Origin of the sequence: Citrobacter sp. Cpo030, from assembly GCF_030333005.1 — a bacterium.
GTDB lineage: Bacteria > Pseudomonadota > Gammaproteobacteria > Enterobacterales > Enterobacteriaceae > Citrobacter > Citrobacter portucalensis.
In genome coordinates, this window is sequence record NZ_JAOWGT010000043.1 from 346,029 (window position 1) to 443,104 (window position 97,076).

A 97,076-nucleotide genomic window follows, 5' to 3' on the forward strand; every position below is an offset into this window, starting at 1 on the left:
ACCAAAACGGTTGATGCCGCGTTTATCGCCTAACGCCAGCTTTAAGGCTTCGCCCAGCGCCAGACCGGTATCTTCAACGGTGTGGTGATCGTCTATATACAGATCGCCCTTGACGGCAATCTCTATGCGAAAACCGCCGTGGGTGGCGATTTGATCCAGCATGTGGTCAAAGAAGCCAACGCCAGTATTGATTTTGCTGCGGCCTTCGCGGTCCAGCCAGACTTTGACGTCAATCTGCGTTTCTTTTGTATTACGCTCAACGTGTGCGTAGCGGTCACGTTTGGTCAACTGCTCGCCGATCATCGCCCAGTTTAGGGTGTCGCGATGGTAACGCAATCCGCTAATGCCCATGTTTTCAGCGAGCTGAATATCGGTCACCCGATCGCCAATGACGTAGCTGTTCGCCATATCCATGGCCTGTTCAACCAGATACTGTTCAACCAGCTTCACTTTTGGCTTACGGCAATCACACTCGTCCGCTGGCAGGTGCGGGCAGATCAATACTTCATCAAACGTCACGCCCTGAGAGGTGAAAATTTGCATCATCAGGTTATGCGGACCGTCAAAATCAGTCTGTGGGAAACTCTGGGTTCCGAGTCCATCCTGGTTAGTAATCATAACCAGCTTAAAACCTGCTTTTTGCAGTTTCAGCAAAACGGGAACAACTTCCGGCTCGAAGGCGAGTTTGTCAAAGCGATCGACCTGAAAGTCACTTGGCGGTTCGGAAATCAGGGTTCCATCACGGTCAATAAAAAGATACTTCTGGCTCATACTTGCTCCGCACGTAAGGCGTCAATGACGCGCTGGCTCTCTTCACGGGTTCCGACAGTAATTCGCAGGCAGCCGCTTAACGAAGGTTGTTTATTCTGATCTCGTAAGATAATGCCCTGATCCCACAAAGATTTAAATACGCTACTTGATGCGGTGAAGCGCGCCAGAACATAGTTGGTTTCAGAATCGAATACCTGCTCTACACAGCGAATTGTTTTCAGGTTATCTACCAGATACTGACGCTCTTCTAGGATCTGCTCTACGCGTTTACGCATGGCGGAAATCCCTTGCGGCGTCAGCGCCTGGGCGGCGATATCTGCCACCGGCGTAGAGAGCGGGTAAGGGGCAATCACTTTTAACAGCAGATTGATAACCTCTTCGTTCGCCAGCGTAAACCCGCAGCGTAAACCGGCGAGCGCAAACGCTTTGGACAACGTGCGTAATATCACCAGATGCGGATACTCAGACAGCCAGCCTGCCAGCGTGGCCTGCGGGCAAAACTCAATATAGGCCTCATCAGCGACCACAATAGCTTTACCCTGCGTCATTTCGAGCAGTGAACGCAGATCCTGCGGGTTTATCAGCTGACCGGTTGGGTTGTTCGGGCTGCAAACGTAGACTACCTTCACGCCACCAAGTTTGTCCGCGATGCCTTGCAAATCCAGTTGCCAGTTCTCAAGGGTCGGAACGGTGCGGCACTCAACGCCAATCGTTTCGGCACTGACGCTGTACATGCCGTAAGTCGGCGGGCAGTAGAGAATGGCATCTTTACCGGGTTCACAAAACGCGCGCACCAGCAGTTCGATCCCTTCATCTGCGCCGCGGCTGACCAGCACCTGCTCCGGTTTGACGCCAGCATACTGCGCGTAATTCTCAATCACCGCTTTCGGCTGACACTCCGGGTAGCGGTTCAGCGTCTGCTGAGTGAGCTGGAACTCAACGGCGGTTGGATACTCATTCGCGTTTAGCCAGACATCGCCGTTACCGCCGAGACGACGGGCAGACTGATAGGGCGTTAATTCGCGAACATTCTTACGGGCTAAATCAGTGACGCTGAGAAAGTTGTCAGTGCTCATGCTTGCTCCTTCAGGGCGTTAACGCGCAGGGTGACGGCATTTTTGTGGGCAGTCAGTCGTTCAGCAGCGGCCAGTATTTCAATGGTTGAGGCCAGGGCAGAGAAACCTTGTGGGGTTAATTCCTGTACGGTCATCCGTTTCTGGAAATCAGCCAGCCCAAGGCTTGAGCAGGTCGCGGTATAGCCGTAGGTCGGGAGAACGTGGTTGGTGCCAGAAGCATAGTCGCCTGCGGATTCCGGCGACCAGTCGCCGAGGAACACCGAACCGGCGCTGGTGATCTCATCAACCAGTTCACGTGCGTTGCGGGTCTGAATAATTAGGTGCTCCGGACCGTAGGCGTTGGAGATTTCAACGCACTGCGCCAGATCTTTCGCCACGATTAAGCGGCTGGCGGAGAGTGCCTGACGTGCGGTCTCAGCGCGGGAAAGCTCAGCGAGCTGGCGTTCAACGGCTTTGGCAACGCCTTCGGCAAGCGTAGCGTCTGGCGTCAGTAGAATAACCTGCGAGTCGGGGCCGTGTTCTGCCTGAGAAAGCAGGTCAGAGGCAACAAAGTCCGGCGTCGCGCCGCTATCGGCGATAACCAGCACTTCGGACGGGCCAGCAGGCATGTCGATGGCCGCGCCGTCAAGACGCTGGCTGACCTGGCGTTTGGCTTCGGTCACATATGCATTGCCTGGCCCGAAGATTTTATCGACCTTAGGAATAGATTCGGTGCCCAGCGCCAGCGCGGCAATGGCCTGCGCGCCGCCCACATTAAACACCTCTTTTACGCCACACAGCTGCGCGGCGTAGAGGATTTCATCGGCAATCGGCGGCGGTGAGCACAGCACCACTTTTTTGCAGCCGGCGATGCGCGCCGGGGTCGCCAGCATTAATACGGTAGAAAACAGCGGCGCCGAACCTCCAGGAATATACAGGCCCACGGAAGCGATAGGGCGGGTAACCTGCTGGCAACGCACGCCTGGCTGGGTTTCGATATCCACCGGCGGCAGGATCTGCGCGGTGTGGAAAGTATCAATATTTCTCACCGCCGCCTGCATCGCTTGTTTTAGCTCGTTGCTCAGGCGACTGCTGGCTTGCTGGATTTCTTCCTCGGTCACGCGCAGCGCGCCAACCTCGGTTTTATCGAACTTTGCGCTGTATTCACGCAGCGCCCGGTCGCCGTTATTTTTGACGTTCTCAAGGATCTCGGCCACCGTACGGCTGATGCTTTCAGAGGCGGAAATTGCCGGGCGCATCAGCAGTTCGCGCTGCTGCTCAGGGCTACAGCTATTCCAGTCAATCGGGGTATTGAAGCTCATGGTCGTTACTCCATCATCGGGTGTTGCCGGATGGCGGCGCTGCCTTATCCGGCCTACAAGACCCGTAATATCAATAATTGTGACAATTCTTGTAGGCCTGATAAGCGAAGCGCTATCAGGCAACAGATCACTCCATCATCTTCTCAATCGGCAACACCAGAATTGAGCTGGCACCGAGCGCTTTCAGTTTTTCCATTGTTTCCCAGAACAGGGTTTCGCTGCTGACCATGTGCATGGCAACGCGCTGCTGGTCGCCTGCCAGCGGCAGAATGGTAGGGCGCTCTGCGCCGGGCAGCAGGGCGATGACCTCGTCCAGACGCTCGCTCGGCGCGTGCATCATGATGTATTTGGATTCGCGGGCCTGAATAACCCCCTGGATACGGGTCAGCAGTTTGTCGATCAGTTGTTGCTTGGCTTCGGCCATTTCGCCGTCGCGCTGAATCAGACAGGCTTTAGAGCGGTAGATCACTTCTACTTCGCGCAGACCGTTGGCTTCAAGCGTTGCGCCGGTGGACACCAGATCGCAAATCGCATCAGCCAGACCCGCACGGGGAGCGACTTCTACTGAGCCGTTTAACAGACAAGATTTAAACGAAACTCCTTTCTGATCGAGATAACGTTTGAGCAGGTGTGGGTAAGAGGTCGCGATACGTTTACCGTTCAGCGCTGCCGGGCCATCCCAGGCTTCATCAACCGGGGTTGCCAGCGAAAGACGGCAGCCGCCGAAGTCCAGACGGCGCAGGGTAAAATAGCGAGGGTCTTCACCCTGGGCCCGGCGGTTGAGCAGTTCCTCTTCCAGAACATTTTCCCCGATGATGCCGAGGTCAACGACGCCGTCCATCACCAGACCTGGGATATCGTCATCACGCACGCGCAGAATATCGATCGGCATGTTCTCCGCCATCGCAATCAGGCGCTGGGTGTGAAGATTAATTTTAATGCCGCAACGGGCCAGTAATTCGCGTGAATCATCGCTTAAGCGGCCTGATTTCTGCATAGCTATGCGTAAACGGGTGTTGTCTAACATTCTTTATTCCTCGTTATCCTGTCTGAATCAGTTTGGGTCACGCACAAAAAAAAGCCCCCGGAAGAAATCTTCCGGGGGCTTTCTCATACGCTCATGCACCGCTGGAAGATTTAAATGTCTCCCAGCACACATCGCCTGAAAGACTAGTCAGGATGATGGTGATGATGGTGTTTGAATTGAGCGCGTGTCATAAATTTTCTCGATGAATGTTTATTCATTTGATGTCTTTTAACCTAAACCACTTTAGCTACGGAAAGCAAGGGCTTTTTTTGATCATTAATTCATTTCATATTGATACTATGAATTGTCAGCCACCGTGGGCTGGCGTAGCCTTGCGTTATAGGCCAAAAGTCAGGAGAGAAGGCATGAAAAAGGTCGCAATTGTCGGGTTAGGTTGGTTAGGTATGCCGTTAGCCATGTCGCTGGCGGCGAGAGGCTGGCAGGTTACCGGCAGCAAAACCACATTGGATGGGGTGGAAGCGGCCCGCATGAGCGGTATCGAGAGCTACTCGCTGCGCCTGGAACCTGAACTGGTCTGTGAGGCTGACGATCTCGATGCACTGATGGACGCCGATGCGCTGGTTATTACGCTGCCTGCACGCCGCAGCGGTCCTGGGGAAGAATTTTACCTGCAGGCAATGCAGGAACTGGTCGACAGCGCGCTGGCGTACCGCATCCCACGAATTATTTTTACCAGTTCGACGTCAGTCTATGGTGACGTTCAAGGCACAGTGAAAGAGGGGACGGCGCGTAATCCGGTCACGGCAAGTGGTCGTGTTCTGAAAGAACTTGAAGACTGGTTGCACAATTTGCCAGGTACGTCGGTGGATATTTTGCGTCTGGCCGGGTTGGTCGGCCCGGGAAGACATCCTGGTCGCTTCTTCGCTGGCAAGACAGCACCTGACGGACATCATGGCGTCAATCTAGTGCATCTGGACGATGTAGTTTCTGCCATCACGTTACTGCTGCAAGCGCCTAAAGGGGGACACATCTATAATATATGTGCGCCTATGCATCCGGCGCGTAACGTGTTCTATCCGCAGATGGCCCGCCAGTTGGGGATGGAGCCGCCGGAATTTCGCGGCGGTACGGATAACGGTAAAGGTAAAGTCATTGATGGCAACCGTATTTGTAATGAGCTTGGGTTTGAGTACCAGTATCCCGACCCGCTGGTGATGCCAATGGAGTGACAATCCAGCAGAGTGCCGCTGTATACCGCCAGGGGGCGAGTATGAAACCACTGCTGGACGTTCTTATCATCCTCGATGCATTAGAAAAAGAGGGCAGTTTCGCGGCGGCGTCGGCAAAATTGTTTAAGACGCCGTCTGCGCTTAGCTACACCGTCCATAAGCTGGAAAGCGATCTTAATATTCAGCTACTCGATCGCAGCGGACACCGGGCTAAGTTCACCCGCACCGGACAGATGCTGCTGGAAAAGGGGCGGGAGGTGCTGCACACCGTCCGTGAACTCGAAAAACAGGCGATTAAACTTCACGAAGGCTGGGAGAATGAACTGGTTATTGGCGTAGATGATACGTTTCCCTTTTCACTGCTGGCCCCACTCATCGAGTCTTTCTATCAACACCACAGCGTGACGCGCCTGAAATTTATCAATGGCGTGCTGGGCGGCTCCTGGGATGCCCTCATTCAGGGCCGGGCGGATATTATCGTTGGCGCCATGCATGAACCCCCAGCAGCGAGCGAATTTGGTTTTGCACGGCTGGGAGTTTTGGAACAGGTGTTTGTGGTTGCGCCGCATCACCCGCTGGCGCAGGAACAGGAACCGTTAAATCGTCGTACCATTCGCCGTTTTCGCGCCATTGTGGTGGGCGACAATGCGCAGCATGCCAACGTCTCAGGTTCCCAGGTGCTTGACGATCAGGAAGCTATTACCGTTTTTGACTTCAAAACCAAGCTGGAATTGCAAATCAGCGGTCTGGGATGTGGTTATATTCCGCGCTACCTGGCGCAGCGATTTCTGGAGAGCGGCGCACTGATTGAGAAAAAAGTGGTCGCACAAATTGTCTTTGAACCCGTGTGGATAGGCTGGAATGAACAGACCGCCGGGTTGGCCAGTGCCTGGTGGCGGGATGAAATTTTAGCAAATAGTGCTATTGCAGGGGTGTATGTGAAAACGGCTGCTGATAAATCAATCAGTTAAGAAAAAATATTCTTTTGTGGCTACTTCAATCTCTTGTTATTTCTCCCCAATTTAGTGCAAAATACGCCGCTTGCAAAAAATGACATTAACCGACGTTTTAATACGCGTCGGTTATTTTTTTGCATCAAACCAATCATTCATAAAAGAGGCCGGGCTTCGTACCGGATAGATACTTACTTAAAAATCGACAGTTGTTGTCGCTGAGGATTAACAAAAAATGGGGCAATTTTTTGCTTACGCGACGGTTTTCGCCGTAATGGGGGATAACCATGTCGCATAACGCTACTCCAAACACCTCTCGCGTGGAATTACGTAAAACGCTTACGCTGGTTCCGGTTGTCATGATGGGCCTTGCCTATATGCAGCCGATGACGCTGTTCGATACATTCGGTATCGTATCAGGAATGACCGATGGTCACGTCCCGACAGCTTACGCCTTTGCACTGATCGCCATCCTCTTTACCGCACTGAGCTACGGTAAACTGGTGCGTCGCTATCCGTCTGCAGGCTCTGCCTACACTTACGCCCAGAAATCCATTAGCCCGACCGTTGGCTTTATGGTGGGTTGGTCATCACTGCTGGACTACCTGTTCGCTCCGATGATCAACATTCTGTTGGCAAAAATTTATTTTGAAGCCCTGGTGCCGTCGATACCGTCATGGATATTCGTGGTGGCGCTGGTGGCCTTTATGACCGCCTTTAACCTGCGCAGCCTTAAATCCGTTGCGAATTTCAACACCGTAATCGTGTTGTTGCAGGTGGTGCTGATTGCAGTGATCCTCGGCATGGTCGTTTATGGCGTGTTCGAAGGGGAAGGTGCCGGTACGCTGGCGAGCAGCCGTCCGTTCTGGTCAGGTGATGCACACGTGATCCCGATGATCACGGGCGCGACCATCCTGTGCTTCTCGTTCACCGGTTTTGACGGTATCAGCAACCTGTCAGAAGAAACCAAAGACGCTGAGCGTGTGATTCCGCGTGCGATTTTCCTGACTGCGCTGATTGGTGGCCTGATCTTTATCGTCTCCACCTATCTGTTGCAGCTGTACTTCCCGGATATCTCGCGCTTCAAAGATCCAGACGCTTCACAGCCGGAAATCATGCTGTACGTCGCTGGTAAGTTCTTCCAGGTTGGCGCGCTGATTTTCTCTACCATTACCGTACTGGCGTCCGGTATGGCGGCGCATGCTGGCGTAGCGCGTTTAATGTACGTGATGGGGCGTGACGGCGTGTTCCCGAAAAGTTTCTTCGGTTATGTACACCCGAAATGGCGTACTCCGTCTATGAACATCATTCTGGTTGGTGCGATTGCTCTGCTGGCAATCAACTTCGACCTGGTGATGGCGACGGCGCTGATTAACTTTGGTGCGCTGGTGGCGTTTACCTTCGTTAACCTGTCAGTGATCTCCCAGTTCTGGATCCGTGAGAAGCGTAACAAGACGCTGAAAGACCACTTCCAGTATCTGTTCCTGCCGATGTGCGGTGCGCTGACAGTTGGTGCGCTGTGGGTTAACCTGGAAGAGAGCTCAATGGTTCTGGGTCTGATTTGGGCCGGTATTGGTCTGATTTACCTGGCTTGTGTGACCAAAAGCTTCCGCAACCCGGTGCCGCAGTACGATGAAGATGTCGCGTAATAACGGCATTTAACTAAAAAAAAACGGAGACATGTTCTCCGTTTTTTTATGCGTGGGACTTATACAATCTCTTCGGCATACTGCCAGAGTGATTTCAGCAGCATCAACTTTTCTTTGTTATCCGCATACTGCTGGCTCAATAACTGCAGTTCATTGGCGTAATTTTGCAAAAACTCCGGTGTGAATACCTGGCGGCGATGGTCCAGCCAGCGTTGCTGTTCTGCTTCGTCCAGCGTTCCCGGGAAGTTACGTGCACGGTAATTAAACAGCAGCTTTTCAATGCGCTTATCGACGAAGGAGATATCCAGCGCCGGTAAATTGCGCGGTTCGGTTTCCAGAACGATTTTCATCGCCGCACGGTCAGCATCGCTGAAAAAGCCGTTGTACAGTTGGGCATCCACGTTATCTGATGGTGTAAAGGGTTCTGCATCTGCAAAGATCGCAACCACTTTGTCGCGTATGTGCGGATTTTCGCGCAGAACTTTGAGATTATCCAGACAGTGCTGGCGGTTAATGCCAAGACGGTCGGCATCTTCCGGACGCAGGGTATTCGCCTGTGCCAGTACCGGGCATTTGTTGATGTGCACCAGTTTAACCGGTACGGCCGGGTTATCACCCAGATCCGCTTTAGACGTGTAAAGCCTCTCGCGCAGGGCGTCACTGTCGAGTTCGAGCAGCGGCGAAATATCACCGGCTAAGTCGACCATAATAACCGCGTTGCGATTCTCCGGATGCCACGCCAATGGCGATACCCAGCTGGTGTTGCCGCGCCATGCGCCGAACATACCAGAGACATGGACCAGCGGCTTCATTTGCGGGACATCAATCAACGCGGCCAGCTTGTGCTTATTACGATGGCTGTAGAGATAATCAAACAGACGCGGCTGGCGCGACTTCACTAATTGCGCCATTGCAATTGTGGCGTATACGTCCGCCATCGCATCGTGAGCATTGGTATGCTCAATACCGTTGGCTTTGGTCAAATGCTCCAGGCGGAAGCTGGGTAAGCCGTCGTCGTTTTCCGGCCAGTTAATGCCTTCAGGGCGCAGGGCATAGCAGGCGCGCATCACATCCAGAAGATCCCAGCGCGAATTATCGTTCTGCCAGCTCCAGGCATAGGGATCGTAGAAATTGCGATACAGGATGTTGCGCGTCACCTCATCATCGAAGCGCACGTTGTTATAGCCCAGGATACAAGTTTTCGGCACGGTGAACAGGGCGTGGATGCGTGCAGCAAAAGCGGCTTCATTCTCTCCCTTTTCACGTGCTTCCTGCGGTGTGATACCCGTAATCAACACCGCCTCTGGCTGCGGCAGATAGTCGTCTGCGGGTTTGCAATAAAAGACCTCTGGCTCGCCGATGATGTTGAAATCATTATCTGTGCGGATAGCCGCAAATTGCGCGGGTCTGTCCAGCGCCGGATGGGTACCAAAGGTCTCGTAATCGTGGAAGAGAAAACCAGGTTGCTGCTTGCCGTCATTCATTGTTCAGTTATGTCCGGGATCAATTTAGCGCTCATCCAAGAATACCAAAAAATAGCGAGATAATCAGCTATGGCATTATCGAAGCTGGATTGTGTACGCAATAAAATTGAGATAAACAGGGCATTAATGGAATTAATTAATAAATTTCGCACTGTTAAAATAAATTACGGAAATAAAATATCTTGAAGTTGCGGATTTGTAAATAATCTAATTGATAACCATTATTGTTATTTTCCTTTTCTTTGTTGTGTTCTGGAAACTTTAAAAGTCTTTTATAAACAATGGTTTTTATTTATGTCGGTTCGCTGCCATTCATTGTAATGAAATGTGATTGATGTAAAAAATAAATATTCTAAACGCCATATAATTATTGGATATATCTAATAACAGGAGGTTATATGAGCATTAGTCGGCGTAATTTTTTGCGAGGAGTGGGTATAGGCTGTTCAGCCTGTGCGATAGGCAGTTTCCCGCCCGGGGCACTGGCACGAAATTCTCCGGAGAGTATCAAAGGGAAAACATCCCTGACGCCAAGTTTGTGCGAGATGTGTTCTTTTCGCTGCCCAATTCAGGCTCAGGTGATTAATAATAAAACGGTTTTTATTCAGGGGAACCCTAATGCGCCACAGCAGGGGACACGTGTCTGCGCTCGCGGCGGCAGCGGTGTTAGCCTGGTCAACGACCCTCATCGCATTGTTAAACCTATGAAACGCACAGGGCCTCGCGGGAGCGGTGACTGGCAGGTTATTAGCTGGGAACAGGCGTATAAAGAAATCGCCGAAAAAATGACGGCAATAAAAACGCAATATGGTCCCCAGGGAGTCGTCTTCTCGTCTAAATCCGGCTCGCTGTCTGGCCATTTATTCCACCTCGCGACGGCTTTCGGGTCACCGAATACCTTTACTCACGTATCAACGTGTCCTGCCGGTAAAGCCATTGCCGCTAAAGTTATGATGGGTGGTGATTTAGCCATGGATATCGCCAATACCCGTTATATGGTCTCTTTTGGCCATAACCTCTATGAAGGGATCGAGGTTGCTGATACGCATGAGCTGATGACCGCGCAGGAGAAGGGGGCGAAGATGGTCAGCTTCGATCCCCGTTTGTCCGTATTCTCCAGCAAGGCGGATGAATGGCATGCGCTCAAACCGGGCGGCGATTTACCGGTGCTGATGGCCATGTGTCACGTCATGATCAATGAAAATCTGTATGACGCAGACTTTGTGGCGCGCTACACCACGGGGTTTGAGCAACTGGCAGAAGCGGTACAAGAGACCACGCCGGAATGGGCGCAGCAGCTCGCGGATGTGCCTGCTGATGTCATTGTTCGGGTCACCCGCGAAATGGCCGCCTGCGCGCCTCATGCCATCGTCAGTCCGGGCCATCGAGCGACGTTTTCGCAAGAAGAAATTGATATGCGGCGCATGATTTTTACCCTCAATGTGCTGCTTGGCAATATTGAGCGTGAAGGCGGTTTGTATCAGAAAAAAGCGGCGGCAACTTACAATAAGCTGGCTGGAGAGAAGGTCGCTCCGGTGCTGGCAAAACCCGATGTCAAATTACCCAAGCCAACGGCGCAGCGTATCGATCTGGTAGCCCCGCAGTTTAAGTACATCGCGGCGGGCGGTGGTGTGGTGCAAAGCATCATTGATGCTGTGTTAAACCAGACGCCTTATCCGGTGAAGGGATGGATTATGTCCCGACACAACCCTTTCCAAACCGTAACCTGTCGACCAGATCTGGTCAAAACCGTTGAACAGCTCGACCTTGTGGTCAGTTGTGATGTCTATTTAAGCGAAAGCGCGGCGTATGCCGACTACCTTTTGCCTGAATGTACTTACCTTGAGCGCGATGAAGAAGTTTCAGACATGTCGGGCCTGAATCCCGCCTATGCCCTGCGTCAGCAGGTAGTAGAACCTATTGGGGATGCGCGTCCGAGCTGGCAAATCTGGAAAGAGCTGGCCATGCAGTTAGGCCTTGGCCAATTCTACCCATGGCAGGATATGCAAACGCGTCAGTTATACCAGCTTAATGGCGATCATGCGCTATCGGCTGAGTTGCGTCAGAAAGGGTATCGGGAGTGGGGTGTTCCGTTACTGCTGCGTGAACCTGAAGCGGTGCGTCAGTTTGTGGAACGCTATCCGGGCGCGGTGGCGGTTGACAGCGACGGTACCTATGGCGAGCAACTGCGCTTTAAATCTCCGTCAGGAAAAATCGAACTCTATTCCGAAGAGCTGGAAACGCTCCTGCCTGGCTACGGTATTCCGCGCGCACGCAATTTTGCGCTTAAAGGCGACAGCGAACTCTATTTTATCCAGGGAAAAGTGGCGGTTCATACCAACGGTGCGACGCAATATGTGCCACTGCTTAGCGAGTTGATGTGGGATAACGCGGTGTGGATCCACCCGCAAACGGCCCGTGAAAAAGGCATCAAAAGCGGCGATGACATCTGGCTAGAAAATGCAACGGGCAAGGAAAAAGGCAAAGCGCTGGTCACCGCCGGAATTCGGCCCGATACGCTGTTTGTTTATATGGGATTTGGCGCCAAGGCGGGAGCCAAAACCGCAGCGACAACGCACGGTATCCATTGCGGTAATTTGCTTCCGCATGTCACCAGTCCGGTTTCCGGTACGGTGGTCCACACCGCTGGCGTTACGCTTCGTCGGGCATGAGAAAGGAGAACATCATGAATCAATCTACAAACCCTTATGTCATGCTGCATGACGAGAAACGCTGTATCGGCTGTCAGGCATGTACGGTTGCCTGCAAAGTTTTGAATGATGTGCCAGAGGGATTTAGCCGCTTACAGGTGCAGATCCGTTCACCCGAACATGAACCCGAGGTGCTGTCCCACTTCCAGTTTGTTCGCGTTTCCTGTCAGCATTGTGAAGATGCGCCGTGTGTCAGCGTTTGTCCGACCGGGGCGTCATTTCGCGACGAAAATGGCATTGTGCAAGTGGATAGGTCTCGCTGTATTGGCTGCGACTACTGCGTTGCCGCTTGTCCATTCCATGTCCGTTATCTCAATCCGCAAACGGGAATTGCCGACAAATGTAACTTCTGCGTAGATACCCGACTGGAGGCAGGACAATCGCCCGCCTGTGTTTCCGTTTGTCCGACGGATGCGCTGAAATTTGGTCGTCGTGACGATCCGGAAATTCAGCACTGGATAAATCAAAAAGAGGTTTATCGCCAGCAGGATACGCGTAGCGGCCCGGTAAGTGTTTATCGGCGTAAAGAGATCCATCAGGAGGGTAAAGCATGAATTCTATCTGGGGAGCAGAGCTTAACTATGCGCCGGACTACTGGCCGCTGTGGCTCATTTATGCAGGCGTAGTTATTGTGCTGATGATTGCGGGCCTGGTTATGCACGCGCTGTTACGTCGGATGCTGGCACCCAAAACGGCAACCGGAGAAGAGCACCGGGATTACCTTTATTCTCTGGCAGTTCGCCGCTGGCACTGGGGTAATGCGCTGCTTTTTATCCTGCTTCTGCTGAGCGGCCTGTTTGGTCACTTCTCTCTCGGACCGGTGGCATTGATGGTGCAGATACATACCTGGTGCGGTTTCGCCTTGTTGGCCTTCTGGGTTGGTTTTGTGCTAATCAACGCAACCAGCGGCAACGGTTGTCATTACCGGGTGAAGTTTAACGGGTTGATATCACGCTGCTTGTTGCAAACGCGCTTTTATCTGTATGGCATCATGAAAGGTGAGCCGCACCCGTTTGCCGCAACGGCAGAGAGTAAATTTAACCCGCTACAACAGCTGGCTTATCTGGCCATCATGTATGCGCTGGTTCCGCTGCTAATCATCACCGGGTTGTTATGCCTCTACCCGCAGGTGGTAGGGGCTGGGCCTGTGATGCTGGTGCTGCATATGGTGTTGGCGATTGTCGGCTTACTGTTCATCTGTGCACATATTTACCTGTGCACGCTGGGTGACACTCCGGGGCAGATTTTCCGCAGCATGATAGATGGCTATCATCGTCATCGCAGCCATCACGCAGAGACAGCACCGCGCAAAGGGTAACGCCAGACGTGGTTGATATCTGAAATCCTATCCTTACAGCAAGAAAATGTGCCTTATGTCACATTTTCTTGCAATTTATCCATGTTTGTTCGCCAGAACTTCCGTAAAAAGAACGGCTATTTCTCCATTTCCTGAGGACATGCTGTTGAAACGCCGTTTGTTTATTGCCGCTTCACTATTTGCGATGATTTTTTCGCCCGCGTATGCGACCGACGTCGCCAGTTTCGCTCCACAGCCTCCAGCAATTAATGCCGGGGCGTGGGTATTAATGGATTACACCACGGGCCAAATCCTGACAGCCGGAAATGAACACCAGCAGCGCAACCCTGCCAGCCTGACCAAGCTGATGACCGGCTATGTTGTCGATCGCGCAATCGACAGTAAGCGTATTAGTCCGACAGATATTGTCACTGTAGGACGAGATGCCTGGGCGAAAGATAATCCGGTATTCGTCGGTTCATCCTTAATGTTCCTGAAAGAAGGGGATCGCGTTTCTGTGCGCGATCTGAGTCGCGGGTTAATTGTTGATTCCGGTAATGATGCCTGTGTGGCGCTGGCGGATTACATCGCCGGAGGGCAGCCGCAGTTTGTCGCGATGATGAACAACTATGTGCAAAAGCTGAACCTGCGGGACACGCATTTTGAAACGGTACATGGTCTGGATGCGCCAGGTCAGCATAGCTCAGCTTACGATCTGGCTGTGCTGTCGAGAGCTATCATCCATGGAGAGCCGGATTTCTACCATATGTACAGTGAAAAAAGCCTTACCTGGAACGGAATTACGCAGCAAAACCGTAACGGTTTGTTGTGGGATAAAACCATGAACGTCGATGGTCTGAAGACAGGACATACCTCCGGCGCTGGATTCAACCTGATTGCTTCTGCCGTTGATGGGCAGCGCCGCCTGATTGCGGTTGTGATGGGGGCGGAGAGTGCGAAAGGGCGTGAAGACCAGGCGCGAAAACTGCTGCAATGGGGACAACAGAACTTCGATACCGTGCAGGTTTTACGTAGCGGTAAGCAAGTTGGTATTGAACAGATCTGGTATGGCGATAAAGAAAAAATTATCCTTGGCACAGAGCAGGATTTCTGGATGGCCCTGCCTAAAGCCGAAGTCGCTAATATCAAGGCAAAATATGTTCTTGATAAGAAAGAACTGGTTGCCCCCATTGCTGCCCATCAACGTGTGGGGGAAATTGAACTCTACGATCGGGATAAACTGGTGGCGCACTGGCCTCTGGTTACGCTGGAGTCTGTCAACGAAGGCGGCGTCTTCTCGCGTTTGAGCGATTACTTCCACCACAAGGCGTAGTTTTTCCTGATGTGCCTGACTGGCAAGAGTGCGAATCTGCTCACATAATAATCACTGATTCCTTGTGGCCGTCATACCTAAAAATTACACTGTATATAAATACAGTGTAATAACGGAGGTTATATGGAGTACGAGATAAAGCAGGTTGAGAAACGCATAATTGCCGGTTTCCATATGGTTGGACCGTGGGAACAAACGGTAAAGCAGGGTTTCGAACAGTTAATGATGTGGGTCGACGGTAAGCAGATCGTACCGCTGGAATGGATAGCTGTTTATTACGACAATCCTGACGTTGTTCCGTCGGAAAAACTGCGTTGTGATACCGTGGTGTCTGTGCCTGAAGGTTTTGAGATCCCAGAAAACAGCGAAGGGGTGATCCAGACCGAACTGGCGGGGGGCGACTATGCTATCGCCGTTGCGCGCGTTGAAAATCATGACTTCGCGACGCCGTGGTATCAGTTCTTTGAGCGCCTGCTGCAGGATTCGACGTATGCGATAGCCGCTAAACCTTGCTTTGAAGTTTATATGAACAATGGCATGGAGGACGGTTACTGGGACATTGAAATGTACGTGCCGGTACAGTCGAAGTAACTGTTTTTGGTGTAAATCAGGATGAATGTCCTGGTCATCAGGGTGATGTTTTCACTCAAAAAACAGGTACAATTCTGTTCTTTGCAATTCCCTGACGGAGTGCATGAGTGCGTGCAGATAAGTCACTGAGTCCTTTTGAAATTCGTTTGTATCGTCATTATCGTGTGGTGCATGGTGTTCGCATTGCGCTGGCGTTTCTTTTTACTTTTCTGTTGGTTCGCCTGTTGAACATTCCTGAAGGTACATGGCCTCTGATTACGCTGGTGGTAATCATGGGGCCTATTTCCTTTTGGGGGAACGTTGTCCCCAGAGCGTTTGAGCGTATTGGCGGGACAATTCTGGGTTCGGTACTTGGGCTGGTGGCCCTGCGTCTGGAACTCTTTTCACTTCCGCTAATGCTGATATGGTGCGCGGTAGCGATGTTTCTCTGCGGCTGGCTGGCACTGGGTAAAAAGCCGTATCAGGCGTTGCTGATTGGTATAACGCTTGCGGTCGTTGTGGGTGCCCCCGCTGGAGATATGGCCACAGCGTTATGGCGTGGCGGCGATGTTATTCTGGGTTCATTACTGGCAATGCTGTTTACCGGCATCTGGCCGCAGCGGGCATTTATACACTGGCGAATTCAGCTGGCGCATTGCGTAACGGGGTACAATCGGGTGTATCAGGCTGCGCTATCTCCCAACCTGCTGGAGCAACCGCGACTGGAAAAGCATTTACAACAGCTTTTAAGCGATGTTGTCAAAATGCGTGGGCTCATCGTTCCTGCCAGCAAAGAAACCCGCATTCAAAAATCCATCTTTGAAGCTATTCAGACGGTTAATCGCAACCTGGTCTGCATGCTTGAGCTGCAAATCAATGCGCTATGGGCCAGCCGTACCAGCCACTTTGTCATGTTGAATGCGCATACTTTGCGTGAAACACAGCTCAGGACACAACAGGCGCTACTGACGATAACCCACGCATTGTATGAAGGTAATCCACAACCGGTGCTTGCCAATACGGAAAAACTCAATGACACCGTGGTGGAGTTACGTCAGCTTATTGCTGAGCATAAGGGCGATAATGTCGCTGAAACGCCCATTCACGGCTACGTTTGGCTAAATATGGAAATGGCGCGACAGCTGGAGTTGCTCTCTCATTTGATCTGTCGCGCGCTGCGCAAATAAAGAGCAGATGAGGGGATTGGTTCTACTGCTGCTTCGATTCAGCAACGAATAGAGGTATGATACTGAAAAAGGCTAAAACCATTGGTAACTGCAATGGCTTTACCCTCGATAATTCAGGTTTCAACCATGCATGGTCGATGCAGATGCAACTTGAAGTATGGCGGGCATGAAAGTAATGTTGACCCACTTTAGCCGTTGTTTTAACGAATCCGAATCTCACATTATCAGGGGTGTAAAAATGGAAACTACCAAGCCTTCTTTCCAGGACGTGCTGGAATTTGTTCGTCTGTTCCGTCGTAAAAACAAACTGCAACGTGAAATCCAGGACGTTGAGAAAAAGATCCGTGACAACCAGAAACGTGTTCTGCTGCTGGACAACCTGAGTGACTACATCAAGCCAGGAATGAGCGTGGAAGCGATTCAGGGCATTATCGCCAGCATGAAAAGCGATTATGAAGATCGTGTTGATGATTACATCATCAAAAACGCTGAGATCTCTAAAGAGCGCCGCGACATCTCTAAAAAGCTGAAAGCGATGGGCGAAGTGAAAAACGGCGAAGCGAAAGCCGAGTAACGATTTTATGCTTGTTCGGGTCGCTGCTTAGCGGCGGCCCTTATTGCAGTTCGACCCCGCCAGTTACCATCCGCAACAAATGCTGTTCCGGCCAGTGCTCCGTCAATTTTTTCTGCGTCAGCATCCATTTAATGTAGTCCACATCATGACGCTTTCTGTCGAGCATCAGACCGACTACGCTGCCACTGTGCGCAACGTTGACACCGTATAAATCACATTCCTCTACCAGCGCTAAAAGTGAATCAAAATTTGGTTTAGGTAACAGCAACTGGCTGGCGATCGCGCTCAGCGTGGCGGCTTCACCCATCCGATAGGGATTTTGACTGATACAGGCTTCCTGTACCTTTTCCCATGCGCGTTTCAGCGCTGGAGCGCCTGCCAGTAATCCTGACTGGCGTGGAGTACGGTGATAATCAGCAGTAAGCAAGGTTTCCGGACTTTCGAGAACCAGCAGATCGAGTTGAGGCTGGGCTTCACAGGCAATTTGCGTGGAGGCGTCGTTATGATCGAACAGCGTAAGCTGGCGGAAAACGGTGCTGTCGGTAGGTTCCAGCGAAACGCAAAGCTGCGCCAGAGTGGATTCGTCTAGCTGATGCCCCAGATACTGCGCCGTGGCGATTGCCGTGGCGGCGATATCCGCTGTGCTGCTGGCCATCCCTTTAGCGACAGGAATGGTTGACTGGACATCAATTCGAATATCCTGACTCATTTGTGCCGGGTATTGCCAGTGCAGCAATAACCTCTCAACCATCGCCCGCGAAAGTGGACGTTCATCTGTCAGCGGTGAACCTGAAGTGACCTCAACGGTGCTATACCATTCAACCGGGCAGGAGACCAATTTCTCACTGCCCAGAATCCAGCCCTGGATAAGTTCTCCGCACGATGCGGGACATTGCGCAACAGCCACGTCTTCACCTATGTGATCAGCAATCCTCGGCGCATAGTGTCATGGCGATCGCGCTATTACCATGATTTGCCGCAATTTGCGGTGCGGCAGTATTATGCAGGAATGCCCAATGTCACAGTTTCAGATATCGCTAAACGCATAACGTCTTGCGCAATCATTAGCTCTTCATTGGTATTAATCACTGCTACTTTGACCATCGCATTTTCCGTCTGAATGAAGGTGGCATTACGCTGATTTTTTTCCTCATCAACGGCCAGACCCAGGAAATTCAGATTACGACAGATCGCAGCGCGCGCCCGTGCGGAGTTTTCGCCAATACCACCGGTAAACACCAGGGCATCCAGACCGCCCATCTGCATAATATAGCTACCAATGGTGGCACGAATGCGCTCAGCAAAAAGCGTCAACGCCAGCGCAGCCTGGTGATTGCCCGTATCTGCGGCATGTTCAACGTCGCGGTAGTCAGGTGAGATACCAGAAACACCGAGCAATCCGGACTCATTGTTGAGCAATTGGTTGAGCTGCTGCGGTGTTTTGCCTTCTCGCAGGGCAATCCACGGTAAAATGGACGGATCGATATCGCCACTTCGCGTGCCCATCATCACGCCAGACTGCGGCGTAAAGCCCATTGACGTATTCACCGATTGTCCGCCTTTGATGGCGCAGATGCTGCTGCCGTTGCCCAGATGACAACAAACAACGCGCAGGGCGCTGAGTGGTACACCCAGTTTTTCAGCAAGCTGTGAGCTAACGTATTTGTGGCTGGTACCATGAAAACCATAGCGACGAATACCCAACTCTGCATAGTAACGCCAGGGCAGGGGATAGATGAAAGAAGGCTCATCAAGCGTTTGATGAAAGGCGGTGTCGAACACCGCAACGGCTGGCGTTTTGGGCAATAGCTGGCGGAATACCGCGATCCCCAGCGCATTGACCGGGTTATGCAGAGGAGCCAGTTCCGCGAGGCGCTCGATTTCTGCCAGCGTTTCATCAGTTACCAGCGCTGAGTCTTTAAAGGATTCCCCGCCGTGCGCGACGCGATGGCCCACGCCGTCGATCTCATCCAGACTGCTGATAATGTGGTGGTTGAGCAGTTTTTCCAGGAGCAACGTTACGGCTTCACGGTGATCGGCTACGGGCAAAGTCTCCTGCCATTTCTGCGCTGGCGTTTTTAGGGTGACTTGCGCATCAGACAAACCGATACGTTCAATCAACCCCTGACAGATCATTTCACCCTGCGGCATCGCCAGTAGTTGAAATTTAAGCGAGGAACTACCTGCATTAATGGCCATTATTTTGTGAGACATGAAGGTTCCTTTGCATTCAGAAAAATGAACATCTCATCGACCCCGGTATTCTCCAGCGCGCTGGTGACAAATACTTTTTGCGCACCAGCCTGAACTAACCAACTCTCCGTAAGAGAAATACGCTGCGGGTTGGCTAAATCGGCTTTGGTAACGAGGCCAATAACGGGTCGGTTCATTGGTCCGGTAAAACCGGGAGAAAATGGTGACCACGGCGCGTCAGCATTTAGTACCAGCGCAATAATGTCTGCTTCACAGGCGCTGGCCAGCAGCGCACTGTACAGGCAGCGGTTCTCAAGATATTCACCCGGCGTGTCTATTGTCGTAGGAGACCAGACTATGGCCTGGGTCTTCTGATAGTGAAGTGCCTCTCCCCGCATGCACTGCGTGAGCGACGTTTTACCGCACTGGCTGGGGCCAATTAGCATGATACGTTTCATGAGATTACGTCCGGGTGATGGGACACGCGGTAAAACGCATCATTTCGCCCAGCGTTCGGGTTACCTGTTTCAGTGCGTACTCAACGGCAGAAACATCACCCGTCAGTACCACCGCGCCGGTAAACCGGTCGAGAAAACCAATCTCTACCGCCCCGGATTTCGTGGCGATATCACAGGCGATGATTGAGGCTTCGCTGGGGGTAATGGTCAGAATACCGATTGCGGAAAGCGAATCGGGTAATCCCAGTTTCTTGAACAAATCTTTACCTGGATTAGCAATAAGATGCGCCAGCGTGACCTGTTTGCCAGGTACATATTCCTGAATCATTCGATCCGTGGTGGGTTGTCTTTCCATTATCCCTCCACCATTTGTCGCCACATGCTTTCATGCGGGCGGGGTATGACCGAGCGGTAAACCAGCAGGCCTTTTTCACCCGCACTTTCACTGGCCACCGTCACCGCGTTATTCACATCGGATACATCGCCAGCAACGACCATGTAGCACTTGCCGCCAATACCAAATGCCATATGGACGCGTACCAGCGTGACGTTGGAGGCTTTAACCGCCCGGTCGGCGGCGCAGATGCAGGCAGCAACGCTCCATGTTTCGACAATACCAATAGCCTGACGCTTATCCACGCTGTTTAGTCCGCTGATTGCGGGGAGTACGCTGGCATGAATGTTGGGGAGTACCAGACTGTCAACGAGCATATCGCCAGCAAGAGATGTTCCAGTGGCAATCGCCTGTTGTACGGCACCTACGTCACCACCGAGCATGAGTAGAAATTTTCCCGGGCAGATGGTCTTGCTGACCAGTAAATTCACATTCGCGCTTTTTAACATGGCATCGCCAGCTTCCATTCCTTTGGCAATGCTGGTGAGTTCTAAAATCCCTATAGCCTGAGACATGATTAACCTCTAATTACCGTGATGGATTGCTCAGTGATTTCGCTGACAATACCGTCAATACTGGCGTGAACAGGCGCGCCTAATGCACCGGAGGGCACATCGGCAACACATTGACCGCGAACAACGCGTTCGCCTTGTTCTACACATGGGATGGCGCTGGCACCTATATGCTGGCGTAACAACAGCGTCGTTTTATCTGTGGAATAATCAGTTTCAGCCAGTGGCGCATCGTGATACCAGTCGCTAAGACCCAGTTTGGTAATAAGGCGTTTAACTGGGATCAGCCGGTACTTCGCCATTTCATCCTCAGGATTTAGCGGCCCTTCATAACGATGGTTGAGCGCCCGCAATTCACGTTTAAGCATACGGTTGATGCGCATCGGTGAAATCCCAACCGGACAGGCTACGCTTTCACACACATTGCATTCTGAGCAGGTCAGGGCCGTGAGCAGCAGTTGCGGTGTGGCCGCCTGCTGATAATTAACCGCACGAACCAGCAGATGCGGGGATAATTCATGACCGATCAAATGCCTCGGGCACAAATCCGTACACAAACGGCACTGCTCGCAAACGGTCTTTGCTACAGAAAGCACGGTGCGTTCATCCTGCATCCGCCGCTGAATCAACGCATGAGACTTAGGCAAAACCAGCAGGCCCCCGGTGGTCTTGCTGACAGGGGTATCCAGTGAAGTAATCAGGCCGCCCATCATCGGACCACCGTTAATAAAGCCGGGATCGTCAACGGTTGCACCCCCGGCCAGCGCCAGAACGTCACGTAAAGACATTCCGATAGGGACTGTGAGTGTGATAGGACTGGCGACTGCGCCGTTAACGGTCAGGGTACGACGCGTAACGGGGTACTGCTGCTCAACTGCTCTGGCGATGTTGAGCACGGTCTGGACGTTATTGACCACCACGCCGACGCTGACCGGCAGCGCGGCAGGCGGAACTCTCCGACCTGTTGCCATCCAGATGGTCAGAACCTCGTCACCAGCCGGGTAGACATCAGGCAAAATATGTAAGCGGATCCCGGTAGGCAGAAGGGGCGTTAATGCATTGATAGCCTTCTGGTATTTCTCTTTGAGTGCAATAATTCCGGCACTGGCTCCGGTAGCCGTCATGGCATATTGAACACCGCGGATAAGTCGCTCAGCCTGGACGGCCATCAACTGCTGGTCAACTTTCAGCATTGGCTCACATTCAGCCGCATTGACCAGAAAGGTATCGACCTGCGCCTGTAATTTTACGTGAGCAGGAAAGCCTGCGCCTCCGGCGCCGACAACACCCGCTGCGCGAACGCGTTCGCGAATGGTCTGTGCATCATAAAGCGTGGACTCTGCCGTCATGGCTGTCTTCATAATAATTCCTCAAGCAGTTCCTGCATGGCACTGGCATCGGCAACACGAGGATTGGTTTGCAGCGTGACGTCAGCCAGCGCGGCCTGAACCATCGACGGGATACGTTGTGACCAGGCTTGCTTTCCGTCTTTAAGCGCGTCAACAAAAGAAGGCAACGCACACTGTTTTTTGAGTAGCTCGATGTGATGGATGAGCGCATTCAATGCCGCTGTATCGTTCGCGTTATCCGGGCATAAATGGCAGGCTTTAGCGAAACGGGCATAGCGCTTCGCAGCCCGCGGGTCGCGGGCATTAAAATGAATGACATGGGTCAGCAGCAGCGCATTGGCAAGTCCATGCGGCAGATGAAACTGACCACCCAACTGATGGGCAATCGCATGATTGATCCCCAGTCCAGCCTGACTAAATGCCATTCCCGCGAGCGTTGACGCATTGTGCATTTTCCCCCTGGTTGCCAGACAGTCGCCTTTGCTGACGGCGACAGGCAGGTACTGGAAGACGATTTGAGCCGCTTTTTCAGCCAGTGCATCGGTGAAGTCACTGGCCTTCGTGGATACGTAAGCCTCCAGTGCATGCGTTAACACGTCCATGCCGGTATTCGCGGTGATGGCAGGTGGTACGCTGACGACCAACGTTGGATCAAGAATGGCCATGTCCGGGTAAAGTGCGTTATTGAACAATGGGTATTTAATGCCTTTATCCGGATCGCTAATCACGCAGGCGCTGGTTACTTCAGAGCCTGTGCCACTGGTGGTGGGAATTGCGACACAGGTTTCAATTTCAATACCGAACTGTCGGCTGAACCAGACGATGGCTTTTGCGGCGTCCAGTGCTGAGCCGCCACCAAAACCCATCACGACGTCCGGTCGCAGGGACTGCATTTGTGCAATCCCTTGAACTACCGTACCGATGGTGGGATCGGGGGTGATATCGCTGAAAATGCTGATGCGGTTATCCGCTGGCAGAGCGTTGCGCAGCTTTTCAATCAGGAGAGAACGCGCGAGAAAAGCATCGCAAATAATCCAGATATGCTTATTCGTGAAACGCTTGAGCACATCCAGACTTCCCTGGCCGCTGTACAATCGAGTTTGCAGTGAAAAGCTATTCATAACGGCCCCATTAGCGAATAGAAAAACCGTTTGTCAGCACGCAACGACGAGAGCGTGCGAAAGTGCGCGCAGATGTTGTTCCTTCACCGGTTGGCGTCGCAATAGTGAAGGTGGTAAAGCCTTCACCACCAACGCCAATCCCGGCGTAAGAGGGGCCATTTTTCACAAAGATGGAGGTCTGAAGCGTGCGCGCGGCAAGGTTCAAACGTGACACATTTTGCGAATGCATAATGGCGGTGTGATGCAATCCCTCTTCAACCTCCAGGGCCAACGTTAATGCACTGTCAAAATCGCTCACTGTTACGACGGGGAGCATTGGCATTAATTGCTCGCTGGTAACCCACGGGTCGTCAGCCTTGACGATGCCTATCAGTAATCGAGGTGCTTTTACCGGAACCGGTATTCCTGCTGCTTCCAGTAAGGTTGCCGGGCTTTTACCCACCAGTTTTTTATTGGCTATGCCTTCTGGTAGACAGACAGCGCGCAGTTTGTCTACCTCTTCGCTATTGAGAAGCATCGCACCAAAAGACTGCATCTGTTGAACCAGTCGTTCGGCAACGGCATCAACAACAATCAGGCTCTTCTCAGCAATGCAGGGGAGGTTGTAATCAAAGGATGCGCCATTGATGATATCTTCCGCCGCCTTAACCAGGTCGGCCGTTTCATCAACAATGCAGGGTGGATTTCCTGCGCCTGCGCCGATGACTTTTTTCCCGCTTTTCATGCCCATAGCAACAATGCCTGGGCCACCGGTAATCGCCAGAACTGCGATTTTAGGGTGCGCCATCATCTGCTGGGTAGCCTCAAAAGTGGGTTCTGTGACCGTGACGACAAGATTACGAATTCCGCAGCAACGGAAAGCAATATCTTCAATCATGGCAATCAGCTTGAGTGAAACCTTTTTAGCACCCGGATGCGGACTGAAATAAACGCTATTCCCTGCCGCCAGCATGCTGATGCTGTTGTTAATAATGGTCTCTGTCGGGTTAGTACTGGGGGCGACAGAGCCAATCACGCCAAACGGTGAATACTCGAATAACACCATGCCGCCGTCGCCGGTTAACGCCGTGGTGGTGAGATCTTCGATACCTGGAGTGTTGTCCAGCGCGGCTTTATTTTTAAGGAACTTATCCTCTTTGTTGCCCATCCCCGTTTCGGCAGCGCTCTCAGCGGCCAGTGAAGCAAGATGAGGCGTCAGTTCTTCGCGTAGGGCGTTTATGATGGCGCTGCGGGTTTTCAATGGACATTGCTGGTAACGCAGAAAAGCCTGATGCGCTGCATCGATAGCTTCGTCAACGGACGGAAAAATACCGTTACCCTGAACTTCTGCTTTTGCCGGGGCGAGTTGTTCACTCAAAATGTTACGAATAAGGGTTTCAAGTTCTGAAGTATTCATTGATGTGTTCTCACGTTAATCGCCGCAATGGCCGTTTCTGCAATGTCCATATCCTGTTCAACGCTTCCTCCGCTGATGCCAAGACCCCCGAGGAGTAAACCCTCACGCCATAATGCGTACCCGCCACCGAAGGTGACGACTTTTCCCTGCATATGGCTTTCCAGACCGTAAAGCGCAGCACCGGGTTGAACTGCTGATGTCAGCTTATGTGTGGCGGTTTTCATCGCCACGGCAGTCCAGGCTTTTTTGGGTGCCAGTTCGCTACTCACGAGTAATGCGTCAGGCATGCGCCAGGTCACCATTTGGGTCCCGTTCGCATCAACAATGCTAATGACGATCGGAACCTGAAGTTCTTCTGCTCTCGTCACCGCAGCGCGAGTGAGTTGGTGGAGCTCCTGAAAAGACAGAGACATAGTCGGCTCCTTTATGGCTGGTGCTTGAACGGCAGCGAGATAGCGCTCAGCCACTTTCTGAATGATGTCGTTTTGATGGGCGTCATGATCTTCTGCTCGTGCAAGCGCATATAAGCAGTCGGACAGGCGATTGATATAACGCATCAGCACGTGTCTGACGGATATCTCGGTGGAGAGCTCGACCATTCGTCTCTCTGCACGGCGTGCCAGCGTACGGGCAAAGTGCAGTCGGCTGGCGGCTTCGCTGCGGCCAGGTAGAATAAAGCTGCGCAGGGGCGGAACTCTTCCCATTGCGGTATCGATGGCCGCTTCCAGTGCCGCAATTTCTTCCGAGCTGATATAGCGCTGCTCTGGCGTTGGTTCTTCGCTTTCGCTTGCCAGTTCGGCGCTGAACCAAAAAAGCTGCAGCTGGATATTTTCAAGTAACTGCCGGTGCTGCGGGTTTTTCGCTGCACAAATGCACAGACTTAGCGCCGCATTCAGTTCGTCCAGCGTACCGTAGGCTTCCACGCGTGGATGCGTTTTGCTCACGCGCTGTCCGGTAAAGAGGGCTGTTGTTCCGGCATCACCAGTGCGGGTATAAATCGCCATAGTTCCTCCTAACGAGAAAGCGTGTCGACAATGCCGACGATAGCCAGATCGATGGCCTCATTAGGGCCAGAAAAAACGTGCCTGGCGCTGGAGCCGCTGCTGAGTAATACCAGTTCGCCAGTTCCCGCGCCGACAGAATCAACAGCGACTTCATCTCCACTCGCAGGGGACGCAGGAAGCTCTCCGTCAGCACTTACCCGACGTACCAGCAACAGTTTTTTTCCCACCAGTGATGGGGATTTTTGCGTGGAAACCACAACGCCTGTAACCCGTGCCAGATGCATAGCTCACTCCTGCTTAATTAGTTGGACATTTCGCAGACTGACTGCTTCCTGAGCCAGAGCCGTCACGACACACCGACGGCGCAACACCAGTACGCCATCCCTTAATTGGGCGACGTCGGCATAGCTGAGAAGCTTCTCAGGATGCAAAAAGATGATTCGTCCCCGTTCGTCATTGAACTCCAGCGGCAGACGTGCGAGTTTTTTCACGGGGATTGCGGGTAATAATCGGTGTTGTAGTGAAATTTTCACGCGGACTCCGCATGCCAACGCGTCGTGAATCTTTCCCACCGACATGTTGGCTGGGCAGCCTTCGGCAATTCGCTCCAGTAATGGCAGATCCACTTGCTGGAGATGGAGCGACGAGTACTGGCAGCATACTGTCCGTGAATCGATTTCCCGTAACTGCGCGACGCTAAGAGTGAGCGTGCTTTCCGCGCGTTTTTTTAATCGGGAAACAACCTCCTCGATAATGCGTTGCAGCAGTTCGTTGTTCATCGTGAGGTCACCAGTGTGGCGAATGCCTGGGGATTATCAGCGCCTGCAGCATTGGCTTCGTCTGTATCGATATGCATTTCGAGGCGCATATCCGGCGAAACGCGTACGGCGACGTTATCGAAAATCAGTCGACGTTCATCGCCATTAATGGCGACCGAGACTCTATCACCATGGGAAACCCGCAGAATCAGAGCATCGAGCGGCGACATATGGATATGCCGTTGGGCGACGATCACCCCGGATGCTAAGTCCAGTTCAGCAAATGGGCTGACGAGACGAACACCGGGTGTGCCCTGAATATTGCCCGACATCCGCAGCGGAGCAGCAATTCCCAACGTGCGGGCGTCGGTACGAGAAATTTCGACCTGGCTGGTACTGCGCAGCGGGCCGAGTAAACGCACATTTTTTAACTGACCTTTTGGCCCCACCAGCGTGACAGTCTGCTCTGCTGCATATTGCCCTGGCTGCAACAGCCCTTTTTTCTCACTAATGGGGTGATTGGGAAACAAGCGACCGTAATCTTCAGCGCACAGATGAATATGACGATTAGAGATCCCCAGCGGAATCGGGCGCTCGCGCATTTCATCCAGAACCTTAGCGACAGTGGTCTCCAGTTGCTGTTTATCCATTACGCTTCACCTCGTTTGCCAGAGTGAAGACAAAGCGTGCGCGGCTCGCCTTTTTGGCGAGGGCAGGCAGGATCAAGACACAAATTGCAGCTAATCAACTCTGCATCTTGCGGGGCTTCGGGTACATCATGGTCTACAAATATCTCTTCATGCGGTACGGCTGGTATGGGTTCTGGCGTTGGCTCAGGATCCAGGGCAACGCTATGCGACAGGATCCCGTCCCCGGGTCTGGAAATGACTTTGTGAGCCACCAGTCCATCTCGCTGGTCAGCGAAACTGACGCCGGTGGAAATGGCCGCCTGGACGGAGGCCACATCCCCGATTATCTTGATCACCGTCCAGCCTGAGCCGTTGGTTTTTTCGAGGCCCACCAGCGTGATGGAGGCGGCTTTCGCCATGACGTCCGCGCAACTGATGGCTAATGCCAGACCACTAACTTCAAGTAATCCCAGTGATTGCTTCACGCTGTGCTCCTTGGTTGCAACGACTTATGCGGATTTAGGTAAAATGGCTTCAACGTCGCTGTGCGGACGCGGGATAACGTGGCAGGATTTCACCTCACCAACGGCGCTTGCGGCTGCGCTTCCAGCATCTACGGCTGCTTTCACCGCGCCGACATCACCGCGAACCATAACGGTGATAAGGCCAGAGCCGATTTTTTCGTAACCAACCAACTGCACGTTTGCGGATTTCACCATGGCATCAGCGGCTTCAATAGCGCCGACAAGCCCTTTTGTTTCAACCAGTCCCAGTGCGTTATTCATACTGCTTTTCTCCTATGGGTTATGAGTGGCATTCCCGGAACGGAATGCCTTTAACCAGCCGCGCAGCGTTGTTACCAATGCTGCGGCGATCGTGGCTATTTTGTTGATACGTCAGCGTAAAAAGTGGTGCTGACGTGGGTAAGTTTTTGTAGTGCACGACCAGTTTTTCGCGGCTACAGCCAATACCGACCAGCAATGGAGACTGGCAGGCGGCCAACCATGCGTTGTGGATAACGTCAGCTGAGCCACTCTCCTGAATCACAAAGGGAATCCCTTCTTCTTCAATACCCAGCAGTACGTCATTCCAGACGTCAGCACAGTCAGCACAGTCAGCACTGGTGAAGATAACGATGGCTGGTGTGGTGAGATTACTTTCCATGAGCGAATGCCTTATGCCAGGAGAGAATCAGTCCTGTCGCAACCGCATTGCGCGGACCTTCGGTACCACGAATGTTGCCGCGCCCGGCAACCAGTCGATAATGCGCCAGAGCATCGGTGACCAGCTGTGGAACTTCAAAATCCAGAGATGAGCCGCCAACCAGCACCACAAAGGGAATATCCCGAATGTTCCCGGTCGGACTGACCTGACGTAGCGCTCTGAGTGCGTTAGTAACGAAAACGCGCTCCTTGGCGCTTCGACGAATGGCCCGTACTTTCTCCAGCGCCAGTTCACCAGGCAGTGGCACCAGTTCATCGGGTTTCACTACGCACACGCGCGCAAAAACCGTTGGTGGGAGAGGCGTAGGGAAGAACTGAACGCTGCCGTCTTCGTGGCGAAGGTGGAACAAGCTCTCAACTTTCGCCAACGGATACTTTTTAATCTCTTCAGCGAGATAACGGTCATCCAGACCCAGTTCACGGGCAATGATCATCGTGACCATATCGCCTGCGCCTGCCAGGTGCGTGGCAATAATTTCGCCCTTAGGATTGATGATAGAAGCGTCGGTTGAACCCGCGCCGAGATCCAGAATAGCCAGTGGTCGTGTTGTGCCCGGAGTTGTTAAGGCTCCCAGAATGGCAGCTTCGGCTTCGGCCCCGCCAACCTGGACGTCAATGTTGAGCTTTTGCGTGATCTCTTGTGCAATCATCGCCATTTGCAGGCGGTCTGATTTCACCATGGAGGCTATGCCGACAGCCTGTTCCAGTGAGAACTCACCTGCAAGTCCACCCGTCACGCTGACGGGAACCGAGGTATCGACCGCCAGCAGATCCTGAATAAAAATTTCATGACTGGGTTTGTTGGTTAATTCAGCCATCGTCTGGCGCACATGCTCCAGCATGCCGCCAATATTGGTGCCAGCTTCTCCGGTAACGTTATCCAGTTTTGGGCATTCACCAACCGCTTTCATAATCACTTCGGCGCCCGCGGCAACGTCGACCCGTACGGTACGACCTTGAGACTGTAGCTCCAGATTTCCGGCAGGAATCGCTCGCGCTTTCACATCACCTGACGGCGTTTTCACCACCACGGCTGAACGGTTGCCGATCAGCGCCCGTGCCATCGGAACAATGTTTTTAGTCTCATCGGCATTGAGGCCAAAGACAGTTGCAATGCCGTAGGGGTTAGAAAGGGTTTCAATGACCTTTCCTGGTACAGCGACCTCAATGGCAGCCAGCATCCCCAACGGGATACGGTCGATATGAAGGACTTCATCGACGATGGGCAGGGGGTGAGTCAGACGATTGCTGACCAACACGCCATCGTCCTGTTGTAAAATAACACCAGTCAACTGGTATCCAGCACGGACGGAGGCATTAATCATCGTAGCGACATCGGCGAAATCAAATGCCGATGACACCACCAGAATATAGGGCGTATCCGCCGGGCGACTGAGAAGGTCTTCCGGCGTAATAGTGACGCCCACGCCTAACCCGACACCGCCCGGTGTTTTAGGGTTATGGCCGATCATGGTGGATTCAGTGATGATGGTTTCGGTTATTGTTTCCATCGCCACATCGCCAATGACCGGAGTGGCTTCGTTAATGCGGATGAGCGAAATATCACTGACATTGATACCGGCGTTTTTTGCCGCCAGCGTCAGGGCCTCCTGAATGCCAAACACATTACGTAATGTGCCCTTAATTCCGGTGGTTTCTGCCAGCGCGCTGCCGGTGATGCTCAGCACGCCAGACTCATCGAGAGTAGCCAGAGCGACTTCCGTTGATGAGTTGCCTATGTCAATGCCAGCTATATATCGCATGATCCTTTCCCTGAGTTAGTCGTCGCCTTTGAGTTTTTTACGCTCAACGTACAGCGCTGCCGCTTCACGAACGAAAGCTGCACAGATTTTTGCCTGATAACGATTTTCGAGATCGTCGGCGATAGCCATCAGCTCATCTTTTGTTGAGCGGTACGGGCGCAGCGCGTTGTAGATCTCAAGAATGCGATCGTCAGGAACAGCGGTTAGCTCGGCTGCGCGCTCGAAGTTCATCGCCAGCCTGTCACGTCCGGCATCTTTGGCGATTTCCGCCTGCAGGCGCAGTGTTTCAGGGGTGATGCGCATGTCCTGCGCGGTCACTTTGTTGCTCAGAACATTTTCAAGCGTGAAGTCGTCCAGCGTTTTGTTGGTCGCAGTTTTTACCCACTCAGGATGTTTATTCGCGAGAGGGTAATCCGTGACTTTCGCGGTATGTGCTGATGAACTCACCGCGGGCGGAGTCGCGGACTCGCCTTGCAGGCTGTTCATCCGGCTCAACACATCCCGAACCATCGATTCAATTGCGTCGGTATTCATGGAGGTATCCTTTATCAAAGCGCCACGCGCAGTTCCTGCGGGTTTTTGCCTGTCACAACGTATTTGGTCTCTTTAATGTGCAGAATGGCTGATTTCGCCTGGTACTTAGGACGGGCCATCTGGTCATTCAAAGTAGGGACCGGTTGCGGAGATTCACGCTTGGCATAACGCGCGGCGTTTTTACCGATCTGACGATAGGTTTCCAGCGTCAGAAGCGGTGCCTGAGGGAACAGCTCCAGGTTTGAAAGCGGCGGTAACCCCTGCTGGTGGATAACCGTGGTACCTTTTGACTGGATGCCGATAGAGATCCCGGAACCGCTCAGACGGTTCCCCTCAACGGCGACAAACGCCACATCGGAGGATTTAAAGCAGCGGATAACGCGCGCTTTAATGCCTTCTTCTTCAATACCGGCAATCACTTCGCGCAAGATATTCTTATGCGGGATCCCTACGATATTGACGGTTTGCGAGAGCCCGAACGCCGGCCCTACGGCAATAATCACTTCGTCCTGTTGCTGGCCTTGTTTGGCTTCACCAATCTCGGTCAGAAAGCTGTCTCCCTGTGTCGCCGCAGCCTGAGGTGCGCTTGCCGCTGTAGATGCGCGGAAAGAGACGGGTTTGTCGCTGGTCTGCATTTCAGACAACACATCTTCAATTATCTGGCGCAGCAGTTTTTCATTAATTTCCATTTTTCACCCCTTAGCCAAGCTCGTTGGGATCAAGTGCGCCAGGGATGTTTTTGATCTCTTCCCAGCGTTCGCCCTGCAGGCGATAACCTGTTGCCGGACCGGCATAGTCGTTAACATCATTGACAGCGGATAGCACCTGTCCGTCGCCAACGATAATGGCGGAGGTATGCAGGTAATCCCCGGTTAACTTGGCTTTCTGGATGTTGAGCATGTCCTGAGCGACATCGGTAAATCCGCCCTGAGCAAGGGCTTTCACCACTTCCAGACCGTTACGGTTCTTATTGATGATCTCTTGTGCAAACTTGATGTCTTCAACGATGTTACGTTCCGGCATATCTTTCGAACCGTGGGCGTAGGTCGCAGCTTCCACTTCTTCATCAGTGATTGGTGGTAATCCCATCCCGGCAAAGACGGCCTGCAGCGCACGTGCCGCTTTGTTACGAATGGCGATAACATCTTCTTCACGAACCGGACGCAGACCACCGTCTACTTTCAGGTCGCGCTGAAGAACGTTGTAGTCGTCAAAATCTTCAGCATCCTCGTTCGAACCCGCAAACATGTTGTCGTAGTTCGGCACCGCGGAATAACCAGAAGAAATGAAGTCAGTACCCGGCAGGAACTGCATCAGCAGACGCGCAGTACGACGCATATCAGAGTGGGTAAAGGTTTGGTCGTTGCTGGAGGCGCATTCCAGATCCAGAGAAGAACAAATCAGGTTTTCAGCCAACACTGCACGAATGCCTGACGGCACGGCGGAAGGGACACCGATGCAGCTTACTGAACCGTTTTGCAGGCCCTGTACGCCCGCAGCTTTGGTGATGTAAATGCAGCGGGCTTCCAGATAAAGCATTGATTTGCCTTCGGCGTAACCCATCTGAACTTCTGAGCCAGAGCCGGAGGTAAAGCGCATTTTCAGACCACGGGAAGCATAGGACGAGGCGAGGAAGCCTTTCGACCATGGCGTGTCATCGCCGTCGGTAAAGACGGGTTCAGTACCATAGACGGAGATGGTTTCCGCGTAGCAGGTGTGGCCTAGCATGCCGAGTTTAAGTTCGGTAGCTTCTTCCAGCGAGCACTGGGTTAATACGCCAGGGCGTCCAACCTGCGAGCCGACTAACAGCGCAATGGCGTTAAATGGCGCATAACGTGCAACGGCAACGGTTGTTTCCTGTTCGTCAAACCCGCGCCATGCGCCTTCAGCGGCATCAGCGGCAATCTGCACCGGGTTATCTTTGACGTTAGTGACGTGCGCTTGTTGAGAGGGTGTACGACGAGCACGCATTTTCTGCATCGCCATCATCATCTCAACGACGTTCATATGGGACACCACTTCGACAATTTTTGCCGGCGTCATTGCGGTGGTCAGCGGCACTATGTCTTTGCGCTTCACGTTAGGGTCGCAAAGCATATTGGCCAGTTTGACCGAATCCATCGCCATGACTTCTTCAGCGCGCGCCAGGTTAATGCCGTAGCGGGCAATGAAATGGTCGATTAAGTCAAATTCACTGGCGGATTTACCGTCCAGTTCAGTGACTGTACCGTTGACGATTTTAATCGACGGTTTGGGGTCGTTCGGGCTTTCCATCGCAATGAAGCCTTCTTCGATCCACTCCTTAACGAAACCATCCTGATTCACAGGGCGCTTCGCCAGTGCTTCAAATCTTTTCGATCTCATGAATCAGCCTCACTGATATCAGATGTAGGACGGACGATCGTTTTTCGGCTCTGAGCCGAGGGTCCCGAGTACGGTTTTACCGATTTCACGGGCGGAGATAACGGCCTGACGAACAGCGCCAGAGTCACCCGAAATAACCAGAATGGCTTCGTTACTGAAGCTGGTGCCATGGGCAGGGGAGCTGTAGGCCACAACTTCCACGTTGGCGGATTTCAGGGCCGTATCGGCCATCAGGACACCAACGGATGCCGGCGCGCCGACGATAACGCCACAGGCACGGCCAATCGGTGCGCCAAAGGCTTTTTCCAGCGCGTAGCTGGCGCGTGCGGTGTACTGCATTTCGATGTGACCGGCTTCGTTGGCATAAACATCGCCAAAGGTGCGATCCAGTTCTTTCAGTGCGACTTCAATGCCGCGTTTCACGTCGGAAACATCGTTGCCGCCAAGAATAATCAGCGAACCATGACCTGCGCCGCCTTTGGTATCACGTGGTAACTCAATACTGACGACTTCAGTATTGGTGGCTTTTACCGCTTCATCGGCGGCCATGATGTGCGGGCCTGCGCCAGTACGGGCGCCAAGGATGCCAATGGAGCGATACCGTTTTTCAAGTTTCATCGCGTCCAGTAGGGCGCTGTCTACGTTGGCGATTACCAGACCGACGGTGTCGCCAATCGCGGTACCGACAAACTCCGTTAAACTGCAGCTTTTCTCTGCCATAGCCGTTTCTCGTGTTGGAGGATTATTTTCAGGGATTGCCTGCTGTTCCGGCGTTGCCACGCGAGCAATCACCTGCGCCATGATCTGTTCAACCAGCTCATTGCTGCTCATTAGCTAATTCCCTTCGGTAAGATTTTTTCTACATCGGTATGCGGGCGTGGGATGACGTGTACGGCTTTCACTTCTCCCACATTACGGGCTGCGGCGGCACCTGCATCTGTTGCTGCTTTGACTGCGCCGACATCGCCACGAACAATGACTGTTACCAGCCCCGAACCAATTTTTTCGTAGCCGACCAGCATTACATTGGCTGACTTCACCATTGCATCTGCGGCCTCTATGGCTGCAGTTAAGCCTTTGGTTTCTACCATTCCTAACGCTTCTTGTTGCATAAAGACCTCGCCTGGGTTGTCCCGATTTTCATGACTATAAAAAGAAGCGAGGAAAAAGAATGGCTGAGTTGAAAGTAAGAGTGAAAAAATAGTGGGGTTATGGTGAGATAAAATTGCTATGCACAATTATAACAATTTGTTTTTATTGGTTATTTCTAGTTTTAACAATGTGACTATTTGGTTATGTTAATTCCATATTTACACTTTTCCGAGTGACAGTTTAAATATCATTTGCTATGCGAGAAAAATGAAATTGTGATGATCGTTTGAAAATGGAATTCTGCTGTTCGCAATATTTTATTATTTTGAAAATGTACTTTTAATAGGGTAAATCCTCGTTTTACCGCCTGCTTTATTAAAGGTGATGGCAAGAATTTGCTATCACAACACGATTTTTAAGGGCATGTGGCTTGCAGATTGCCAACAATTTGCCGATACAGATTTTTATAGTAAGCCTTGAAGTAATCTTCCTGCCAGCAAGGAGTCCGCTGGTAAAGACACGAACTCTGCTTAGAAGGTGTCACAATGAACGATTCACTAAGAGCGCAATGTATTGCTGAGTTTTTGGGTACCGGACTATTTTTGTTTTTTGGTATTGGGTGCCTGAGCGCCCTGAAGGTCGCGGGTGCCAGTTTGGGATTGTGGGAGATCTGCATCATATGGGGCTTGGGGATCTCGCTTGCAGTTTACCTGACAGCCGGGATTTCTGGGGCCCATCTCAACCCCGCTATTACCATCGCACTTTGGTTGTTTGCCTGTTTTCCGGGGCGTAAAGTACTGCCTTATTCTGTCGCTCAGATAGCGGGTGCCTTTGGTGGCGCTATGCTGGCCTATTTGTTGTACGGCAGCTTATTTATTGAGTATGAATCAGCCCACCAAATGGTACGCGGCAGTCTGGAAAGCCTGCAACTTGCCAGCATTTTTAGTACGTATCCTGCCGCCGCACTGAGTGTCTGGCAGGCCGCACTGGTCGAAGTGGTGATTACCTCCATTCTGATGGGGATGATTATGGCGCTAACGGACGACGGTAACGGTGTTCCCAAAGGCCCGTTAGCACCACTGCTGATTGGTATTCTGGTTGCTGTTATCGGCGCATCAACCGGTCCACTTACCGGCTTTGCGATGAACCCGGCACGTGATTTTGGTCCTAAATTGTTTGCCTGGATGGCCGGGTGGGGTGATGTTGCGATGACAGGTGGGCGTGATATCCCTTATTTCATCGTGCCGATTGTGGCACCCATCATCGGCGCCTGTGCGGGCGCAGCAATTTATCGTTATTTTATTGGCAAAAATTTACCGTGTAATTCGTGTAAGTTGGAGGAAAACGAGAGCTAGCTTCACGAAAGATGTTTATTATTGAAAGGTAAAAACTGTTTTCGTGATCCGGTTTCCTGAACGACTTAAAAAGTCTCCCAACAATGGGAGACTTTTGTTATGTTCAATGCTGACTTTCATCAGCGCGCCGGATCGCGAGATGAAAATGAATGTGTGAATAATATGTTTTATTTATAACAATAAATTAACTGAGAGGTTTTATCATGATTTCTGCGAGTGCCCTGAACTCAGAACTCATTAATAAAATCGCACAGGATTTTGCACAGGCCACCAGTCTGGCTGTTGTGGTTGTCAATATTCACGGTGATGAAATTTCTGAGCTTTTTAATTTCACTCCTTTTTGCCAGTTGATGCGCCAGCATCCTCAGCATAGTACGCGTTGTCGTATGAGCGACCGCTGTGGAGGGTTGGAAGCCTCTAAATCCGATCAACCCTGCATTTATCGCTGCCATGCCGGGCTTACCGATTTCTCAATTCCGCTGGTCATCGCGGGACACCTGGTAGGGTTCGTGCTTTGTGGACAAGTACGCTTAAGTAACGATGTAGGCCTCGTTGATATTCTGAACGTCGATGACCGCTGGCAAGCCGATCCCGAACTGGTAAACGAATTCCGTAATGTACCTGAAATGGACTATTCTCGAGTCATTGCTTCAGCGGATTTACTCAAGCTCATCGTCGAAAATTGCCTTAAGAAACAACTTAATTTTGTTGTTATCAAAGATAACCCGCAGCAGTCAGAGCCGGTACGCGCTAACCGTAGTACCAACCCTCATGACAGTAAAATGAAAAAAGCCCTGCGCTATATTGATGCACATTTATCAGACGATCTGCGTCTGGAAGATGTTGCCTCTCATGTTTTCCTTAGCCCGTACTATTTCAGCAAATTGTTCAAAAAATATCAGGGTATTGGTTTTAACGCATGGGTAAACCAGCAAAGAATGGCCAGTGCCAAAGAGCTGCTTTGTCACAGTGACTGGAGCATAGCCAGCATTGCGCGTAATTTAGGCTTTTCGCAAACAAGTTATTTTTGCAAAGTTTTCCGCCAGACCTATCAGGTTACGCCACAGGCATTTCGCCAGCAAATAAATGTCATTTCACGCGGTGAATCCGCTTAAATAGCAATATTTTGCTATTGCCGATTTTTGATATCGGGTGCTATGTCAGTCATTATAAAATGAAATGTGACAACAGCAGTCAATAAATTGTCATAGCGCAACAAAATAATGGTATTAGAGGGATAAACTGCACCAGTTTTTATTTTTGTGATGAGATACAGTGTCTGTGCGAATGACTTTCTTTATTCTTAGCTGATACTTTCATTCAAAAAGTGAACGTATGAATAAGTGGGTTAAGGCCAGAAAATTGGCTGAATGAACTCGGAAAGATATTAAATTGAATTATTGTCATGAGGTTGTGAAATTACCTCATAACAGAGAGCTTAATTAACCAGGCTCTTGAACTGACAGGTTTGCCACATTTGTGGTAGGGAAGGGGGTGAGAATCCCCCGCAGCCCCCGCTGCTGTGATGCTGACGACCCCGTATGGACCACTGATCGCAAGATTGGGAAGGACGGGTGAGGATGACGCTAAGCCAGAAGACCTGCCTGTCAGTGACTACCAACAACTTCGGTGGGAAGTGGGTGGTTCAGATGCATACAGTCGAGAGACTGGGTATCTCTACACCCCTACCACCCTGAACAGGATCAGGGTATGGCGGCCAATTTTCACGCATTTGTTCTTGCAGGTACCGGAAGCGGCTGTGGTAAAACCACGGTGACGCTGGGCTTGTTGAGCTTGTTGAAAAAACGCGGTTTGCGCGTCCAGCCTTGCAAAGTAGGTCCTGATTACCTTGATACCGGCTGGCATACAGCGGTATGCGGTACCGCTTCCCGCAATCTTGATAGCTTCATGCTTCCCGTCCCCACGCTGAACGCTCTATTCAACGAGCAGATGCAACATGCGGATATCGCCGTTATTGAAGGTGTGATGGGGCTGTATGACGGCTATGGTACCGACCCAAACTACTGCAGCACCGCCGCGATGGCTAAACAGTTAGGCTGTCCGATCATCTTACTGGTTGATGGTAAAGCCGTTTCCACTTCAATCGCCGCAACGGTAATGGGGTTTCAGCATTTTGATCCCACCCTGAACATCGCCGGGGTTATTGTTAATCGGGTTAACAGCGAAACGCATTACCAGTTACTGAAAGTCGCAATTGAACGTTACTGCGATGTACCCGTCTTGGGCTACGTACCCCGTATGGAGGGCGTTGCCCTTCCCGAACGTCATCTGGGTTTAGTAACCGCACGTGAGTCGGTTATCAATCAGCTACCGTGGCAGGCTTTTGCCGCGACACTGGAGCAAACCCTTGATATTGACGCGCTGCTGACATTAAGCCAGTCAACCAATCTTCCTGCTGGCGAATGGCCAACGCTGCCCGCCGCAGACGCCGGAGCAGGGCTAACGGTTGCAATTGCCGATGACGAAGCCTTCAACTTCTACTACCCGGATAACATTACGCTGCTGGAACGTACGGGGCTAAATATTGTTCGTTTTAGCCCGTTGCACGACACCTGTTTGCCGGACTGTCAGATGATCTGGTTAGGTGGCGGATATCCTGAGCTACACGCTGCGGCGCTGGCTCGCAATGTCTCGATGCTGAATCAACTGCGAGAGGCACATCAACGTGGCGTCGCGATTTATGCAGAGTGCGGGGGGCTGATGTATCTCGGCAGTTCGCTTGAGGACAGCAACGGCGATACCTGGCTGATGGCGGATATCATTCCCGGCCACAGCAAAATGGGGAAACGTCTGACCCGATTTGGCTACTGCGAAGCGCAGGCCGCGCAGCAAACATTGTTAGCTGCAGAAGGTGAAGTGCTGCGCGGACATGAATTCCACTACTCCGATTTTACTCCTGAAACGCCAGCGGTGATGAACTGTCGCAAAGTGCGCGATGGTAAAACGCTGCAAGCCTGGTCCGGCGGCTGGCAGGTCGGAAACACCTTCGCCAGCTATCTACACGTTCATTTTGCTCAACGTCCGCAGATGCTTAACCATTGGCTGGCAGCCGCGAGGAGTGCGCTATGACGATCCTTGCGTGGTGTGTTGCCTGGCTGCTTGATTTTATCATCGGCGATCCGCAGAACTGGCCGCATCCGGTGCGCTGGATTGGCAATCTGATTTCTGCCGTGCAGCGAATTGTTCGGCGTTACTGTCATAGCGACCGTGCGCTGCGCATTGGCGGTGCGGTGATGTGGATTGTGGTGGTTGGTCTGACCTGGGCTGTGTCCTGGGGCGTGCTGGCACTGGCAGAATCTGTTCATCCCTGGTTGGGTTGGGTGGTAGAGGTATGGATGATCTTTACCGTGCTGGCCGGGCGCTGCCTGGCAAAGGCCGCGCAGGATGTCGAACGTCCGCTGCGGGCCGGTGACCTTGCTCAGAGTCGGGAAAAATTGTCATGGATTGTGGGGCGTGATACCTCACAACTGCAACCGCAGCAGATCAATCGCGCGGTGGTGGAAACCGTGGCTGAAAACACCGTAGACGGCATTATCGCGCCGTTGTTCTTTCTCCTCCTCGGCGGTGCGCCCCTGGCGATGGCCTACAAAGCGGTAAACACCCTTGACTCCATGGTGGGCTACAAACATGAAAAATACCGCGCTATTGGTATGGTCAGCGCGCGTCTGGACGATGTTGCGAACTTTATTCCTGCAAGACTGAGCTGGCTGTTGCTGGGCGTGGCGGCATTTTTATGCCGTAAAGACGGCTCGCGAGCTTTACAGATTGGCTGGCGCGATCGCTACAACCACAGCAGCCCAAACTGTGCGTGGTCAGAGGCATCCGTAGCCGGGGCATTAGGCATTCGTCTGGGTGGTCCTAATGACTACTTTGGCGAGCGCGTTGAGAAACCATGGATCGGTGATGCTCAACGCGACATTTCGGTAGACGACATTTCCCATACGATTCGACTGATGTGGGTGACATCGACGCTGGCACTGGCGCTGTTTATTGCGCTGCGGTGGCTGTGGGTCGGTGTAGCCTGAGGACAACATAATGCAATATATCCAGCAACCCCAGGCGATTGAAGCCAAAAGTTTCGACATTATTGGCGAGATCATCCGTGAAACGCGTCCGGACTATCAGTTTGCCAGTCCGTTACATGAAGCCATTATCAAGCGTGTTATTCACACGACGGCAGATTTTGACTGGCTGGACATTCTGTGGTTTTCCCGTGATGTGCTGGAGCAGTTTTGTGCTGCGCTTAGCCGTTCGAGCGTGATTTATACCGACACCACGATGGCGCTTTCCGGGATCAATAAAACGCTGCTGGCAAAATTCGGCGGTGAATGCCGCTGCTACATCAGCGACCCGCGGGTTGTGCGTACGGCAAAAGAGCAGGGTATTACCCGGTCCATGGCTGCTGTCGACATTGCGGTGAAGGAAGAGGGGGAAAAGCTGTTTGTCTTTGGCAACGCGCCGACTGCGCTGTTCCGCCTGCTTGAGCATGATGTTGCCGTCAGCGGTGTGGTGGGTGTACCGGTCGGGTTTGTTGGTGCTGAAGAGTCGAAAGATGCCCTGACCCAAAGCAATTTGCCCGCCATTGCAGCGTTAGGCCGCAAAGGGGGAAGCAATGTCGCCGCCGCTATCGTCAACGCCATGCTTTATCACATGCAGGGGGCGCGATGAGCGAGGCCTTCGATACGCCGGTGTGGCACAACGGTAAAGCGCTGCGTAAAGGATATACCACGGGATCGTGCGCCACGGCTGCGGCAAAAGTTGCCGCGTTGATGGTATTGCGCCAACACCTCATCCATCAGGTTTCCATCGTGACGCCTTCCGGGGTGACGCTGTGCCTGAGCGTGGAGTCACCGCATATCGAAGGGCAGCAGGCAATAGCGGCCATCCGCAAAGACGGTGGAGATGATGTGGACGCCACCCACGGCATGCTGATTTTTGCCCGCGTGACGTTAGACGATAGTGGCGTGATTGCCTTACAGGGCGGTGAAGGGGTCGGTACGGTAACCCGCAAAGGGATTGGCCTGCCGGTGGGCAGTTCGGCGATTAACCGTACACCTCGCCAGACCATTGAATCTGCCGTCCGCGAAGCGATTGGCCCAAATCGTGGGGCGCAGATTGAAATCTTCGCGCCAGAAGGCGAAGAACGGGCGCAAAAAACCTACAACTCGCGCCTTGGCATTTTGGGCGGCATTTCGATTATTGGCACCACGGGTATTGTCACGCCGATGTCGGAAGAGAGCTGGAAGCGTTCACTGTCGCTGGAGCTGGAAATTAAGCGGGCGGCGGGGCTGGAGCGTGTCGTACTGGTGCCTGGAAACCACGGCGAGCGTTTTGTTCGCGAGCAGATGGGTATCGACACCCAGGTTGTGGTCACCATGAGCAACTTTGTCGGTTACATGATTGAAGAAGCCGTACGTCTGGGGTTCCGGCAAATCGTGCTGGTGGGGCACCCCGGTAAGCTCGTCAAAATCGCGGCGGGGATCTTCCACACCCACAGCCATATTGCCGATGCCCGCATGGAAACGCTGGTGGCCCACCTCGCATTACTTGGCGCGCCGCTGGAACTGCTGACGCTGGTCAGCGACTGCGATACCACCGAGGCGGCGATGGAACACATCGACGCATACGGTTTTCAGCACATTTATAACCATCTGGCTCAGCGCATCTGTATGCGTGTCCTGCAAACGCTGCGCTTTACCAAAAATCCCCCGACCTGCGACGCCATCATGTTTTCTTTTGATAATCAGGTGCTTGGCAGTAATCGCCCGGTCGCAGAGATTGCTGAGGAGATGCAATGTTAACCGTTGTAGGGATGGGGCCAGCCGGTTTGCATTTGATGACGCCTGCGGCGCGTGAAGCGGTCGCGACGGCGGATGTGCTGGTCGGTGGAAAGCGGCATTTGCAGCAATTCCCGGATTTTACCGGTGAACGGTTTGCTCTTGGCGCCAATATCGCGGAACTCCTGAGCTGGGTAACTGCGCACCAGGATAAGCACGTCGTCGTGCTGGCGTCTGGCGATCCGCTGTTCTACGGCATTGGGACGCGCATGGTGGCGCATTTTGGCATTGAGAATGTGCGGATAATTCCCGGTATTAGCGCGGTGCAGTACCTGTGCGCGCAGTCCGGTATTGATATGAACGATATGTGGCTGACCAGTAGCCATGGCCGCAGCGTCTGTTTCGACGAGCTGGCGCGGCATAACAAGGTGGCGATGGTGACTGATGCGCTGTGTGGCCCGCGTGAAATCGCACAGCAGCTCATTGCCCGAGGCAAGGGGCATCGCTGGATGGTGATTGGCGAAAACCTGGCGATGGAAAACGAACAGATCCATTTCCTGCCTGTGCGTGAAGTTAACGCTGACTATGAGATGAATACAGTGGTGATCCTTGATGAAAGATGAGCTGTTTCTGCGTGGAGAGAAAGTGCCGATGACCAAAGAAGCGGTACGCGCACTTGCCCTCTCAAAACTTGAATTACACCGCGCCAGTCACCTGATTGATATTGGCGCCGGAACCGGCAGCGTGTCGATAGAAGCCGCGTTGCAATATCCCGGATTACGTGTAACGGCCATCGAACGTAACCCGGCGGCGCTTAGGTTGCTGGATGAAAACCGCCAGCATTTTGCCTGCGCAAATATCGATATTTTTCCCGGTGTTGCACCCATGACCATCACGGAAAAGGCTGATGCCATCTTCATGGGCGGCAGCGGCGGCCATCTGACCGAACTGATTGACTGGTCGATGCGCCAATTGCATCCCGCAGGGCGTTTGGTGATGACGTTTATCCTCCAGGAAAACCTCAACACCGCGCTGGCACATCTGGACCATCTTGGCGTACAGGGAGTGGATTGCCTGCAGTTACAGGTTTCCTCGCTTGCCACGCTTGGCAGTGGTCACTATTTCAAACCGAATAACCCCGTATTTGTTATCGCCTGTCAGAAGGAAGGAAACCATGTCTGAGATTTTTGATCCCCGTAGCGTGTGGTTTGTTGGCGCAGGTCCTGGCGATCGCGAGCTGATTACCCTCAAAGGTTACCGGTTGCTGCAGCAGGCGCAGGTTGTTATCTACGCCGGATCGCTGATTAACACTGAACTGCTGGAGTATTGCCCTGCCGGTGCTGAATGTCACGACAGCGCTGAACTGCATCTGGAGCAGATCCTTGATCTGATGGAAGCTGGAGTGAAAGCGGGCAAGACCGTTGTGCGCCTGCAAACCGGCGATGTCTCGTTGTACGGTTCCGTACGCGAGCAGGGTGAGGAGCTGACCAAACGTGGGATTGACTGGCAGGTGGTGCCTGGCGTCAGCGCGTTCCTCGGCGCGGCGGCGGAGCTGGGTGTTGAGTACACCGTACCTGAAGTTTCACAGAGTCTGATCATTACGCGCCTGGAAGGCCGCACCCCGGTACCGGAACGTGAACAGTTGGAGTCTTTTGCCAGTCACCAGACATCTATGGCGATTTATCTTTCCGTCCAGCGCATTCATCGGGTGGCTGAGCGTCTGATTGAAGGCGGCTATCCGGCGACCACACCTGTGGCGGTGATCTATAAAGCAACCTGGCCGGAAAGCCAGACCGTGCGCGGGACCCTGGCGGATATTGGCGACAAGGTTCGCGATGCGGGCATCCGTAAAACGGCCCTTATTCTGGTCGGTAATTTCCTGGGCTCGGAGTATCACTACTCCAAACTCTATGCGGCGGACTTTAGCCATGAATACCGTAAAGCCTGAGTCAATTGCGCTTTTTTGCCTGACTCCTGGCGGCGTTGTGCTGGCGAAACGTCTGGCTGCCATGCTGCCGGTTACCTGTTTTACCAGTGAAAAGCTGCTGGAGGAGGGGTTTATTCCCTTCGAAAACGGCTTTGCGAATACCGCCCGCGAAGCGTTTACGAATTACTCGGCGCTGATTTTTATCGGGGCGACCGGCATTGCGGTGCGCGTGCTGGCTCCACTGGTCAACGACAAGTTTTGCGATCCGGCGGTGGTGGTTATTGATGAACGTGCTCAGCACGTCATCAGCCTGCTCTCCGGCCACGCGGGCGGTGCTAATGCGTTGGCGCGTTATCTGGCGGGCATGTTGGGCGCCGACCCGGTTATCACCACTGCGACGGATGTGAACGATATGGCGGCGCTGGATACGCTGGCATTTCAACTCAACGCCCGGATGAGTGATTTCCGTTCGGCGGTGAAGATCGTGAATCAGATGCTGGTCAGCAATAAACGGGTTGGTCTGTGGTGGGATGACGAACTGACTCAGGATGTCAGCCATTGCGACCGGCGCGGATTTATTACGGTCACCGATCTCAACCAGCTCCCCGAACTGGATGCGTTGGTGTGCATCACCTTACGCACCAATTTACCTGACCTGCCTGTTCCGCACTGGAAACTGGTGCCACAGCGGGTTGTAGCCGGAATTGGCTGTCGCCGTGATACGCCGTTCCCGCTGCTGGCTGCGCTGCTTGCCCGGCAACTTGAAGCCCAACAGCTCGATCCGTTGGCGCTAAAAGCGATTGGCAGCATCACGCTGAAAAAAAATGAACAGGGACTTATCCAACTGGCTTCGTGCTGTCGTGTTCCTTTCGAAACCTTTACTGCTGACGCGCTGCGTGAGCATGAGCACCGTTTTCCGGCCTCATCGTTTGTGCGCAAAACGGTGGGTACAGGAAGCGTTTCCGGTCCTGCAGCCTGGCTGTTGAGCCACGGAAAACTGTTAGGCGAGACCCTGCGAGAACAGGGCGTCACTATCACTTTGGGAGTATCACACTGATGTTAAGCGTAATTGGAATTGGCCCTGGCTCGCAGGCAATGATGACCATGGAAGCCGTTGAAGCACTGCAGGCAGCGGAAATCATCGTTGGCTATAAAACCTACACCCATCTGGTAAAAGCGTTCACTGGCGACAAGCAGGTGATCAAAACCGGGATGTGCAAAGAGATTGAACGCTGCCAGGCGGCGATCGAACTGGCGCAGGCGGGGCACAACGTGGCGCTGATCAGCAGCGGTGACGCAGGGATTTACGGTATGGCCGGGCTGGTGCTCGAGCTGGTCAGCAAGCAAAAGCTGGATGTGGAGGTCAGGTTAATCCCTGGCATGACCGCCAGTATTGCCGCCGCCTCTTTGCTGGGCGCACCGCTGATGCACGACTTCTGCCACATCAGCTTAAGCGATCTGTTAACGCCGTGGCCGGTTATCGAAAAACGTATCGTTGCCGCCGGTGAGGCAGATTTTGTTATCTGTTTCTACAACCCGCGCAGCCGGGGTCGCGAAGGTCATCTGGCGCGCGCATTTGAGCTGTTATCTGCCAGCAAGAGCGCACAAACGCCGGTCGGTATTGTGAAGTCTGCCGGACGTAAAAAGCAGGAAAAATGGTTAACCACGCTCGGTGAAATGGACTTTGAACCGGTTGATATGACCAGCCTTGTGATCGTGGGTAACAAAACAACCTATGTTCAGGACGGCCTGATGATCACGCCACGAGGTTATGTGCTGTGAATTACGGTGATGTGCTGGTCATGGGCGGCACCAGCGATGCGCGCATGCTGTGCCAGCAACTGGATGCGGCAAACGTGGCCTACACCCTGTCAGTTGCCACCCCAACGGGGAAACAGCTGGCGGGAGACATCAAAGGCCAGGTGCGCTGTGGGCGTCTGGAACGTGAACAAATGATTGCCTGGCTACAGGAAAACCGGACGCGCTGGGTGATCGATGCCTCGCATCCGTACGCCGAGGTAGTGAGCCGCAACATCATGAGCGCCTGCGAAGCGGCGGGCGTACTGCTGAGCCGCTACCAGCGCCCTGAGCAGTTGAGCGGATTAACTCACCCGCACCTGTATACCGTACAAAGTATTCCGCAAGCCTGTGAGGTGGCGCGACGCTTTGGCGATCGCGTGCTGCTGACGACCGGCAGTAAAGATCTGGCCATCTGGCGCGAAGGGTTGCCTGAAAAAACGCTGCTGGCGCGCGTTCTGCCTGTACCTGAGGTCATTCAGCAATGCGCGGATCTGGGATTTGGCGTCGGTGAAATCTTCGCACTGTGCGGGCCGTTTAGCGCCGAGTTCAACGCCGCGTTTTATCGCCAGTGTCAGGCTGATGTGGTGATCACTAAGGCTTCAGGCGCTGAAGGTGGTTATCAGGAAAAGGTTCAACCCTGTCTGGATGCCGGTATCCCCTGCATCGTGATTACACGTCCGGCACCGTTGGTGACGGGAGAAGAGTTACTGGAAAGTCAGGCCGCCTTTGGGGCGCGTTTAACGCGCTGGCTGGCCGCTGCTTAAGGAGTTAGAGATGAAAAAGGCGCTTCTGGTGGTCAGCTTTGGCACCAGCTATCACGACACCTGCGAGAAAAATATTGTGGCCTGTGAGCGCGATCTCGCAGCCAGTTGCCCCGACCGCGACCTGTTCCGGGCGTTTACCTCCGGGATGATTATCCGCAAGCTCAAGCAGCGCGACGGCATTGAAATCGACACGCCGCTGCAGGCTCTGCAAAAGCTGGCGGAGCAGGGGTATCAGGATGTGGCTATTCAGTCGCTGCACATTATCAATGGCGACGAATACGAAAAAATTGTCCGCGAAGTGCAAAGTATGCGTCCGCTGTTTTCACGCCTGACGCTGGGTGTACCGCTGCTCAGCAGCCATGAAGATTACGCCCAGCTGATGCTGGCGCTGCAACAGCAGATGCCGACGCTTGGCGAAAATGAAAAAGTGGTGTTTATGGGACACGGCGCCAGCCACCATGCATTTGCCGCCTATGCCTGTCTCGACCACATGATGACGGCGCAGCGCTTTCCGGCGCGGGTTGGAGCGGTGGAAAGCTACCCGGAAGTGGATGTGCTGATTGAAAGTTTATCTCAGGAAGGGGTGACTGCGGTGCATCTGATGCCGCTGATGTTAGTTGCTGGCGACCATGCCATCAACGACATGGCCTCCGACGAAGATGATTCGTGGAAAACGTTGTTCAATGCGGCCGGGATACCGGCTACGCCGTGGCTCAGTGGTCTGGGTGAGAACCCGGCGGTTCGCGCCATGTTCGTGGCACATTTACAGCAGGCGCTTAATGTGGCGCTGGAGGAAGCAGCATGAGCGGAAAACTGTACGCATTAAGCACCGGGCCAGGTGCTTCCGACTTGATTACCGTGCGTGCCGCACGCACGCTGGGCACGCTGGATATTCTCTATGCGCCTGCCGGGCGTAAAGGCGGCGACAGTCTGGCATTGTCGATTGTACGTGAGTACATCGGCGAGCAGACCGAAGTCCGCTGCTGCCATTTTCCCATGAGTGCCGACAGCGCTGAAAAAGAGGCCGTCTGGGATGAAGTTGCTGCTGCGCTGGTTCAGGAAGTCGAGGCCGGTAAGCAGGTGGGGTTTATTACTCTCGGCGATGCGATGCTGTTCAGCACCTGGGTCTTTTTACTTCAGCGTATTGGTTGTCCTGACTGGCTGGAAATCGTCCCTGGCGTGACCTCTTTCGCGGCGATTGCCGCGCGTTCCAAAACGCCGCTCGCCATGGAGCAACAGTCATTGGCAGTGGTCTCCTGTACCGCACCGGAAGCGGAAATCCAGCAAGCGTTAAAACAGCATGACAGTCTGGTGTTGATGAAAGTGTACGGTCGTTTTGCGCGTATTAAAGCGCTGCTACAACAAGAGGGTTTGTTGGACTGTGCATTAATGATGTCTGAAGCCACGCTGCCAGGTGAACAGTGCTGGCGTCATCTCGATGAGGTGAGCGACGATCAGCCGCTGCCTTATTTCTCGACCATTCTGGTCAATAAACAGTGGGAGTATGCACAATGAAGCTTGAACAACAGCTAAAACAGCTGTCTTTCAGCGGGTTGGCTGCGGCGCTATTACTGATGATTGTTCCTGAACAAGCGTTCGCCATGCACATTATGGAAGGTTTCTTGCCGCCGATGTGGGCGCTGGCCTGGTGGCTGCTGTTTTTACCCTGCCTGTGGTACGGGCTGGTACGTCTGCGCCAAATTGTGCAGGAGGATAACCACCAGAAGGTTTTGCTGGCCCTGTGTGGCGCTTTTATTTTTGTGCTGTCGGCGCTGAAAATTCCTTCCGTTACAGGAAGCTGCTCACATCCTACCGGTGTAGGCCTGGCGGTTATCCTGTTTGGACCGGGCGTGGTTGCCATCCTTGGGGCGATTGTCCTGCTGTTCCAGGCTCTGCTGCTGGCACACGGTGGTTTAACGACGCTCGGCGCGAACGGCATGTCGATGGCGGTAATTGGCCCGGTAGTGGGTTACATGGTGTGGAAAATGGCCTGCCGCGCAGGGCTGCGTCGTGATGTCTGCGTCTTTCTGTGTGCGATGCTGGCGGATCTCGTCACCTATTTCGTGACCTCGGTACAGCTGGGCGTTGCGTTCCCGGATCCCTCTGCTGGCGCTACCGGTTCAATCATTAAGTTCATGGGGATTTTCTGTCTGACGCAGATCCCAATTGCGATTGCGGAAGGGTTACTCACCGTGCTGATTTACGATCAGCTAACCAAACGCCAGTTGATAACCGCACAAGGGCATTAACGATGAAAAAGACGCTGATTATATTGGGCATGGTAGTGGCGCTGGTGATCCTGCCATTCTTTATCAACCACGGTGGGGAGTACGGCGGTTCAGACGGTGAGGCGGAAAGTCAGATTCAGGCTATTGCCCCGCATTATGAACCCTGGTTCCAGCCGTTGTATGAACCTGCAAGCGGTGAAATTGAAAGTCTGCTGTTTACGCTCCAGGGATCGCTGGGCGCAGCCGTGATTTTCTACATCCTGGGTTACACCAAGGGTAGGCAACGCCGTGATGACCGGGCTTGACAGGCTTAGCTATCAAAGCCGTTGGGTTCATGTCTCGCCGGTGCGGAAATTTCTGCTCTGGCTGGTGATGATGATTCTGGCGTTTACTCTGCCCCCATTGGGGCAGGGTATTGAGCTTTTACTTATTGCCGCGCTGAGCTGCTGGCTGCTGCGTATTTCCTTCTGGCGCTGGTGCCGTTGGATGGCATTACCGTTTGGTTTTCTCACGGTTGGCGTGGTGACCATTTTGTTTAGCATCAGCCGCGATCCACAGACGCTGTTGGCCAGCATACCTGTGGGAAGTTACTGGTTGGGGATCAGCGCACCAGGTCTGGTAACCGCCAATGAAACCTTCTGGCGCAGCCTTGCCGCGCTGGCGGCAACTTTCTGGCTGGTGCTGAATCTGCCGTTTCCGCAATTAATTATCTTACTCAAACGCGCGCATGTTCCTCGCCTGCTAACTGAGCAGATCCTGCTGACCTGGCGGTTTATTTTTATCCTGTTAGACGAGGCGCTGGCTATTCATCGCGCACAAACGCTGCGTTTTGGTTATCGTAGCTTGCCGTTGGGCTACCGCTCTCTGGCAATGCTGGTGGGATTGCTGTTTACCCGCGTGTTGATCCGCTACCAGCAAATGACCACCACACTGGATATCAAACTGTATCAGGGTGATTTTCACCTGTAAGGAAAAGTATGCTTGCCACCTCAGCGCTTTGGTTTCGCTATCAGGATGACCCGATCCTCAAAGGGCTAACGCTGGATTTTTCTACGCATGCCGTCACCGGGCTGGTAGGCGCTAATGGTTGCGGGAAATCCACGCTGTTTATGAACCTGAGTGGCTTATTGCGCCCACAGCAAGGGGCGGTGATGTGGCAGGGCAAACCGCTGGATTACAGCAAGCGCGGCCTGCTGGCGCTGCGTCAACAGGTGGCAACGGTATTTCAGGACCCCGATCAACAAATCTTTTATACCGATATCGACAGCGATATCGCCTTTAGCCTGCGCAATCTTGGGGTGGATGAAGCTGAAATCGCTCGCCGCGTGGAAGATGCGCTTACGCTGGTCGACGCCCAGCATTTTCGCCATCAGCCCATTCAGTGTTTAAGCCATGGGCAAAAAAAACGCGTAGCGATTGCCGGGGCGTTGGTGTTGCAGGCGCAGTATCTGCTGCTGGATGAACCTACTGCTGGCCTTGACCCATCAGGCCGCACGCAGATGATTGAGATTATCAAACGCATCGTAGCGCAAGGAAATCACGTCGTAATTTCCAGCCATGATATCGATCTTATCTATGAAGTCAGCGATGCGGTGTACGTTTTACGCCGGGGCGAAGTGCTCACGCACGGCGCGCCTGGCGACGTTTTCGCCCGTACGGATCTTATTGAACAAGCGGGATTAACTCAGCCCTGGCTGGTGAAGCTGCATACCGAGCTGGGCTTCCCGCTGTGTAAAACAGAGGCTGAATTTTTTAGCTGTATGCGAGAGAACGCACTGAAGGAGGCGTCATGACGCAGGCAATAATGTTGCAGGGAACGGCATCTGATGTGGGTAAAAGCGTATTGGTCGCCGGGCTGTGTCGTATTTTTTATCAGGATGGACTGCATACCGCGCCGTTCAAATCGCAGAACATGGCGCTGAACTCTGGCATTACGCCAGAGGGAAAAGAAATGGGCCGCGCGCAAATTTTTCAGGCTGAAGCCGCAGGTATTACGCCAGATGTGCGTATGAACCCGGTGCTGCTTAAACCGACCAGCGATCGAAAAGCGCAGGTGGTGCTGATGGGCAAAGTGGCGACCGATATGGACGCGGTGAGTTACCACGAGTACAAGCCACGTCTGCGGGAACAGATCCTGTCAGTTTATAACAGCCTGGCGCAGGAGTTTGATGTGCTGGTGCTGGAAGGTGCGGGGAGCCCGGCAGAGATTAATCTGCGCGATCGCGATATCGTCAATATGGGTATGGCAGAGATGGCGCAGTGCCCTGTCGTTTTGGTGGCGGATATCGATCGTGGCGGGGTGTTCGCCTCCATTTACGGCACGCTGGCGCTGTTGCACGATCACGAGCGCGCGCGGGTAAAAGGGGTGATCATCAACAAGTTTCGCGGTGATGTGACGCTGCTGCACTCCGGTATCGAGCAAATTGAAGCGCTGACCGGCGTTCCTGTACTGGGCGTGATGCCATGGCTGGATGTTGATCTGGAAGATGAAGACGGCGTTGCGCTGCAAAAGGGCAAGTATTTGCGCACTGACAAACGCGACATCGACATCGCCGTTGTTCAAATACCGCACATTTCTAACTTTACTGATTTCAATGCGCTTGCTGCGCAGCCGGATGTGCGCGTGCGCTATGTTCGTCAGCCTGAAGAGTTGGCGGGGGCCGATCTGGTGATTTTGCCGGGGAGTAAAAATACCCTTGGCGATCTGGTGTGGCTGCGTGAAAGCGGGATGGCACATGGCGTCGTGCAATTACATCGTAATAACGTACCGGTGGTGGGGATTTGCGGCGGCTATCAAATGCTCGGTGACACCATCATTGATGAAGTAGAGTCGGGACTCGGTACGCTGCCGGGGCTGGGCTTGCTCAATACAGTCACCCATTTTGCCCAGCACAAAACCACGACCCTGGTTGAGGGAAAAATGTCCTCATCGCTGCCTGACTGGTTGGCGGGCACGGCGGGGTTATCCGTTCGCGGTTATGAAATTCATATGGGCGAAACAGCATTAACCGATGAATGCCGGTCGGTGATGACGTTGCACAAAGACGGCGGCAACGTTGCTGACGGCGCGGTCACTCCGGATGGCCTGGCGTTCGGCACCTATCTTCACGGTCTTTTCGACAGCGATGATTTCACCCGAGCGTTGATCAATGGCCTGCGAGAACGTAAAGGGTTAGCTCCGCTGGATTCCACCTTCCATTACGCGCAATATAAATCGCAGCAGTTTGATCTGCTGGCGGATGCGATGCGGCAACACATCGATATTGAGAAAATTTATACCATCATGCAGCAACACCGGGAGCCAGTATGATGATTCTGGTTACTGGCGGCGCGCGAAGCGGTAAGAGTCGGCATGCGGAAGCGCTGATCGCTGATTCCCCAAACGTTTTGTATATTGCGACTTCGCAGATTTTTGATGAGGAGATGGCTGCGCGAATTCAGCATCATCGCGATGGACGTCCTGCGCACTGGCGGACAGCCGAACGTTGGCAACATCTTGATGAACTGATCACGGACATGAACGATCCTCAGGAAGCTATTCTGCTGGAATGCATCACCACGATGGTGACCAACTTGCTGTTTGCGCTGGGCGGTGAAAGCGATCCGGACAGCTGGGATTACGCGGCGATGGAGCAGTCTATCGAAGGTGAAATCCGTTCGCTGATCGCAGCCTGTCAGCGCTGCCCGGCAAAGATCGTGTTGGTCACAAACGAAGTGGGAATGGGGATTGTGCCGGAGAACCGTCTGGCGCGGCATTTTCGTGATATTGCAGGACGCGTGAACCAGCGACTGGCGGCGGCAGCGGATGAGGTCTGGCTGGTGGTATCAGGAATTGGAGTCAAAATTAAATGAGTAAGTTGTTCTGGGCAATGCTCTCTTTTATCAGTCGCTTGCCCGTTCCTGCTCGCTGGTCGCAAGGACTGGATTTCGAGCATTATTCCCGCGGTATTGTGATGTTTCCCCTGATTGGCGTCGTGTTGGGAGGGCTGACGGGGCTGGTCTTTATGGCGCTCCAGCCCTGGTGCGGTATTCCGTTGGCGGCCCTTTTTGCGGTGCTGACGCTGGCGTTGCTGACCGGGGGATTTCATCTGGATGGTCTGGCGGATACCTGTGACGGCATTTTTTCGGCGCGCCGACGCGAGCGGATGCTGGAAATCATGCGCGACAGTCGTCTGGGCACCCACGGTGGACTGGCGTTAATTTTCGTTTTACTGGCGAAGGTGCTGGTGGTGAGTGAACTGGCTTTGCGTGGCACGCCGATGCTGGCCGCGCTGGCAGCTGCATGTGTCGCCGGGCGAGGAACGGCGGTGTTGCTGATGTATCGGCATCGCTATGCCCGCGAAGAAGGGCTGGGCAACGTTTTTATTGGCAAAGTCACCGGGCGTCAAACCTGCGTTACGTTGGGATTAGCGGCGATCCTTGCCGCCGTGCTACTTCCCGGCATGCGCGGCGTGGCAGCGCTAGTTGTCACAATAGTGGCGATTTTTATTCTTGGGCAGTTATTAAAACGCACGTTGGGTGGGCAAACCGGCGATACGCTGGGCGCTGCCATTGAACTTGGCGAGTTGATTTTCTTGCTGGCTCTGCTCTGAGTCAGCCCACATACTGGAACCCTTATGCAGACTTTAACCTCTTTACTCCGCACGATCCCATCACCCGACAGTGCCGCGATGCTGCGTGCACAGCAGCATATCGACGGCTTGCTTAAGCCGCCGGGAAGTTTGGGGCGACTCGAATCTCTCGCCGTACAATTGGCCGGGATGCCTGGCCTGAAGGGTGTGCCGCATGTGAATGGCAAAGCGATGCTGGTGATGTGCGCCGATCACGGTGTGTGGGATGAAGGGGTTGCCGTTTCGCCTAAAGTTGTCACGGCTATTCAGGCTGCCAATATGACGCGTGGAACGACCGGCGTCTGCGTCCTGGCCGCTCAGGCGGGGGCGAAGGTCCATGTGATAGATGTTGGGATTGATGCTGAACCTATTCCCGGTGTGGTGAATATGCGTGTGGCACGCGGCTGCGGCAATATAGCCGAAGGTCCGGCAATGAGCCGTTCGCAGGCAGAAGAGCTGTTGCTGGAAGTCATCCGCTATACCCATGAACTGGCAAAAGACGGCGTAACGCTGTTTGGTGTCGGTGAGCTTGGTATGGCAAATACCACACCTGCGGCGGCCATTGTCAGTGTGCTGACCGGCAGTGATGCTGAGGAAGTCGTGGGTATTGGCGCTAACCTTCCTCTTTCTCGGCTGGGGAATAAGGTAGACGTTGTGCGCCGGGCAATTGCCGTCAATCAACCGGATCGCCTTGACGGTGTCGATGTGCTGGCTAAGGTTGGCGGGTTTGATCTTGTCGGTATGGCGGGGGTGATGCTTGGTGCGGCCTCCTGTGGCCTGCCGGTCGTGCTGGATGGTTTTCTTTCGTATTCTGCTGCTCTGGCGGCCAGCCAGATTGCACCGCAGATTAAACCCTACCTAATCCCGTCACACTTCTCCGCTGAGAAGGGTGCCCGCACCGCGCTGGCGCATCTTGAATTAGATCCTTATCTGAATATGGGGATGCGTTTAGGTGAAGGTAGCGGGGCCGCGCTGGCGATGCCGATTATTGAAGCTGCCTGCGCTATGTACAAAAATATGGGGCAGTTAGCCGCCAGCAATATTGTGCTTCCAGATGGTAAGGAAGCGTAGTTACCGCTCAACCTGAACCTCGCCTGATGGCGAGGTTTTTTTATGCGCAGATATGTCGTAACCCACTAAAACAGATAATAAAAGCTATACTTAACGGATATCTGTTGCGACGAAGGAAAGGAAAAAGATGCGTCGTGTAAAACTGCTTTGTTCACTCATTATGCTGCTTGCGAGTCAGGGCGCACTGGCGGTGAGTTATCCGCTGCCGCCAGAGGGGAGTCGCCTGGTGGGTAGTCCTTTGACTATTACGGTTCCACCAGGAAACACCAAGCCGCTGGAGGCATTTGCCGCTCAGTACGGGCAGGGGTTGAGCAATATGCTTGAAGCCAATCCGGGCGTCGATGTTTTTCTGCCTAAATCGGGTTCAACGCTGGTTGTGCCGCAGCAACTGATACTTCCGGATACCGTGCGCGAGGGGATTGTCATCAACGTCGCCGAGATGCGGCTTTACTATTATCCTGCTGGCAGCAATACGGTTGAGGTTTTACCCATTGGCATTGGTCAGGCGGGTAGAGAAACGCCGCGTAACTGGGTGACGGCGGTCGAACGTAAGCAGGAAGCACCAAGCTGGACGCCGACGCCAAATACCCGACGTGAATACGCCGCTCGCGGTGAAAGCTTGCCGGCTTTTGTTCCTGCCGGGCCAGAAAATCCGATGGGCCTGTATGCAATTTATATTGGCAGGCTTTATGCCATTCACGGGACAAATGCCAATTTCGGTATTGGTTTGCGGGTAAGTCAGGGGTGCATCCGTTTGCGGAATGATGACATCAAGTACCTGTTTGATACGGTGCCTGTAGGGACGCGTGTACAATTAATTGACCGACCGGTGAAATACAGCGAAGAGCCGGACGGTAGTCGCTGGGTGGAAGTACATGAGCCGCTGTCACGAAACCGTTCGGAATACGAGTCTGACAGAAAGGTGCCTTTGTCAGTCACTCCCGCTTTGCGCACCTTTATCAGCGGGAATGACGTGGATGTGAGCCGCGGAAGTCAGGCACTGGAAAGGCGCTCCGGTATGCCGGTGAACATCAGCCTGGTACAGAAGCATTATTAATTTTCAGGGCGACTTTGTTGACCTTCAGGTCGGATGGGTCGCTTTTTTAATTTGATACTGCCCCATTTTTACCACGCCAATATGGTCAGCCATTAGTTGGGCTTCGTGTTCACTGTGGGTAACCAACAGCGCTGTTTGCCCGGCGGCGCGCAAAATATCCCGTACCTCGTTGCCAAGACGCTCACGTGTGCGCTTGTCCAGGCTGGAGAAGGGTTCATCCAGCAACAGGATTTCCGGATGTGGCGCCAACGCGCGCGCAAGTGCGATACGCTGTTGTTGCCCGCCGGAAAGCTCATGCGGATAGCGGTTGGCATGGCTGTGTAACTCCACCATTTTCAACAGCTCAGTCACTCTGGCCTGTTGTTCCTCACGCGGCATGCGACGCAATCCAAAGGCCACATTTTGCTGCGCGGTCAGATGGGGGAATAACGCATATTCCTGGAAGACCATGCCGACATGACGTTTTTCCGGTGGCAGATGAACGCCGGGACCGGCAACACGTCGCTGTGACACATAGATCTCTCCGTTTTGCAGGCGTTCAAATCCGGCAACTGCGCGTAGTACCGTGGTTTTTCCGCAGCCTGAAGCACCCAGCAGACAGGCAATTTCACCTTTACGTACCGACATTGAAAATCCGCTCAGTACCGATTGCTGGCTGTTGCCATAAGCAACGTGTACATCCTCGAGTCGTAATGCAATTTCTGACATTGTTGCTCTCTTAACCACGGCGAGTCATTTGGTGACGCACCAACAAAATAACCGGTAGCGTGCCAGCTAAAACAATCATTAGCGCGGCGATAGCACCTTCTTCATAGGTTCCACGTGCGGCTTCCGCATACAGTAACGTTGCCAGCGTTTCAAAATTGACCGGGCGCAAAAGCAACGTTGTTGGCAGCTCTTTCATGGCATCAGCAAAAACCAGCAGGGCACTGCTGACTAATGCCGGGCGCAGCAGGGGAAAATGGACTCGTGCAAACGTCCCCGCACCATTCTCGCCTAACAGACGAGACGCCTGTTCCAGCGAAGGTGGAATGCGGCCCAGACCAGAATCCAGCGCGCCAATGGCAATCGCCTGGAATCGCATGGCACAACAAATTACCAGCAGGATCCCTGCGGACATCAGCGGCAGACCGCGAACATCCAGTAAATCGGCCAGCCAGCGGTCGACAGCCATGGCGGGGGGTAAAAAACCAATCGCCAGAATTGTGCCGGGAACCGCATAGCCTAAAGAGGCCAGACGCATCACGCCGCGACGAAATCCCGGCATGGCGTTGTCTGCGGCGCTATGGCGGGCGCTCCAGGCCACCAGCATACTGACACAAACCACCACCAGCGTGGTTCCCGCTGCCAGCGATAGCGTATTTTGCAATGCTGACAGTAACGAAGAGGAAAGGGGGTTCTCATCGCCTATGCGTTTGGCGCTTTCCCACATTAAAAACAGTACCGGTGCCAGAAAACCCAGTACAACCGGCAGTGAAATAACGCCACCGAGTAGCCAACCGCGCCAGCCCTGCACGCGCGAAGGTTGAATTTCCCGCAGGCTGCGGCTGCTGAATCCTTGTTTTCTGCGACCATAAAATTCCAGTGTCAGAATCAGGAATATAAACATCAGCATCATGCAGGCAATTTGCGCCGCAGCAGATAAATCAGAACGCGAGATCCATGTGGTGTACACGGTAACGGTTAACGTCTGTACCCCGAGAAACTCCGATGCGCCAATATCGTTGAGCGTTTCCAGCAGTGCCAGGCTGATCCCAACGGCCAGTGCCGGACGGGCCATGGGCAAAGCAACACGAAAAAAGGTTCCGGTTGCGCTGCATCCCAGCGTGCGTGCGGCTTCCAGTAAATGGGCGGGCTGGCTGATAAACATAGCGCGGGTTGTCAGATACACGTATGGGTAAAGCACTAATCCGAGCAGGATGATTGCGCCGGAAAGTGAGCGTAAATCTGGCAGCCGGAACTGTCTTGGGCTGTCAAAGCCCAGTAAAAAACGGATAAAGGTTTGCAGGGGGCCAATCGGATGCAGCAGATCGAGCCACGCAAAGGCCACAATGTAGGTTGGCATTGCCAGCGGCAACAGTAACGCCCAGCTAAGAATTTTACGTCCAGGAAAATCCCATGCCGTTACCGCCCATGCGCTGCCTACGCCAATCACACCGACCATCACCGCGACACCGGCTAATAACAGCACGGTATTTTTTAGTGCGGCAGGCAGTACATACGTCAGGAGATTATCCCAGTGAGATAAATCGGCCTGGGTAGCCTGCCAAATTAGCGCAATGATCGGTGTCAGAACGCCAAGCGCTACGCACAGTGCGCCAAGATGTAGCGGCGTTAATAATGACTGCGGCCCGGAAACCAGGCCGCGTAACGTCGGAAACTGCAGAGGTTTATTGATCGAATCCAACTTTATCTACCAGCAGACTAGCTTGTTTACGATATTTAACGATTTCGGTTAACGGCGTTTTATCGACGTCGATTTCACCAATAGTTGCACTGATAACCGGATCAAGCGTCACGCCTTTCAGTACCGGGTATTCGAAGTTCGCTTTCGCATACTGCTGCTGGGCAGGTGCGGAAACCAGATATTCCATCAGCTTAACGGCATCGGCTTTATTTGGCGCATAGCGGGCTACAGCTGCGCCACTGATGTTGACGTGTGTACCGCCATTTTCAAAGGTGGGTTTAACGACTTTAATCGCATCGCCCCACTGACGTGCATCACTGCCTTCTTTGGCGTTTTTCATATGGCCGACGTAATAGGAGTTGGCGAGACCAATATCGCAAATTCCGCCGAGAATATCGCGAGCAACATCGCGGTCGCCACCGGTAGCTTTACGCGCCAGGTTAGCTTTCACACCGCGCAGCCATTCTTCGGTCTTTGCTTCGCCGTGGTGAGCGATCATTGCGGCGATCAGCGCCGTGTTATAAGGATGCTGTCCGGAACGAATACAGACTTTACCTTTGTACTCAGGGCTGGCGAGTTGCTCGTAATGCCAGTTATCGATTGGCAGTGACTTCTCGGCATACAGCACGCGGGCACGCATCGACAGCGCAAACCACTGATTATCTGCGCCGCGCAGATTAGCCGGAATAGCGGTTTTCAGTGCTTCTGACTCTACTGGCTGAGTTACACCCGCTTCCACTAAATCAATGAGATTACCGGCATCGACGGTCATCAGCAGGTCGGCAGGTGAATTTTTACCTTCAGCTTTAACGCGCTCAAGCATACCGTCCTTGATATAGACCGTACTGACTTTGATGCCGCTGGTTTTGGTCCAGCTATCAAGCAAAGGCTGGATCAGACCCGGTTCACGGGTGGTATAGAGCGTTAACGTTTCCTGAGCGAAAGCCGGTAGGCTAACAGAGAAGACCAGGGCAGAGGCAAGTGTGATACGGCGCAGTCCGGCGCGAGGCAGAGAATTCATCGTTTATATCCCAGAGTAATTGGAACGTACAGTGAACCGAGCGGGGGCTCGTTCCTTTGGCTCGCGTACAATAAATGATAATCACTAGCACTTACAATAATTGCAAAGTTTAAACGATTTACATTTACATAACTTTAATCAACGTTGTGATGTGGCATGTAACAGCGGTGCAGAGCAGGCAGGGGGCTTATTAGAGTGTTTTTTATAGCGACCGGAAAAGCAAAAAGCCTGCTTAGTTTCCTAAGCAGGCTTCTTAAATATGGCTCCTCTGACTGGACTCGAACCAGTGACATACGGATTAACAGTCCGCCGTTCTACCGACTGAACTACAGAGGAATCGTGTGAACGAGGCGCATATTACTGACCTCACCATGAGGTGTCAACAGTAAAATTAGCACGTCATTTCAATTGGTTAATTAATCTTCAAATTCAGCGTTAATGCACATTTGGTGAGCGACAATGGCCACCTTAGCGGGTATCGCGTAACCGCTCCATGGGGTTCTGGCGGTAAAATTGAATGAAACGTTGCCATAAGGCCGGAAAACGTGGTGCAAATAATTCAGGGGCACTGAAGAAATACTCCGATAGAACGGCAAAGCATTCGGCAGGATCGGTCGCTGCGTAGGCATCTATACTGCACGCGGTTTCACCGACCAGATCAATTTCATCCTGAATGTTATTCATTGCGGCATGCAGGTCGTGCTCCCAACTGGCGATATCGCGCAGGGGGATTGCCGGAACACCGCTGGCACGGTCGCCATTACGCATATCAAGCTTATGTGCCACTTCATGGATGATCAGATTAAAGCCGGAGGCATCAAAAGAATCCTGAATGTCGAGCCAGTTAAGGATTATCGGACCTTGTTGCCAGCTCTGCCCGGACTGTACAACGCGTTGATTATGCACCAGCCCAATATCGTCCTCCCATTCATCGTCTACGACAAACGGGGCAGGGTAGATGAGAACTTCATGAAACCCGTCGAGCCACTCGATCCCTAATTCCAGAACAGGTAAACAGAAAAGCAGCGCAATGCGCGCGCTTTTCAGTGGGTCAAGTTCAAACCCCTGAAGCGCTACCAGTCTTTTTTGCTGTAAAAAGCGCTCGGCCAGGGCGATAAGCCTGGCTTGTTCTTGCTCGGTGAGATTCACCAGAAGAGGAATAGCCAGGGCGTCGTCCCACGGCCAGTCGTCACTCCGGGTTGTTTCTTGCTCTTTCCAGGGCCACTTAATCATCGTTTTGCTCGCAAACTCGTCACTTGAACGAAATTGACGGAACGGGGTCTGTTAAAATGCCAAATTACCTGGCATCATGGCAACCGCCAAAACGGAGAGATGCCAGAGCGGCTGAATGGACCGGTCTCGAAAACCGGAGTAGGGGCAACTCTACCGGGGGTTCAAATCCCCCTCTCTCCGCCACTATTCAAACACTTAGCTCAATTCCTTTCAACGACTCATGTCACACTTGGTATAGTGTTGGTATACTTTCTTGGTATATTCCTTTAGCTTTTTGAATTCAATACTCATCTTTCATACCCACATTTCCCGCAAGAGTAAATTTCTTGATACAATGTTCTTCGTTTAGAATGTCCCAATGATCTAAACGCAACTAGCTTAAGCCTGTATCCGTTCTGATGCTTATGCTGTGGTGTGAAGGGACAACTTAACCATCTTGATTCTAAAACCTGCGTTGTGTTTGTTGCATTTGGTGATCGCATTTATTCAATACATAAAATGTGATGACTCATAAGGGGATTTTCCTATACAATCACTTGCAACTGAATTTTAGTTGCAAACATGCTCTTGATGGATATACTTGATGAGTAAAAGCAAGAAACTAAGGGAGCGGCTTGGAGCGCTGCCAAAGGATTTTACCTGGGAAGAGCTTGTTACACTTCTTGGTCAGTATGGTTTTAAAGTTTTAAACGGTTCTGGTTCAAAGAGAAAGTTTGCTAATGATCACGGTAGGTTAGTGTCATTTCATTGCCCACACCCCGGCAATATAGTGAAAGGGTACATACTCAAGGAAGTAAAAACTCTTTTAGATGAGCTAGATAATTATGAGTAATATGCTGAAATATAAAGGTTATTTTGGAAGTGTTGAGTTTTCTTTAGAAGATAGAGTTCTTCATGGAAAAATTCAATGCGTCAATGACCTTGTTACTTACGAAGCTGAGAATCTAGATGGCCTACAACTTGCTTTTGAAGAAGCTGTTGATGATTATTTGGATACATGCAAGGCCTTGAACAAAGAGCCAGAAAAACCAATGAGCGGTACTTTTAATGTCCGTATCGGCTCAGAACTCCATAAAAAGGTCTATTTAGCAGCTTGTGCTGAAGGTAAGAGCCTTAATGATTATGTAAAAACGGCGATCGAAGAGAAAGTCGCTGGTAAAAAAGAATTCCATTTCCACTTCGAAAAACGCGAAAGAACAGAAGTTTTCACTCATGAATACGTCTCAAGGTCAGAGCGTGAAACCAAGTGGAGAGGAGATATTGAAAAAGGGACTCGCCACTGATGTTGGAAAAAATCAAATACCAGGGTTTTACAATCTCTGCGTCTCAATTTATTGAGCACAAGGATAGTGAAGGTGGGCGCTTTAAACTGCTTGTCAGCGACAGTGAGTTTGCTTCTGGATATGACGAGGAACAAAAAAAATGCTGGGCACAACTGGCAATAGAAGCCTCGATCAAGGGATATGACGACGATGCATTAATCGATCCGGACGAACCTGACGAAGAAGGTTTGGCTTTCGAAGTTAATCTGAAAATTGACGTTTTCTATGATATTGACGGAGATAAGCCAATTGAGGAAGAATTTTATGAGTCAAACTTATGGTTCTTCGAAAATTTCACGTCCATCACACTGAAGCTGGCATTTGAGTCAATATTAGAACGTACTCCAATGCGAACCATCAAGCTTCCATGGTCAGTTCCATTGGTTGCTGTAGAAGAATAAAGATTAAGCCCTGCTGAGAACAGGGCTTAGGGGGCGGAAAGTCTGAGAAACTTTCCGGTGTGTATGGAGGTAACCCAGCCGCTACACTTATGTTGACAAACGGAGTTTAGCTGCTCTCCTGACAATACGCAACCTGTATGGGTTTACAGGTCTGCAGGGAAAGATAGCTAATGGCTACTACGACCTGTACTAAATGCGGGAATACTTGCGAAGTCATCTTCCGCTACACCGTATGTGTAGATGGAGTTGTTAGGCACGCAAAAAAAGGAAAACCTTTTCCTATTCCTCTATGCAACTGTTCTGAAAAGAAAGCTGCGTGATCTTTAGTCCAATTTAACCCGCTCAGGCGGGTTTTTTATTGCAGGTAAATCAAGAGTTGGTGTGACTTTCACTTTTCTGTCATAAACCACAACTTGGCTTTCAGTTTTGTGACCTGAGAATAGTTGTTTGTCCTTACTCGAGCCTTCGTAATCAGATATTCCCTTGGCTTTGAGATCATGAAATGTACACGGCAGTTTTCTATCTAGTTTTTTTCCTGCTGCTTCCCTTGCGGTTTCCCACAGATCGTTAAATCCACTTTTCGAATATTTAGTTTTTTTGCTGCTACATATAACCGTTTCCCGCCCACCCAGGGTTTTTGCAAGTTCGATGGCGTTATGAAGCCGTTCAGTCCAGACTTTTATTTGTTTAGTGCCGGTCTTTCCCTGCTGGATAAAAATGCCTTCCTCGCTTACTTGCGACCATTTGAGAGAAAGAACATCCGAAACGCGAGCCGCACATAAGTAAGATATCTCCATGCCAACCCGGAGAGCTGGTGCCGCCTCTTCATAAATTGCCTGATATTCTTCATCTGTCACGTACACGTCACGGGCTTTTAAAGAGAACTTGCGCACTCCTTTACATGGATTTCCTTTCACGTACCCTCTTTCATATCCCCATGAGAAAACACGCGACATCCCGCCGAGTTCCTGGTTTGCCTGGTTAATACTGCGTTGGCCACGTTTATCCATATAGATCCTGACCATCTCAATTTTTATGTCATCTGCTCGCATATTCCCGAACACTGGGACCAGGTTTTTTTCATACGACCTGTAATCAGTCTGTGTCCGCGGAGCCAGTTCAGCAAAAGCTGGGCTACTGGTGAATAACTTCCATAATTTAGAAAATGTCATTACGTCTGAACGCTTGGCTTTTTCTTCTTCATAACGCGCCCATAGCCGGGACATACTCGTCCCGGTAATAGGTGCAAGAGTTACGCTTTGTTTTGTTCCTTTTGGCTTCCACACATAGCTATAACGGTTTTTAGTTACGCGTGGCGGGAGGTGCTTGTCTTTAGGATCTTTTCTTGGTCTGCCCATTGATTGCGTCGTAATTTGGCTCAAGTGCAACATATTCATCGACCTTAGGTAATTCAGAAACTCCGGGATCAATACTTCTGCGCAATACAATTGGGCGGTTCCGCCCATCAGTGGTGAACGGTATGCCGTGACACCGCAGCTGTCGCTGCTGGTGGGTGTAGCGCTGATAGCCAGTAATTTCTGCAATTTCCTGAGGAGACAGTGTTAGTTCGTGCATAGCTCATCTCTCTGATGACCTGCCTGTAGAAACATACCAGGCAGGATCCGTAAATTGTGAAATTAGAAAATCAGTTTGCGGTCAGGCGTTGCCAGATTGCAGAGACGTATTTGACCTGGTGTCGGGCGTCAGAAAGCGCATTGTGCATGTCGCCTTCAAACGGGATATCGAAGCGCGGGTTGATACCGACAGATTTACCCAGTTCGACCATGGTCCTTACGTCCCTGTCATTCCAGAACGGAACAGCGAAGGGGGTATCTGTTAACGCGTATGCGCGGCGAAGAATGACGTTATCAAACGAACATCCATTACCCCATAATTGAACAGTGTGGCTACCGTTAGCAGCATTTTCAGCAATAAAGTCAGCCAGAAGTTCAAGGGATTCACGCAGCCCCATAGCTTCATCAACAAGAATGGCAGAGCGGGCTTCAGATGATTGTTTTAACCACCACTGAATTGTCGACGCATCTGGTTTCATGCCAAACGACATCGATGACTCCAGATTGACAACCTGGTAAAACTCGGCGCCAGTGTTACCAGTTGAAGGATCAAAAAATACAGCGCCGATAGAGACTATTGGGGCATCAGGACCGTTGCCCATGGTTTCCATATCAACCATTAGGTGAGTATAGAAAGCGTTCAGGGGAGCCGTTTCAATATGGTGAACGGGTTCATTATTCAGGGAAGCTGACGCGTCACCAGTTGCATCAGCGCTTTTAACTGGCAAAGCTGCTGCTTCGCCCTGAGGCACATCAGGATTGGCTTTGATTTCGCTGTTGTCAGTTTTTTCCATCTGCACATCGCTGGTGGTTTCCTCGGTATTGGCTTGATGTAATTTTTCTTCGACGGCGCGCTGGCGTACCTGGTCTACGACAGAAAGCGCCGGCGCCGGCTGGTTACCCATCAGGCCATCAATGGAGAAAACACCGTTGCCCATGTTGGCGATTTCTGGTTGCTCGGTTATTGCCTTCTGTTCAGCTGTGGACTTCTCTTTAATCTCGTTTTCCCAGCTTTTTTCTGGTACGTGACCGGCTGCCGCCAGGATTTCTTCAGTTGGGTGCTGGTGGTCGGTTTCAGTCAGGTTTTTTTTGATGTAACGGCTCAGCAGTTCCGGGAAATGGTGAGTGTTTTCTTCTGCACTACGAATAAGCGCGAAAATAGCGGCGCGGGAATAATCCAGGATGCCAGCGCGTTTGCGCAGGGCGGCGGACCACTCTTTGAACGGGCTTTCGTTTTTAGAAATGATTTCTTTTGCACGACGGAAAACGCCACCAGGAATATCGTAGATGTTGAAATCCATTGGAAGTGTGGCCAGCGCAATATCAATGTCCAGAGTATCCAGCGTGTGGACAAGTTGCGGGTTGCGATCGGTCTTATTGCCTCCACCAGCGTTGGTTCCGGAGTCAGTGCGCTGAATCTGCGACACACGATTGCCCTTACACCACTCTTTAACCAGCAGCCCACGGTCAATGTGTTCAGTGTTGAACCAGGCCTTAAAGAACTGAATGACGGTGACCAGATCAACTCGTTTTCCATCAACCGGAAAAACGGTTTTCAGCGCGCTGACAATCTTCCAGATATCGATCTCTGGCGCTTTCCTGAATGGTTCTACATTCTCGGCGGCAAGCAGCAGGTTCTGCACATAGCTGTTATCCACATCCAGCTCGAGTTCCTGAATGGTTTTCTTCTGCTCAGTATCAATATGGTAAGCATATTCTTCAGAAATAAACTGAGCTAAGAGGCGCTGGCGTAGCGGCAGAGTCGCAACGGTAATAAGCGCTGGCGTTACAGGTGGAGTGGCATGTTCATCACCCGCAACTCCTGCTTTCTTTTGATTAACCCACTCCTGAACGGTAAGAGCTCGCTTTTCTGGTTCTTCAATCCATTCGGTAATAAATTGCTCAAATGAAGCAACGGTATAGACCTGCTCACGGTCAAAGACTTCTTTTATTGCATTTGCCAGCTTCCACTCAACATGAGCAGAAAGCTCTTTCACCGACGGCACATTCGCAACGGCCAGTAACAGGTTTTGTACATAGAGATCATTTTCGTCCAGTTCCATTTGTCCGATCTGGATGTGCTGCGCTTCACTGATTTCCTTCTCTTCAGTGTCATTGACCAGGTGCGCAATCAGTCGCTGAGACAGGCGTAGGCGAGATATTGGGCGGAGCAACTCTTGTGCATCGCTGGTGGGTACATTGGCACTGGTAGTTTCAGGTTTTTGCTGGCTGCAAGTCTCCTGATTTTCATTATCCGGCTTCTGTTTCAGTTGCCACGTTTGCTGGTCTTCTGCCAGTTCGTAACGATCGCACCATGTGTCATCGAGTGTGCTTTCCTCAGGAAGATCGTCAACAACAAACCAGTTGGTGCGAACTGGTAATTGATAATCGGCACCACGACCGACGGCAATACCATTGTCTTCGAGAATATTGAGGATTTCGCGTTCTGCACGGGAATCTGATTTCGCAGAGAACCAGCAAAACAGGTTATTTGCCTCAGTTGCTTTCGCTTTGGCTTTAATAAGATACGCATACGTTAACATTGCGTTCGGGCTCCGTAGGATTGTAAGATACCCGGCAGCTGATGATCGCCGCCTAAGGTAGTGGTTATTGGTCAAAACTCGTTCCGGAAAGCTTTGGTCGGCTGACCGGGTACTTAACCCGCCTTGCGCGGGTTTTGTGCTTTATGGGGTAGGGGATTTTCCCTGCGCTAGCTGTGCGACGGGGACCCACTCCAGAGCATTCAGCACAGGCTCAAATGAATCAGGCGTGTGAGTAACGGCGCGAACGACGTCAGCCACGCTGGGGTTTGCTTTGCTAAGGTGATACCCGCCACCAGCGCCACGCTGGCTGGTGACGATTTCACTGCTGCGTAGCTTCGAGAAAATCTGCTCGAGGTAAGACACAGACAGCTTTGATTCCTTGCTGATTGATGCGATGGAAACCGGACTGCCGTTGTAAATTCTGTTGAGGATGGCAACCACCTGAACAGATGCCACCACACGTTTCATTCCAAATTCCATAGTCACTTCCTTACTGATGCTGGCAACAGCCATTGGTCAAACTCGTTATGAACGAACTGCAGTCTGTTGGTCGGCAGACGGGTCGCCCTTCTGGGCGAGCATGTAGCAAATCAGTCGAATGATTACTTCAATACGGTTTAGATGTACGGCCTGACACCGCACTGGTTTACGTGCGAAATCGATCATGGATTTATCCTCTTGCGTTGCCCTTGTCGCCAGGCTGGCGGAACGTTGAACCTGCTGCGTGTTAATACTTGTCATCTCATCCGGTGATTCGTATGCCGCCGGCAGCTACTTCGTGGGCGTCCTGCCTCGATGACGTTTTCGATAGAATGATTAAATCATTGGTTTAATGTTTGTGTCAATCATCAATTGATGCGGAGGCAAACATTTGCTTTATCAGTCGTGAAAAACTAAGGGGAGGGAGGTTCTGACAAAAGGGCGAAAAAAAACCGGCAAACGCCGGTTTCAATGGATGGGAATAAACTCTTAGTTCACATCGTTAGCCTTAAAACGACCACGAAGATATTTCTCAACGTAATCATCAATTTCCTTTAACCGCAGTGCAAAGGTATCGATCATTCGCTCTTGCTCTGCCTCTGGTAGCTGCCTAAACAAGTTAAGCATTTTGCTCTCGTTAGGCTTGAGACCTGAATCTTCTGATACTTTCTCACCTAACAACCAAGTAACGGACACGTTGGCGGCTTCCGCAATTGCTATGGCGGACTTCTTACTGATAACTCCCTTCTTAAACCACCCATTCACAGCTTGAGGCGTAACTCCTGCAATGCGAGCCATATCAGCTTTGCTGATCCCTCTTTGAGTAATTTCTTCTAAGCGGGCTACCAGTTGGTTATTGAGATCGTCAGTGTTTTTCATACACCCATTGTAAATGTTTGGTTTATAGTCACAATAAATTTAAAGTTTGCAATTGATGTAAACCTATGGTTTATTACTCCCAATTTAAAAAGGAGATAGTTATGACAGCCATTGATAACGCAATTCGACTAGCTGGCTCGGCCAATAAATTAGCTTGCACGATTGGTGTAAGCGGAATGGCAGTAAGTCAGTGGAAAGCAAAAGGTACTGTTCCTTCGTCACGGGTACTTCAAGTCTTTAGCGCTACAGGGGTTACCCCCCACGAACTTAGACCCGACTTATACCCAAATCCAACGGATGGATTACCTAAGGAGTGACCATGCAAACCATCTCTTTTAAAAACCATACCCCGACGATGGTGAGAACTCAGAAAACAAAAAATCAGTTTTCTGTTTGTCGCCGGGATTGGATGAAGTGCAAAAAAATCTGGGTTGCCGTTCGTGAATGGGAATCGACATTACCAGGACAGGCACAGGAACGGATCGCTCAGCTGGTGGCCGAAGAGTGGGCCAAGGCAGATGGCCGCGGAATTGCTGTTAATAAGCAGAATTTATTCCGGTATCTGAAAAACGAAGGGGGGTCAGAAAAGTATACGGCTTACGTTATGCAGCTGTCAGTCTCAATCATTGCTGCTATGCCAGTTCAGATTGCCAGGAAGCACGGGTTAAGTAATGCGAGCACAGAAGCAGAGCTGGTGGCGAACGCTATCAAAGAGTGCAGTGAGGCACACCATGCGAAATTAATTGGCGCGCCATTACAAAAGCTCGAGAAGGAGATTCGTGAGGCGGCAATCGCATTGTTCAACATGTTACCTGCTGACGCGGCGGGACCACTACTGGCGAGTATAAGCGCCGTAGCGCCGCAATTGTTTTAATCGAGTTTTGACCAATGACCATTATTACTGCAACTCGCGGGGTGAAGTATGCCTAATCCTTTGGCTAAGGCCATGCCTAAGAGTAAGGCTAGTAACGAGCCTTACCGTAAGGTGAAGATCACCATGTGGGATGATCCTAAGTTTCGAGCCTTATCACCACTCCCGCCAAGTGGGCAGAGTCTGTTTATTTACCTGCTTACGGGTCCATTCACAGGGATTATTCCCGGGCTGTATAAGGCGGGAAGGGCGGCTATGGCTGAAGAATTAAACTGGGATGTCGAAGCCTTCGACTTAGCCTTAAGCGAAGCCATAGCGTTAGGTATGGTGGAAGCCGATCTTAAAGCCAGAGTTTTTTGGTTGCCTAACGCGGTGAAACATAACCCTCCAGCATCAGTGAACGTGATCAAATCATGGGCACGATCGTTTGAATTACTGCCTGAATGTTCACTGAAAGATAAAGCATATGAAGCTCTCAAAGCCGCCTGCTACGGGGTTTCTGACGCTATGGGGACGGCTTTTGATAAGGCTTTCGCTTTGCCTAAGGATAAGGCTAAGTCTTTGGCTAAACCTTTGCCATCAGGTATCCAGAAAGCAGTTAGCAGTAAACAGATCTTAAACCCCTCTCTTAACGCGGGCGCGATGAAAAATCCGAATGGGGATGAACTGCCATCCCCGGCCATGCCCCGATACCTGGACGGTGTTGATGAACCGATCGGGAAATTCAGCATGACAGATAGCTGGCTTCCCTCCAGAGACTTCCGACAGCGCGCTGCATCGTGGGGTATCTCCCTGCCTGAACCAGATTACCTTCTGACTGAACTCGCAGAATTCACTGCGTATTGGGAGTCGGAAGGGAAAGTTTTTACACAAATCCAGTGGGAACAAAAATTTGCCCGACATGTAGCCCGGGTGAGAACGCAGGTAAAACCAGAAACCGGAGGTAACAGTCATGTGGGAGCAGGATCCGAACCAACAGCATCCCGGGCAGTTCAGCAAATTCAGTCAGCACACGCAGAGTGGCGCCGCAGGAATGGACTTGATGGCGACGGAAACAGCCTGGCGACTGTGGCAGGTCATGGGGGAGGTGTATTCGAACCGATGGACCCAGAAGAACGGGGCGGAGCCTTCGCCTATCTGGATAGCCCAGATAGGTTCGATGACTGAACCCCAAATTCGGCTGGTCTGTCAGCAGTGCATGGAGCGCTGTGCGATGGGAAATACATGGCCGCCTGACCTGGCTGAGTTTGTTTCTCTGGTTTCAGTGAGTGGAGCGAATCCATTCGGACTGACATCGGAGCAGGTTATGACGGAATACCGGCGCTGGCGAAATGAGTCATATCGGTATTCAGGAAGCGATAAATATCCATGGCCTCAGCCCGTGCTGTATCACATCTGCATCGAAATGCGCAGAACAGGCGTTGAACGACAAATGACAGAGGGGGAACTGAAACGACTGGCGGAAAAGTTACTTACGAAGTGGTCGAAGCATGTTGGTAACGGACTAAGTGTGCCACCAATTCGACGTCAACTGGCGGCGCCGCACCATCCGGCGGGACCAACGCCAGCGCAAATACTGATGGAAGAATACAAACGCCGCAAAGCGGCGGGTTTAATTAACTAAAACGAGTATTGACCAATGACCATAGAATTATCTCAGAAAGATCGGGTAGCGATAGTGGTACGCCATACCCCGAACTGCGTATTACGTGATGTGTGTGAAGCTCTGGATATTCCATCTGGTACCGCAGGTAAGTTTCTGCGCGCGCTGACTGTTAACGGCACAGTCCTGCGTACTCACAACGGAACTCAGTATGTTTATAACATCGCTACGGATGCAGAATTACCTGACGTAAAGCTGCCATTCATGGAAGAGAAAAGCGATCCGGTTGAAACGCAATTAGCTGAGAAAATGGCGAAAGACCTGAAGTCCCGGGGACTCTGGCGGCGCGCGGCAAAGGTATATACCGACATGTTAGACATTGCCCGCAGTTCAGCTGAAGTGGCACGTATAGCGCAGCAACGTAATGAATGCCTGCGTATGGCCCGGAGATGATCAGCATGCCAAGACCAAATACACCAGAAGAGCAGGCGGCACTTATCCGGGTGATCATCGAAGAGGTGAAAATCCGCGGTCGTTTAACTGTTAGCGAGGCATCACAGATGTTGTCGCTGCATCGTCAGACTGCTGAGAAGTATTTCCGCGTAGCAGCCGAACGCGGCGAACTCATTCGTTACGGTCGTCTAGGTTTGTTCAGGGACCCAAAGGCTGTAATTGATTTCGATCTCCAGCGATTCTCATACGGTTCGAGTAAGCCTCTGATTGAGTTACCAGCAGATTTTCGGGGAAGTGCGGTTATGCGTCGGGTTATAGATATCGTGGGGAGGATGCCAGCATGACAACCGAAAAACTGGCGTTGAATTATGACCCAGCCGATCCCGACAAGATGCGATTACCGGCTGGCATAACATGTGGTAATTGCCACCATATCCATCGTTGTAAAGCAATTTTTGGACACACGGAGTCGAACACATATTGCGATTGGTCACCGTCGCGATTTACTGCTGGCATTGGCGTGAAGGGGGTGTGAGTCAGTGGAAAAATGTAATCGCTGTATTGTCGGCCTGATTGGGTCGCAGCCAGTTCTTTCCAGTGACTGGGCTAATGCGGTCGTAAATTTTGAAATCGTAATTGCTGACTGGAACGAGAAAACCAAACGCTTTGCCGTTCCGCATCCTGGATTCGCCCATAAGTTCAATTACTGCCCGCATTGCGGAAACAAGGTAGAGGACTAACCCATGACAACTAACAACCACCCGGCGCACGGTCCTGTATCACTCGATCGCTTGCACCAGATACGCGAAATACTCAGCAAAGCAGCAGCACAAAGCGACGGCGGTAATCTCGGCTACGCAATGGCTGATGCAGTGAAGGTGATTGATGGGGTTCTGGAGTCGATAGCCCGTGAGCAGGTACGCTGTGAACATGCAGCATGGTCAGATGAAACATTCGGCGATGTCGGTCCAGTTTGTCCGCTGAAGCACCTTTCCAAAGAAGCTATCGAGGCTGCTGCTGAACCAGACGAGATGAGCGAATGGGCTGACATGCAATTCCTGTTATGGGATGCGCAACGTCGTGCTGGTATCAGTGATAAGCAGATTACCCTGGCGATGGTAGAAAAGCTGGCGGTTAACAAAAACCGCCAGTGGTCAGAGCCGAAAGACGGTGAACCGCGACTGTATATCAAAGCGCAGTCAGAATCGGTGCTTCCTGGAATTGAATGCGATATCTGCGGACATGTATCTACTGACCCAGAGGGACGGCACTACTACTGCGAGGATAACAGTAATGATTGATAAATACCGTTTGGAGAATATGCGACGCGAAAGCGGCGAAAAGGGAGAACTCGGGACATGCCGTTTGAAGGTGACATGCATAATGCCCTAGTCGATGCGAAACATCAGGCTATGTATGTCTCAGCCATCTGGAAGCTGCTAATCATCACCCCAGATAACAGCGAGGCATAACATGACTGAGCAACCTGATGATCTCCTCACTCCGGGCGAGGTATGCCAGAAGCTGGGAATTACGCAAAAAACATTATGTAAATGGAATACAGAACACCGACACCGGTCTACATTGGCCCCGTGTAAAGTTCAGCGCTAAGGTTGTTCATTATGAGCGCCGTAGCATAGAAGCTTTTATCCAGAAATGCCGGAGCCAATATTGATCTAATGTGGGGCTATTGTTTTTTAACAAATGTCCCTCATTTAACTTTTTTGTGTGTTAAGTCCAATTCTGACCCCACACATAAAATCACCAATACCTGCGCCAACACTGTTCCCATCAGCAACATAATCACCTTTGAAAGCTAATTTCCCATCCATATAGAAGAATCTTATCTCCCCATATCCACTATCACAGTCGGCATCTTTAATACTAACTTTGTAGTACTCTACTTTTTTATTTTTTGTTTGATACATGAACAAGGCAGATGAATCACCTTTTACATTTCTAAATGTGCCTTTTTTTGCTGAAAAAATGCCATCATCAGCTGTAGTAACCTCAACCCAGTTACTTGTCGTTTCAGCAAAAGCAACACTTGCAACAAAAAGAGCAGAAAAGCCCAGTAATGCGATTTTCTTAGCCATAAACAATATTCCATTTATTTAGGATTTTTCTTGATTCTATCTGTGTTTTAAATAACGTTCAACTACACACCGCATGCCTTCTTAAATGGGCATGGAGAGCCATTCAACCCCGTAGCCTTAGCAACGCAACTTGCGCGAGAATGTTCCGCTTTTAAGTCGCAGCGAGACAAGACTCATGAGTAACATAAAGTTAACCCGCTACGTCGGTTTTTCACTCTCTATTGTATATGCTATTTTTTATGCAATAAGAGCGATTCGTAGGACTCTTCTGGGGAAGGTATGGATTCAACAATCGACGAAGAAAAACGCATAGAATTTGAAAAATTCATCATTGAAAGGTTTGGTGATGCAGTTAATCTCCGCAGAGCGAAAAATGGCGGTAATGGATATATATCATGGGAGGCGGCTGTAGCATGGATTGTCTGGAGGGAGCGCTCATCCCATCATGAAGCAACGCCTACCTCTGACGGGAACTGAATTAGTATGGTGCTGCCCGGAGCATCATGTCATTCACTATGTACTCCCGCTTAGCCACGTCATTTTAGATTTGATTTTGGTCCACCATGAGCGAGAAGCGGACCTGGAGAGGCGTTGGTACCGCGAACATGGTCACAGCAAAGCCAGAGCTATTTGGTTGCTCCGAACAGAATATTTTAGTTAGGGCTCGAAACGAGACTGTCGTGAAAACCTTATGTCTCTTCTATCCTGCATCTTCTTCGACATTGTATTTTCGTTGCTCAATATCCCATGGAAGCGCAGGTTGTTTGCGAACTAGTTTTCTTTTGCCGTTTGAGAAAAAATAAGTTCTGAGTTCTAAAAAATGGCGGCGTTTTTTCGTTTGAGGCTCATAGGTGATAAGAAAAAAAATCAAAGGCCTGCTTGCTTCACTCCATATTCTACTTGCTTTTTCAATAACAATATTGATGTTTTCATGCTGACAATATGAGATGAATGTGGAGAAATAGCACTTGTCGTTTTTTTCAAGCAGTTTGTCTAACTCGTTAACGCTATCTCTGTCTGCCTGATTATACTCCCACTCAACATAGGTTAAAATTTGATTGTCTGGATATTGTAGGACCGCATCGGTACGCCCGCCTTGTTCAAAAAATGTTCTTGCGCCCATTAACTTTGCACACTCGCGCATGACCAGGCCAACATGAATGGTCCAGTTGGAACGGTTGATATATTCACCTTTGAACACAGGGAAATCTTGATACCACACACAATTAAACAGACAGATAAAATCGCGCTCTACTCGCTTCAACGCCTCCCCCCCATTTTTTCAATAGATGATTTTTAAACTGATAAGCAATATCTCATATCGGCTATTTGTTACTAGACTTTAGGATTTTAATATCTGTGTTCCGATTCATGTGCTTCAGGTTGTTAATTCGGATTGATTTCACCTCTTATCACTTATCCATAGCTGATTTATCTACCATGAAGTGAACAAAGCCCACTCACAGCACTAACCACTCCTTTGCTGATTGAAAAAGATGAATGCAAGTTGGATAACGCTTTGCCTCATGGTCATACAGGTGCTCATTGATGATGCGATACAGAGGGCGAATCTCTCGGGATTGTGCCGGCAGAAAGAAATTGCCGCTTAATATAACACTGCTAATTCAACCCACTACGTCGGGTTTTCTTTTTTTACTACTGACAGGAAATTAACAATTTGTGCTCTTAAATCGTTGATCATTTCCGCGCATAGGTATACTGTATAAAAACACAGTATATGCAATGGGGGCCATTATGAAAGTTGAATTAACCATTGATCGCATGAAAGAACTTCCTAAAGGCGCGGTACCAGCACTGGAGAAAGAATTGCTTAAGCGTCTGAATGATCACTATGACAATTGCAGGCTCACAATCCGCCGTGCCGGTTCAGATGGGTTAAGTGTTTTTGGCGGTGACAAGGACGACAAAAAGAAAATTGAATCAATCCTCCAGGATACCTGGGAAAGCGCTGACGACTGGTTTTATTAATTATTTTGGGTGTTACTTTGATCCCGTTTACATGGGGGAGTTTAAGTGAAAGAAAAAGTAGAATTGCCCAAAAAAGGCTACGCAGTCATCAGATGTCACGATGGAGTCATCGTTGCCAGACTGCAATCATTTCCTGAGTGTGAGCGCGCACTGATGTACCGTCGCGGTAGCATGGTGTCTTTCATGCCTCTTCAGGATAATGAAATTATTGGTACACCTACGTTATTTACTCAGATGCTGGAAAGGGCTGGTTATCGCGTTACCCAGAATTCTGTTACACTCCCGTCATAGGCCTGAACAACCTATACCTGCTGCGCCACAGGAGAAAAGCCCCATGGCGCAAGAACAATTCAAGCAATCCCACATACTGACGTTAACCAACGCCAGCGATTTTCTTTTTGCCGCATCCAGAGGTGCGTTATGAAGAAAAGCTGGTTTCAACATACCCAACTCACCACTGAGCAGGCTGACGAACTGGAAGCCCGCTATCACGCAAAGCAGATTAAGACCGAGCGTAGTCTGGATAATGACTTCGTTCATTGGACGATCAGCGCGTTCTTGCCAGAAGTATCTAAGCCTCCGCGTCAGGACAGAACCTGGCAACAACGGATCTGGAGGTGAATGTGAAAGTCTACAATATCACCCCAATGGGTAAGCCCAGAATGACGCGCGCTGACAAATGGAAAAAACGCCCCGAGGTTCTGCGTTACCGCGCTTTCTGTGATGAAGTTCGTCTGCGGGGTGTTGAGCTGCCGGAAAGCGGTTCACATGTCACCTTCATTCTGCCGATGCCAGCGAGCTGGAGCAAAAAGAAACGGGCTGAGTTCAACGGTAAACCACACCAGGCTAAACCTGATTTCGACAACATGATGAAAGCCCTGATGGATGCTATTTACGAAGATGACGCTCACATCTGGGATTCACGCGTCACTAAATTATGGGGAGAGAAGGGACAAATAATTATCGGGGAGATAGCAGAATGAGGGCGCTGCTGAAGCCGGTGGTTGCGCGTGAGCTTGGAATTGTGCTGCTCAAGCCGGGCAGCGAGCTGATGTCATTATTCAGTTGTGAACGTGTGCTGGTGGAAAGCCAGCCGGCAGGTATGGAACGGTTGCCTGCTGGCCGTGTTCCTGACGTTCGCCAGCCGCTTGCGTGTGACGAGTCGCTGCGACCGTTCTTCCTGGATGAAAAAGTTATAAAGGCTGCTGGTGGTTTGAGTGGCCTTGATTACTGGCTTCTGCGTTATGGCGGTAGCTGCTGCCAGTGGCCACACAGCGATTACCATTATCACGAGTTAACCACTCTGCGTCATGAACCCGGATCGGTTCTTCTGTGTGGACATTGTGATAACCATTTGCGCGACCACTACAGCGAACAACTTGCAGAGCTGGCGAGATGTAATGTTATTAGCTGGATTATCAACAGCATCATGGTGGCGCTGAATCAGGATCCTTCCAGAGAACTGTCGCTGGCGGAGCTATGCTGGTGGTCGGTGCGTATGGGTGTTACCGACGCAATTCCCGAATCAGTAGCCAGTCGGGCGCTTCGTATTCCTTCGGAAGATCATCAGTCAGTCATGCATGAATGCGACATCGAACTGGGTCTAACCGCCACCAGCATCATTACAGCCAAAGCCAGCACAGTAACCGTGAACATGCCACCAGCGCAGGTGCCTGTGGTTAAGCCTGTAGTTGGTGTTCTGGTCGATCCTGAGTCCCCGCAAACCTATATGAAACGTCCAAAGCGTATCCGTTGGACGGCCCCACGATATCTGGAATGGATTAAAACACAGCCCTGCGAATGCTGCGGCAAACCATCCGATGACCCACACCATTTAATTGGCTGGGGGCAGGGAGGTATGGCAACGAAGGCGCATGATATTTTCGCGATCCCCCTGTGTCGTCAGTGCCATACAGAACTACATAACGACCCGGTGAAGTTTGAGCGAAAGCATGTACCTCAGCCGGTAATGATTATCAGAGTGCTGGACCGGGCTTACGGGCTCGGTGTTCTGGCGTAAGGAGAAGAACAGGATGACACCACGTCAACGACGTAATCATTTTGAAGCACTTGGTAAAGCAGCATCTGCACCGCGTAAAAGCTGGCTGGGTAAATGTATCCTCCTGACGGGAATCCAGTCCGGATGGATTAAATCCCTGCTCACTACCTGGGGGGAAGGTGTGGGAGGAAAAACAGCGCCTCGTTTGCCGCGAGGACATGCGTGCTGGAATGTGCTTAAGGGACGGAACTGGTCAGATAAGGCACTCGAGCGATTCACCGTTGCGTTAAATCAGGCGAGAGAAGAGGGATTCCGTGGACAGCAGGCAATGAACAGGGCACACAGCATTCTCTGGCCCCAGTCACCTGTCAGTGTGATTGATGAAGCCCTGCATAATGATGATGTCGATTTTGTTGAGCAATGCGTACTGCAGGCGCTGGATATAAACGATCCGGTTTATGTTGTTGGTCTTCAGTATTACACCACCCGAAAAAAAATCTCAGACATAACCCGGGAACTGCAGGCGATTGCGCCATGGCTGACACAAGAAAAGGCCAGAGAGCGAGTGAAGTGGTGTTTACAGATTTTCAGAGCAAAGGTGTACCTGTCAGCGAAAGCACTTTTGGGAAGAGAGGAATAATGTTTTTGCTTTTTTGTGCTGTTTTTTGTGTCTGGTATTGAAAACTACCCAGAAAGTTAGATAATCCATTCATGCTTGGCAGAGCTGCGCCACGATGGCAGCGACGAAAAGCGAACAATTTAAATATAACGAGAACCCCGCCAGCGCGGGGTTTTTGCTTTCCGGCGATACGACAGGGGTATTCGCGAGGTGCATTGCACCAGTACCCCTGTCATATCGCCGACCTGAATTCGTTAACTTGAAAACAAGTTCTCACAATGCTCCAATGCTTTTTCGTTTCTAGCTCAGAGGAAAAATGAGAGAGGGGCAACTGCTAAACGTAGACATCAATATTTTTAGTATTATTCCCTGCAACGTTCGAACTTGAATTGTCACTTACCGTAGGTAATGCTACCGATGCCATTTGGTTTTTTTCTGCTTCTTGTTTTTGTAATTGAGCAATTTTTGCGTATATAGACTCGATTTGCCTTTGAATCATCTCCATCTGCTGTTTAAGCAGTTTTGCCTCATCTTCGGAGGTTACTTCATTTATTTTTGAACCCATGGCGCTGAGCTCTTTTGTCAACTCACCAATTTGTTTTTTCAGGTTTTGAATTTGTTGTGAAACAGAGTTGCCAGTACTTGAAGGTGCTTGTTTTACTGTGCTTTGCAGTATGTCCTGACCCAAAGTGCTAACTGTCATGCTCATGGTTGTTCCTCCGGCCTTACATTTATTACCCATTATCGTCATCTTTCGAAATTTCTTTATTAGCAAAGGTTAAGTTGTGGCTTCCTGCACCACAGCATTATTTGTGCCGCTCTATACTATCTGCTGAGTATCGCGGAGGAGCTTATGAAAGAAGGGTATTACTGGATTCAGCATGTCGGAGTTGTACAGGTAGCGTACTACACGAATGACACTGTTGATGATCTGGAATCGGGTAAAACAATCACAGGTGTCTGGCATCTGACCAGAGGCGATGACATTTGCCATAACGGTGAAGCAGAGGTGTTAGAAGGTCCTCTCTCTCCACCATTGTAAACAACCGTACTTACTTCGAGGCTGCCGCATGGCGGCCTTTTTCATTTCAGGCTCACGGGAATCATCCGCTACGTGCTTTGTTGATAAATCCAGCCCGTGAAGCCTGACCCTTTAATCACACACAGCGCCATCCGAAGAATCGGAGGTGAGGCTATGACCAGAATGAGCACCATTTACAGCAGACTTTCATATGGAACAGGAACCACGCTGACCGGCTGCGGTGTATCAGCGAAGGCATATGCCGAAACAGCTAAAACAGCAAAAGAGGTGTCCTGGATGTTGGCCGACAGAATTGCAGGGTTAAGCCTGAGCGACTGGGCAATTATTGTCGGTATCGCATGCACTGTTATCACTTGTGCAGTGAACTGGTATTACAGGAAAAAGGAAAGGGAGGACCGGCTTAATGGCAATGTCACCAAAGCTGAAGAATAAACTGAGCGCAGCGGTCGTTGGGTTAATTCTTGCCGGGGCTTCCGCACCCGTGATTCTCGATCAGTTTCTGGATGAGAAAGAGGGTAACAGCCTGACGGCGTATCGTGACGGCGGCGGAATCTGGACCATTTGCCGTGGCGCCACGATGGTTGATGGTAAGCCAGTAGTTCAGGGCATGAGGCTTTCTGCTGAGAAATGTGCCCAGGTAAACGCCATAGAACGCGACAAGGCGCTGGCGTGGGTTGAGCAAAATATCAAGGTACCACTGACCGAACCACAGAAAGCCGGGATCGCGTCTTTCTGCCCATATAACATCGGCCCCGGAAAATGTTTCCCGTCTACGTTTTATAAGCGAATAAATGCTGGCGACCGTAAAGGTGCCTGTGAAGCCATTCGCTGGTGGATTAAAGACGGTGGCCGCGATTGTCGTCTGACCAAAGGCCAGAAAAATGGCTGCTATGGGCAGGTAGAGCGACGAGATCAGGAAAGCGCGCTGACGTGCTGGGGGATAGACCAGTGAGCCTGCGCTATCAGTTCATTGTTATTTCGTTGCTGGTGGCCGTTGCATTCATCGCGGGTAGTGTATGGAGCAGCCGCGGTTGGGAAAAGAAGTGGGCGGAACGTGACAGCGCAGAATCATCGCAAACAGCGAACGCGCAGACCGCCGCCCGCATGATTGAACAAGGGCGCATTATTGCCCGTGATGAGGCTATAAAAGATGCACAAGCACAAGCCGCTAAATCTGATGCCACTGTTGCTGGCCTGTCTGCCACTGTTAACCAGTTGCGCACCGAAGCAACAAAGCTTGCCGCCCACCTGGGTGCCGCAAAGCACACCGCAGATCTTGCCGCTGCCGTCAGAAGCAAAACAGCCGGAGCCGACGCCGCAGTGCTCGCCGACATGCTCGGACGCCTTGCAGAAGACGCTCGATATTATGCTGCGCGATCTGACGAACGGTACACCGCCGGGATAACGTGCGAACGTATTTACGAGTCGGTGAGGCAGTCAAATAAAGCTGGTATTAAAAGATGAAATCAGGACAGTCATTATGGCAGTCGTTTATTGTACAACTGCCATGATGTACGATATTAAAGCCTCTGGTTATTTCTTTTCGTTACAATCAGGGAGCATCCTCAAAAGAGTATTGTCTTTCTGGATGTAGTGATGAAATAACGCTGCACCAGCATGTGCTGCGATTAAAAAATACCCGATGTTTGCCAGTGTTTCGTGTATATCTTTGATAAGTGACTTTATTTCTCCGTCAGGAGTAACGAAAGGAGCAATGTTAAAACCTAAGAAACTCCAGTCCTTTCCACCGTAAGCCATAATTGCAATACCTAGTAATGGTAGAGCCACAAAAGAAATGTAGAGCAGGATATGCATTATTTTAGCAGCCATCATCTGCCATGCTGGCGGGGGCGGAGTGATAGCTGGGTCATGATACTTATGTTTAATAATTAACCGTATTATCATTAAAAACCAGACAAATACCCCGGCATTGTAATGTGTTTCTTTCATAAGAAGGTAGGTATTGCTGCCTTTGGGAAACCATCCGCGCAGCTCCATAGCCGCATAGGTTATCGCTATTAACATCAGGGTTAACCAGTGTAAGCGAATCTGAAGTTTTGAGAATCTGACCATTATTCTTGCCTTAAACGGTGTATTACATCAACCATATAGGATGAAGCTTAACAAATCCTTATCTTCTCTAAGAGATTAAGAATCTGTTATTTGAGTGATCTCGACTGTCAGGTCTCTTCGTAATGGACTGGCTGATGTTAATTATCAAAAGGTACTCCTGGCGATTTTGAACACCGAGGGGGCGAGGACACGCGGAAAACGGCTGGTTTTTTGCATTTTATCGGCATCATCATCATTCCCTTAACTTGTTGATATTTCAGTCGTGAAATTATTCACGATGTCGAAATGGTTAATTATTGTTCATCATCATGGATAACGAACTGAAAAACCTTCGCCTCAATATCAATCAGCTGGCAGCGGTGACCGATCTTCATCGTCAGACGATTTCCAGCAGACTGAATAACGTTGAGCCTGCTCCGGGCAGTAATTCTCGTCTCAAGCTTTATTCTGTTGTCGATATTCTCCGGGAACTGCTGGGCCGAACCACGGCACCCGAGCTGGTGGATATCGATAAGATGTTACCGCCGGATCGTAAGGCGTGGTTTCAGTCCGAACGCGAGAGGCTTAAATTCCAGCAGGAAACAGGTGAGTTAATCCCGGCATCGACAGTGACCCGAGAATTTTCATCGCTGGCAAAAGCCGTCGTTCAGGTGCTGGAAACGCTGCCGGATATTCTTGAACGTGATTGTGCGATGACGCCTGCAGCTGTCGTTCGGGTGCAAAAAGTCATCGATGACCTGCGGGATCAGATAGCCCTGAAGGTTGAGCAGGCAGATACGCCGGAACAGGAGGACAGTTCGCCAGAAGAGGAGTAAGCCATGCGACAGGCCACGGCGGCGGAGCTAAGAAAAAACACTGCCGGGATCATCAGAGCACCGCGTCGAATGCCTGTAGCCGAAGCCGTACATAAATATATGCGTGTTCCGGTCGGTGTGGGTAACTCCGTTGAGTGGGATCCTAATCTTGCCCCTTATGTTGTGGAGCCGATGAACTGCCTGGCATCACGCGAATATGATGCTGTCATTTTTGTTGGCCCTGCCCGAACGGGTAAAACTATTGGTCTGATTGATGGCTGGGTGGTGTACAACGTTGTCTGTGATCCGTCTGACATGCTCATCATTCAGATGACGGAAGAAAAAGCGCGCGAACACTCAAAAAAACGTCTGGCCCGAACATTTCGTGTCAGCCCGGAGGTGGCATGCCGGCTGAGTCCTTCACGCAATGACAACAACGTGCATGACCGGACTTTCCTTGCCGGGAACTACCTGAAGATAGGCTGGCCGTCTATCAACATCATGTCGTCCTCAGATTTTAAATGTGTGGCGCTGACGGATTACGATCGCTTCCCGGAAGATATCGACGGGGAAGGGGACGGATTTTCTCTTGCTTCAAAACGTACCACCACCTTTATGTCGGCGGGGATGACGCTGGTCGAGAGTTCACCGGGCAGGGAAATCACCAATACGAAGTGGCGGAGAAAGTCACCTCACGAAGCCCCTCCCACGACCGGGATTCTTTCTTTATATAACCGCGGCGATCGTCGTCGCTGGTACTGGCCATGCCCACATTGCGGGGAATACTTTCAACCGGCCATGGAGGCGATGACAGGCTACCGGGAAACGTCTGACCCGGTAAAGGCCAGTGAAGCGGCGCATATTGATTGTCCGCATTGTAGCGGCATGATTACCGCCGACAGGAAGCGGGAACTGAACGGAAAGGGTGTCTGGTTGAGAGAGGGACAGACTATCGACCGTGAAGGCAACATTAGCGGAGAAGCACGACGCTCGCGTATTGCCTCGTTCTGGATGGAAGGACCTGCGGCGGCATACCAGACATGGGCGCAACTGGTTTACAAATTACTGACGGCGGAACAGGACTATGAGGCCACCGGCAGCGAAGAAACGCTCAAGACGGTAATTAATACGGACTGGGGGCTTCCTTATCTTCCCCGTGCAGCCAGTGAGCAGCGACGTGCTGACGTGCTGATGCTGCGGGCAGAAGACTATGACAAACGGCTCGTGCCGCCGAAAGTCCGTTTTCTTCTGGCGTCGGTGGATGTGCAGGGTGGGAAGAAACGCCGTTTTGTCGTCCAGATTATCGGGTACGGTGAAAACGGCGAACGCTGGCTGGTGGACCGCTATAACATCCGCCAGTCCCTGCGTTGTGATGAAAATGGTGAGGCGCAGCAGGTGCATCCCGGATCCTATCCGGAAGACTGGCAACTGCTCATCACGGATGTCCTCGAAAAAACCTATGCGTTGCAGTCAGACCCTTCGCGACGGATGCCCATTCTTGCAATGGCTGTCGACAGCGGCGGGGAAGATGGGGTAACGGATAACGCCTATAAATTCTGGCGCCAGTGTCGTCGTGACGGACTGGGTAAACGGGTTTACCTGATAAAAGGTGACAGCACCCGACGCCAGAAAATCATTACCAAAACGCACCCTGACAACACAGGCCGAAGCGACCGCCGGGCGGATGCGCGTGGTGAGGTTCCGGTATATCTGTTGCAGACAGACCTGCTAAAAGATCAGCTCAGTAACAACCTTGAGCGTGAAACACCCGGTGCCGGGTATATCCATTTTCCTGACTGGCTGGGGGAGTGGTTCTACGAAGAACTGACCTACGAAGAACGCGGTACGGACGGAAAATGGCGCAAGCCCGGAAAAGGCAATAACGAAGCCTTTGACCTTTTCTGTTATGCCCACGCCGTCGCTGTCCTGCGTGGTTATGAAAAAATCCGGGACTGGGAACAGCCCCCGGCATGGGCAGCTGCTCAGGAGAGTAATTCAAACATCATTGACGGGGATCGCCCCAGGGAGATTGCTGTGAAAAAAGCGGTACCTGTACGTTCGTCTCCTGTTTCTGAAACTGAACAGCCCAGCCCACTTTCTGGCGGCTGGCTGGGTGTCAGTGACAACGGAGGCTGGCTGTGACGAAATCAGAAATTCAGCAGATGCTGGTAACTGTGCGCCAGGCTTACCGGGATTCTCTGGATGGTAAAAGCGTGTCATTCACGGGGGTTAATGGCCGGGCAATTACCAACCATGACCCCAAAGCCCTGCGTGACGAGCTTGAATACTGGGAAAGGCGCTGGCGCGCTGTCTCAAACCGCAACGGCTCGTTCAAACTCGCTAACTTTCTGTAAGGCAAATCATGGGATTTTTTGAAAAGGCACTGGGAGCAATATCGCCCGGGTGGGCGGCATCACGCGCACAAAACCGACTCAGACTCAGAGCCTATGAGGCAGCAAATCCGACTCGTCTGCATAAGGGGAAACGTGAATCCCGGTCAGCGGACACCGCTGTATTTGCAGCCGGTACTTCATTACGAGAGCAGGCCCGCTGGCTTGATGAAAACCATGATCTGGTGATTGGTCTTTTTGACAAGATGGAGGATCGGGTTATCGGTGCTCACGGGATCCACGTTGAACCGCAGCCGCTTGATCTTGAGGGTAATCTTCACTCTGAGTTTGCTGGTCAGTTATCCGCGCTCTGGGCGGAATGGTCGGTTCGTCCGGAAGTGACCGGGATGTTTACCCGTCCGGAAGCAGAGCGGCTTTTGTTACGTTCAGCACTGCGTGATGGTGAAGTGTTTACACAGATGGTGCGGGGAAATGTAGCCGGTTTGCAGCATTCAACCCAGGTACCGTTTTCTCTTGAACTGCTGGAGGCGGATTTTGTTCCGTTTAACCTGAACAGTACCTCCGGGCAGCAGATCCGCCAGGGGATTATTGTCAATGCCTGGGGGAGACCGACGGGCTACAGGGTTTATAAGAACCATCCTGCCAGTTTTGCCGGACTCAATGCTGATTTAAAAACTGTTTCGGCTGACAGCATGCTGCACCTGGCTATGCGTAAACGGCTTCACCAGTTAAGGGGGATCAGCCTCATTCATGGCGTGATCACCCGGCTCTCCGATATTAAGGATTATGAAGAGAGTGAGCGCGTGGCGGCACGTATTGCGGCGGCGCTGGGTTTCTATATCAAACGTGGGGATGCTCAGTCTCTTGATACAGAAACCGAGTTTTCAACACCAGGTGGACAGCGCCATTACGATATTGCGCCGGGGATGATTTATGACGAGCTAAAGCCAGGCGAGGATCTGGGGATGGTGGAGTCGAATCGCCCGAATGTTCATCTGTATGAGTTCAGGAACGGTCAGATGCGCGCTGTGGCGGCGGGGACACGTGGCAGTTATTCCAGCATCGCGCGGGATTACAACGGCACCTACAGTTCACAGCGGCAGGAGCTGGTAGAGAGTTTTGAAGGTTATAACGTGCTGCAGCAGTGGTTTGTTGGGCAGCAAAGCCGTCCTGTATACCGAAACTGGCTGGCAATGGCATTGCTCAGCGGCGTTACCATCCCCAATGATGTCGACAAAAAATCCCTTTACAACGCGCTCTATCTTGGGCCAGTCATGCCATGGATTGACCCGGGAAAAGAGGCTGCTGCCTGGAAGGCAATTGTCCGTGGAGGAGCAGGCACAGAAGCCGAATGGACGCGCGCACGTGGTCAGAATCCGCAAGAGGTGAAACGTCAGCGTCTCCGGGAAACCCAATTCAACCGAGAAAACGGGCTGGTGTTTGACTCAGACGCCGCCAACGATAAAGGAGTGCTCCCTGATGCAGCAAATGATAAGCCCGCCCCGTCGCGGGACGATGATTAATCCCCGTGCCAGTGTGGCTGGTATCGATGCCGCAAACGGTCAGTGCTGGTATGAGATTCGCGCACTGGCTGCAGGGCGTGTGGAAATATTTCTCTATGACGTGATCGGCGGCTGGGGGATTACTGCTCAGCAGTTCGTCTCCGACTGTAAGGAGGCCGGGGTGTTTGAGGCCAGCGCCGTCGATCTGCATATCCACAGCCCGGGCGGCGATGTGATGCAGGGATTTGCCATCTTTAACACCTTGTCCCGTCTGAAGGCGAAGCTGGATATCTGGGTGGACGGCGTGGCTGCCAGTATGGCTTCAATGATTGTCTGCCTGCCCGGTGCCACGGTGCATATGCCGGAAAACGCCTGGCTGATGGTACACAAGCCGTGGGGCGGGATCGCCGGGGATTCCGATGACATGCGTGATTACGCTGCCTGGCTTGATCGTAATGAAGCGCTGATGCTCAGTGCCTACATGAACAAGACCGGGCTGGGGCAGGAAGAACTGGAGGCGATGCTGAAAGCTGAAACCTGGCTTAATGGCGCGGAGGCGGTGGAAAAAGGTTTCGCTGACACGCTTGAACCAGAACTGCAGGCCGCGGCCTGTGTGAATCAAAATAAACTGAAGGATTACCAGAATATGCCAGAACAGATTAACAACCTTTTTGGGCCGCGTGCCGAAGCTCCAGTCAGTCAGCCGCAGCCCGCACAAAACCCGGCGCCGCAGGCCGCAAATAACCCACCGGCACAGCAACCCACCCAGCAACCGCTGGCAGGAAATATCGACATTACCGCGCTGGCCGCCCAGCTCCAGCAGCAGATGCAGGCAGCGAATACTGAACGAGTCAGCGCAGTTTCCGCTGTGTTTGATGCGTTTCCTGCTTTCGGTTCGCTGAAAGCGGAATGCATCACGGATATTTCCTGCTCAGCGGAACAGGCCCGCACCAAATTGCTCAGTGCGCTGGCGGCAGGGACTACCCCGAGTGCCGGTCCGGGTGCAGTTCACATCCATGCGGGTAACGGGAATATTGTTGGTGATTCCATTCGTGCGGCGGTGATGAACCGTGCGGGCTATGCGCAGGCGGAAAAAGATAACGCCTACAACGGGTATACCCTGCGCGAACTGGCCCGCGCCTCGCTGGTGGATCGTGGTATCGGTATTTCTGGTGTCGGTACCGCACAGGCGATGGTTGGGCTGGCGTTCACCCATAGCAGCAGCGATTTCGGCAATATCCTGATGGATGTGGCGCATAAGGCGGCATTGCTTGGCTGGGATGAGGCCAGCGAAACATTCGAACAGTGGACCCGTAAAGGCACACTGACCGATTTCAAAACCGCGCACCGCGTTGGCCTGGAATCACTGGCATCGCTGCGTAAGGTTCGCGCCGGGGCGGAATATAAATATGTCACCATTAAAGATCGCGGTGAGCCGATTGCACTGGCCACCTATGGTGAGCTTTTCAGCATTGACCGCCAGACTATCATCAACGACGACCTGGATATGCTGACGCGTATCCCGCAGGCAATGGGGCTTGCTGCGCGAGCCACTGTCGGCGATCTGGTCTGGGCTGTACTGACCAGCAACCCGAAAATGTCGGACGGTAAGCCGTTGTTCCACGCCGATCATGGCAACCTTGTTGCAGCCGATCTGAGTATTGAAGGGCTGGATACTGCGCGTAAGGCAATGCTGCTGCAAAAATCCGGCGATCGCCGTCTGAATATTCGTCCGGCCTACATGCTGACGCCAGTGGCAATTGAGTCACGGGCAAACCAGCTGATTAAATCCGCCAGTGTACCGGGTGCAGACGCGAACAGCGGGATCGTTAACCCGATCCAGAACTTTGTGACCGTGGCTTCTGAGGCCCGCCTGGATGACAGTAGCCCGACCGATTATTACCTGACCGCTGCGCAGGGGCGCGACACCATTGAAGTGGCGTATCTCGACGGTATCGACACGCCATATCTGGAACAGCAGCAGGGCTTCACTGTGGACGGCGCCGCATTCAAGGTGCGCATTGATGCGGGGGTGGCTCCGCTCGACTGGCGCGGGCTGGTTAAAGTCACCAAAAAATAATGACCGCCGCCTGGCGGTTTTTTTATCCCTGAAGGCGGCGCTGGTCGCCTTTTCCTTTTATGGAGAAAAAACATGGCGAAGAACTATCAGCAGGACGGTACCACACTGGATTATCACAATGCGGGTGTTGATGCCGTTTCATCCGGTGCGCTGGTGGCGGTCGGCGGAATTGCCGGGGTGGCACACAGCGATATTCCTGCTGGCGAGTGGGGAACTCTGCATATGGCCGGTGTTTTTGTGCTGCCTAAAGCGGCAGAAGAAATTTCGGCAGGCCAGAAACTGTATCTGGCTGGCGGCAAGCTGACGGTGGCAAAAGGCGATGATGCAACGCCAAATCCGGTTGTCGGTTCCGCCTGGGGAGCAGCTGAGGCGGATGATGCTGATGTTGCCGTCCGCCTGGGGTTCTGATGAACCGGTTCCGGGAACGTTTGGCTAAAGCAGATGCCCGGATTAACCGGGCGTTTGCCGAAGAAGTGCCTGCATGCCTGCAAACGGGTGAAGGCCCGCGTCTGGTGACCGTGATTTTTGAATCACCGGATGCGCTGTCGGGTGTACCGGGTGGCGGGGAAATTCAGAACCAATCCCCGGCGTTCAGTGCAATGACTGCGGATATTTCCGGTCTCGAAAAACATGACGGTGTGGTGATCAACACCATCCCTTACCGGGTGACACATATCGGCGCGGATGAAGAAGGGCGGACCCGCGTCACGCTGGCATATGGGGAACCCGGCAAAACACAGCCTCAGATCGATAAATGGAGCTGATATGGCGCGGGAGTCTCGACTGCGACGGGATTTACCCGTCGATATTGATGTGAATGTTATCTGGCGAATTGCGGACAGTATCGGTGCGACGCAAAAACAGTTCCGTGCAGCATACTCGCGCGCACTCAGGCGTACTGCCGCCACGCTGCGTAAGAAAGCGATGGCGGATCTGAAAGGAGGGCTGGCCCCACGCAGTATGGATATGGTCCGGCGCCGTCTGCTGTCTTTTCGTCTGGACAGGGGATCGCAACTGGATAACTTCCGGCTCTGGTTCGGGCTGAATGCCATTAAGGTGAAAGACCTTAAAGGACGAATCAACGGGCGGCTGCGACCGCACCATACCCGGCGTGACCGCAACACGGGGCGTTTTATTAAAGCGCGCCGCCAGGCAGAAAACGCCGGATTTTCCCCGAAAGGTAATCTGCTGAGCGAACGGTCGTTTGAAAACGGGGAGGTGTCCCGTTCAAAACGGAATAATCGCCGGACGGTGGTTATTCGCGATCCCCAGACCCGCCGGACACGCGAAGCAGAAATAGATATCTACGAACCGATGCTGAACTACATCGAGGACAACGCATTTGCGGAAGCGATGGAGATTTTTATGCATCACTTTGAAACCGACATTCGCGGGCGCGTAAAAGCCCGTATTTCTGTCTGAGGTAACGAACGATGGCCGAGCCACTGTTGCTGGGGCGGTATCACGATGCCGTGACTGACGCATTAAAAAAAATCGGATGGGTGCGTGATGCCGGTGCGTATCCGGAACGAAATGTTCCCCGCTTTTCGTGCCTGACCACGCCCGCGGTGTATTTCTCGATTAACAGCTGGGAACAGGGTGGAGGTAATGAGGGGCAACTGAGCGTTAATTTAACCTGTGATCTCTTCGTGGTGGTGGATGCCGCCGGATCGGGTGTGAGTCAGCCTGAGATTTTTGTCAGAACCGCTGCGGCCGATATTACCCAGTGGATTGACGGGCAGCAGTTTGGTCTGGGCCATATTGAGCCTGCGGTATTCACCACGGCTGAACGTGATGAGTTTGATCCGCGAATGGATGATTATCTGGTCTGGCGTATTTCATTCACCCAGGCGGCTGCATTTGGTACTGACCCCTTTGCACACAATGGCATGCCTCTGCAGCAGGCCTGGCTGGGTGCTGCACCTGATACGGGCCGTAATCACGTGGATGACTATCAGCTTATCTGGGAGGCTCAGCCCGATGAGTGATATAGAAGGCGACCTGCAGCGCAGACTGGCGAACCTTGTCCGGCGCGGTGTTATTCATTCCGTCAGGCACGATCGCATCCCAAAATGCCGGGTGGATTTGGGGGATATCATCACGACCTGGCTGCCGTTGTGCCAGGGGTTTTCAGGAACTAACCGTGCTGATTCAAATCCTTATGCCGTGGGGGATGCGGTTACGGTCCTGTCCGAAGCCGGAGAACTCAACAACGGACGGGTGTTTCCCGGCTGGAACACAGGAAAGCTGCCGGTGCCGGAAGGAAGTGACAGCGAGCACATTACGCGTTACAGCGACGGGACCGAGATCCGTTATGACAGGAACGCGCATGCCCTGACGATTACGCTGGCTGATGGTGGAACTTACAAAATTGTCGGTAAAGGCACGCTGGATGGTCCGGTTGAAATTACCGATACCCTGACAGTTCAGGGCAAAACTCAGATTAATGCTGACACGTCGGTTGCAGGGAATATCGGGGCGTCAAAGGAGATAACGGACAAATCCGGCAGCATGAGCAAGATACGTGAAGTCTTTAACAACCACGATCACCGCGGCGACAGCGGCGGGCTCACCGATAAACCTAATCAGAAAATGTGACCTGCTGCGGCAGGTTTTTTTATGCCTGGAGAAAAAACATGTCTCAGTTACATGGCGTTGAAACTATTGAACTCACCTCGGGTACGGTGGCGGTTACCACGATTCAGACCGCCATTATCGGCCTGGTGGGAACGGCACCTGATGCGTCGGGGGGAACAGCCGCATCGGGATCATCCGGTACACCCATTCTCGATAACGTTATCGACTTCACTGCAACCATTAAGGGGCGGGAAGGCAATGTCATCAATGTCGCTGCGCTGGCCGGACAGCCTGCAGCCGAAAATCCTGCTGCGGTTGTGACGTCAGCAAGCTGGGATCCTGAATCGCTGACACTGAAAATCACGCTGGGTTGTGATGAACACGGTGTTATCACGGCTAAACCCGGAGACGTTGCTGAGGCCGTCGGTGGTGTTGATGGCGCAAAAGTCAGTGCGAGCGGGCGCGGTGACGGGATTGTCCAGCCCTTCAGCCTGCAATTAGCGGGGGGTGAAGATGAACCCTTTCCACTCAATACGCCGGTGGCGGTCGTCGGCACTACGCTGTTATCCCGCCTGGGTGAAAAAGGTACGCTGAAACAGGTACTGACAGACATTAACGATCAGCGTAATGCGCTGACGGTGGTGGTGCGTGTGGCAGATGAAAACGATGTGGCAAAACGACGCGCTGCAGTACTGAAGGGGATCGGCACCCTGTCTTCAGCGAAATCTGTTACCACGTACCAGCCGCGTATTGTGATAGCGCCGGGATTCAGTGAGGACGATGCGGTTGGTAAGGGGCTGGAAACCGTGGCCGGGAAATTGCGCGCCGTTGCATATGTTGACTGCGCCTCCGGTGCGACGCTGCAGGAAGTGGTACAGCGTCGTCAGTCCTATGGCGCACGAACTGAACTGTTACGCCCGCGGGTCCAGGCAAGCGATGCAGATGGCCAGCTGGTTTATCGGCCTTACTCTGCGTTTGCTGCCGGGTTACGCGCCCGCATCGACTTTGAAAAAGGCTGGTGGTGGAGCAAGTCGAACCAGGACATCAACAACATCCTCGGTGTTGAGCAGATCGATGAATTTATCCTCGGGGATGAGAACTGCGATGCAAACCTGCTCAACATGCAGAACGTGTCCACCATTATCCGCCGGGCGGGTTTTAAACACTGGGGGAACCGTCTGTGTGCAACCAATCCTCAGTGGCGTTTTGAATCTGTCCGCCGTACTGCTGATGTTATTGAGGACAGCATTCAGGAAACCATGCTGGAGTATGTTGACCGCCCACTGGACCGGGAAAATGCGGATGACATTATCGGCACCATCAATACCTATATGCGGCAACTGGTCGGTCTTGGCGCCATATTCGGTGGGCGGGCCTGGCTGGATGAAGAACTGAACACCGCGGAAACCATGGCGTCGGGTGTCCTGTACATCAACTATGACTTTGGTCCGAAATCGCCGACTGAACTTATCAGCCTGCGCGTCCGGGTGAACAATAACTATGCGCTTGAGGAGATGCTTGCAGCATGAGCGATAAAAACACACTACGCGTCTGGACCTTCTTCCGGCAGGGGATCCGTATTCAGGGGGCGCATGAATTTACGCCGCCGTCTCTGGCTATTGTTAAAACGGATTTGCGTACCGGCGCACAGGATGCGCCAACTCCGGTTGATGACGGCATGGAAGCACTGACCTGTCAGGTTAAATTTTATGGGATAGATACGGATATGCTGGCCAGCTTTGGTTTTGTCAGCGGCAGCCGTTCACGCTTTACGGCTTATCAGGGCTATCTCGGTAACGGCACTGCGCGCGGTACGGTTGAGGAAATCGAGGGTTTTGTACAGACCGTCACGCCGGATGCGCGCAGTAAGGACACGCTTTCCGAAAATGCCGTGACGGTTGATATTGCCGTCAGCTACTACCGTCAGTCACTGGACGGGCGCGAACTGTTCGCCATCGACACAGAGCGTTTCGCCCGCCGGGTGAATGGCGTGGATGTGCTTTCTGGCCTGGCTGCCAAAGTGCGTCTCTGATTTTACTGTTATCCCACCACTGTAACGGCCTGCGGGCCGTTTTTTTATGGAGCATCCTATGAGCTTTCCTGGTGAAACCCGCGTTATAAAACTGTATTCCCCCGTATCACTTGATAATGGGGTCGTGATCGATGAAGTCACCATGCGTGAACCGCTGGTTCGCGATCGCATCACTCATGCCAAAGACCGCGGCAACGAAGAAGAGAAAGAAGCCCGCATGATTGCGTTGCTGTGCAATCTCAGTGAACAGGATCTCTGGCTGATGACGGCGGCAGATTATTCACAGCTGCTGGATGCCTTTAACGTTTTTATGCTCCCGCCCGCGAAGCGACCGAAGGCGGGCTCCTCCGGGCAATAAGATTTCTGGGGCGGCGACTGCATTTTCCGATGGCGGAATACCTCGATATGCCGTTCAGCACTTTCTCTGATTTTTTGACCGACGAACTGGAGACGATAAACCGTGGGCGGAATAAGCCAGAACCTTAAGGCCGTCATTACCTTTGGCGGAAACCTGGATAATTCATGGAAACGATCTGCAGATGGTCTGCAAAAAAGCCTGAAAGATGTCGGAAAGCAGTCCGAACGACTGACAAAAGATCAGACTAAACTGGCAGCAGAAATCAAACGCGCCAAACTGGCCGGTGAAAGCTTGGGTGATTTGAAGCGCCGCTATACCGATGTTTCCAGGGAAATCCGCAAAACGGAGGCGGAGCAGCAGAAACTGAATGTACAGATGCAAAAAGCACAGCGCATTCAGGCATTCAAAGGAACCGGTAAAGGTCTGTTCCGGCGCGGTCTGGGGATCGCCGGGCAGGTGGGCGGGATGTTTGGGTCCGGGCTGGCTATTGGCGGTGGCGGTGTGGTGGCTTCAGCACTTGGCACACTGATAGCGCCAGCTGCCACCAATGCTGAAACGGCAACCCGCACTAATGTCGCAAAAAGTTACGGCGTGGACGTGGCCACGTTTAATGCCTGGGATTCTCTGGCGAAGCAGTACGACATGAATGCGGAAAACATTGGCGATCTCTTTGAAGAGTATCTGCACAAATCCGGGGAGTATAAACAGAACGGTAAGCAGGGCTCGCTGCAGGATGCGTTTGAAACGCTCGGGTTCAAAGCGGGGGATTTTGCCGGGCTCAGCGATATGGCGCAGTTCGACAAAATTGTTGAACGGGCGCTCAGCCTTCAGGACGAGTCAAAAGCCTCCTTCGCACTGGATTCTCTTTTTGGCGGGGAAGCGAGCAAACTGCTGATGCTTATCAAGCAATCTGGCCGGAGCTACCGCGACCTGATGGACGAACAGCGGCGCTACAACCTTGTGACCAAAGAGGGGGCTGATGGGGCGGTTGCGGGTAATCAGGCTATCAATAATCTCCGCACCGTTTTCTCTTCTGCGGTCGCAGAAATTTCCGGGCAACTGGGAAATGAACTGGCGCCGGATATCCGTAACCTGACAAATGATCTTGCCGACTGGTTCAAAGGTGGCGGGATCAAGCGCATTGTGACATTCCTGCGAAATGACCTTTATCCCGGCGTTCTGTCGTTCGGGCAGGGGGTGGTTTTTGTCGGCAAAATTATTTATGCCCTGGCTAAAAAGCTGTCCTGGCTGCTTCCGGATGACCGTAATGACCAGCGTGACGTCCTCAAAACGCTTGCGGCAAATGGGGTAGAAAGAGCGCGTTTCAGGGCCAGCCAGAATGGACAGGGGGAATGGTTTGACCAGCAACTGAAAGAGCGTCCGGACCTGCCGCAAAAAGTTAAGCACTTCTGGGAATCCACCCGGGGATTGTTTGGCTTTGATTCTGATGATGAAACATTTAACAAATCGCTTGATAAATATCTGTCACCGGAAGGCGGCGAATCGCTTTTAAACTGGAATGTAGCGCTACAGCAGAACAAGGAGCATGCAGCGCAAACCATTAACGATGAGCCGGATAGCAGTGCTGGTGTCTGGGATAAATATTCAAACGCTTCCCTTCTTCCCGCCGGGCAGCAGGAAAGACATGCTACTGCAACAGACAGATTACCTGCTGAGCCTGTGATTCTGAAAGACGAGAGTACGGGCGGTTACTGGGAAAGCCTGCTTCAGAAAATGGATGTACTGGATAAGCAGCCGCCATCACGGCAGATAACCGATAACCGCAAATTTGAGTACCACTTCGAAATTAATGCCGCGCCGGGACAGGATGAGAAAGCCATTGCCGATGAAGTGACCACGGTGACGAAAAACAATTCTGCCTTCAATGGTGATAACAGCCTTCTGGATGGGGGACTTGTCTGGTGAGTGAAATTATCCCGATATTTGAAGATTCCGGCCAGCGCGGTGCAGGCGCATTACGGGGTGGGCAGGAAGCCCGCGTGATGATGATGCTGGGGAATTTCGCCTTTTCGATTGATACAGCAGCTTATCATCAGCTTACCCGTGAGGCCAACTGGCGCTGGAGTGAACAGGAACGCATCGGCAAACAGGACCTTCTTCAGTACACCGGAAAGCCGGGGCGTACTGTCAGGCTTGAAGGGCAGTCCCACGCCTTTTTCCGTAAAGGGGTGGATGGCGTGAATGATTTATTTGATCTTGCCGATCAAGCGAAACCCCAGCAGCTTGTCAGCGGAGAAGGCGATGTGCTGGGGTGGTGGGTGGTGACCGACTTTTCAGACACGACGAGTAAGTTTTTACCGGGTGGTGGTCACCGAAACAAAAACTGGACGATGACGCTAAAACACTATGCCGACGATCTATCAAACCCGTGACGGAGATGTACTGGATGCAATTTGTGCCGTGCATTACGGTACTGAAAATCTTTCAGACTCAGTGACTCAGGTTCTTGAAGCCAATCAGGGGCTGGCGGATCAGGGGGCTATGTATCCTTCCGGCCTGTATATCACACTGCCGGATCTGGTGACGCCCGTAGCGGAATCGCCATTCAGTTTATGGGATTGATATGGCAGATCAGACAGCGATGCCGGAATATGCGCCGGCCTTCAGCATTCAGGCCGAAGGGAAAGATATCACCCGGGTGCTGCAACAATGCCTGAGTGAACTGACCCTGACGGATTATGGTGGGGCAACAGCAAAAGCCGATGAACTGAAAATCAGCCTCATCTCTGAAACACTGGCACTACCTACCAAAGGCGCCCGGCTTCGGGTCGCTCTGGGATTCAATGATCAACTAATCGATAAAGGCTGGTTTGTTGTCAGTGGTGTCTCCAGCAGCGGCCCGCCGAGGCGTATTGAGCTTTATGCGACCGCCGCGCCGATGAACGCCCAGAAACAACCCGGAGATGTGACAAGCCAGAAAACCCGGAGCTGGGATAACCTTCGCCTTGCCGATATTGTCAAAACAGTGGCCACCGATAATGGGCTTATTCCCCGCGTGGCCGACGCGCTGAAAGATATTCGTATCAACCATATTGATCAGGTGGCGGAATCCGATGCCAACCTGCTCGCAAGGCTTGCGCGTGACTACAACGCAGTGAGTAAACCATCTGGAGGTTACTGGCTTTTTTTGCAACAAGGAGCCACGGCAACGGCTTCAGGGAAACAGACTGGCGGGATCACCATCACACCGGATGAAGTATCAAACTGGTCCTACAGTGAAGGTGAGCGAGGGAGTTCGACGGGTAAAGCTACAGGGAGTGGAGGAAAAGCCAAAGAGAAAATCGGTGTGCGTTATTACGACGAGGAGGACGGCACGACAAAGACCTCCTCCGTTGAACATGATGGCCCGGCGATGACCAATCCCTATACCCAGTCGGAGAAAAACACCGCCGAGCAACAGGCAAAATCCAGGAAAACACAGGCGAAGCGTAACGAGCAGAAAATGACGCTCACGGGGCCATGTCGCCCTAAACATGTTCCGCTGACAGCAGAAGCAAGTGTGTCGACTTCCGGTTTTGGCTCCCGTGAGGATCGGGCCTGGGTGGTTGAGTCTCTGGTATTGTCTCTGACGTCAGCGGGATTCAGCTACACCTATAACCTTGTCGTGGATATTCGTAAACCCGCAGCGGCTTCGAAAAAATCAGAAAAGCAGGACAAAAAAGGCCCGTCTTACTTCGGTTAACCCTTACGCCATCCGGCGACTCAGCAACGGAATTTAATCATGAACGGTGTAAACAACCGGACCGGAAAACGCCTGTCCGGCGTCGCCCATTTGCGCCAGTCCGTCAGCGACATTCTGACCACTCCCATCGGGAGCCGGGTTCTTGTCCGTGACTATGGCAGTGATCTGTTTTCGCTGGTGGATAACCCACGGGATGATTTGACCCGACTACAAATAATCGCTGCGTCTGCGACCGCACTGGCCCGGTGGGAGACGCGGCTGAAGGTAACACGTGTGCTTGTTTCCTTTCCTGAAGGGGAGTCCGGCTGTGTGCTGGATATCGAGGGGATCAACAAGGAAACCAATTTACCTGTCAGAACGGGAGACATAACGATTTATGGCAAGCAGCTATGACGTGATCAACCTGTCCGAACTGGACGTACCGGATGCCATTGTGGTGCCGGATGCGAATGAAATATTCACCCGGTGGCTGGCGCGCCTGCGGGAACTAGATAAGCAGTTTGATGCGCTGGTGGAATCCGATCCGACGTTTAAACAGGGGGAGGTGAATGCCTACCAGCTGACGCTGGCGTTCCAGCGGGTTAATGATGCCGTGCGGGCGGTATTTCTCGCGAGTGCAAAAGAGGCAGACCTTGATCAGATAGGTGCCGCATTCAACGTTAAACGGCAGATGATTAAGCCCGGCGATCCGCTTGCCATACCGCCCGTGGAGCCTGAACTGGAAGACGATGCAGCATTTCGCGAACGTATCCAGCTTTCATGGGCGCAACTGAATACAGCAGGCGCGCGTAACGCATACCGCTTTCATGCGAAGTCTGCCGATACGGATGTGCTGGATGCCGATGCCTATGGGCCGGAAACTCATAACCGGCCAGGCTACGTTGATGTTTATGTCCTGTCACGCACGGGGGATGGGACAGCGGGGCAGCCCCTGCTTGATAAGGTTAACAGCACACTGAATGCAGATGAAATCCGCCCGTTAACTGACTATGTGACGGTAAAAAGTGCCACGATTGCAAACTATGCCGTTACGGCGGAGCTGGAAATTCCGGAAGGACCGGACGCCAGTACAGTGCTGAATAATGCCATCGATGTTTTACGGTCATACACCATGCTTTCCCATCGGATTAAAACTGTCATCCCGCTGTCCGCCATTTATGCCGCGCTGCAGCAATCCGGTGTGGTACGGGTAAGGCTGATTTCTCCGGTAGCAGATCTGGAAGCGGAACCGGGTAAAGCGCCGTGGTGTACCGCCATTAATGTCACCCGCAGGGAGGTAAGCAGCAATGACGGCTAAGTTTCGATCTCTGCTTCCTCCTGGCGCATTTAATGAAGAGCGGGCGCAGGAGCAGGCCAGCGCTGAGCAAATCGCCACCCTCGATACCAACATGGTGCGCAAGTCCAAAAATCCTGACACCTGTCCGGCGCATCTTCTCCCCTGGCTGGCCTGGGAGCATGCCGTTGATTTCTGGGATGACGGCTGGACAGAGGCGCAGAAGCGACAGGTGATAAAAGATGCCGCTTATGTTCATCAGCACAGGGGAACGGCCGGGGCGGTACGCCGTTCTCTCGGGTCAGTAAACCTGCCCACGACCGTGGTTGAGTGGTGGGAAGACACCCCGCGCGCTGAACCTTACACCTTCCGGATCGAAGTACAGAGCAGTGAGGGGGTCAGTGACGCTCTCTATCATCAGATTCGCCAGCTTACCGAGCGGGCCAAAAACCTGCGCAGCTATCTGAGCAAAATCGATGTGATGGCGAATGTGGGTATGGACGGGGCTTTTTATATTTCGGGTGCGACAACAGCGCATATCGATGTGGACATTTTTGCCGGGGAATCTCATGGCTGATTACTACTCAATTATCACTAACCGGGGTAAGGAACTGGAGGCGGAGGCGCTGGCCAGTGGTCGCCTGATTGTACTGACTCACTTTGTGGTGGGGGACAGTAATGGCAAGCAGGTCAAACCCGATCCGGCACAAATCCGGTTAATCAATGAAACGTTCCGGGGAGATATCGCTGAGCTGGTGGTATCCCCGGAGCAGTCCACGCAGTTAATGGCGAAAATCGTTCTTCCGATCGGGGTTGGTGGATTCACCGTTCGTGAAGTCGGTTTAATGACTGACGCCGGAGAGCTTTACGCTGTGGCAAACTGCCCATCGATCGATAAGCCGGTTGGTGGTGTCAGCGTTAATATGCAGTTTCGCCTGGCGGTATCAGATACTTCAAATATCACGCTGAATGTTGCAACAGGCGACGGCTTATTCCTGCGCATTGACCAGAACCTGAAAGAGATAAAAGCGCGGGGCGCAGAAGCACAAAAAACATCGCGTGAATCCATTGGTGTCCTCGATGGCACGACACAGCAAAGAGGGCTGGTTCAACTTAACAGCGCGTTGAACAGCACCAGTGAAACGCAGGCTGCCACCCCTGCGGCAGTTAAGATCGTAATGGATAATGCGAATGCGCGACTGGCGAAAGACCGCAACGGCGCTGATATACCGAATGTCGCATTATTTCTACAAAACCTTGGTTTAGTAGAAACCATAA

Annotated in this window: 116 protein-coding genes, 2 tRNA genes, 3 pseudogenes, 1 riboswitch and 1 other annotated feature (1 of these 123 only partly in view); of the genes and pseudogenes, 79 read left to right on the top strand and 42 right to left on the bottom strand. The window is 52.1% G+C overall.

Going from position 1 to position 97,076, the window contains the following annotated elements:
• The 5 genes from hisB to hisL all read right to left on the bottom strand — a co-directional run.
• Positions 1-771 carry the 5' portion of a bifunctional histidinol-phosphatase/imidazoleglycerol-phosphate dehydratase HisB gene (gene hisB, locus OGY37_RS04010; RefSeq protein WP_286620176.1) on the bottom strand. The gene continues 297 nt to the left of window position 1, outside the view, so the window shows 771 of its 1,068 coding nt (coding positions 1-771); the start codon lies at positions 769-771; its stop codon lies beyond the left edge, outside the window.
• Positions 768-1,847, bottom strand: coding sequence for a histidinol-phosphate transaminase (gene hisC / locus OGY37_RS04015; protein ID WP_286620178.1), 1,080 nt, complete (start codon positions 1,845-1,847; stop codon positions 768-770). Before hisC ends, hisB begins: the two co-directional genes overlap by 4 nt.
• Positions 1,844-3,148: a histidinol dehydrogenase gene (hisD, locus tag OGY37_RS04020; RefSeq protein ID WP_286620180.1), complete on the bottom strand. Its 1,305-nt coding sequence runs from the start codon at positions 3,146-3,148 to the stop codon at positions 1,844-1,846. Before hisD ends, hisC begins: the two co-directional genes overlap by 4 nt.
• A gap of 127 nt (positions 3,149-3,275) precedes the next feature.
• On the bottom strand, positions 3,276-4,175 hold the full coding sequence (gene hisG / locus OGY37_RS04025; RefSeq protein ID WP_003834191.1) for an ATP phosphoribosyltransferase: 900 nt from the start codon (positions 4,173-4,175) through the stop codon (positions 3,276-3,278).
• 45 nt (positions 4,176-4,220) lie between these two features.
• Positions 4,221-4,343 (bottom strand) — a sequence feature (His leader region).
• On the bottom strand, positions 4,319-4,366 hold the full coding sequence (gene hisL, locus OGY37_RS04030; protein WP_100250077.1) for a his operon leader peptide: 48 nt from the start codon (positions 4,364-4,366) through the stop codon (positions 4,319-4,321). (Overlaps the previous feature by 25 nt.)
• A gap of 174 nt (positions 4,367-4,540) precedes the next feature.
• On the opposite strand from hisL, the gene OGY37_RS04035 reads away from it, so the two are divergent.
• The 4 genes and pseudogenes from OGY37_RS04035 to plaP all read left to right on the top strand — a co-directional run bounded on the left by OGY37_RS04035 (position 4,541) and on the right by plaP (position 7,967).
• On the top strand, positions 4,541-5,365 hold the full coding sequence (locus OGY37_RS04035; RefSeq protein WP_123267468.1) for an SDR family oxidoreductase: 825 nt from the start codon (positions 4,541-4,543) through the stop codon (positions 5,363-5,365).
• Positions 5,366-5,406: 41 nt separating this feature from the next.
• Positions 5,407-6,391 (top strand): annotated as a pseudogene (locus tag OGY37_RS04040) (LysR family transcriptional regulator).
• Between the two features lie 162 nt (positions 6,392-6,553).
• Positions 6,554-6,616 (top strand): membrane protein YoeI, encoded by a 63-nt coding sequence (yoeI, locus tag OGY37_RS23380; protein ID WP_099045591.1) that lies wholly within the window; start codon positions 6,554-6,556, stop codon positions 6,614-6,616.
• Complete coding sequence (gene plaP / locus OGY37_RS04045; protein WP_003834188.1) at positions 6,606-7,967, top strand: putrescine/proton symporter PlaP; 1,362 nt, start codon at positions 6,606-6,608, stop codon at positions 7,965-7,967. Before yoeI ends, plaP begins: the two co-directional genes overlap by 11 nt.
• A 59-nt stretch (positions 7,968-8,026) precedes the next feature.
• Here plaP and sbcB read toward each other — a convergent pair whose 3' ends face one another.
• Positions 8,027-9,451, bottom strand: a complete 1,425-nt coding sequence (sbcB, locus tag OGY37_RS04050) for an exodeoxyribonuclease I (protein ID WP_198579321.1) — start codon at positions 9,449-9,451, stop codon at positions 8,027-8,029.
• Between the two features lie 398 nt (positions 9,452-9,849).
• Between sbcB and phsA the strand changes: the two genes are divergently transcribed.
• The 7 genes from phsA (at position 9,850) to OGY37_RS04085 (ending at position 17,123) form a co-directional block, all read left to right on the top strand.
• On the top strand, positions 9,850-12,123 hold the full coding sequence (phsA, locus tag OGY37_RS04055) for a thiosulfate reductase PhsA (RefSeq protein ID WP_286620182.1): 2,274 nt from the start codon (positions 9,850-9,852) through the stop codon (positions 12,121-12,123).
• Positions 12,124-12,137: 14 nt separating this feature from the next.
• Positions 12,138-12,716 carry a thiosulfate reductase electron transport protein PhsB gene (gene phsB, locus OGY37_RS04060; RefSeq protein ID WP_286620184.1) on the top strand — a complete coding sequence of 193 codons (579 nt, stop codon included), beginning with the start codon at positions 12,138-12,140 and terminating at the stop codon, positions 12,714-12,716.
• Entirely contained in the window at positions 12,713-13,480 is a 768-nt protein-coding gene (gene phsC / locus OGY37_RS04065) for a thiosulfate reductase cytochrome B subunit (protein ID WP_003834184.1), read from the top strand. The genes phsB and phsC overlap by 4 nt, the downstream gene beginning before the upstream one ends.
• Positions 13,481-13,619: 139 nt before the next feature.
• Positions 13,620-14,792 (top strand): serine-type D-Ala-D-Ala carboxypeptidase DacD, encoded by a 1,173-nt coding sequence (gene dacD, locus OGY37_RS04070; protein ID WP_286620186.1) that lies wholly within the window; start codon positions 13,620-13,622, stop codon positions 14,790-14,792.
• Positions 14,793-14,915: 123 nt separating this feature from the next.
• A complete protein-coding gene (gene sbmC, locus OGY37_RS04075; RefSeq protein ID WP_286620188.1) occupies positions 14,916-15,383 on the top strand; it encodes a DNA gyrase inhibitor SbmC in 468 nt (155 codons plus the stop codon).
• A gap of 107 nt (positions 15,384-15,490) precedes the next feature.
• On the top strand, positions 15,491-16,549 hold the full coding sequence (locus OGY37_RS04080) for an FUSC family protein (protein ID WP_286620190.1): 1,059 nt from the start codon (positions 15,491-15,493) through the stop codon (positions 16,547-16,549).
• 238 nt (positions 16,550-16,787) lie between these two features.
• Entirely contained in the window at positions 16,788-17,123 is a 336-nt protein-coding gene (locus OGY37_RS04085; protein WP_003834176.1) for a DUF496 family protein, read from the top strand.
• Between the two features lie 40 nt (positions 17,124-17,163).
• On the opposite strand, the gene OGY37_RS04090 is transcribed toward OGY37_RS04085, so the two are convergent.
• The 21 genes from OGY37_RS04090 to pduA all read right to left on the bottom strand — a co-directional run bounded on the left by OGY37_RS04090 (position 17,164) and on the right by pduA (position 33,933).
• Positions 17,164-18,030, bottom strand: a complete 867-nt coding sequence (locus OGY37_RS04090; RefSeq protein ID WP_003834174.1) for a GHMP family kinase ATP-binding protein — start codon at positions 18,028-18,030, stop codon at positions 17,164-17,166.
• 92 nt (positions 18,031-18,122) lie between these two features.
• Positions 18,123-19,337 carry an acetate/propionate family kinase gene (locus OGY37_RS04095; protein ID WP_003834172.1) on the bottom strand — a complete coding sequence of 405 codons (1,215 nt, stop codon included), beginning with the start codon at positions 19,335-19,337 and terminating at the stop codon, positions 18,123-18,125.
• On the bottom strand, positions 19,322-19,774 hold the full coding sequence (pduV, locus tag OGY37_RS04100) for a propanediol utilization protein PduV (RefSeq protein ID WP_286620192.1): 453 nt from the start codon (positions 19,772-19,774) through the stop codon (positions 19,322-19,324). The genes OGY37_RS04095 and pduV overlap by 16 nt, the downstream gene beginning before the upstream one ends.
• 4 nt (positions 19,775-19,778) lie before the next feature.
• Entirely contained in the window at positions 19,779-20,129 is a 351-nt protein-coding gene (pduU, locus tag OGY37_RS04105) for a propanediol utilization microcompartment protein PduU (protein WP_003834168.1), read from the bottom strand.
• Positions 20,129-20,683 (bottom strand): propanediol utilization microcompartment protein PduT, encoded by a 555-nt coding sequence (gene pduT, locus OGY37_RS04110; protein WP_063940456.1) that lies wholly within the window; start codon positions 20,681-20,683, stop codon positions 20,129-20,131. The genes pduU and pduT overlap by 1 nt, the downstream gene beginning before the upstream one ends.
• 2 nt (positions 20,684-20,685) lie before the next feature.
• Positions 20,686-22,041: a cobalamin reductase PduS gene (gene pduS, locus OGY37_RS04115; RefSeq protein ID WP_126317740.1), complete on the bottom strand. Its 1,356-nt coding sequence runs from the start codon at positions 22,039-22,041 to the stop codon at positions 20,686-20,688.
• Positions 22,038-23,150: a 1-propanol dehydrogenase PduQ gene (locus tag OGY37_RS04120; RefSeq protein WP_286552203.1), complete on the bottom strand. Its 1,113-nt coding sequence runs from the start codon at positions 23,148-23,150 to the stop codon at positions 22,038-22,040. Before OGY37_RS04120 ends, pduS begins: the two co-directional genes overlap by 4 nt.
• A gap of 10 nt (positions 23,151-23,160) precedes the next feature.
• On the bottom strand, positions 23,161-24,546 hold the full coding sequence (gene pduP / locus OGY37_RS04125; RefSeq protein ID WP_126317742.1) for a CoA-acylating propionaldehyde dehydrogenase PduP: 1,386 nt from the start codon (positions 24,544-24,546) through the stop codon (positions 23,161-23,163).
• Positions 24,543-25,550, bottom strand: a complete 1,008-nt coding sequence (pduO, locus tag OGY37_RS04130; protein WP_286620194.1) for a two-domain cob(I)yrinic acid a,c-diamide adenosyltransferase PduO — start codon at positions 25,548-25,550, stop codon at positions 24,543-24,545. Before pduO ends, pduP begins: the two co-directional genes overlap by 4 nt.
• Positions 25,551-25,558: 8 nt before the next feature.
• On the bottom strand, positions 25,559-25,834 hold the full coding sequence (locus OGY37_RS04135) for a EutN/CcmL family microcompartment protein (RefSeq protein WP_006683973.1): 276 nt from the start codon (positions 25,832-25,834) through the stop codon (positions 25,559-25,561).
• 3 nt (positions 25,835-25,837) lie between these two features.
• Entirely contained in the window at positions 25,838-26,329 is a 492-nt protein-coding gene (gene pduM, locus OGY37_RS04140; protein ID WP_003834149.1) for a microcompartment protein PduM, read from the bottom strand.
• Positions 26,326-26,958, bottom strand: a complete 633-nt coding sequence (locus OGY37_RS04145) for a phosphate propanoyltransferase (RefSeq protein ID WP_003834146.1) — start codon at positions 26,956-26,958, stop codon at positions 26,326-26,328. Before OGY37_RS04145 ends, pduM begins: the two co-directional genes overlap by 4 nt.
• Positions 26,958-27,422 (bottom strand): BMC domain-containing protein, encoded by a 465-nt coding sequence (locus OGY37_RS04150; RefSeq protein ID WP_149282048.1) that lies wholly within the window; start codon positions 27,420-27,422, stop codon positions 26,958-26,960. Before OGY37_RS04150 ends, OGY37_RS04145 begins: the two co-directional genes overlap by 1 nt.
• A gap of 24 nt (positions 27,423-27,446) precedes the next feature.
• Positions 27,447-27,722, bottom strand: coding sequence for a propanediol utilization microcompartment protein PduJ (gene pduJ, locus OGY37_RS04155; protein WP_001057752.1), 276 nt, complete (start codon positions 27,720-27,722; stop codon positions 27,447-27,449).
• 19 nt (positions 27,723-27,741) lie between these two features.
• Positions 27,742-28,101 (bottom strand): glycerol dehydratase reactivase beta/small subunit family protein, encoded by a 360-nt coding sequence (locus OGY37_RS04160; RefSeq protein WP_286620197.1) that lies wholly within the window; start codon positions 28,099-28,101, stop codon positions 27,742-27,744.
• Entirely contained in the window at positions 28,091-29,923 is a 1,833-nt protein-coding gene (locus OGY37_RS04165) for a diol dehydratase reactivase subunit alpha (RefSeq protein WP_286620198.1), read from the bottom strand. The genes OGY37_RS04160 and OGY37_RS04165 overlap by 11 nt, the downstream gene beginning before the upstream one ends.
• A 15-nt stretch (positions 29,924-29,938) precedes the next feature.
• Positions 29,939-30,457 (bottom strand): propanediol dehydratase small subunit PduE, encoded by a 519-nt coding sequence (gene pduE / locus OGY37_RS04170; RefSeq protein ID WP_003834133.1) that lies wholly within the window; start codon positions 30,455-30,457, stop codon positions 29,939-29,941.
• 14 nt (positions 30,458-30,471) lie between these two features.
• Positions 30,472-31,146 (bottom strand): propanediol dehydratase medium subunit PduD, encoded by a 675-nt coding sequence (gene pduD, locus OGY37_RS04175; protein WP_003834131.1) that lies wholly within the window; start codon positions 31,144-31,146, stop codon positions 30,472-30,474.
• A 10-nt stretch (positions 31,147-31,156) separates the two neighbouring features.
• Positions 31,157-32,821 carry a propanediol dehydratase large subunit PduC gene (gene pduC / locus OGY37_RS04180; RefSeq protein ID WP_003030249.1) on the bottom strand — a complete coding sequence of 555 codons (1,665 nt, stop codon included), beginning with the start codon at positions 32,819-32,821 and terminating at the stop codon, positions 31,157-31,159.
• 18 nt (positions 32,822-32,839) lie between these two features.
• Positions 32,840-33,652, bottom strand: coding sequence for a propanediol utilization microcompartment protein PduB (gene pduB, locus OGY37_RS04185; RefSeq protein WP_003834129.1), 813 nt, complete (start codon positions 33,650-33,652; stop codon positions 32,840-32,842).
• The gene (gene pduA / locus OGY37_RS04190) at positions 33,652-33,933 is read right to left on the bottom strand and encodes a propanediol utilization microcompartment protein PduA (RefSeq protein ID WP_003030255.1); all 282 of its coding nucleotides are present in this window, start codon (positions 33,931-33,933) and stop codon (positions 33,652-33,654) included. Before pduA ends, pduB begins: the two co-directional genes overlap by 1 nt.
• A gap of 525 nt (positions 33,934-34,458) precedes the next feature.
• On the opposite strand from pduA, the gene pduF reads away from it, so the two are divergent.
• The 23 genes from pduF to ldtA all read left to right on the top strand — a co-directional run bounded on the left by pduF (position 34,459) and on the right by ldtA (position 54,523).
• Positions 34,459-35,268, top strand: coding sequence for a propanediol diffusion facilitator PduF (pduF, locus tag OGY37_RS04195; RefSeq protein ID WP_003030258.1), 810 nt, complete (start codon positions 34,459-34,461; stop codon positions 35,266-35,268).
• Positions 35,269-35,471: 203 nt separating this feature from the next.
• Positions 35,472-36,383, top strand: coding sequence for a transcriptional regulator PocR (gene pocR, locus OGY37_RS04200; RefSeq protein ID WP_003834122.1), 912 nt, complete (start codon positions 35,472-35,474; stop codon positions 36,381-36,383).
• A 332-nt stretch (positions 36,384-36,715) separates the two neighbouring features.
• Positions 36,716-36,890, top strand: a riboswitch (cobalamin riboswitch).
• An 88-nt stretch (positions 36,891-36,978) separates the two neighbouring features.
• Complete coding sequence (locus tag OGY37_RS04205; RefSeq protein ID WP_284969470.1) at positions 36,979-38,358, top strand: cobyrinic acid a,c-diamide synthase CobB; 1,380 nt, start codon at positions 36,979-36,981, stop codon at positions 38,356-38,358.
• Positions 38,355-39,314 (top strand): adenosylcobinamide-phosphate synthase CbiB, encoded by a 960-nt coding sequence (gene cbiB / locus OGY37_RS04210; protein WP_286620200.1) that lies wholly within the window; start codon positions 38,355-38,357, stop codon positions 39,312-39,314. Before OGY37_RS04205 ends, cbiB begins: the two co-directional genes overlap by 4 nt.
• A 10-nt stretch (positions 39,315-39,324) precedes the next feature.
• The gene (locus OGY37_RS04215; protein WP_003834115.1) at positions 39,325-39,957 is read left to right on the top strand and encodes a cobalt-precorrin-8 methylmutase; all 633 of its coding nucleotides are present in this window, start codon (positions 39,325-39,327) and stop codon (positions 39,955-39,957) included.
• A complete protein-coding gene (gene cbiD / locus OGY37_RS04220; protein ID WP_126317751.1) occupies positions 39,954-41,090 on the top strand; it encodes a cobalt-precorrin-5B (C(1))-methyltransferase CbiD in 1,137 nt (378 codons plus the stop codon). The genes OGY37_RS04215 and cbiD overlap by 4 nt, the downstream gene beginning before the upstream one ends.
• Entirely contained in the window at positions 41,084-41,689 is a 606-nt protein-coding gene (locus OGY37_RS04225; RefSeq protein WP_198579308.1) for a cobalt-precorrin-7 (C(5))-methyltransferase, read from the top strand. The genes cbiD and OGY37_RS04225 overlap by 7 nt, the downstream gene beginning before the upstream one ends.
• A complete protein-coding gene (locus OGY37_RS04230) occupies positions 41,679-42,248 on the top strand; it encodes a decarboxylating cobalt-precorrin-6B (C(15))-methyltransferase (RefSeq protein WP_003834109.1) in 570 nt (189 codons plus the stop codon). Before OGY37_RS04225 ends, OGY37_RS04230 begins: the two co-directional genes overlap by 11 nt.
• The gene (locus tag OGY37_RS04235) at positions 42,241-43,014 is read left to right on the top strand and encodes a cobalt-precorrin-4 methyltransferase (protein WP_003030275.1); all 774 of its coding nucleotides are present in this window, start codon (positions 42,241-42,243) and stop codon (positions 43,012-43,014) included. The genes OGY37_RS04230 and OGY37_RS04235 overlap by 8 nt, the downstream gene beginning before the upstream one ends.
• Positions 42,995-44,050, top strand: a complete 1,056-nt coding sequence (cbiG, locus tag OGY37_RS04240) for a cobalt-precorrin 5A hydrolase (protein ID WP_128317432.1) — start codon at positions 42,995-42,997, stop codon at positions 44,048-44,050. Before OGY37_RS04235 ends, cbiG begins: the two co-directional genes overlap by 20 nt.
• The gene (locus OGY37_RS04245; protein ID WP_003030278.1) at positions 44,050-44,775 is read left to right on the top strand and encodes a precorrin-3B C(17)-methyltransferase; all 726 of its coding nucleotides are present in this window, start codon (positions 44,050-44,052) and stop codon (positions 44,773-44,775) included. Before cbiG ends, OGY37_RS04245 begins: the two co-directional genes overlap by 1 nt.
• Complete coding sequence (locus OGY37_RS04250) at positions 44,772-45,557, top strand: cobalt-precorrin-6A reductase (protein WP_123267447.1); 786 nt, start codon at positions 44,772-44,774, stop codon at positions 45,555-45,557. Before OGY37_RS04245 ends, OGY37_RS04250 begins: the two co-directional genes overlap by 4 nt.
• Before the next feature lie 10 nt (positions 45,558-45,567).
• The gene (cbiK, locus tag OGY37_RS04255; protein WP_079939847.1) at positions 45,568-46,362 is read left to right on the top strand and encodes a sirohydrochlorin cobaltochelatase; all 795 of its coding nucleotides are present in this window, start codon (positions 45,568-45,570) and stop codon (positions 46,360-46,362) included.
• Complete coding sequence (locus OGY37_RS04260; RefSeq protein WP_126317754.1) at positions 46,359-47,072, top strand: cobalt-factor II C(20)-methyltransferase; 714 nt, start codon at positions 46,359-46,361, stop codon at positions 47,070-47,072. The genes cbiK and OGY37_RS04260 overlap by 4 nt, the downstream gene beginning before the upstream one ends.
• Positions 47,069-47,806: a cobalt ECF transporter S component CbiM gene (gene cbiM / locus OGY37_RS04265; protein WP_003834098.1), complete on the top strand. Its 738-nt coding sequence runs from the start codon at positions 47,069-47,071 to the stop codon at positions 47,804-47,806. Before OGY37_RS04260 ends, cbiM begins: the two co-directional genes overlap by 4 nt.
• Positions 47,807-47,808: 2 nt before the next feature.
• A complete protein-coding gene (locus OGY37_RS04270; RefSeq protein ID WP_003030289.1) occupies positions 47,809-48,090 on the top strand; it encodes an energy-coupling factor ABC transporter substrate-binding protein in 282 nt (93 codons plus the stop codon).
• A complete protein-coding gene (locus tag OGY37_RS04275) occupies positions 48,077-48,754 on the top strand; it encodes an energy-coupling factor ABC transporter transmembrane protein (RefSeq protein WP_003834087.1) in 678 nt (225 codons plus the stop codon). Before OGY37_RS04270 ends, OGY37_RS04275 begins: the two co-directional genes overlap by 14 nt.
• Before the next feature lie 8 nt (positions 48,755-48,762).
• Positions 48,763-49,578, top strand: coding sequence for an energy-coupling factor ABC transporter ATP-binding protein (locus OGY37_RS04280; RefSeq protein ID WP_048224333.1), 816 nt, complete (start codon positions 48,763-48,765; stop codon positions 49,576-49,578).
• On the top strand, positions 49,575-51,095 hold the full coding sequence (locus OGY37_RS04285) for a cobyric acid synthase (protein WP_003834085.1): 1,521 nt from the start codon (positions 49,575-49,577) through the stop codon (positions 51,093-51,095). Before OGY37_RS04280 ends, OGY37_RS04285 begins: the two co-directional genes overlap by 4 nt.
• Entirely contained in the window at positions 51,092-51,637 is a 546-nt protein-coding gene (gene cobU / locus OGY37_RS04290; protein WP_003834083.1) for a bifunctional adenosylcobinamide kinase/adenosylcobinamide-phosphate guanylyltransferase, read from the top strand. Before OGY37_RS04285 ends, cobU begins: the two co-directional genes overlap by 4 nt.
• A complete protein-coding gene (gene cobS, locus OGY37_RS04295) occupies positions 51,634-52,377 on the top strand; it encodes an adenosylcobinamide-GDP ribazoletransferase (RefSeq protein WP_003834082.1) in 744 nt (247 codons plus the stop codon). The genes cobU and cobS overlap by 4 nt, the downstream gene beginning before the upstream one ends.
• A 24-nt stretch (positions 52,378-52,401) precedes the next feature.
• A complete protein-coding gene (gene cobT, locus OGY37_RS04300) occupies positions 52,402-53,466 on the top strand; it encodes a nicotinate-nucleotide--dimethylbenzimidazole phosphoribosyltransferase (protein WP_286620204.1) in 1,065 nt (354 codons plus the stop codon).
• Between the two features lie 127 nt (positions 53,467-53,593).
• Positions 53,594-54,523, top strand: a complete 930-nt coding sequence (gene ldtA, locus OGY37_RS04305; RefSeq protein ID WP_286620206.1) for a L,D-transpeptidase — start codon at positions 53,594-53,596, stop codon at positions 54,521-54,523.
• A gap of 24 nt (positions 54,524-54,547) precedes the next feature.
• Here ldtA and OGY37_RS04310 read toward each other — a convergent pair whose 3' ends face one another.
• The 5 genes from OGY37_RS04310 to mtfA all read right to left on the bottom strand — a co-directional run bounded on the left by OGY37_RS04310 (position 54,548) and on the right by mtfA (position 59,184).
• On the bottom strand, positions 54,548-55,231 hold the full coding sequence (locus OGY37_RS04310; protein ID WP_191222418.1) for an ABC transporter ATP-binding protein: 684 nt from the start codon (positions 55,229-55,231) through the stop codon (positions 54,548-54,550).
• Positions 55,232-55,241: 10 nt separating this feature from the next.
• Positions 55,242-56,930 (bottom strand): ABC transporter permease, encoded by a 1,689-nt coding sequence (locus tag OGY37_RS04315; RefSeq protein WP_148361816.1) that lies wholly within the window; start codon positions 56,928-56,930, stop codon positions 55,242-55,244.
• Positions 56,914-57,951 carry an extracellular solute-binding protein gene (locus OGY37_RS04320; RefSeq protein WP_003834073.1) on the bottom strand — a complete coding sequence of 346 codons (1,038 nt, stop codon included), beginning with the start codon at positions 57,949-57,951 and terminating at the stop codon, positions 56,914-56,916. Before OGY37_RS04320 ends, OGY37_RS04315 begins: the two co-directional genes overlap by 17 nt.
• Positions 57,952-58,211: 260 nt before the next feature.
• Positions 58,212-58,287, bottom strand: a tRNA-Asn gene (locus tag OGY37_RS04325).
• Between the two features lie 132 nt (positions 58,288-58,419).
• Complete coding sequence (mtfA, locus tag OGY37_RS04330) at positions 58,420-59,184, bottom strand: DgsA anti-repressor MtfA (RefSeq protein ID WP_126317759.1); 765 nt, start codon at positions 59,182-59,184, stop codon at positions 58,420-58,422.
• A gap of 93 nt (positions 59,185-59,277) precedes the next feature.
• On the opposite strand from mtfA, the gene OGY37_RS04335 reads away from it, so the two are divergent.
• From OGY37_RS04335 to OGY37_RS04350, 4 genes are all read left to right on the top strand, one after another.
• A tRNA-Ser gene (locus tag OGY37_RS04335) sits at positions 59,278-59,367 on the top strand.
• A 400-nt stretch (positions 59,368-59,767) separates the two neighbouring features.
• Positions 59,768-60,016 (top strand): type II toxin-antitoxin system HicA family toxin, encoded by a 249-nt coding sequence (locus OGY37_RS04340; RefSeq protein ID WP_032943882.1) that lies wholly within the window; start codon positions 59,768-59,770, stop codon positions 60,014-60,016.
• Complete coding sequence (locus OGY37_RS04345) at positions 60,009-60,467, top strand: type II toxin-antitoxin system HicB family antitoxin (protein ID WP_032943881.1); 459 nt, start codon at positions 60,009-60,011, stop codon at positions 60,465-60,467. Before OGY37_RS04340 ends, OGY37_RS04345 begins: the two co-directional genes overlap by 8 nt.
• On the top strand, positions 60,467-60,907 hold the full coding sequence (locus tag OGY37_RS04350; RefSeq protein ID WP_032943880.1) for a hypothetical protein: 441 nt from the start codon (positions 60,467-60,469) through the stop codon (positions 60,905-60,907). The genes OGY37_RS04345 and OGY37_RS04350 overlap by 1 nt, the downstream gene beginning before the upstream one ends.
• 323 nt (positions 60,908-61,230) lie before the next feature.
• On the opposite strand, the gene OGY37_RS04355 is transcribed toward OGY37_RS04350, so the two are convergent.
• The 6 genes and pseudogenes from OGY37_RS04355 to OGY37_RS04380 form a co-directional block, all read right to left on the bottom strand.
• Positions 61,231-62,265: a tyrosine-type recombinase/integrase gene (locus OGY37_RS04355; protein ID WP_103849311.1), complete on the bottom strand. Its 1,035-nt coding sequence runs from the start codon at positions 62,263-62,265 to the stop codon at positions 61,231-61,233.
• Entirely contained in the window at positions 62,240-62,482 is a 243-nt protein-coding gene (locus OGY37_RS04360; protein WP_071667664.1) for a DUF4224 domain-containing protein, read from the bottom strand. The genes OGY37_RS04355 and OGY37_RS04360 overlap by 26 nt, the downstream gene beginning before the upstream one ends.
• Before the next feature lie 70 nt (positions 62,483-62,552).
• A complete protein-coding gene (locus tag OGY37_RS04365; RefSeq protein WP_286620208.1) occupies positions 62,553-65,024 on the bottom strand; it encodes a 3'-5' exonuclease in 2,472 nt (823 codons plus the stop codon).
• Between the two features lie 141 nt (positions 65,025-65,165).
• On the bottom strand, positions 65,166-65,504 hold the full coding sequence (locus tag OGY37_RS04370) for an RrF2 family transcriptional regulator (protein ID WP_225622103.1): 339 nt from the start codon (positions 65,502-65,504) through the stop codon (positions 65,166-65,168).
• A 45-nt stretch (positions 65,505-65,549) separates the two neighbouring features.
• Positions 65,550-65,690, bottom strand: a pseudogene (locus OGY37_RS04375) (hypothetical protein); the annotation flags it as partial.
• A gap of 303 nt (positions 65,691-65,993) precedes the next feature.
• Entirely contained in the window at positions 65,994-66,383 is a 390-nt protein-coding gene (locus tag OGY37_RS04380) for a helix-turn-helix domain-containing protein (RefSeq protein WP_032949520.1), read from the bottom strand.
• Between the two features lie 101 nt (positions 66,384-66,484).
• Between OGY37_RS04380 and OGY37_RS04385 the strand changes: the two genes are divergently transcribed.
• The 9 genes and pseudogenes from OGY37_RS04385 to OGY37_RS04425 form a co-directional block, all read left to right on the top strand.
• Complete coding sequence (locus tag OGY37_RS04385) at positions 66,485-66,700, top strand: transcriptional regulator (RefSeq protein WP_032949519.1); 216 nt, start codon at positions 66,485-66,487, stop codon at positions 66,698-66,700.
• A gap of 2 nt (positions 66,701-66,702) precedes the next feature.
• Positions 66,703-67,257: a toxin YdaT family protein gene (locus OGY37_RS04390; protein WP_200024786.1), complete on the top strand. Its 555-nt coding sequence runs from the start codon at positions 66,703-66,705 to the stop codon at positions 67,255-67,257.
• A gap of 252 nt (positions 67,258-67,509) precedes the next feature.
• The gene (locus OGY37_RS04395) at positions 67,510-68,421 is read left to right on the top strand and encodes a DnaT-like ssDNA-binding domain-containing protein (protein ID WP_233590552.1); all 912 of its coding nucleotides are present in this window, start codon (positions 67,510-67,512) and stop codon (positions 68,419-68,421) included.
• On the top strand, positions 68,333-68,878 hold the full coding sequence (locus OGY37_RS04400; protein ID WP_123260993.1) for a replication protein P: 546 nt from the start codon (positions 68,333-68,335) through the stop codon (positions 68,876-68,878). The genes OGY37_RS04395 and OGY37_RS04400 overlap by 89 nt, the downstream gene beginning before the upstream one ends.
• 15 nt (positions 68,879-68,893) lie before the next feature.
• Positions 68,894-69,310, top strand: a complete 417-nt coding sequence (locus OGY37_RS04405; RefSeq protein ID WP_286620211.1) for a PerC family transcriptional regulator — start codon at positions 68,894-68,896, stop codon at positions 69,308-69,310.
• A gap of 5 nt (positions 69,311-69,315) precedes the next feature.
• The gene (locus tag OGY37_RS04410) at positions 69,316-69,654 is read left to right on the top strand and encodes a DUF977 family protein (RefSeq protein WP_024174857.1); all 339 of its coding nucleotides are present in this window, start codon (positions 69,316-69,318) and stop codon (positions 69,652-69,654) included.
• A complete protein-coding gene (locus OGY37_RS04415; protein ID WP_072144090.1) occupies positions 69,651-69,845 on the top strand; it encodes a hypothetical protein in 195 nt (64 codons plus the stop codon). Before OGY37_RS04410 ends, OGY37_RS04415 begins: the two co-directional genes overlap by 4 nt.
• Positions 69,846-70,053: 208 nt before the next feature.
• Positions 70,054-70,611 carry a DUF550 domain-containing protein gene (locus OGY37_RS04420; protein WP_286620213.1) on the top strand — a complete coding sequence of 186 codons (558 nt, stop codon included), beginning with the start codon at positions 70,054-70,056 and terminating at the stop codon, positions 70,609-70,611.
• A 51-nt stretch (positions 70,612-70,662) separates the two neighbouring features.
• A pseudogene (locus OGY37_RS04425) lies at positions 70,663-70,782 on the top strand (3'-5' exoribonuclease domain-containing protein); the annotation flags it as partial.
• 243 nt (positions 70,783-71,025) lie between these two features.
• On the opposite strand, the gene OGY37_RS04430 reads toward OGY37_RS04425, so the two are convergent.
• Complete coding sequence (locus tag OGY37_RS04430; protein ID WP_053271636.1) at positions 71,026-71,406, bottom strand: hypothetical protein; 381 nt, start codon at positions 71,404-71,406, stop codon at positions 71,026-71,028.
• 279 nt (positions 71,407-71,685) lie between these two features.
• Between OGY37_RS04430 and OGY37_RS04435 the strand changes: the two genes are divergently transcribed.
• The gene (locus OGY37_RS04435) at positions 71,686-71,883 is read left to right on the top strand and encodes a hypothetical protein (protein ID WP_053271635.1); all 198 of its coding nucleotides are present in this window, start codon (positions 71,686-71,688) and stop codon (positions 71,881-71,883) included.
• Between the two features lie 223 nt (positions 71,884-72,106).
• On the opposite strand, the gene OGY37_RS04440 is transcribed toward OGY37_RS04435, so the two are convergent.
• A complete protein-coding gene (locus OGY37_RS04440; RefSeq protein WP_170973743.1) occupies positions 72,107-72,670 on the bottom strand; it encodes a hypothetical protein in 564 nt (187 codons plus the stop codon).
• A gap of 491 nt (positions 72,671-73,161) precedes the next feature.
• On the opposite strand from OGY37_RS04440, the gene OGY37_RS04445 reads away from it, so the two are divergent.
• From OGY37_RS04445 to OGY37_RS04470, 6 genes are all read left to right on the top strand, one after another.
• Positions 73,162-73,395, top strand: a complete 234-nt coding sequence (locus OGY37_RS04445; RefSeq protein WP_016236996.1) for a DinI family protein — start codon at positions 73,162-73,164, stop codon at positions 73,393-73,395.
• Between the two features lie 45 nt (positions 73,396-73,440).
• Positions 73,441-73,686 carry a hypothetical protein gene (locus OGY37_RS04450; RefSeq protein ID WP_048221170.1) on the top strand — a complete coding sequence of 82 codons (246 nt, stop codon included), beginning with the start codon at positions 73,441-73,443 and terminating at the stop codon, positions 73,684-73,686.
• A 129-nt stretch (positions 73,687-73,815) separates the two neighbouring features.
• Positions 73,816-74,016: a hypothetical protein gene (locus OGY37_RS04455; protein ID WP_048221172.1), complete on the top strand. Its 201-nt coding sequence runs from the start codon at positions 73,816-73,818 to the stop codon at positions 74,014-74,016.
• Positions 74,017-74,018: 2 nt separating this feature from the next.
• Positions 74,019-74,378: a RusA family crossover junction endodeoxyribonuclease gene (locus OGY37_RS04460; RefSeq protein ID WP_286620216.1), complete on the top strand. Its 360-nt coding sequence runs from the start codon at positions 74,019-74,021 to the stop codon at positions 74,376-74,378.
• Entirely contained in the window at positions 74,375-75,415 is a 1,041-nt protein-coding gene (locus tag OGY37_RS04465) for a DUF968 domain-containing protein (RefSeq protein ID WP_286620219.1), read from the top strand. Before OGY37_RS04460 ends, OGY37_RS04465 begins: the two co-directional genes overlap by 4 nt.
• Positions 75,416-75,428: 13 nt before the next feature.
• Positions 75,429-76,034: a hypothetical protein gene (locus OGY37_RS04470; protein ID WP_086523782.1), complete on the top strand. Its 606-nt coding sequence runs from the start codon at positions 75,429-75,431 to the stop codon at positions 76,032-76,034.
• Positions 76,035-76,347: 313 nt separating this feature from the next.
• On the opposite strand, the gene OGY37_RS04475 is transcribed toward OGY37_RS04470, so the two are convergent.
• Positions 76,348-76,722, bottom strand: coding sequence for a FlxA-like family protein (locus OGY37_RS04475; RefSeq protein WP_167373427.1), 375 nt, complete (start codon positions 76,720-76,722; stop codon positions 76,348-76,350).
• 144 nt (positions 76,723-76,866) lie between these two features.
• Here OGY37_RS04475 and OGY37_RS04480 point away from each other — a divergent pair, with 144 nt between their 5' ends.
• The 4 genes from OGY37_RS04480 to OGY37_RS04495 all read left to right on the top strand — a co-directional run bounded on the left by OGY37_RS04480 (position 76,867) and on the right by OGY37_RS04495 (position 78,519).
• Complete coding sequence (locus tag OGY37_RS04480) at positions 76,867-77,055, top strand: hypothetical protein (RefSeq protein WP_057068805.1); 189 nt, start codon at positions 76,867-76,869, stop codon at positions 77,053-77,055.
• A gap of 153 nt (positions 77,056-77,208) precedes the next feature.
• A complete protein-coding gene (locus OGY37_RS04485; RefSeq protein WP_003832349.1) occupies positions 77,209-77,487 on the top strand; it encodes a phage holin in 279 nt (92 codons plus the stop codon).
• A complete protein-coding gene (locus OGY37_RS04490; protein ID WP_057068804.1) occupies positions 77,459-78,007 on the top strand; it encodes a lysozyme in 549 nt (182 codons plus the stop codon). Before OGY37_RS04485 ends, OGY37_RS04490 begins: the two co-directional genes overlap by 29 nt.
• Positions 78,004-78,519 carry a DUF2514 domain-containing protein gene (locus tag OGY37_RS04495; RefSeq protein WP_057068801.1) on the top strand — a complete coding sequence of 172 codons (516 nt, stop codon included), beginning with the start codon at positions 78,004-78,006 and terminating at the stop codon, positions 78,517-78,519. Before OGY37_RS04490 ends, OGY37_RS04495 begins: the two co-directional genes overlap by 4 nt.
• Before the next feature lie 69 nt (positions 78,520-78,588).
• On the opposite strand, the gene OGY37_RS04500 is transcribed toward OGY37_RS04495, so the two are convergent.
• Positions 78,589-79,128 carry a cytochrome b gene (locus tag OGY37_RS04500; protein ID WP_057068799.1) on the bottom strand — a complete coding sequence of 180 codons (540 nt, stop codon included), beginning with the start codon at positions 79,126-79,128 and terminating at the stop codon, positions 78,589-78,591.
• Between the two features lie 308 nt (positions 79,129-79,436).
• Here OGY37_RS04500 and OGY37_RS04505 point away from each other — a divergent pair, with 308 nt between their 5' ends.
• The 21 genes from OGY37_RS04505 to OGY37_RS04605 form a co-directional block, all read left to right on the top strand.
• Positions 79,437-79,943, top strand: a complete 507-nt coding sequence (locus OGY37_RS04505) for a DUF1441 family protein (protein ID WP_032943862.1) — start codon at positions 79,437-79,439, stop codon at positions 79,941-79,943.
• 3 nt (positions 79,944-79,946) lie between these two features.
• A complete protein-coding gene (locus tag OGY37_RS04510) occupies positions 79,947-82,064 on the top strand; it encodes a phage terminase large subunit family protein (protein WP_275399229.1) in 2,118 nt (705 codons plus the stop codon).
• The gene (locus tag OGY37_RS04515; protein WP_044711201.1) at positions 82,061-82,276 is read left to right on the top strand and encodes a hypothetical protein; all 216 of its coding nucleotides are present in this window, start codon (positions 82,061-82,063) and stop codon (positions 82,274-82,276) included. Before OGY37_RS04510 ends, OGY37_RS04515 begins: the two co-directional genes overlap by 4 nt.
• Before the next feature lie 8 nt (positions 82,277-82,284).
• Entirely contained in the window at positions 82,285-83,796 is a 1,512-nt protein-coding gene (locus OGY37_RS04520; RefSeq protein WP_191228866.1) for a phage portal protein, read from the top strand.
• Positions 83,753-85,855 (top strand): ClpP-like prohead protease/major capsid protein fusion protein, encoded by a 2,103-nt coding sequence (locus tag OGY37_RS04525; protein ID WP_286620223.1) that lies wholly within the window; start codon positions 83,753-83,755, stop codon positions 85,853-85,855. The genes OGY37_RS04520 and OGY37_RS04525 overlap by 44 nt, the downstream gene beginning before the upstream one ends.
• A gap of 72 nt (positions 85,856-85,927) precedes the next feature.
• Positions 85,928-86,263, top strand: a complete 336-nt coding sequence (locus tag OGY37_RS04530) for a capsid cement protein (protein WP_032943858.1) — start codon at positions 85,928-85,930, stop codon at positions 86,261-86,263.
• The gene (locus OGY37_RS04535) at positions 86,263-86,619 is read left to right on the top strand and encodes a head-tail joining protein (RefSeq protein WP_032943857.1); all 357 of its coding nucleotides are present in this window, start codon (positions 86,263-86,265) and stop codon (positions 86,617-86,619) included. The genes OGY37_RS04530 and OGY37_RS04535 overlap by 1 nt, the downstream gene beginning before the upstream one ends.
• 1 nt (position 86,620) lies before the next feature.
• Positions 86,621-87,277 (top strand): hypothetical protein, encoded by a 657-nt coding sequence (locus OGY37_RS04540; protein ID WP_286620225.1) that lies wholly within the window; start codon positions 86,621-86,623, stop codon positions 87,275-87,277.
• Positions 87,278-87,288: 11 nt separating this feature from the next.
• Positions 87,289-87,843, top strand: coding sequence for a hypothetical protein (locus tag OGY37_RS04545; RefSeq protein WP_126317782.1), 555 nt, complete (start codon positions 87,289-87,291; stop codon positions 87,841-87,843).
• The gene (locus tag OGY37_RS04550) at positions 87,836-88,453 is read left to right on the top strand and encodes a phage baseplate assembly protein V (protein WP_080086764.1); all 618 of its coding nucleotides are present in this window, start codon (positions 87,836-87,838) and stop codon (positions 88,451-88,453) included. The genes OGY37_RS04545 and OGY37_RS04550 overlap by 8 nt, the downstream gene beginning before the upstream one ends.
• Positions 88,454-88,491: 38 nt before the next feature.
• Complete coding sequence (locus OGY37_RS04555) at positions 88,492-89,961, top strand: phage tail sheath family protein (protein ID WP_286620228.1); 1,470 nt, start codon at positions 88,492-88,494, stop codon at positions 89,959-89,961.
• Complete coding sequence (locus tag OGY37_RS04560) at positions 89,958-90,464, top strand: phage major tail tube protein (protein WP_016150414.1); 507 nt, start codon at positions 89,958-89,960, stop codon at positions 90,462-90,464. The genes OGY37_RS04555 and OGY37_RS04560 overlap by 4 nt, the downstream gene beginning before the upstream one ends.
• Before the next feature lie 58 nt (positions 90,465-90,522).
• On the top strand, positions 90,523-90,822 hold the full coding sequence (locus tag OGY37_RS04565) for a phage tail assembly protein (RefSeq protein ID WP_032943852.1): 300 nt from the start codon (positions 90,523-90,525) through the stop codon (positions 90,820-90,822).
• Positions 90,823-90,924: 102 nt separating this feature from the next.
• The gene (locus tag OGY37_RS04570) at positions 90,925-92,748 is read left to right on the top strand and encodes a hypothetical protein (protein ID WP_286620230.1); all 1,824 of its coding nucleotides are present in this window, start codon (positions 90,925-90,927) and stop codon (positions 92,746-92,748) included.
• Complete coding sequence (locus tag OGY37_RS04575) at positions 92,745-93,215, top strand: phage tail protein (protein WP_079813807.1); 471 nt, start codon at positions 92,745-92,747, stop codon at positions 93,213-93,215. Before OGY37_RS04570 ends, OGY37_RS04575 begins: the two co-directional genes overlap by 4 nt.
• Positions 93,190-93,405 carry a tail protein X gene (locus OGY37_RS04580; protein WP_016150410.1) on the top strand — a complete coding sequence of 72 codons (216 nt, stop codon included), beginning with the start codon at positions 93,190-93,192 and terminating at the stop codon, positions 93,403-93,405. Before OGY37_RS04575 ends, OGY37_RS04580 begins: the two co-directional genes overlap by 26 nt.
• Position 93,406: 1 nt before the next feature.
• Positions 93,407-94,525 (top strand): contractile injection system protein, VgrG/Pvc8 family, encoded by a 1,119-nt coding sequence (locus tag OGY37_RS04585; RefSeq protein ID WP_286620234.1) that lies wholly within the window; start codon positions 93,407-93,409, stop codon positions 94,523-94,525.
• A 39-nt stretch (positions 94,526-94,564) separates the two neighbouring features.
• Positions 94,565-94,918: a GPW/gp25 family protein gene (locus OGY37_RS04590; RefSeq protein ID WP_032943848.1), complete on the top strand. Its 354-nt coding sequence runs from the start codon at positions 94,565-94,567 to the stop codon at positions 94,916-94,918.
• Positions 94,902-95,822, top strand: coding sequence for a baseplate assembly protein (locus tag OGY37_RS04595; RefSeq protein WP_275399227.1), 921 nt, complete (start codon positions 94,902-94,904; stop codon positions 95,820-95,822). Before OGY37_RS04590 ends, OGY37_RS04595 begins: the two co-directional genes overlap by 17 nt.
• The gene (locus tag OGY37_RS04600; RefSeq protein WP_275399226.1) at positions 95,812-96,375 is read left to right on the top strand and encodes a phage tail protein I; all 564 of its coding nucleotides are present in this window, start codon (positions 95,812-95,814) and stop codon (positions 96,373-96,375) included. Before OGY37_RS04595 ends, OGY37_RS04600 begins: the two co-directional genes overlap by 11 nt.
• Positions 96,368-97,076, top strand: a 709-nt coding sequence (locus OGY37_RS04605; protein WP_286620236.1) for a phage tail protein, incomplete at its 3' end; no start/stop codon positions are given. The genes OGY37_RS04600 and OGY37_RS04605, both read left to right, overlap by 8 nt.

Coding starts and splice junctions, on each gene's coding strand:
- pocR (WP_003834122.1), top strand. CDS start 35,472: ATGATTTCTGCGAGTGCCCTGAACTCAGAACTCATTAATAAAATCGCA.
- pduJ (WP_001057752.1), bottom strand. CDS start 27,722: ATGAATAACGCACTGGGACTGGTTGAAACAAAAGGGCTTGTCGGCGCT.
- hisG (WP_003834191.1), bottom strand. CDS start 4,175: ATGTTAGACAACACCCGTTTACGCATAGCTATGCAGAAATCAGGCCGC.
- OGY37_RS04135 (WP_006683973.1), bottom strand. CDS start 25,834: ATGCATCTGGCACGGGTTACAGGCGTTGTGGTTTCCACGCAAAAATCC.
- OGY37_RS04430 (WP_053271636.1), bottom strand. CDS start 71,406: ATGGCTAAGAAAATCGCATTACTGGGCTTTTCTGCTCTTTTTGTTGCA.
- OGY37_RS04310 (WP_191222418.1), bottom strand. CDS start 55,231: ATGTCAGAAATTGCATTACGACTCGAGGATGTACACGTTGCTTATGGC.
- OGY37_RS04525 (WP_286620223.1), top strand. CDS start 83,753: ATGCAGCAAATGATAAGCCCGCCCCGTCGCGGGACGATGATTAATCCC.
- ldtA (WP_286620206.1), top strand. CDS start 53,594: ATGCGTCGTGTAAAACTGCTTTGTTCACTCATTATGCTGCTTGCGAGT.
- OGY37_RS04145 (WP_003834146.1), bottom strand. CDS start 26,958: ATGGATAAACAGCAACTGGAGACCACTGTCGCTAAGGTTCTGGATGAA.
- OGY37_RS04485 (WP_003832349.1), top strand. CDS start 77,209: ATGACCAGAATGAGCACCATTTACAGCAGACTTTCATATGGAACAGGA.
- OGY37_RS04565 (WP_032943852.1), top strand. CDS start 90,523: ATGAGCTTTCCTGGTGAAACCCGCGTTATAAAACTGTATTCCCCCGTA.
- pduO (WP_286620194.1), bottom strand. CDS start 25,550: ATGGCGATTTATACCCGCACTGGTGATGCCGGAACAACAGCCCTCTTT.
- OGY37_RS04415 (WP_072144090.1), top strand. CDS start 69,651: ATGACAACCGAAAAACTGGCGTTGAATTATGACCCAGCCGATCCCGAC.
- OGY37_RS04535 (WP_032943857.1), top strand. CDS start 86,263: ATGAACCGGTTCCGGGAACGTTTGGCTAAAGCAGATGCCCGGATTAAC.
- OGY37_RS04470 (WP_086523782.1), top strand. CDS start 75,429: ATGACACCACGTCAACGACGTAATCATTTTGAAGCACTTGGTAAAGCA.
- OGY37_RS04270 (WP_003030289.1), top strand. CDS start 47,809: ATGAAAAAGACGCTGATTATATTGGGCATGGTAGTGGCGCTGGTGATC.
- cbiG (WP_128317432.1), top strand. CDS start 42,995: ATGAATACCGTAAAGCCTGAGTCAATTGCGCTTTTTTGCCTGACTCCT.
- OGY37_RS04165 (WP_286620198.1), bottom strand. CDS start 29,923: ATGCGATATATAGCTGGCATTGACATAGGCAACTCATCAACGGAAGTC.
- OGY37_RS04560 (WP_016150414.1), top strand. CDS start 89,958: ATGAGCGATAAAAACACACTACGCGTCTGGACCTTCTTCCGGCAGGGG.
- OGY37_RS04355 (WP_103849311.1), bottom strand. CDS start 62,265: ATGGGCAGACCAAGAAAAGATCCTAAAGACAAGCACCTCCCGCCACGC.
- OGY37_RS04235 (WP_003030275.1), top strand. CDS start 42,241: ATGTCTGAGATTTTTGATCCCCGTAGCGTGTGGTTTGTTGGCGCAGGT.
- OGY37_RS04120 (WP_286552203.1), bottom strand. CDS start 23,150: ATGAATAGCTTTTCACTGCAAACTCGATTGTACAGCGGCCAGGGAAGT.
- OGY37_RS04550 (WP_080086764.1), top strand. CDS start 87,836: ATGAGTGATATAGAAGGCGACCTGCAGCGCAGACTGGCGAACCTTGTC.
- pduM (WP_003834149.1), bottom strand. CDS start 26,329: ATGAACAACGAACTGCTGCAACGCATTATCGAGGAGGTTGTTTCCCGA.
- OGY37_RS04035 (WP_123267468.1), top strand. CDS start 4,541: ATGAAAAAGGTCGCAATTGTCGGGTTAGGTTGGTTAGGTATGCCGTTA.
- pduC (WP_003030249.1), bottom strand. CDS start 32,821: ATGAGATCGAAAAGATTTGAAGCACTGGCGAAGCGCCCTGTGAATCAG.
- OGY37_RS04285 (WP_003834085.1), top strand. CDS start 49,575: ATGACGCAGGCAATAATGTTGCAGGGAACGGCATCTGATGTGGGTAAA.
- OGY37_RS04585 (WP_286620234.1), top strand. CDS start 93,407: ATGGCAGATCAGACAGCGATGCCGGAATATGCGCCGGCCTTCAGCATT.
- OGY37_RS04480 (WP_057068805.1), top strand. CDS start 76,867: ATGAAAGAAGGGTATTACTGGATTCAGCATGTCGGAGTTGTACAGGTA.
- pduV (WP_286620192.1), bottom strand. CDS start 19,774: ATGAAACGTATCATGCTAATTGGCCCCAGCCAGTGCGGTAAAACGTCG.
- OGY37_RS04475 (WP_167373427.1), bottom strand. CDS start 76,722: ATGAGCATGACAGTTAGCACTTTGGGTCAGGACATACTGCAAAGCACA.
- OGY37_RS04395 (WP_233590552.1), top strand. CDS start 67,510: ATGGCTGAAGAATTAAACTGGGATGTCGAAGCCTTCGACTTAGCCTTA.
- pduD (WP_003834131.1), bottom strand. CDS start 31,146: ATGGAAATTAATGAAAAACTGCTGCGCCAGATAATTGAAGATGTGTTG.
- OGY37_RS04545 (WP_126317782.1), top strand. CDS start 87,289: ATGGCCGAGCCACTGTTGCTGGGGCGGTATCACGATGCCGTGACTGAC.
- OGY37_RS04500 (WP_057068799.1), bottom strand. CDS start 79,128: ATGGTCAGATTCTCAAAACTTCAGATTCGCTTACACTGGTTAACCCTG.
- cbiM (WP_003834098.1), top strand. CDS start 47,069: ATGAAGCTTGAACAACAGCTAAAACAGCTGTCTTTCAGCGGGTTGGCT.
- cobS (WP_003834082.1), top strand. CDS start 51,634: ATGAGTAAGTTGTTCTGGGCAATGCTCTCTTTTATCAGTCGCTTGCCC.
- cbiK (WP_079939847.1), top strand. CDS start 45,568: ATGAAAAAGGCGCTTCTGGTGGTCAGCTTTGGCACCAGCTATCACGAC.
- OGY37_RS04435 (WP_053271635.1), top strand. CDS start 71,686: ATGGATTCAACAATCGACGAAGAAAAACGCATAGAATTTGAAAAATTC.
- pduT (WP_063940456.1), bottom strand. CDS start 20,683: ATGTCTCAGGCTATAGGGATTTTAGAACTCACCAGCATTGCCAAAGGA.
- OGY37_RS04360 (WP_071667664.1), bottom strand. CDS start 62,482: ATGCACGAACTAACACTGTCTCCTCAGGAAATTGCAGAAATTACTGGC.
- OGY37_RS04555 (WP_286620228.1), top strand. CDS start 88,492: ATGTCTCAGTTACATGGCGTTGAAACTATTGAACTCACCTCGGGTACG.
- mtfA (WP_126317759.1), bottom strand. CDS start 59,184: ATGATTAAGTGGCCCTGGAAAGAGCAAGAAACAACCCGGAGTGACGAC.
- OGY37_RS04320 (WP_003834073.1), bottom strand. CDS start 57,951: ATGAATTCTCTGCCTCGCGCCGGACTGCGCCGTATCACACTTGCCTCT.
- OGY37_RS04540 (WP_286620225.1), top strand. CDS start 86,621: ATGGCGCGGGAGTCTCGACTGCGACGGGATTTACCCGTCGATATTGAT.
- OGY37_RS04350 (WP_032943880.1), top strand. CDS start 60,467: ATGTTGGAAAAAATCAAATACCAGGGTTTTACAATCTCTGCGTCTCAA.
- pduP (WP_126317742.1), bottom strand. CDS start 24,546: ATGAATACTTCAGAACTTGAAACCCTTATTCGTAACATTTTGAGTGAA.
- OGY37_RS04505 (WP_032943862.1), top strand. CDS start 79,437: ATGGATAACGAACTGAAAAACCTTCGCCTCAATATCAATCAGCTGGCA.
- pduB (WP_003834129.1), bottom strand. CDS start 33,652: ATGAGCAGCAATGAGCTGGTTGAACAGATCATGGCGCAGGTGATTGCT.
- OGY37_RS04420 (WP_286620213.1), top strand. CDS start 70,054: ATGACAACTAACAACCACCCGGCGCACGGTCCTGTATCACTCGATCGC.
- OGY37_RS04225 (WP_198579308.1), top strand. CDS start 41,084: ATGTTAACCGTTGTAGGGATGGGGCCAGCCGGTTTGCATTTGATGACG.
- OGY37_RS04520 (WP_191228866.1), top strand. CDS start 82,285: ATGGGATTTTTTGAAAAGGCACTGGGAGCAATATCGCCCGGGTGGGCG.
- OGY37_RS04600 (WP_275399226.1), top strand. CDS start 95,812: ATGACGGCTAAGTTTCGATCTCTGCTTCCTCCTGGCGCATTTAATGAA.
- OGY37_RS04385 (WP_032949519.1), top strand. CDS start 66,485: ATGACAGCCATTGATAACGCAATTCGACTAGCTGGCTCGGCCAATAAA.
- OGY37_RS04245 (WP_003030278.1), top strand. CDS start 44,050: ATGTTAAGCGTAATTGGAATTGGCCCTGGCTCGCAGGCAATGATGACC.
- OGY37_RS04160 (WP_286620197.1), bottom strand. CDS start 28,101: ATGGAAAGTAATCTCACCACACCAGCCATCGTTATCTTCACCAGTGCT.
- OGY37_RS04365 (WP_286620208.1), bottom strand. CDS start 65,024: ATGTTAACGTATGCGTATCTTATTAAAGCCAAAGCGAAAGCAACTGAG.
- OGY37_RS04215 (WP_003834115.1), top strand. CDS start 39,325: ATGCAATATATCCAGCAACCCCAGGCGATTGAAGCCAAAAGTTTCGAC.
- OGY37_RS04455 (WP_048221172.1), top strand. CDS start 73,816: ATGAAGAAAAGCTGGTTTCAACATACCCAACTCACCACTGAGCAGGCT.
- hisC (WP_286620178.1), bottom strand. CDS start 1,847: ATGAGCACTGACAACTTTCTCAGCGTCACTGATTTAGCCCGTAAGAAT.
- OGY37_RS04445 (WP_016236996.1), top strand. CDS start 73,162: ATGAAAGTTGAATTAACCATTGATCGCATGAAAGAACTTCCTAAAGGC.
- plaP (WP_003834188.1), top strand. CDS start 6,606: ATGTCGCATAACGCTACTCCAAACACCTCTCGCGTGGAATTACGTAAA.
- OGY37_RS04465 (WP_286620219.1), top strand. CDS start 74,375: ATGAGGGCGCTGCTGAAGCCGGTGGTTGCGCGTGAGCTTGGAATTGTG.
- OGY37_RS04380 (WP_032949520.1), bottom strand. CDS start 66,383: ATGAAAAACACTGACGATCTCAATAACCAACTGGTAGCCCGCTTAGAA.
- cbiD (WP_126317751.1), top strand. CDS start 39,954: ATGAGCGAGGCCTTCGATACGCCGGTGTGGCACAACGGTAAAGCGCTG.
- OGY37_RS04595 (WP_275399227.1), top strand. CDS start 94,902: ATGGCAAGCAGCTATGACGTGATCAACCTGTCCGAACTGGACGTACCG.
- OGY37_RS04280 (WP_048224333.1), top strand. CDS start 48,763: ATGCTTGCCACCTCAGCGCTTTGGTTTCGCTATCAGGATGACCCGATC.
- dacD (WP_286620186.1), top strand. CDS start 13,620: ATGCTGTTGAAACGCCGTTTGTTTATTGCCGCTTCACTATTTGCGATG.
- cbiB (WP_286620200.1), top strand. CDS start 38,355: ATGACGATCCTTGCGTGGTGTGTTGCCTGGCTGCTTGATTTTATCATC.
- OGY37_RS04510 (WP_275399229.1), top strand. CDS start 79,947: ATGCGACAGGCCACGGCGGCGGAGCTAAGAAAAAACACTGCCGGGATC.
- OGY37_RS04370 (WP_225622103.1), bottom strand. CDS start 65,504: ATGGAATTTGGAATGAAACGTGTGGTGGCATCTGTTCAGGTGGTTGCC.
- OGY37_RS04095 (WP_003834172.1), bottom strand. CDS start 19,337: ATGTCTCACAAAATAATGGCCATTAATGCAGGTAGTTCCTCGCTTAAA.
- pduU (WP_003834168.1), bottom strand. CDS start 20,129: ATGGAAAGACAACCCACCACGGATCGAATGATTCAGGAATATGTACCT.
- hisD (WP_286620180.1), bottom strand. CDS start 3,148: ATGAGCTTCAATACCCCGATTGACTGGAATAGCTGTAGCCCTGAGCAG.
- pduF (WP_003030258.1), top strand. CDS start 34,459: ATGAACGATTCACTAAGAGCGCAATGTATTGCTGAGTTTTTGGGTACC.
- OGY37_RS04530 (WP_032943858.1), top strand. CDS start 85,928: ATGGCGAAGAACTATCAGCAGGACGGTACCACACTGGATTATCACAAT.
- phsA (WP_286620182.1), top strand. CDS start 9,850: ATGAGCATTAGTCGGCGTAATTTTTTGCGAGGAGTGGGTATAGGCTGT.
- sbmC (WP_286620188.1), top strand. CDS start 14,916: ATGGAGTACGAGATAAAGCAGGTTGAGAAACGCATAATTGCCGGTTTC.
- OGY37_RS04400 (WP_123260993.1), top strand. CDS start 68,333: ATGGGGGAGGTGTATTCGAACCGATGGACCCAGAAGAACGGGGCGGAG.
- OGY37_RS04410 (WP_024174857.1), top strand. CDS start 69,316: ATGCCAAGACCAAATACACCAGAAGAGCAGGCGGCACTTATCCGGGTG.
- OGY37_RS04205 (WP_284969470.1), top strand. CDS start 36,979: ATGGCGGCCAATTTTCACGCATTTGTTCTTGCAGGTACCGGAAGCGGC.
- OGY37_RS04085 (WP_003834176.1), top strand. CDS start 16,788: ATGGAAACTACCAAGCCTTCTTTCCAGGACGTGCTGGAATTTGTTCGT.
- sbcB (WP_198579321.1), bottom strand. CDS start 9,451: ATGAATGACGGCAAGCAGCAACCTGGTTTTCTCTTCCACGATTACGAG.
- pduS (WP_126317740.1), bottom strand. CDS start 22,041: ATGAAGACAGCCATGACGGCAGAGTCCACGCTTTATGATGCACAGACC.
- OGY37_RS04340 (WP_032943882.1), top strand. CDS start 59,768: ATGAGTAAAAGCAAGAAACTAAGGGAGCGGCTTGGAGCGCTGCCAAAG.
- OGY37_RS04275 (WP_003834087.1), top strand. CDS start 48,077: ATGACCGGGCTTGACAGGCTTAGCTATCAAAGCCGTTGGGTTCATGTC.
- pduA (WP_003030255.1), bottom strand. CDS start 33,933: ATGCAACAAGAAGCGTTAGGAATGGTAGAAACCAAAGGCTTAACTGCA.
- cobT (WP_286620204.1), top strand. CDS start 52,402: ATGCAGACTTTAACCTCTTTACTCCGCACGATCCCATCACCCGACAGT.
- OGY37_RS04580 (WP_016150410.1), top strand. CDS start 93,190: ATGCCGACGATCTATCAAACCCGTGACGGAGATGTACTGGATGCAATT.
- OGY37_RS04405 (WP_286620211.1), top strand. CDS start 68,894: ATGACCATAGAATTATCTCAGAAAGATCGGGTAGCGATAGTGGTACGC.
- phsB (WP_286620184.1), top strand. CDS start 12,138: ATGAATCAATCTACAAACCCTTATGTCATGCTGCATGACGAGAAACGC.
- OGY37_RS04345 (WP_032943881.1), top strand. CDS start 60,009: ATGAGTAATATGCTGAAATATAAAGGTTATTTTGGAAGTGTTGAGTTT.
- OGY37_RS04490 (WP_057068804.1), top strand. CDS start 77,459: ATGGCAATGTCACCAAAGCTGAAGAATAAACTGAGCGCAGCGGTCGTT.
- OGY37_RS04590 (WP_032943848.1), top strand. CDS start 94,565: ATGAACGGTGTAAACAACCGGACCGGAAAACGCCTGTCCGGCGTCGCC.
- OGY37_RS04390 (WP_200024786.1), top strand. CDS start 66,703: ATGCAAACCATCTCTTTTAAAAACCATACCCCGACGATGGTGAGAACT.
- pduE (WP_003834133.1), bottom strand. CDS start 30,457: ATGAATACCGACGCAATTGAATCGATGGTTCGGGATGTGTTGAGCCGG.
- OGY37_RS04230 (WP_003834109.1), top strand. CDS start 41,679: ATGAAAGATGAGCTGTTTCTGCGTGGAGAGAAAGTGCCGATGACCAAA.
- cobU (WP_003834083.1), top strand. CDS start 51,092: ATGATGATTCTGGTTACTGGCGGCGCGCGAAGCGGTAAGAGTCGGCAT.
- phsC (WP_003834184.1), top strand. CDS start 12,713: ATGAATTCTATCTGGGGAGCAGAGCTTAACTATGCGCCGGACTACTGG.
- OGY37_RS04260 (WP_126317754.1), top strand. CDS start 46,359: ATGAGCGGAAAACTGTACGCATTAAGCACCGGGCCAGGTGCTTCCGAC.